Annotated in this window: 102 protein-coding genes and 7 tRNA genes (2 of these 109 only partly in view); 21 read left to right on the top strand and 88 right to left on the bottom strand. The window is 70.7% G+C overall.

Going from position 1 to position 114306, the window contains the following annotated elements; all coding sequences use genetic code 11:
- The 4 genes from K1J60_RS37095 to rpe form a co-directional block, all read right to left on the bottom strand.
- Window positions 1–1088: the 5' portion of a GuaB1 family IMP dehydrogenase-related protein gene (locus tag K1J60_RS37095; protein ID WP_220650028.1), read on the bottom strand. The gene continues 355 nt to the left of window position 1, outside the view; 1088 of the gene's 1443 nt are visible here — the first part of the coding sequence; the start codon lies at window positions 1086–1088; its stop codon lies beyond the left edge, outside the window.
- Window positions 1089–1219: 131 nt separating this feature from the next.
- Window positions 1220–1501, bottom strand: coding sequence for a barstar family protein (locus K1J60_RS37090; protein WP_259408073.1), 282 nt, complete (start codon window positions 1499–1501; stop codon window positions 1220–1222).
- A 19-nt stretch (window positions 1502–1520) separates the two neighbouring features.
- On the bottom strand, window positions 1521–2564 hold the full coding sequence (locus K1J60_RS37085) for a sugar-binding transcriptional regulator (RefSeq protein WP_033532547.1): 1044 nt from the start codon (window positions 2562–2564) through the stop codon (window positions 1521–1523).
- A gap of 137 nt (window positions 2565–2701) precedes the next feature.
- On the bottom strand, window positions 2702–3388 hold the full coding sequence (gene rpe / locus K1J60_RS37080; RefSeq protein WP_033532548.1) for a ribulose-phosphate 3-epimerase: 687 nt from the start codon (window positions 3386–3388) through the stop codon (window positions 2702–2704).
- Between the two features lie 137 nt (window positions 3389–3525).
- Between rpe and K1J60_RS37075 the strand changes: the two genes are divergently transcribed.
- Window positions 3526–5679: an MMPL family transporter gene (locus K1J60_RS37075; protein ID WP_220650027.1), complete on the top strand. Its 2154-nt coding sequence runs from the start codon at window positions 3526–3528 to the stop codon at window positions 5677–5679.
- Between the two features lie 12 nt (window positions 5680–5691).
- On the opposite strand, the gene K1J60_RS37070 is transcribed toward K1J60_RS37075, so the two are convergent.
- The gene (locus tag K1J60_RS37070; protein WP_220650026.1) at window positions 5692–7119 is read right to left on the bottom strand and encodes an RsmB/NOP family class I SAM-dependent RNA methyltransferase; all 1428 of its coding nucleotides are present in this window, start codon (window positions 7117–7119) and stop codon (window positions 5692–5694) included.
- A gap of 121 nt (window positions 7120–7240) precedes the next feature.
- Window positions 7241–8173, bottom strand: coding sequence for a methionyl-tRNA formyltransferase (fmt, locus tag K1J60_RS37065; protein WP_220650025.1), 933 nt, complete (start codon window positions 8171–8173; stop codon window positions 7241–7243).
- A 316-nt stretch (window positions 8174–8489) separates the two neighbouring features.
- Between fmt and K1J60_RS37060 the strand changes: the two genes are divergently transcribed.
- Window positions 8490–9059, top strand: coding sequence for a hypothetical protein (locus tag K1J60_RS37060; protein ID WP_220650024.1), 570 nt, complete (start codon window positions 8490–8492; stop codon window positions 9057–9059).
- Window positions 9060–9144: 85 nt separating this feature from the next.
- Here K1J60_RS37060 and K1J60_RS37055 read toward each other — a convergent pair whose 3' ends face one another.
- The 14 genes from K1J60_RS37055 to pyrR form a co-directional block, all read right to left on the bottom strand.
- Window positions 9145–11337, bottom strand: coding sequence for a primosomal protein N' (locus K1J60_RS37055; protein ID WP_220650023.1), 2193 nt, complete (start codon window positions 11335–11337; stop codon window positions 9145–9147).
- 179 nt (window positions 11338–11516) lie between these two features.
- Window positions 11517–12740 (bottom strand): methionine adenosyltransferase, encoded by a 1224-nt coding sequence (metK, locus tag K1J60_RS37050; protein ID WP_220650022.1) that lies wholly within the window; start codon window positions 12738–12740, stop codon window positions 11517–11519.
- Between the two features lie 240 nt (window positions 12741–12980).
- Window positions 12981–14183, bottom strand: a complete 1203-nt coding sequence (gene coaBC / locus K1J60_RS37045) for a bifunctional phosphopantothenoylcysteine decarboxylase/phosphopantothenate--cysteine ligase CoaBC (RefSeq protein ID WP_220650021.1) — start codon at window positions 14181–14183, stop codon at window positions 12981–12983.
- 145 nt (window positions 14184–14328) lie between these two features.
- A complete protein-coding gene (rpoZ, locus tag K1J60_RS37040; RefSeq protein WP_005485492.1) occupies window positions 14329–14598 on the bottom strand; it encodes a DNA-directed RNA polymerase subunit omega in 270 nt (89 codons plus the stop codon).
- A gap of 64 nt (window positions 14599–14662) precedes the next feature.
- Entirely contained in the window at window positions 14663–15256 is a 594-nt protein-coding gene (gene gmk, locus K1J60_RS37035) for a guanylate kinase (protein WP_220650020.1), read from the bottom strand.
- A gap of 60 nt (window positions 15257–15316) precedes the next feature.
- Window positions 15317–15640: an integration host factor gene (locus K1J60_RS37030; protein ID WP_003977346.1), complete on the bottom strand. Its 324-nt coding sequence runs from the start codon at window positions 15638–15640 to the stop codon at window positions 15317–15319.
- 254 nt (window positions 15641–15894) lie between these two features.
- Complete coding sequence (gene pyrF, locus K1J60_RS37025) at window positions 15895–16746, bottom strand: orotidine-5'-phosphate decarboxylase (RefSeq protein ID WP_220650019.1); 852 nt, start codon at window positions 16744–16746, stop codon at window positions 15895–15897.
- A complete protein-coding gene (locus K1J60_RS37020; protein ID WP_220650018.1) occupies window positions 16743–17849 on the bottom strand; it encodes a quinone-dependent dihydroorotate dehydrogenase in 1107 nt (368 codons plus the stop codon). Before K1J60_RS37020 ends, pyrF begins: the two co-directional genes overlap by 4 nt.
- 55 nt (window positions 17850–17904) lie before the next feature.
- Entirely contained in the window at window positions 17905–21213 is a 3309-nt protein-coding gene (gene carB / locus K1J60_RS37015; protein ID WP_220650017.1) for a carbamoyl-phosphate synthase large subunit, read from the bottom strand.
- On the bottom strand, window positions 21206–22363 hold the full coding sequence (carA, locus tag K1J60_RS37010) for a glutamine-hydrolyzing carbamoyl-phosphate synthase small subunit (protein ID WP_220650016.1): 1158 nt from the start codon (window positions 22361–22363) through the stop codon (window positions 21206–21208). Before carA ends, carB begins: the two co-directional genes overlap by 8 nt.
- Window positions 22360–22926: a PH-like domain-containing protein gene (locus K1J60_RS37005; RefSeq protein ID WP_220650015.1), complete on the bottom strand. Its 567-nt coding sequence runs from the start codon at window positions 22924–22926 to the stop codon at window positions 22360–22362. The genes carA and K1J60_RS37005 overlap by 4 nt, the downstream gene beginning before the upstream one ends.
- Complete coding sequence (locus K1J60_RS37000; RefSeq protein WP_220650014.1) at window positions 22923–24209, bottom strand: dihydroorotase; 1287 nt, start codon at window positions 24207–24209, stop codon at window positions 22923–22925. The genes K1J60_RS37005 and K1J60_RS37000 overlap by 4 nt, the downstream gene beginning before the upstream one ends.
- Before the next feature lie 4 nt (window positions 24210–24213).
- Window positions 24214–25194: an aspartate carbamoyltransferase catalytic subunit gene (locus K1J60_RS36995; RefSeq protein ID WP_220650013.1), complete on the bottom strand. Its 981-nt coding sequence runs from the start codon at window positions 25192–25194 to the stop codon at window positions 24214–24216.
- A gap of 89 nt (window positions 25195–25283) precedes the next feature.
- On the bottom strand, window positions 25284–25877 hold the full coding sequence (gene pyrR, locus K1J60_RS36990) for a bifunctional pyr operon transcriptional regulator/uracil phosphoribosyltransferase PyrR (protein WP_033532564.1): 594 nt from the start codon (window positions 25875–25877) through the stop codon (window positions 25284–25286).
- A 218-nt stretch (window positions 25878–26095) separates the two neighbouring features.
- On the opposite strand from pyrR, the gene bldD reads away from it, so the two are divergent.
- A complete protein-coding gene (gene bldD, locus K1J60_RS36985; RefSeq protein ID WP_027751102.1) occupies window positions 26096–26596 on the top strand; it encodes a transcriptional regulator BldD in 501 nt (166 codons plus the stop codon).
- Between the two features lie 219 nt (window positions 26597–26815).
- On the opposite strand, the gene nusB is transcribed toward bldD, so the two are convergent.
- From nusB to K1J60_RS36885, 20 genes are all read right to left on the bottom strand, one after another.
- The gene (nusB, locus tag K1J60_RS36980) at window positions 26816–27250 is read right to left on the bottom strand and encodes a transcription antitermination factor NusB (protein ID WP_220650012.1); all 435 of its coding nucleotides are present in this window, start codon (window positions 27248–27250) and stop codon (window positions 26816–26818) included.
- Between the two features lie 2 nt (window positions 27251–27252).
- Complete coding sequence (gene efp, locus K1J60_RS36975) at window positions 27253–27819, bottom strand: elongation factor P (protein ID WP_220650011.1); 567 nt, start codon at window positions 27817–27819, stop codon at window positions 27253–27255.
- 59 nt (window positions 27820–27878) lie between these two features.
- A complete protein-coding gene (locus K1J60_RS36970) occupies window positions 27879–28985 on the bottom strand; it encodes an aminopeptidase P family protein (RefSeq protein ID WP_220650010.1) in 1107 nt (368 codons plus the stop codon).
- 194 nt (window positions 28986–29179) lie between these two features.
- Complete coding sequence (locus tag K1J60_RS36965; RefSeq protein ID WP_220650009.1) at window positions 29180–30172, bottom strand: ATP-binding protein; 993 nt, start codon at window positions 30170–30172, stop codon at window positions 29180–29182.
- A 177-nt stretch (window positions 30173–30349) separates the two neighbouring features.
- Window positions 30350–31441, bottom strand: coding sequence for a 3-dehydroquinate synthase (gene aroB, locus K1J60_RS36960; RefSeq protein WP_220650008.1), 1092 nt, complete (start codon window positions 31439–31441; stop codon window positions 30350–30352).
- Window positions 31438–31920, bottom strand: a complete 483-nt coding sequence (locus K1J60_RS36955; RefSeq protein ID WP_220651873.1) for a shikimate kinase — start codon at window positions 31918–31920, stop codon at window positions 31438–31440. The genes aroB and K1J60_RS36955 overlap by 4 nt, the downstream gene beginning before the upstream one ends.
- Window positions 31921–31952: 32 nt before the next feature.
- Window positions 31953–33137: a chorismate synthase gene (gene aroC / locus K1J60_RS36950; RefSeq protein ID WP_033532571.1), complete on the bottom strand. Its 1185-nt coding sequence runs from the start codon at window positions 33135–33137 to the stop codon at window positions 31953–31955.
- Window positions 33138–33327: 190 nt separating this feature from the next.
- A complete protein-coding gene (locus tag K1J60_RS36945; RefSeq protein ID WP_033532572.1) occupies window positions 33328–33786 on the bottom strand; it encodes a (2Fe-2S)-binding protein in 459 nt (152 codons plus the stop codon).
- 28 nt (window positions 33787–33814) lie between these two features.
- Entirely contained in the window at window positions 33815–36022 is a 2208-nt protein-coding gene (locus tag K1J60_RS36940; RefSeq protein ID WP_220650007.1) for a xanthine dehydrogenase family protein molybdopterin-binding subunit, read from the bottom strand.
- Between the two features lie 117 nt (window positions 36023–36139).
- A complete protein-coding gene (locus K1J60_RS36935; RefSeq protein ID WP_220650006.1) occupies window positions 36140–36979 on the bottom strand; it encodes a shikimate dehydrogenase in 840 nt (279 codons plus the stop codon).
- Entirely contained in the window at window positions 36976–38787 is a 1812-nt protein-coding gene (gene mltG / locus K1J60_RS36930; RefSeq protein WP_220650005.1) for an endolytic transglycosylase MltG, read from the bottom strand. Before mltG ends, K1J60_RS36935 begins: the two co-directional genes overlap by 4 nt.
- 124 nt (window positions 38788–38911) lie before the next feature.
- The gene (ruvX, locus tag K1J60_RS36925; RefSeq protein ID WP_033532576.1) at window positions 38912–39376 is read right to left on the bottom strand and encodes a Holliday junction resolvase RuvX; all 465 of its coding nucleotides are present in this window, start codon (window positions 39374–39376) and stop codon (window positions 38912–38914) included.
- Between the two features lie 38 nt (window positions 39377–39414).
- Complete coding sequence (alaS, locus tag K1J60_RS36920; RefSeq protein WP_220650004.1) at window positions 39415–42087, bottom strand: alanine--tRNA ligase; 2673 nt, start codon at window positions 42085–42087, stop codon at window positions 39415–39417.
- The gene (locus tag K1J60_RS36915; protein ID WP_220650003.1) at window positions 42087–42461 is read right to left on the bottom strand and encodes a hypothetical protein; all 375 of its coding nucleotides are present in this window, start codon (window positions 42459–42461) and stop codon (window positions 42087–42089) included. Before K1J60_RS36915 ends, alaS begins: the two co-directional genes overlap by 1 nt.
- A gap of 7 nt (window positions 42462–42468) precedes the next feature.
- Window positions 42469–42915: a DUF948 domain-containing protein gene (locus K1J60_RS36910; protein ID WP_220651872.1), complete on the bottom strand. Its 447-nt coding sequence runs from the start codon at window positions 42913–42915 to the stop codon at window positions 42469–42471.
- Between the two features lie 243 nt (window positions 42916–43158).
- The gene (rpsD, locus tag K1J60_RS36905; RefSeq protein ID WP_033532580.1) at window positions 43159–43773 is read right to left on the bottom strand and encodes a 30S ribosomal protein S4; all 615 of its coding nucleotides are present in this window, start codon (window positions 43771–43773) and stop codon (window positions 43159–43161) included.
- Between the two features lie 304 nt (window positions 43774–44077).
- Entirely contained in the window at window positions 44078–45433 is a 1356-nt protein-coding gene (locus tag K1J60_RS36900; RefSeq protein ID WP_220650002.1) for a replication-associated recombination protein A, read from the bottom strand.
- A gap of 61 nt (window positions 45434–45494) precedes the next feature.
- A complete protein-coding gene (locus K1J60_RS36895) occupies window positions 45495–46133 on the bottom strand; it encodes a vitamin K epoxide reductase family protein (protein ID WP_220650001.1) in 639 nt (212 codons plus the stop codon).
- Window positions 46134–46280: 147 nt separating this feature from the next.
- Window positions 46281–47543, bottom strand: coding sequence for a histidine--tRNA ligase (gene hisS, locus K1J60_RS36890; protein ID WP_220650000.1), 1263 nt, complete (start codon window positions 47541–47543; stop codon window positions 46281–46283).
- Between the two features lie 13 nt (window positions 47544–47556).
- On the bottom strand, window positions 47557–48273 hold the full coding sequence (locus tag K1J60_RS36885) for an MBL fold metallo-hydrolase (protein ID WP_220649999.1): 717 nt from the start codon (window positions 48271–48273) through the stop codon (window positions 47557–47559).
- Between the two features lie 167 nt (window positions 48274–48440).
- Here K1J60_RS36885 and K1J60_RS36880 point away from each other — a divergent pair, with 167 nt between their 5' ends.
- Window positions 48441–49286 (top strand): peptidylprolyl isomerase, encoded by an 846-nt coding sequence (locus tag K1J60_RS36880; protein WP_220649998.1) that lies wholly within the window; start codon window positions 48441–48443, stop codon window positions 49284–49286.
- Between the two features lie 136 nt (window positions 49287–49422).
- Entirely contained in the window at window positions 49423–50652 is a 1230-nt protein-coding gene (locus K1J60_RS36875; RefSeq protein WP_220649997.1) for a DUF349 domain-containing protein, read from the top strand.
- 319 nt (window positions 50653–50971) lie between these two features.
- Here K1J60_RS36875 and K1J60_RS36870 read toward each other — a convergent pair whose 3' ends face one another.
- The 16 genes from K1J60_RS36870 to pgsA all read right to left on the bottom strand — a co-directional run bounded on the left by K1J60_RS36870 (window position 50972) and on the right by pgsA (window position 67369).
- A complete protein-coding gene (locus tag K1J60_RS36870) occupies window positions 50972–51487 on the bottom strand; it encodes a hypothetical protein (RefSeq protein WP_220649996.1) in 516 nt (171 codons plus the stop codon).
- Window positions 51488–51652: 165 nt separating this feature from the next.
- A complete protein-coding gene (locus K1J60_RS36865; RefSeq protein WP_220649995.1) occupies window positions 51653–54253 on the bottom strand; it encodes a RelA/SpoT family protein in 2601 nt (866 codons plus the stop codon).
- A gap of 343 nt (window positions 54254–54596) precedes the next feature.
- Window positions 54597–55136, bottom strand: coding sequence for an adenine phosphoribosyltransferase (locus tag K1J60_RS36860; RefSeq protein ID WP_220649994.1), 540 nt, complete (start codon window positions 55134–55136; stop codon window positions 54597–54599).
- Entirely contained in the window at window positions 55133–56230 is a 1098-nt protein-coding gene (secF, locus tag K1J60_RS36855; RefSeq protein WP_220649993.1) for a protein translocase subunit SecF, read from the bottom strand. The genes K1J60_RS36860 and secF overlap by 4 nt, the downstream gene beginning before the upstream one ends.
- 1 nt (window position 56231) lies before the next feature.
- Window positions 56232–58010: a protein translocase subunit SecD gene (gene secD, locus K1J60_RS36850; RefSeq protein WP_220649992.1), complete on the bottom strand. Its 1779-nt coding sequence runs from the start codon at window positions 58008–58010 to the stop codon at window positions 56232–56234.
- Window positions 58011–58142: 132 nt separating this feature from the next.
- On the bottom strand, window positions 58143–58637 hold the full coding sequence (gene yajC, locus K1J60_RS36845) for a preprotein translocase subunit YajC (protein WP_220649991.1): 495 nt from the start codon (window positions 58635–58637) through the stop codon (window positions 58143–58145).
- Window positions 58638–58811: 174 nt separating this feature from the next.
- Window positions 58812–59882, bottom strand: coding sequence for a Holliday junction branch migration DNA helicase RuvB (ruvB, locus tag K1J60_RS36840; RefSeq protein ID WP_220649990.1), 1071 nt, complete (start codon window positions 59880–59882; stop codon window positions 58812–58814).
- Window positions 59883–59967: 85 nt separating this feature from the next.
- Complete coding sequence (gene ruvA, locus K1J60_RS36835; RefSeq protein WP_220649989.1) at window positions 59968–60573, bottom strand: Holliday junction branch migration protein RuvA; 606 nt, start codon at window positions 60571–60573, stop codon at window positions 59968–59970.
- Window positions 60570–61100, bottom strand: coding sequence for a crossover junction endodeoxyribonuclease RuvC (gene ruvC, locus K1J60_RS36830; RefSeq protein ID WP_220649988.1), 531 nt, complete (start codon window positions 61098–61100; stop codon window positions 60570–60572). Before ruvC ends, ruvA begins: the two co-directional genes overlap by 4 nt.
- A gap of 142 nt (window positions 61101–61242) precedes the next feature.
- Window positions 61243–61995, bottom strand: a complete 753-nt coding sequence (locus K1J60_RS36825) for a YebC/PmpR family DNA-binding transcriptional regulator (protein WP_220649987.1) — start codon at window positions 61993–61995, stop codon at window positions 61243–61245.
- A gap of 48 nt (window positions 61996–62043) precedes the next feature.
- Window positions 62044–62652: a pyridoxal 5'-phosphate synthase glutaminase subunit PdxT gene (pdxT, locus tag K1J60_RS36820; protein WP_220649986.1), complete on the bottom strand. Its 609-nt coding sequence runs from the start codon at window positions 62650–62652 to the stop codon at window positions 62044–62046.
- 6 nt (window positions 62653–62658) lie between these two features.
- Window positions 62659–63576 (bottom strand): pyridoxal 5'-phosphate synthase lyase subunit PdxS, encoded by a 918-nt coding sequence (pdxS, locus tag K1J60_RS36815; protein ID WP_033532596.1) that lies wholly within the window; start codon window positions 63574–63576, stop codon window positions 62659–62661.
- Window positions 63577–63847: 271 nt separating this feature from the next.
- Window positions 63848–64393, bottom strand: a complete 546-nt coding sequence (locus K1J60_RS36810; protein ID WP_220649985.1) for a LemA family protein — start codon at window positions 64391–64393, stop codon at window positions 63848–63850.
- A gap of 101 nt (window positions 64394–64494) precedes the next feature.
- Window positions 64495–65655: a glycosyltransferase family 4 protein gene (locus K1J60_RS36805; RefSeq protein WP_220649984.1), complete on the bottom strand. Its 1161-nt coding sequence runs from the start codon at window positions 65653–65655 to the stop codon at window positions 64495–64497.
- Window positions 65652–66677, bottom strand: a complete 1026-nt coding sequence (locus K1J60_RS36800; RefSeq protein WP_259408072.1) for a phosphatidylinositol mannoside acyltransferase — start codon at window positions 66675–66677, stop codon at window positions 65652–65654. Before K1J60_RS36800 ends, K1J60_RS36805 begins: the two co-directional genes overlap by 4 nt.
- Window positions 66674–67369, bottom strand: a complete 696-nt coding sequence (gene pgsA / locus K1J60_RS36795; protein WP_398683824.1) for a phosphatidylinositol phosphate synthase — start codon at window positions 67367–67369, stop codon at window positions 66674–66676. Before pgsA ends, K1J60_RS36800 begins: the two co-directional genes overlap by 4 nt.
- Before the next feature lie 275 nt (window positions 67370–67644).
- On the opposite strand from pgsA, the gene K1J60_RS36790 reads away from it, so the two are divergent.
- Together K1J60_RS36790 and K1J60_RS36785 are read left to right on the top strand one after the other, a co-directional pair.
- The gene (locus K1J60_RS36790; protein ID WP_220649982.1) at window positions 67645–69843 is read left to right on the top strand and encodes an elongation factor G-like protein EF-G2; all 2199 of its coding nucleotides are present in this window, start codon (window positions 67645–67647) and stop codon (window positions 69841–69843) included.
- A gap of 257 nt (window positions 69844–70100) precedes the next feature.
- Window positions 70101–71771: a hypothetical protein gene (locus K1J60_RS36785; RefSeq protein ID WP_220649981.1), complete on the top strand. Its 1671-nt coding sequence runs from the start codon at window positions 70101–70103 to the stop codon at window positions 71769–71771.
- A gap of 168 nt (window positions 71772–71939) precedes the next feature.
- On the opposite strand, the gene K1J60_RS36780 is transcribed toward K1J60_RS36785, so the two are convergent.
- Window positions 71940–72500, bottom strand: a complete 561-nt coding sequence (locus tag K1J60_RS36780; protein ID WP_220649980.1) for an HIT family protein — start codon at window positions 72498–72500, stop codon at window positions 71940–71942.
- A 67-nt stretch (window positions 72501–72567) separates the two neighbouring features.
- Here K1J60_RS36780 and K1J60_RS36775 point away from each other — a divergent pair, with 67 nt between their 5' ends.
- Window positions 72568–73224 (top strand): potassium channel family protein, encoded by a 657-nt coding sequence (locus K1J60_RS36775; RefSeq protein ID WP_220649979.1) that lies wholly within the window; start codon window positions 72568–72570, stop codon window positions 73222–73224.
- Window positions 73225–73265: 41 nt separating this feature from the next.
- Here the strand turns inward: K1J60_RS36775 and thrS are convergent, their stop codons facing one another.
- The 3 genes from thrS to K1J60_RS36760 form a co-directional block, all read right to left on the bottom strand.
- Window positions 73266–75242, bottom strand: coding sequence for a threonine--tRNA ligase (thrS, locus tag K1J60_RS36770; protein ID WP_220649978.1), 1977 nt, complete (start codon window positions 75240–75242; stop codon window positions 73266–73268).
- A 104-nt stretch (window positions 75243–75346) separates the two neighbouring features.
- Window positions 75347–76618: a hypothetical protein gene (locus tag K1J60_RS36765; protein WP_398683822.1), complete on the bottom strand. Its 1272-nt coding sequence runs from the start codon at window positions 76616–76618 to the stop codon at window positions 75347–75349.
- Window positions 76615–77181: a DUF4365 domain-containing protein gene (locus K1J60_RS36760; RefSeq protein WP_220649977.1), complete on the bottom strand. Its 567-nt coding sequence runs from the start codon at window positions 77179–77181 to the stop codon at window positions 76615–76617. The genes K1J60_RS36765 and K1J60_RS36760 overlap by 4 nt, the downstream gene beginning before the upstream one ends.
- A gap of 168 nt (window positions 77182–77349) precedes the next feature.
- Here K1J60_RS36760 and K1J60_RS36755 point away from each other — a divergent pair, with 168 nt between their 5' ends.
- Window positions 77350–78078 carry a 3'-5' exonuclease gene (locus K1J60_RS36755; protein ID WP_220649976.1) on the top strand — a complete coding sequence of 243 codons (729 nt, stop codon included), beginning with the start codon at window positions 77350–77352 and terminating at the stop codon, window positions 78076–78078.
- Window positions 78079–78117: 39 nt separating this feature from the next.
- Here the strand turns inward: K1J60_RS36755 and K1J60_RS36750 are convergent.
- Together K1J60_RS36750 and K1J60_RS36745 are read right to left on the bottom strand one after the other, a co-directional pair.
- Window positions 78118–78189 (bottom strand) — tRNA-Val (locus K1J60_RS36750).
- 39 nt (window positions 78190–78228) lie between these two features.
- Window positions 78229–78687 carry an SRPBCC family protein gene (locus K1J60_RS36745; RefSeq protein ID WP_220649975.1) on the bottom strand — a complete coding sequence of 153 codons (459 nt, stop codon included), beginning with the start codon at window positions 78685–78687 and terminating at the stop codon, window positions 78229–78231.
- Between the two features lie 102 nt (window positions 78688–78789).
- Between K1J60_RS36745 and K1J60_RS36740 the strand changes: the two genes are divergently transcribed.
- Complete coding sequence (locus K1J60_RS36740) at window positions 78790–81246, top strand: SCO7613 C-terminal domain-containing membrane protein (RefSeq protein WP_259408071.1); 2457 nt, start codon at window positions 78790–78792, stop codon at window positions 81244–81246.
- 95 nt (window positions 81247–81341) lie between these two features.
- Here K1J60_RS36740 and K1J60_RS36735 read toward each other — a convergent pair whose 3' ends face one another.
- The 7 genes from K1J60_RS36735 to K1J60_RS36705 form a co-directional block, all read right to left on the bottom strand.
- On the bottom strand, window positions 81342–84089 hold the full coding sequence (locus K1J60_RS36735) for an exo-rhamnogalacturonan lyase family protein (RefSeq protein WP_220649973.1): 2748 nt from the start codon (window positions 84087–84089) through the stop codon (window positions 81342–81344).
- Window positions 84090–84200: 111 nt separating this feature from the next.
- On the bottom strand, window positions 84201–84827 hold the full coding sequence (locus K1J60_RS36730; RefSeq protein ID WP_220649972.1) for a hypothetical protein: 627 nt from the start codon (window positions 84825–84827) through the stop codon (window positions 84201–84203).
- Between the two features lie 11 nt (window positions 84828–84838).
- Window positions 84839–85738, bottom strand: a complete 900-nt coding sequence (locus K1J60_RS36725; protein ID WP_220649971.1) for a carbohydrate ABC transporter permease — start codon at window positions 85736–85738, stop codon at window positions 84839–84841.
- Complete coding sequence (locus K1J60_RS36720; protein ID WP_220649970.1) at window positions 85738–86742, bottom strand: carbohydrate ABC transporter permease; 1005 nt, start codon at window positions 86740–86742, stop codon at window positions 85738–85740. Before K1J60_RS36720 ends, K1J60_RS36725 begins: the two co-directional genes overlap by 1 nt.
- Complete coding sequence (locus tag K1J60_RS36715) at window positions 86742–88031, bottom strand: ABC transporter substrate-binding protein (protein ID WP_220649969.1); 1290 nt, start codon at window positions 88029–88031, stop codon at window positions 86742–86744. The genes K1J60_RS36720 and K1J60_RS36715 overlap by 1 nt, the downstream gene beginning before the upstream one ends.
- 547 nt (window positions 88032–88578) lie before the next feature.
- Window positions 88579–88650 (bottom strand) — tRNA-Val (locus K1J60_RS36710).
- 79 nt (window positions 88651–88729) lie between these two features.
- Window positions 88730–89209: a TIGR02611 family protein gene (locus K1J60_RS36705; RefSeq protein ID WP_220651869.1), complete on the bottom strand. Its 480-nt coding sequence runs from the start codon at window positions 89207–89209 to the stop codon at window positions 88730–88732.
- Window positions 89210–89400: 191 nt separating this feature from the next.
- Between K1J60_RS36705 and K1J60_RS36700 the strand changes: the two genes are divergently transcribed.
- The gene (locus K1J60_RS36700) at window positions 89401–89814 is read left to right on the top strand and encodes an SsgA family sporulation/cell division regulator (RefSeq protein WP_004002642.1); all 414 of its coding nucleotides are present in this window, start codon (window positions 89401–89403) and stop codon (window positions 89812–89814) included.
- Between the two features lie 310 nt (window positions 89815–90124).
- Window positions 90125–90685, top strand: coding sequence for a CGNR zinc finger domain-containing protein (locus tag K1J60_RS36695; protein WP_220649968.1), 561 nt, complete (start codon window positions 90125–90127; stop codon window positions 90683–90685).
- Between the two features lie 88 nt (window positions 90686–90773).
- Here K1J60_RS36695 and K1J60_RS36690 read toward each other — a convergent pair whose 3' ends face one another.
- Both K1J60_RS36690 and K1J60_RS36685 read right to left on the bottom strand, forming a co-directional pair.
- Window positions 90774–90926, bottom strand: a complete 153-nt coding sequence (locus K1J60_RS36690) for a hypothetical protein (RefSeq protein ID WP_172639080.1) — start codon at window positions 90924–90926, stop codon at window positions 90774–90776.
- 181 nt (window positions 90927–91107) lie between these two features.
- Complete coding sequence (locus tag K1J60_RS36685) at window positions 91108–91563, bottom strand: hypothetical protein (protein ID WP_220649967.1); 456 nt, start codon at window positions 91561–91563, stop codon at window positions 91108–91110.
- Between the two features lie 201 nt (window positions 91564–91764).
- On the opposite strand from K1J60_RS36685, the gene K1J60_RS36680 reads away from it, so the two are divergent.
- Window positions 91765–92283 carry a DsbA family protein gene (locus K1J60_RS36680; RefSeq protein ID WP_220649966.1) on the top strand — a complete coding sequence of 173 codons (519 nt, stop codon included), beginning with the start codon at window positions 91765–91767 and terminating at the stop codon, window positions 92281–92283.
- A gap of 148 nt (window positions 92284–92431) precedes the next feature.
- Here the strand turns inward: K1J60_RS36680 and K1J60_RS36675 are convergent, their stop codons facing one another.
- The 3 genes from K1J60_RS36675 to K1J60_RS36665 all read right to left on the bottom strand — a co-directional run bounded on the left by K1J60_RS36675 (window position 92432) and on the right by K1J60_RS36665 (window position 95197).
- Window positions 92432–93256 (bottom strand): GNAT family N-acetyltransferase, encoded by an 825-nt coding sequence (locus K1J60_RS36675; RefSeq protein ID WP_220649965.1) that lies wholly within the window; start codon window positions 93254–93256, stop codon window positions 92432–92434.
- Between the two features lie 79 nt (window positions 93257–93335).
- Window positions 93336–94157, bottom strand: coding sequence for an aminotransferase class IV (locus K1J60_RS36670; RefSeq protein ID WP_220649964.1), 822 nt, complete (start codon window positions 94155–94157; stop codon window positions 93336–93338).
- Entirely contained in the window at window positions 94154–95197 is a 1044-nt protein-coding gene (locus K1J60_RS36665) for a chorismate-binding protein (RefSeq protein ID WP_220649963.1), read from the bottom strand. The genes K1J60_RS36670 and K1J60_RS36665 overlap by 4 nt, the downstream gene beginning before the upstream one ends.
- A gap of 157 nt (window positions 95198–95354) precedes the next feature.
- Between K1J60_RS36665 and K1J60_RS36660 the strand changes: the two genes are divergently transcribed.
- From K1J60_RS36660 to K1J60_RS36640, 5 genes are all read left to right on the top strand, one after another.
- Window positions 95355–95427, top strand: a tRNA-Gly gene (locus K1J60_RS36660).
- Window positions 95428–95467: 40 nt separating this feature from the next.
- Window positions 95468–95541, top strand: a tRNA-Cys gene (locus K1J60_RS36655).
- Between the two features lies 1 nt (window position 95542).
- Window positions 95543–95614, top strand: a tRNA-Val gene (locus K1J60_RS36650).
- A gap of 40 nt (window positions 95615–95654) precedes the next feature.
- A tRNA-Val gene (locus K1J60_RS36645) sits at window positions 95655–95726 on the top strand.
- Window positions 95727–95760: 34 nt separating this feature from the next.
- Window positions 95761–95832: transfer RNA gene (locus K1J60_RS36640), tRNA-Val, on the top strand.
- Between the two features lie 84 nt (window positions 95833–95916).
- Here K1J60_RS36640 and K1J60_RS36635 read toward each other — a convergent pair.
- From K1J60_RS36635 to K1J60_RS36620, 4 genes are all read right to left on the bottom strand, one after another.
- Window positions 95917–96216 (bottom strand): TFIIB-type zinc ribbon-containing protein, encoded by a 300-nt coding sequence (locus tag K1J60_RS36635; RefSeq protein WP_220651868.1) that lies wholly within the window; start codon window positions 96214–96216, stop codon window positions 95917–95919.
- Window positions 96217–96303: 87 nt separating this feature from the next.
- A complete protein-coding gene (locus K1J60_RS36630) occupies window positions 96304–97251 on the bottom strand; it encodes a phosphotransferase family protein (RefSeq protein ID WP_220649962.1) in 948 nt (315 codons plus the stop codon).
- Window positions 97252–97519: 268 nt separating this feature from the next.
- Entirely contained in the window at window positions 97520–97720 is a 201-nt protein-coding gene (locus K1J60_RS36625; RefSeq protein ID WP_033532620.1) for a hypothetical protein, read from the bottom strand.
- 266 nt (window positions 97721–97986) lie between these two features.
- Entirely contained in the window at window positions 97987–98226 is a 240-nt protein-coding gene (locus K1J60_RS36620; RefSeq protein ID WP_220649961.1) for a hypothetical protein, read from the bottom strand.
- Window positions 98227–98422: 196 nt separating this feature from the next.
- Between K1J60_RS36620 and K1J60_RS36615 the strand changes: the two genes are divergently transcribed.
- Window positions 98423–99736 (top strand): serine/threonine-protein kinase, encoded by a 1314-nt coding sequence (locus K1J60_RS36615; protein WP_220651867.1) that lies wholly within the window; start codon window positions 98423–98425, stop codon window positions 99734–99736.
- Window positions 99737–99871: 135 nt separating this feature from the next.
- Here K1J60_RS36615 and K1J60_RS36610 read toward each other — a convergent pair whose 3' ends face one another.
- From K1J60_RS36610 to K1J60_RS36575, 8 genes are all read right to left on the bottom strand, one after another.
- The gene (locus tag K1J60_RS36610) at window positions 99872–100690 is read right to left on the bottom strand and encodes a TrmH family RNA methyltransferase (RefSeq protein WP_220649960.1); all 819 of its coding nucleotides are present in this window, start codon (window positions 100688–100690) and stop codon (window positions 99872–99874) included.
- 107 nt (window positions 100691–100797) lie between these two features.
- Window positions 100798–102030, bottom strand: coding sequence for a uroporphyrinogen-III C-methyltransferase (cobA, locus tag K1J60_RS36605; RefSeq protein WP_220649959.1), 1233 nt, complete (start codon window positions 102028–102030; stop codon window positions 100798–100800).
- Window positions 102031–102263: 233 nt separating this feature from the next.
- Entirely contained in the window at window positions 102264–106823 is a 4560-nt protein-coding gene (gene cobT / locus K1J60_RS36600; RefSeq protein ID WP_220649958.1) for a nicotinate-nucleotide--dimethylbenzimidazole phosphoribosyltransferase, read from the bottom strand.
- 350 nt (window positions 106824–107173) lie between these two features.
- A complete protein-coding gene (gene cbiE, locus K1J60_RS36595) occupies window positions 107174–108385 on the bottom strand; it encodes a precorrin-6y C5,15-methyltransferase (decarboxylating) subunit CbiE (RefSeq protein ID WP_220649957.1) in 1212 nt (403 codons plus the stop codon).
- 125 nt (window positions 108386–108510) lie between these two features.
- On the bottom strand, window positions 108511–109149 hold the full coding sequence (locus K1J60_RS36590; protein ID WP_220649956.1) for a GNAT family N-acetyltransferase: 639 nt from the start codon (window positions 109147–109149) through the stop codon (window positions 108511–108513).
- Between the two features lie 158 nt (window positions 109150–109307).
- Entirely contained in the window at window positions 109308–110138 is an 831-nt protein-coding gene (locus K1J60_RS36585; protein ID WP_220649955.1) for a MetQ/NlpA family ABC transporter substrate-binding protein, read from the bottom strand.
- A 77-nt stretch (window positions 110139–110215) separates the two neighbouring features.
- Window positions 110216–110953 carry a methionine ABC transporter permease gene (locus tag K1J60_RS36580; RefSeq protein WP_220649954.1) on the bottom strand — a complete coding sequence of 246 codons (738 nt, stop codon included), beginning with the start codon at window positions 110951–110953 and terminating at the stop codon, window positions 110216–110218.
- Complete coding sequence (locus K1J60_RS36575; protein ID WP_220649953.1) at window positions 110950–112026, bottom strand: methionine ABC transporter ATP-binding protein; 1077 nt, start codon at window positions 112024–112026, stop codon at window positions 110950–110952. Before K1J60_RS36575 ends, K1J60_RS36580 begins: the two co-directional genes overlap by 4 nt.
- A gap of 451 nt (window positions 112027–112477) precedes the next feature.
- Between K1J60_RS36575 and K1J60_RS36570 the strand changes: the two genes are divergently transcribed.
- Together K1J60_RS36570 and K1J60_RS36565 are read left to right on the top strand one after the other, a co-directional pair.
- Window positions 112478–112837, top strand: a complete 360-nt coding sequence (locus K1J60_RS36570; RefSeq protein WP_045557182.1) for a hypothetical protein — start codon at window positions 112478–112480, stop codon at window positions 112835–112837.
- Window position 112838: 1 nt separating this feature from the next.
- Window positions 112839–113270, top strand: a complete 432-nt coding sequence (locus K1J60_RS36565) for a hypothetical protein (RefSeq protein ID WP_220649952.1) — start codon at window positions 112839–112841, stop codon at window positions 113268–113270.
- A 108-nt stretch (window positions 113271–113378) separates the two neighbouring features.
- On the opposite strand, the gene K1J60_RS36560 is transcribed toward K1J60_RS36565, so the two are convergent.
- Window positions 113379–113876, bottom strand: coding sequence for a GNAT family N-acetyltransferase (locus tag K1J60_RS36560; protein WP_220649951.1), 498 nt, complete (start codon window positions 113874–113876; stop codon window positions 113379–113381).
- A 45-nt stretch (window positions 113877–113921) separates the two neighbouring features.
- Window positions 113922–114306 carry the 3' portion of an RNA polymerase sigma factor gene (locus K1J60_RS36555; protein ID WP_220649950.1) on the bottom strand. Its footprint extends 122 nt past the window's final position, so 385 of the gene's 507 nt are visible here — the last part of the coding sequence; the start codon falls outside the window, past its right edge — the gene reads right to left on this strand; it ends in the stop codon at window positions 113922–113924.

The raw sequence follows: 114306 nt of genomic DNA, 5'->3' as shown, positions 1-114306 counted from the left end.
GCGAACCACGACCCGACCATGACGTTGGACGCGCCCGCTGCCAGCGCCATGGCGACATCGCGGGGGTGGCGCACACCCCCGTCGGCCCACACGTGCTTCCCGTACTTCTTCGCCTCGGCCGCGCACTCCAGGACGGCGGAGAACTGCGGCCGTCCGACCCCGGTCATCATGCGGGTCGTGCACATCGCGCCGGGCCCGACACCGACCTTGACGATGTCCGCACCGGCCTCGATCAGGTCCCGTACGCCCTCGGCGGCGACGATGTTGCCGGCCACGATCGGTACCCGGGGGTCGAGGTCGCGCACCAGCTTGATCGCGTTGATCATCGACTCCTGGTGGCCGTGCGCGGTGTCGATGACGAGCGTGTCGACGCCCGCGTCGAGCAACTGCTGGGCCTTGCCCACGAAGTCACCGTTGATGCCGACGGCGGCGGCCACGCGCAGCTTGCCGTCGGCGTCGACGGCGGGGCTGTACAGCGTGGCGCGGAGCGCGCCCTTGCGGGTCAGGATGCCCGCGAGACGGCCGTCCTTGTCGACGGCGGGCGCGTACCGGCGGTTGGCCGTGTCGAGCCGGTTGAAGGCCTCACGGGGGTCGATGTCGGCGTCGAGGAGCAACAGGTCCCGGGACATGACGACTTCGAGCTGGGTGAAGCGGTCGACGCCGGTGAGATCCGCGTCGGTGACGACGCCGACGGGCCGGAGCGCCTCGTCGACGACGACGCCGGCGTTGTGCGCGCGCTTCGGCAGCAGGGCCAGCGCGTCGGCGACCGTCTGGTGGGGGTTCAGCACGATCGGGGTGTCGAGGACGAGGTGGCGGCTCTTCACCCAGGAGATGACGTCGGTGACGACCTCGATCGGGATGTCCTGCGGGATGACCACCAGGCCGCCGCGGCGGGCGACCGTCTCGGCCATCCGGCGGCCCGCGATGGCGGTCATGTTGGCGACGACGAGCGGGATGGTGGTGCCCGTGCCGTCCGGGGAGGCCAGGTCCACTCCCTGCCGCGATCCGACGGCGCTACGGCTCGGGACCATGAAGACGTCGTCGTACGTCAGGTCGTACGCGGGCTGGATGTCATTGAGGAAACGCACGTGCCGCACATCCCAGTCGATCAGAGGTGACCCCCTGACAGGACCGCCAGGGGGAAGAGCACGTACTTCATTGTCCCATGTCGGCGGGTACGACCGGCCCCGACGGATCGTCCAGAGGGGCGGTGGGCGGCCTAGGAGGATCCTCCGAGAGCGAGCACGATCCGCAGCTCGGCGCCGGTGCCGTGCCGGTCGTCGGCGTCTGCGAACACCTCCGCGGCGAGGGCGTCCCCGTTCCGGCCGAAGTACTCGGGCAGATCGAAGGCGCGGGCACAGCGACCCACGAAGGCGGGCTTGTCGGTGACACCGCCGAGCTCCGGCCGGATGTGCGCCCGGCCGCCGGCGCCCACGGATGCCGCGACCAGCCATGCCGAACCCGCGGCACTCCCCCGCCCCCGCTCCGCTTGACCACGCACCCCCGTCACCCGCGGAGCGCTACGGTCCGTCAGGGTCCGCCCGGTTGAGTGCCGGACGCGGCGTCTGCCCGGCCGTCAGCAGGTAGTCCGCCGCCGAGGTGTCCGTGACGAGGCTGGTCACCAGCCCGGAGCGCAGGACTGCGTCGATCGCGGCCGCCTTGCGCTGCCCGCCCGCGATCGCGACGACCTCGGGGATCCGGCGGAGCTGGTCGGCCTTGACCGTGATGCACCGCTCGCCGAGGTCGCGCCCGACCCGGCGGCCGTCGGCGTCGAAGAGGTGCGCCGACATCTCGGCGGCGACCCCGAGGGAGGCGTAGTGGCCCCGCTCCTCGTCGCTGAGCATGTCGTGCACCGTGGAGATGCCGGCCTCCCAGGAGCCGATGGAGACACAGGCGACGGTGACCTTGTCGAAGTACTCGAAGGCCCGCGCGATCCCGGTCTGGTGGCGCAGCGCGGCAGCCGTGGCCGCGTCCGGCAGCAGCATCGGCGCGTAGATGGGGTGGGCGTCGCCGCCCGACACCTGCGCGGCCCGCCGTACCGCCTCGACCGAGCCGCGCTCCGCGGTCCCGGCGTCGTACACCCCGGTCAGCTGCACCACCGTGCAGGGCGGCAGCCGGTCGAGAGCGGCCGCCATGTGGATGGTGGAGCGGCCCCAGGCGAGGCCGAGCACATCGCCCTCGTTGACCAGTTCGCCGAGCAGGTCCGCGGCGACCTCGCCGAGATTCTCCGGATCGGGCGACTCCTCGGCGTCGGCCGGGGACTCCACGACCACGGCGTGCCGCAGGCCGTACCGGGCGCGCAACGCGTCGGAGCGCTCCGCGTCCAGTTCCGCGGGGACGCGGATCTCGATACGTACGAGATCCCGCTCGAGGGCGGTCTCCAGGACCCGGGCCACCTTGAAGCGGCTCACGCCGAACTCCTCGGCGATCTGGATCTTGGACTTGCCCTCGAGGTAGAAGCGGCGAGCCATGGCCGCCGCCTGTACCAGCTCAGCGGGTCCCATCCGCATAGCTGATCGGCCCGCCGACATACCCGACACGGCCATCTCCTCACTGCTCTTCACACATGGATACGCCGTTCATCCTTGCAGATCCGGCGTTTTCGATCAGCCCGAAGGAAAGCCGTTCACGTTTCCTTGGCCCTCTGGACGCACGACGTGCCCCGCCCGCCTCGGCGTTCGCACGGCCGTACCGCCGTGATTCAGTGGCCGCAGGCCCAGCCGGCGGTCGCCGTCACGGCCTCCGCCCGCGCCCGCAGCGCCCGCACCGCCTCGGCCGGATCCTCCGCCCCGTACACCGCGGAACCGGCGACGAAGACGTCCGCGCCCGCCTCGGCGCAGCGCTCGATGGTGGACTCGGCGACGCCGCCGTCGACCTGGAGCCACAGGTCGAGGCCGTGCTTGCTGATCAACTCGCGGGTCCGGCGGATCTTCGGGAGCATGATGTCGAGAAAGGCCTGGCCCCCGAAGCCCGGTTCGACCGTCATGATCAGCACCATGTCGAGCTCGGGCAGCAGGTCCTCGAACGGCTCGATCGGCGTCGCGGGCCTGAGCGCCATGGAGGCCCTGGCACCCTTGGCCCGGATCTCACGGGCGAGCCGCACCGGTGCGGCAGCCGCCTCCGCATGGAAGGTGACGGACCCGGCACCCGCTTCCACGTACTGAGGCGCCCACCGATCGGGGGCCTCGATCATCAGATGGCAGTCCAGCGGCGTCTCCGTCGCACGGGCCAGGGACTCTACGACCGGCACACCGAGCGTGAGGTTCGGGACGAAATGGTTGTCCATCACGTCTACATGGAGCCAGTCGGCTCCCTCGACCGCCTTCGCCTCGTCGGCGAGACGGGCGAAGTCGGCGGACAGGATGCTGGGGTTGATCTGCGCGGCCATGGGCCAAGACTGCCATGCCCTCCAGGGGTTGCGGGCATCGGTACCGCGTGGGAACGGTGGTATCTCGGCCGCGGACCCTCGGTGGTCGCTCGCACAGTTCCCCGCGCCCCTCTCGGGATGCGGCTCTGGAGGTGGGCATGACAGGCAAGCGGGGCATCGGGCATCTCGTCTGCGGGCGGCGCGCCAAGTGGGTCGTGCTGGGTCTGTGGCTGGTGGTGCTGTTCGTGGTGGCGCCGTTCGCCACGAAGCTCACCGACGCACAGGACAACGACGCCGCCTCGTGGCTGCCGGGCTCGGCGGAATCCACCCAGGTCCTGGAGATCTCCGAGGGCTTCCGGCCCGAGCAGATCCCGGCCGTGGTCGTCTACGCCCGGGAGAGCGGTCTGACCGCCGAGGACCGGGCGACGATCGAGGCGGACGTACGGGAGCTCAAACAGCTGACCGACCACAAGATCATCGGTGAGCAGACCCGTGGCCCCGTCTACGACCGCGCCGTCGACCCGAGGGCCGCCCAGGTCTACGTGCCGATCACGATGGACGAGAAGGGCTGGGAGCGGATCGCACCCGCAGTGGACTCGATCCGGGATGACGTGGGTGAGGGCGGCGACGGGCTCGCCGTGCACATCACGGGTCCGGGCGGTACGTCAGCCGACTTCTCCGAGGCGTTCGAGGGCATCGACTCCACGCTGCTGCTGTCGGCGATGGCCGTCGTGATCGTGATGCTCCTGCTCACCTACCGCAGTCCGACCCTCATCCTGGTGCCGCTCCTCGCGGTCATCGCCGCCCTGTTCACGGCCCAGGCCCTGATCTATCTGCTCGCCGAACACGGCGGCTTGACCGTGAACGGCCAGAGCGCGGGCATCCTCACCGTCCTCGTGTTCGGCGCGGGCACCGACTACGCCCTGCTGCTCGTGGCCCGCTACCGCGAGGAGCTGCGCCGTCACGAGGACCGCCATGAGGCGATGGCCCTCGCCCTGCACCGGGCGGGCCCGGCCGTGCTGGCGTCCGGCGCGACGGTCGTGCTGAGCATGCTGGTGCTGCTGGCCGCCGAGATGAACTCCACGAGCGGCCTGGGCCCGGTGGCGGCCATCGGTGTCGCGATCGCGCTGGTCGCGATGATGACGCTGTTCCCCGCCCTGCTGGTGATCTTCGGCCGCTGGATCTTCTGGCCGGTGATCCCGCACCTCGGCAGCGCCGACCCGACCGAGCGTGGTGTGTGGGCCCGGATGGGCAACCGTTTCTCCCGCCGCCCCCGCACGGTCTGGGTGGCGACGGCGGCCGCCCTCGCGCTGTGCTCGCTCGGCCTGATCCAACTGCGCGCGGAGGGCATCAGCAACGCCGACGCCTTCACCGGCAAACCGGACTCGATCGTCGGCCAGGAGGTCTCCGCACGCTACTTCCCGGCGGGCAGCGGTGATCCCCTCGTGATCATCAGCAACCAGGAGCAGGCCCGGGAGGTGGGTCGGGTCGTCGCCGACACGGAAGGGGTCGTGCCGGACTCGCTCGGCCTGCCGCCCGGCACGAAACCCGCCCACGAGGGCCGGGTCCTCTTCGAGGCGACCATGTCCGACCCGGCCGACAGCGAGGCGGCGAAGCAGACCGTGGAGCGGGTCCGGGACGCCGTGCACGCGGTGCCGGACGCCGACGCCCAGGTGGGCGGCGGTACGGCGGCCCTGCTGGACATGGACGAGGCGACCACCCATGACAACATCCTGATCATCCCGCTGGTGCTGCTCGTGGTCCTGCTGATCCTCTGTGCCCTGCTCCGCGCCCTGATCGCCCCGCTCCTGCTGATCGGGACGGTGATCCTGTCCTTCGCCGCCGCGCTGGGCATCAGCGCGCTCGCGTTCAGACACCTCTTCGACTACGCGGGCGAGTCGACCGACTTCCCGCTGTTCGTCTTCGTGTTCCTGGTCGCCCTGGGCATCGACTACAACATCTTCCTGACCACCCGCATCCGCGAGGAGGCCACCCACCAGGGCACCCGTAAGGCCGTGGTGACGGGTCTCGCGACGACCGGCGCGGTGATCACCTCAGCCGGCCTGGTCCTCGCCGGCACCTTCGCCGCCCTCGCCACGCTCCCCATGGTCGCCTTCGCCGAGATCGGCTTCGCGGTCGCCCTGGGCGTGCTCCTGGACACCTTCGTCGTCCGCTCCGTGCTGGTCACGGCCCTGTTCCTGGACATCGGCCCGAAGGTGTGGTGGCCCCACCGACTGGCCCGGGAGGACGGCGGCACACCGCCGCCGCCACCGAGGCAACCGGCGGGCCGCGCCGCGGGGCCGGACGGCTGACGGGGTGGAGCGTCAGGCGACCCGGCGGATGAGGGCCAGATACATGGCGTCCGTCCCGTGCAGATGCGGCCACAGCTGGACGTCGGGCCCCTCGCCCAGCGCCGGTACGCCCTCCAGCAGGGGCCGCGCGTCGATCAGCTCGGCCGCGCCGCCGTACTGCTTCAGCACGTCGTCGACGACCGCGCGGGTCTCGGCGAGATGGGGCGAGCAGGTGGCGTAGCCGACGACTCCCCCGACCCGCACGGACTCCAGCGCGGTCCGCAGCAGGGCCCGCTGGAGCGGGCCGAACCCGTCCAGGTCCTCGGGCCGCCGCCGCCAGCGGGCCTCGGGGCGCCGCCGCAGGGCACCCAGCCCCGTACAGGGCACGTCCATCAGCACCCGGTCGAACGTCCCCGGCCGCCAGGGCGGGCGGGTCCCGTCGGCAGTGATGACCTGGTAGGGCCCCGGATTGCCGTCGAGCGCCTTGGCGACGAGCCCGGCCCGGTGCGGCTGCTTCTCGGAGGCGAGCAGCACGGCCCCGCGCTCGGCGGCGAGGGCGGCGAGCAGGGCGGCCTTGCCGCCGGGCCCGGCGCACCCGTCGAGCCACGCCTTGTCGGGACCCTCCAGCAGGGCGTGGGCGAGGGCGAGGGCCACCAGCTGGCTGCCCTCGTCCTGCACCCCCGCGCGTCCTTCCCGTACGGCGTCCACGGCACCCGGCTCCCCGCCCTCGGAGAGCCGCACGGCGTACGGCGACCAGCGCCCCGCCACCGCGGCCTCCTCCCGAAGGAGTTCCTCGGCGGTGGATCGTCCGGGCCGGGCGACCAGGGTGACCTCGGGCCGCTCGTTGTCGGCCTCCAACAGATCCTCGATCCCGGCGCGCCCGCCACCGAGGGAGTCCCACAGTGCGGAGACGACCCAGCGGGGATGCGAGTGCACGACCGCGAGATGGTCCTCCGGGTCGTCCTCGTAGGGCGGCGCGACCCGCTCCAGCCAGCCGTCGAGGTCGTGCCGCGCGACCTTGCGCAGCACGGCGTTCACGAACTTGGCCCGCCCGTCGCCGAGCACGACGCGCGCGAGGTCGACGGAGGCGGACACGGCGGCGTGCGTCGGGATCCGCGTGCCCAGCAACTGGTGCACACCGAGGCTCAGCACATCGAGCACCGGCGGGTCGACCTCGCGCAACGGCCGGTCCACGCACTCCGCGATGACCGCGTCGTACGTCCCCTGCCGCCGCAGCGTCCCGTACACCAGCTCGGTCGCCAGCGCCGCGTCCCGCCCGTCGAACTTGTCGGGCCCCTCCTTCTCCCGCGCCCGGCGCAGCAGCGGCGGCAGAACGAGGTTCGCGTACGCGTCCCGTTCGTCCACGGCCCGGAGCGCCTCGAAGGCGAGCATACGGACGGGGTCCTTCTGGGGACGGCGGTACGGTTTGCCCGGCTTACGCGGACGGGACTGCTCACTCACGAAAAAGGTGCTCCGGATACGGGATGAGATACCACGGCCAGGGTACGCCGCGGGCGCGGACCACCCTGCGTCGGCCGTGTGGACCTACGGGCAGGTGGCGAGGGGATCGGAACGGGATGGTTCAGTCTCCGACCGACTCGCCGGACTCGATCCGCACCCCGCGCGCCCAGTCGGCGGCCCGCATCGGCTTCTTGCCCTGTGCCTGGACCCAGAGCAGTTCCACGGCGTACGACCCGGTCCCGACGTACACGTGGTTCTTGCCGGCTTCGAGCGCGCGCGGCGCCAGTTCGGTCCGCTCGGGCACCGGCACGACCTGGACGAGCTTCAGCCGCTCCCCACGGAACGTCGTCCACGCGCCCGGCGCGGGCGTGCAGCCGCGCACGACCCGGTCGACGCGCAGCGCGGGCGTGGCCCAGTCGATCCGGGCGTCCTCCACGGTGATCTTCGGCGCGAGCGTGATCCCGTCGACGGGCTGGGGCACGGCCTTCAGGGTCCCGTCCTCGATCCCGTCCATCGTGGCGGCGAGCAGCCCGGAGCCGGCGAAGGCGAGCCGGGTCAGCAGATCCCCGCTGGTGTCGGTCGGCCGGATCTCCTCGGTGACCGTCCCGTACACCGGCCCGGAGTCGAGCCCCTCCTCGATGAGGAAGGTGGACGCTCCCGTGATCTCGTCCCCGGCCATGATCGAGTGCTGCACCGGAGCGGCGCCCCGCCAGGCGGGCAGCAGGGAGAAGTGCAGGTTGACCCAGCCGTGGACGGGCACGTCGAGGGCGACCCGGGGCAGCAGGGCCCCGTAGGCGACGACGGGACAGCAGTCGGGCGCGATCTCCCGGAGCCGCTCGAGAAACGCCTCGTCCCGGGGCCGGTGGGGCTTCAGCACCTCGATGCCGGCCTCCTCCGCCCGCTGCGCCACCGGGCTCGCGACCAGGTGCCGCCCCCGCCCCGCCGGCGCGTCCGGCCGCGTCACGACCGCGGCCACCTCATGCCTCCCCGACGCGATCAACGCGTCCAACGCGGGAACAGCGACCTCTGGGGTACCGGCGAAGACAAGCTTCATGGATGTCTGACGGCCTCTCGGACGGAAGTTCGTACGCCCCCACGCGACAACGAGGGACAACGCCCCAGTCTATGGTCCGCACTCCACACGAGCGCCCCGCCCGCCCCACGGCGCCCCACGGCCGCCAACGACGAAACAGCCCCACCGCCCAGCGGTAGCAGGGGCGCACCCCGACCCACGCGCCCCACGCATATGCTCCCGCGCCCCCACCCCGTTACCAGCGGAGCGAATTCGCGTTGGTCAAGAAAGAGTTGACCGATACGCGCCGCAATCGCGGCACCTCCCTTTTTTCAACGCCGGTTCGAGAGGCTTGTTCATGGCCGACCACGCAACCCACGACGCCCAGGCTCGGGCCAGCCTGCACTTGCTGGTGCGGGACATCGAGCGGGTCCGCCGGCAGGTGGACGCACTGCGCACCCTCACCGCCCAGTTGGGCAACGTCTACCGCCCGCGCCGCTCCGGCCCCTCCACGGGCTTCGTCGTCTACGGACGCGCCCCCGCCCCGACCGTCCGCCTCGCCCAGGAGCTGCGGGACAGTGTCGAGACCCTGGTCACGGCGGCCGTGGACTTCGACCGCTCACTCGGTTTCTCATGGGACGCGGTGGGCTCGGCCCTCGGTGTCACCAAGCAGGCCGTACACCGCCGTTACGGCGCCCGCCGCGCCGCCGCCCAGGCCGCTGCGGAAGCGGAACGCACGGGGGATTCCCAGGGCACCCGCACCGTCAATGTCGGCTCCGGCATTCCCACGGTCCCGGCGGCCCGCTCCATGCCCGCCCCCCTGCCCGCCCCGGTGCCCGCGCACATGCCGACCCAGCCGACGTCGGGCAGCCCCACCCTCCGCGACGACGTGAGACCCACGGCCTTCCCCGGCCCGCGCAACGGCTGAACCGCCCGAACACGTCTGCCTCCCGGTCCCCGACCGGGAGGCAGACCTCTGCTGCGAGTGCTGCGAGCTGCCCGGCCCGCATCGCTCACCCGATGTCCGAAGGATCCATCCGGATCCGCACGCGAGCCCCTTCAGGCACCCCGCGTGCCATCCGCGCCGCCTGCGCCCTCTTCAGCGCACCGGCCAGCGCCGCCCCACTGCCCGGCGGCACCCGGATCAGCGCACGCTCCCACTGCTCCGCCGTCACCGGCGCCGCGGGCCGCCGAGTTCTTCCCCCACCCGCCGCAGGACCGGCACCAGAACCGGGGACCGTCGGCCCGGCCACGGGCACGGGCCCCAACACCTCGGCGTCCGGCGGCAGTTCGACCGCGGCCAGGAAATCGACCACGGCCTCGGCCGGCCCCGACACGGCGGCCATCCGCGACACCGGGGGAAAGCCCAACTCGGCCCGTTCGGCGAGTTCCCGCACCGCGTGCCCCACGGGATCCCACCGCACGAGCGCCTGCACGGGCCGTAGGGTCGGCTCGGCGACCACGACGACCGTGCCGCCGGCCCCCTGGCTGCGCACCAGCGCCGCGGCGCCGATCCACCGCCGCAGCGCGTCCTCCCCGGCCCGCAGGTCGGGCCGCCCGAGCATGGCCCAGCCGTCGAGCAACAGGGCCGCCGCGTACCCGCCCTCCGCGACCGGTTCGGCCCCGGGCGTACTCACGACCAGCGCGGGCGTGCCCGGCACGGTGTCGAGCACCTGCTCCCGGCCGGAGGTCCGCACGGGCACGGCGGGAAAGGCCCTCCCCAGTTCCTCGGCGGTCCGCCGCGCCCCCACGACCTGTGCCCGCAGCCGGTGGCCCCCGCACTCGGGGCAGTGCCAGCCGCCCTCCTCACGCCCGCACCATCCGCACCGCAGCGCTCCGGTGCCGTCGCGCGCCTCCAGCGGTCCCGCACAGTGCCGGCACCGCGCGGGTTCACGGCACCGCGCGCAGGCCATCCGCGGCACGTACCCGCGCCGGGGCACCTGCACGAGCACGGGCCCGTCCCGCAACCCGTCTCGCGCGACCTGCCAGGCGAGACTCGGCAGCCGCGCCGCCCGCGCCGCCTCGTCCCGCGCGAGGTCCGCGTCCCCCACCGTCCGCACCAGCGGCGCGGCGGCCCGTACCTGTTCCCGGCCGGCCACGATCGGCGCGGCCCAGCCACTCTCGACGAGCTGGGCGGCCTCGACCGTGCAGGTCCAACCCCCCAGCAGGAAGCCGCACTTGTCCCGGGAGGCCCGTAGCTCCAGCACCTCACGCACATGGGGAAAGGGGGCGTTGTCGTCACTGTGACTCGCGTCGCCGTCGTCCCAGACGACGACCAACCCGAGATCCCGGACCGGCGCGAACATGGCCGCCCGGGTCCCCACCACGGCCCGTACGGCCCCCCGCCGCACGGCCAGCCACTCCCGGTACCGCTTCTCCTGCCCCGCGTCGGCGGTCAGCAGCGCATGCCGCCCCTCCCCCAGCAGCTGCCCGAGCGCCTCGTCGACCCGCGCGGCGGGCCGCCCGGCCGGTACGACGACGATCGCCCCGCGCCCCGACGCCAGCGTCGCCTGCACGGCCCGTGCGATCTCCTCGGCCCACTCCGGCCCCGGCAACGCGGTCCACACGGCCCGAGGCGTGCCCCCGGCGGCCAGCGCCCGCAGAAACTCCTCCCCGCGCCCGTACCGCAGCCACGACCGCGGCTCGGGCGCGACGGGCGGGGGCGCGGGCTCACCCGTCTGGGCCGCCTCCGCCCGGCCGTGCCGGGGCGGAACCGCCAACTGCAGCACATCGGCGAGGCTCCCCGCGTACCGGTCCGCCACGGCCCGCGCCAGCCCCAACAGCTCGGGCCCCAGCACCGGTTCCGGGGAGACGACCTGCGCGAGCGCGGCCAGGGGCCCGGAGTAGTCCGACTCGGCGACCCGCTCGACGAGGAACCCGTCGATCAGCGAGCCGCCCTCGCGCCGTCCCTCACGAACGTTCCGCCCCCCGGCACCGAACCGCACCCGCACCCGCACCCCCGGCTGGGCGACCGCGTCCAACTCCTCGGGCACCGCGTAGTCGAAGTACCGGTCGAGATGCAGCACACCCTTGTCGACGAGCACCCGAGCGACCGGCAGCTCCTTGGCCAGCGCCGCCCCCCGCCAGGTCCGCGGCTTCGCCCGCGGCACCTTGGCCTTCCGCACAGCCTCGCGAACAAGAGCCAGCTGCTCCGGCTCCCCGTCCCCCGCCGCGCCCCCGCCCCTCGTCCCATCCTCGCTGCTCACACCCCCATCCTCCCAAACCCCACTGACAGCCGACGCCGCCCGAGAGCATGGCAGGGGCGGACCGTCCGGGCACACCCGACGGCCCTGCGGTCACGGGTCGAGGAGCGCGACGAGGCCCGGCACCCCCCGAGGGGTGCCGGGCCTCGTCGGAGAGCCGGAGAGATGGTGAGCCAGGAGTCTCAGAGGCCCGCGGCCTTGCGCAGCTCCTCGACGCGGTCCGTGCGCTCCCAGGTGAAATCGGGCAGCTCGCGGCCGAAGTGACCGTACGCGGCGGTCTGGCCGTAGATCGGGCGCAGCAGGTCGAGGTCGCGGATGATGGCGGCCGGGCGGAGGTCGAAGACCTCGTCGATGGCCTTCTCGATCCGGTCGGTGTCGACCTTGGCGGTGCCGAAGGTCTCGACGAACAGACCGACGGGCTCGGCCTTGCCGATCGCGTACGCCACCTGGACCTCGCAGCGGGAGGCGAGGCCCGCCGCGACGACGTTCTTGGCGACCCAGCGCATCGCGTACGCGGCGGAGCGGTCGACCTTGGACGGGTCCTTGCCGGAGAAGGCGCCGCCGCCGTGGCGGGCCATACCGCCGTACGTGTCGATGATGATCTTGCGGCCGGTGAGGCCGGCGTCGCCCATCGGGCCGCCGATCTCGAAGCGGCCGGTCGGGTTGACCAGCAGGCGGTAGCCCTCGGTGTCCAGCTTGATGCCGTCGTCCAGGAGGGCCTTCAGCTCGGGCTCCACCACGAACTCGCGGATGTCCGGGGCGAGGAGGGACTCCAGGTCGATGTCGCTGGCGTGCTGGGAGGAGACGACGACCGTGTCCAGACGGACCGCCTTGTCACCGTCGTACTCGATGGTGACCTGGGTCTTGCCGTCGGGACGGAGGTAGGGGATGGTGCCGTTCTTGCGGACCTCGGAGAGGCGCTTCGACAGGCGGTGCGCCAGGAAGATCGGCAGCGGCATCAGCGTCGGCGTCTCGTCCGAGGCGTAGCCGAACATCAGGCCCTGATCGCCCGCACCCTGCTTGTCCAGCTCGTCGCCTTCTTCACCTGTGGCGGCACCCTCGACCCGCGACTCGTACGCCGTGTCCACACCCTGCGCGATGTCCGGGGACTGCGCTCCGATCGACACCGACACACCGCAGGAAGCGCCGTCGAAGCCCTTCTTCGACGAGTCGTAGCCGATGTCCAGGATGGTGTCGCGCACCAGCTGGGCGATCGGCGCGTACGCCTTGGTCGTGACCTCGCCGGCCACGTGCACCAGGCCGGTCGTGATGAGCGTCTCCACTGCGACACGGGACGTGGGGTCCTCGCGCAGGAGCGCATCGAGAATGGCATCGCTGATCTGGTCAGCGATCTTGTCGGGGTGACCCTCGGTCACTGACTCCGAGGTGAACAGACGACGGGACACAACGCTCCCTGGGGTTGCAGCGGCTGCTGGCTGATCATTGGCGGACGTGCTCGGGGGCTGCGCCCGGCGTCGTCCGAGAACAGTTTATCGGTCGGGCTCGGCCACCGGCCCACCTGTCTCGCCTCTCGGGAGCCCTGTGACCTGCGGCACGTGCATTCTGCCCAATGGCCGTCGCTGTCCGCCAGGGTCGCCACGCCCGAATGTGCGTGGTTCGAGTGAGGCCTGACGCGAATACCACTGTCACCCGAGTCTGCTCACCACCAGGTCCCACACCGTTTCGGCCAGGGCTTCCTTGGGGCCGTAGGGCACCGGTGTCTCGCTTCCGTCGGCTCCCAGCACCACGGCCTCGTTCTCCTCGGAGCCGAACGTCTTGCGCTCCCCCACCTCGTTCACCACCAGCAGATCGCACCCCTTGCGGGCCAGTTTGGCGCGGCCGTTGGCGAGGACGTCGTCGGTCTCGGCCGCGAAGCCGACGATCATCTGGCCGGGGCGCGAACGGTCTGCGGAGATCTCCGCGAGGATGTCCGGATTACGCACCAGGACGATGGGCTCGGGTTCCTGGCCGTCCCTCTTCTTGATCTTGCCGGTGGCGTAGGTCTCGGGGCGGAAGTCCGCCACGGCGGCCGCCATCACCACGACGTCCGCGTCCGGAGCCGCCTTGAGCACCGCCTCGCGCAGCTGGACCGCCGTACCGATCCGCACGACGTCCACGCCGGCGGGGTCCGGGAGTCCGGTGTTGCCCTCGATCAGCGTGACCCGGGCGCCACGCGCCGCGGCCGTACGGGCGAGGGCGTACCCCTGCTTGCCGGAGGAACGGTTGCCGAGGAAGCGGACGGGGTCGAGGGGCTCTCGGGTGCCGCCGGCGGTCACCACGACGTGCCGGCCGACGAGATCCGGCTCCGTGACGCCCCGCGCCAGCACCCGGCGGCACACCTCGAAGATCTCCGCGGGGTCCGGCAGCCGGCCCTTGCCGGTGTCGACGCCGGTGAGCCTGCCCACGGCGGGGTCGATGACGAGGGCGCCCCGGCGGCGGAGCGTCGCCACGTTCTCCTGGGTGGCCGGGTGTTCCCACATCTCGGTGTGCATCGCGGGTGCGAAGACGACCGGACAGCGAGCGGTGAGAAGGGTGTTGGTGAGGAGGTCGTCGGCGAGGCCATGGGCGGCCTTGGCCAGCATGTCGGCGGTCGCCGGGGCGACCACGACCAGATCGGCCTCCTGCCCGATGCGTACGTGCGGCACCTCGTGGACGCTCTCCCAGACCTCGGTGGAGACCGGGTTGCCGGAGAGCGCGGACCAGGTGGCGGCGCCGACGAAGTGCAGCGCCGAGTCGGTCGGCACGACCCGTACGTCATGACCGGACTCGGTCAGTCGGCGCAGCAGCTCGCACGCCTTGTAGGCGGCGATCCCACCGCTGACCCCCAGAACGACCTTCGGCTTGCCCACCGGGCCTCCCCGCACTCGGATGTGTACGCCTCTGCGTGACGCCTCAATGACACACCACAGGCCCGACAGTCGCTCCCCCAGCTAACGCTGGGAGGTGCCCCCTGCCGGGCCTGTGGAAAAACCTACTGCGATCTGCCGATATGACTTACGCGGGGCCCTCGACGGCCTCGGACGTCAGCAGACCCGCGTTGATCTCGCGCAGGGCGATCGAGAGCGGCTTCTCGTGGACGTGGGTGTCGACGAGGGGACCGACGTACTCGAGGAGGCCCTCGCCGAGCTGCGAGTAGTACGCGTTGATCTGGCGGGCACGCTTGGCCGCGTAGATCACGAGGCTGTACTTCGAGTCGGTGGCCTCGAGGAGCTCGTCGATCGGCGGGTTGATGATGCCCTCGGGCGCGGAGATGGAAGAGGACACGCTCTACCTTCCGATGGATGGGAAAAGACCGGTCGTGATCACAGAAAACGGACAGACGCCGTGATCACACAACATCCATCAAGGCTAGCAGCTCGCGGGCCACGTCCTCGACGGAGGTGTTGACCAGGGTGACGTCGAACTCCGGCTCGGCCGCAAGCTCGATCTTGGCCGCCTCCAGACGGCGTTCGATCACCTCGGGCGGCTCGGTGCCCCGCCCGGTGAGCCTGCGCACCAGTTCCTCCCAGGAGGGAGGCGCCAGGAAGACCAGCTGGGCGTCCGGCATGGTCTCGCGGACCTGCCGTGCGCCCTGGAGGTCGATCTCCAGCAGGACGGGCTCGCCCCGCTCCAGGCGTTCGAGCACGGCGGCCCGGGGAGTGCCGTAGCGGTTACCGGCGAACTCGGCCCACTCCAGCAGCTCGCCGTTGGCGATCAGCTTGTCCATCTCGTCGTCGGTGACGAAGAAGTAGTGGACTCCGTGCTGTTCACCGGGGCGTGGCTTGCGGGTCGTCGCCGACACCGAGAGCCAGACCTCGGGGTGCGCCTTGCGCATATGGGCGACGACCGTGCTCTTGCCGACCCCGGAGGGGCCGGAGAGCACGGTCAGCCGCGGACGTACGTCCGGGGGCTCGGGGGTCGTCCCCCGGAATGTTGCAGCCATGCAGCGATTATTCCAGCAATCCCGGAGTGCCCGGGACTGCCTTCCCGTCAGAGGGCGGGATCAGGAACCGGTGCTGCCGAACTCACGCTCCAGGGAAGCGATCTGGTTGGAACCGAGGCCGCGTACACGACGGCTCTCGGAGATGCCGAGTCGCTCCATGATCTGCTTGGCGCGGACCTTGCCCACGCCCGGCAGGGACTCGAGCAGGGCGGAGACCTTCATCTTGCCGATGACGTCGTTCTCCTGGCCCTGCTTGATGACCTCGTGCAGGGAGGCGCCGGAGTGCTTGAGTCGATTCTTGACCTCGGCCCGCTCCCGGCGAGCCGCGGCGGCCTTTTCGAGCGCGGCTGCGCGCTGTTCAGGGGTAAGGGGCGGAAGAGCCACGCCTACGTCACCTCGGATGTCGAACTGTCGGATACGGACCGGTGAGGAACCTAGTCGCCCCACACCTGGGGTGCCACGAGCAACACGCTCGCCCGTTCACCCTGCTCGGAGACTAGCGGCCAACTCCGCCAGAGTCAGCGAGAACAGCGGAAAAGTCCTGGTCAGCCTCCCTGGAGTCGGACATAACCGGCATATCGCCCCGGATTTGAGAATGTATTCAGACTCAAGGCGTCCGGTAACCGACCCTCAGGCACTCATCGGAGGTCTCGGGCGACCGACGTCGCGGTGCGGATCTCGTCCGCGAAACGATCCGCGGCGTCACGCAGCGCGACGACGTCGCGACCGTGACGAAGGACACCCCGACTGACGTTCGGCACCACATCGCGCACGACGGCACCGAAGACCGCCGGAAGATCGGCCGGTGTGGCGCCCTGGGCACCGATCCCGGGCGCGAGGAGAGGTCCGTTGATGTTCAGGTCGTACGACGAGAGGTCACCCAGCGTGGCGCCGACGACGGCGCCGAAGGACCCCAGGGGCTCCTCCCCCGCGTTCTCGGCCGCCAGGTGCGCCAGCATGGTCGCACCGACGTCGCGGCCGTCCGGGCGCACCGCGTGCTGCACCTCGCCGCCCTCCGGATTGGAGGTGAGCGCCAGCACGAACAGTCCGGCCCCGTTCTCGCGCGCCAGGTCCACGGCGGGCTTCAGCGAGCCGTAGCCCAGGTAGGGGGAGACCGTCAGCGCGTCCGAGAAGAGGGGCGCGTCCTTGTGCAGAAAGGTCTCGGCGTACGCGCTCATCGTGGAGCCGATGTCGCCGCGCTTGGCATCCATGACGACCAGCGCGCCGGCCGCCCGCGCCTCCGCGACGGACTTCTCCAGGACGGCGATGCCGCGCGACCCGAAGCGCTCGAAGAACGCGCTCTGCGGCTTGAGGACGGCCACCCGGTCGGCCAGCGCCTCGACGACGGTGCGGCTGAAGTGCTCCAGGCCCGCGACGTCGTCGTTCAGGCCCCAGTCGGCGAGCAGGGAGGCGTGCGGGTCGATGCCGACGCAGAGCGGCCCGCGCTCGTCCATGGCTCGGCGCAGGCGTGCGCCGAAGGGCTCGGTCATACCGTCTTCCTCACGTCGGCGCCGACGGCGTCGGCGAGGGTGGCGTAGGGGCTCGTGCGCAGGCGGGCCGCGAGGCCCTTGTGCAGGGCGCGCGACCAGAGGGGCCCCTCGTAGATGAAGGCGCTGTAGCCCTGGACCAGGGTGGCGCCCGCCAGGATGCGCTGCCAGGCGTCCTCGGCGTTCTCGATGCCGCCGACGCCCACCAGGGTGATCCGGTCGCCCACGCGCGCGTAGAGGCGGCGCAGGACCGCCAGGGAGCGGGCCTTGAGGGGGGCGCCGGAGAGACCGCCCGTCTCCTTCACGAGGGACGGTTCGGAGGTGAGACCGAGTCCCTCGCGCGCGATGGTGGTGTTCGTGGCGATGATCCCGTCCAGGCCCAGCTCCACGGCGAGGTCGGCGACGGCGTCGATGTCCTCGTCGGCGAGGTCCGGCGCGATCTTCACCAGCAGCGGCACGTGCCGGGTGCGGACCGTGCGGTCGGCGGCCTCACGGACGGCCGTCAGCAGGGGCCGCAGCGCCTCGGTGGCCTGGAGGTCGCGCAGACCGGGCGTGTTGGGCGAGGAGACGTTGACGACGAGGTAGTCGGCGTACGGGGCGAGGCGCTCGGCGGACTTCACGTAGTCCCCGACGGCCTCCTCGTCCGGGACGGCCTTCGTCTTGCCGATGTTGACGCCGACGACCGTCCTGAAGACGGGCGTACGGGAGGCCAGGCGGGCGGCGACGGCGAGGGAGCCCTCGTTGTTGAAGCCCATGCGGTTGATGAGCGCGCGGTCGGCGACCAGGCGGAACAGCCGCTTCTTGGGGTTGCCGGGCTGGCCCTCGCCCGTCACCGTGCCGATCTCGACGTGGTCGAAGCCGAGCATCGACATCCCGTCGACGGCGATCGCGTTCTTGTCGAAGCCGGCGGCGAGTCCGAAGGGGCCGTGCATCCGCAGCCCGAAGGCCTCCGTGCGCAGTTCCTCGTAGCGGGGCGCGAGGGCCGCCGCCAGGAAGGTGCGCAGCACGGGGACGCGGACGGCGAGACGGATCCAGCGGAAGGCCAGGTGGTGGGCCTCCTCCGGGTCCATCCGTGTGAAGACCAGGCGGAAGAAGAGCTTGTACATGGTGGTGTCCTCACGAAGAGGGGGACACCGTTTCCGGTGTCCCCCTCTTCGGCTGCTAGTCGCGGGCCGCGGTCAGGTGTCGGGCGTGTTCCTGGAGCGAGCGCACGCCCACGTCGCCGTGGTTGAGCGCGTCGATGCCCTGGACGGCTGCCGCGAGGGCCTGCACGGTCGTCAGACACGGCACGGAGCGGGCCACGGCGGCCGTACGGATGTCGTAGCCGTCGAGGCGGCCACCGGTGCCGTAGGGGGTGTTGACGATGAGGTCGACCTCGCCCTCGTGGATGAGCTGGACGATCGTCTTCTCGCCGTTCGGGCCGGTGCCCTCGGACTGCTTGCGTACGACGGTGGCGTTGATGCCGTTGCGCTTGAGGACCTCGGCCGTGCCGGACGTGGCGAGCAGTTCGAAGCCGTGGGCGACCAGCTCGCGCGCCGGGAAGATCATCGAACGCTTGTCGCGGTTGGCGACCGAGATGAAGGCGCGGCCCTTGGTGGGCAGCGGCCCGTACGCGCCGGCCTGCGACTTGGCGTACGCCGTGCCGAAGACCGAGTCGATGCCCATGACCTCGCCGGTGGAGCGCATCTCCGGGCCGAGGATCGTGTCGACGCCGCGCCCGTGGATGTCGCGGAAGCGCGACCACGGCATGACGGCCTCCTTGACGGAGATCGGCGCGTCGAGCGGCAGTTCACCGCCGTCGCCGTTGGCCGGCAGCAGCCCCTCCGCCCGCAGCTCGGCGATGGTCGCGCCCAGCGAGATCCGGGCGGCGGCCTTGGCCAGCGGCACCGCGGTCGCCTTCGAGGTGAAGGGGACGGTGCGGGAGGCGCGCGGGTTGGCCTCCAGGACGTAGAGGATGTCCCCGGCCATCGCGAACTGGATGTTGATCAGTCCGCGCACGCCGACGCCCGTGGCGATGGCCTCGGTGGAGGCGCGCAGGCGCTTGATGTCGAAGCCGCCGAGGGTGATCGGGGGCAGGGCGCACGCCGAGTCACCGGAGTGGATCCCGGCCTCCTCGATGTGCTCCATGACGCCGCCGAGGTAGAGCTCGTGGCCGTCGTACAGGGCGTCCACGTCGATCTCGATGGCGTCGTCGAGGAAGCGGTCGACGAGCACCGGCCGGGAAGGGCTGATCTCGGTCGACTCGGCGATGTACGACTCCAGCCGGGCCTCGTCGTAGACGATCTCCATGCCGCGTCCGCCGAGCACGTAGGACGGGCGGACGAGGACCGGGTAGCCGATCTCGTCGGCGATGGCCTTGGCGCCCGCGAAGGTGGTCGCGGTGCCGTGCTTGGGCGCGGGGAGGCCGGCCTCGGCGAGGACGCGACCGAAGGCGCCGCGGTCCTCGGCGGCGTGGATGGCCTCCGGGGAGGTGCCCACCACAGGCACGCCGTTGTCCTTGAGCGCCTGTGACAGGCCCAGCGGGGTCTGGCCGCCCAGCTGGACCACGACGCCCGCGATCGGCCCGGCCAGCGACTCGGCGTGGACGATCTCCAGCACGTCCTCCAGCGTCAGCGGCTCGAAGTACAGCCGGTCGGAGGTGTCGTAGTCCGTGGAGACGGTCTCCGGGTTGCAGTTGACCATCACGGTCTCGTAGCCCGCGTCGCTCAGCGCGAAGGAGGCGTGGACGCAGGAGTAGTCGAACTCGATGCCCTGGCCGATGCGGTTCGGGCCCGAGCCGAGGATGATCACGGCCGGCTTCTCGCGCGGGGCGACCTCCGACTCCTCGTCGTAGGAGGAGTAGAAGTACGGCGTCTTCGCGGCGAACTCGGCGGCGCAGGTGTCGACCGTCTTGTAGACCGGGCGTACGCCCAGCGCGTGCCGGACCTCGCGCACGACGTCCTCGCGCAGGTTCCGGATCTCGCCGATCTGCTGGTCGGAGAAGCCGTGCCGCTTGGCCTCGGCGAGCAGCTCGGGATCGAGCTTGTCTGCGGCGGCCAGCTCGTCCGCGATCTCCTTGATGAGGAAGAGCTGGTCGACGAACCACGGGTCGATCTTGGTCGACTCGAAGACCTCCTCGGGCGTGGCGCCCGCGCGGATGGCCTGCATGACGGTGTTGATGCGGCCGTCGGTGGGCCGGACGGCCTCTTCGAGGAGGACGGCCTTGTCGCCGGGCTCGCCGACGAAGGTGAACTGGCTGCCCTTCTTCTCCAGCGACCGCAGCGCCTTCTGCAGCGCCTCGGTGAAGTTGCGGCCGATCGCCATGGCCTCACCGACCGACTTCATGGTGGTGGTCAGGGAGGAGTCGGCGGACGGGAACTTCTCGAAGGCGAACCGCGGCGCCTTGACGACGACGTAGTCGAGCGTCGGCTCGAAGGAGGCCGGGGTCTGCTCGGTGATGTCGTTCGGGATCTCGTCGAGCGTGTAGCCGACGGCCAGCTTGGCGGCGATCTTGGCGATGGGGAAGCCGGTCGCCTTGGAGGCCAGCGCCGAGGAGCGCGACACGCGCGGGTTCATCTCGATGACGATGACCCGGCCGTCCTCGGGGTTCACCGCGAACTGGATGTTGCAGCCGCCGGTGTCGACGCCGACCTCGCGGATGACCGCGATGCCGATGTCCCGCAGGATCTGGTACTCGCGGTCGGTGAGGGTCATCGAGGGCGCGACGGTGATCGAGTCGCCGGTGTGGACGCCCATGGGGTCGAAGTTCTCGATGGAGCAGACGACCACGACGTTGTCGTGCTTGTCGCGCATCAGCTCCAACTCGTACTCCTTCCAGCCGAGGATGGACTCCTCCAGGAGCACCTCGGTGGTCGGGGAGAGCGTCAGGCCCTGACCGGCGATGCGGCGCAGTTCCTCCTCGTCGTGGGCGAAGCCGGAGCCGGCGCCGCCCATGGTGAAGGAGGGACGGACCACTACGGGGTAGCCGCCGAGTGTCTCGACGCCGTTCAGCACGTCGTCCATGGAGTGGCAGATGACCGAGCGGGCGGACTCGCCGTGCCCGATCTTGGCGCGGACGGCCTCGACGACCTCCTTGAAGAGGTCGCGGTCCTCGCCCTTGTTGATGGCCTCGACGTTGGCGCCGATCAGCTCGACGCCGTACTTCTCCAGCGTCCCGGCCTCGTGCAGCGAGATGGCCGTGTTGAGGGCCGTCTGACCGCCGAGGGTGGGCAGGAGGGTGTCGGGGCGCTCCTTGGCGATGATCTTCTCGACGAACTCCGGGGTGATCGGCTCGACGTACGTGGCGTCGGCGATCTCCGGGTCGGTCATGATCGTCGCCGGGTTGGAGTTGACCAGGATGACGCGCAGGCCCTCGGCCTTGAGGACGCGGCACGCCTGGGTGCCGGAGTAGTCGAACTCGGCGGCCTGGCCGATGACGATCGGGCCGGAGCCGATGACCAGGACGGACTGGATATCGGTGCGCTTAGGCACGCTGGCCCTCCATCAGGGATACGAAGCGGTCGAACAGGTAGGCGGCGTCGTGCGGGCCCGCTGCCGCTTCGGGGTGGTACTGGACGCTGAAGGCCGGCCGGTCGAGGAGCTGGAGCCCCTCCACGACGTTGTCGTTGAGACAGACGTGCGAGACCTCGGCGCGGCCGTAGGGGGTGTCGGAGACCTGGTCGAGCGGGGCGTCGACGGCGAAGCCGTGGTTGTGCGCGGTGACCTCGACCTTGCCGGTCGTACGGTCCTGCACCGGCTGGTTGATGCCCCGGTGGCCGTACTTCAGCTTGTAGGTGCCGAAGCCGAGCGCGCGGCCCAGGATCTGGTTGCCGAAACAGATGCCGAAGAGCGGGGTGGAGCGCTCCAGGACCGCCTGCATGACGGACACGGGGTGGTCGGCGGTGGCCGGGTCGCCCGGACCGTTGGAGAAGAACACACCGTCGGGGTTCACGGCGTACACGTCGTCGACCGTCGCCGTGGCGGGCAGGACGTGCACCTCGATGCCGCGCTCGGCCATGCGGTGCGGGGTCATGCCCTTGATGCCGAGGTCGACGGCGGCGACGGTGAACTTCTTGGTGCCGATCGCGGGGACGACGTACGTCTCCTTGGTGGCGACCTCGGCGGAGAGGTTCGCGCCCTTCATCTCGGGGGCCTCGCGGACCTCGGTGAGCATGACGCCCGCGTCGGGCAGCGCGTTGCCGGAGAAGATGCCGACGCGCATGGCGCCGCGCTCACGGAGGTGACGGGTGAGGGCGCGGGTGTCGATGCCGGAGATGCCGACGACGCCCTGGGCGCGCAGCTCGTCGTCCAGGGAGCGCCGGGAGCGCCAGTTGGAGGGCACGCGCGCGGGGTCGCGGACGACGTATCCGGAGACCCAGATCTTCTTCGACTCGGGGTCCTCGTCGTTGACGCCGGTGTTGCCGACGTGCGGGGCGGTCATGACGACGACCTGGCGGTGGTACGACGGGTCGGTGAGGGTCTCCTGGTAGCCGGTCATCCCGGTGGAGAACACGGCCTCGCCGAAGGTCACCCCCACGGCCCCGTAGGCACGGCCGCGGAACATCCGGCCGTCCTCCAGGACGAGTACGGCGGGAAGCGCCCCCTTCCTCTGCGAGGCGTTCCCCTGAGTGGAGGTCGTCATCGTGCGCCTTCCGTTTCCGTCTTGTTGATCATCTGGTTCAGGGTCTCGACCCACTCGTTGTGCTCGGCCGCGCGGTCGGAGCGGAACCCGGAGTCGAGCAGCTTGCCGCCGTGCTCCCAGGTGACGACCAGCAGGCCGCCCTCGGTGAGGACCTTGCCGGCGATGCCCTTGTCGAGCCGGGCCTCGCGGAGGGCGTCGACCGGGACGAAGAAGTCCGTCGCCCCCGGGCGTACGACGTCCAGGCCCGCCTCCGTCAGCGTCAGCTCGACCCGGCTGCGGGTGCCCAGGCCGTGCGCCACGATGCGGTCGAGCCACTGCCCGGCGGTGGTGGAGCCGTGGTAGCGGCCGCTCATGCTCAGTCTGGCCTCGCCCGGCTCGTCCGGCGCGGTGAGCAGCTCCGGAAGATCGCTCTGGAGCGTGCCGCGCCACTTCCAGCCCTCACGCATCAGCCAGTAGACGAGCGCGACGAAGAGGGCGAGTCCGACGACCCAGCCGATGCGCGCGGCCCAGTCGGTGACCTGGGCCGATTCCTTCTCGGCGGCCAGCAGAATTACAGGTGTCACGTGAGCTTCCCGTCGACGAGCGTGGCCTTGCCCCGCAGCCACGTGTGCGTGACACGGCCCGGCAGCTCGCGGCCCTCGTAGGGGGTGTTGCGGCTGCGCGAGGCGAAGCCCGCGGGATCCACCGACCCACGGTATGCCGTGTCGACGAGCGTGAGGTTGGCGGGCTCACCTGCCGAGACGGGGCGTCCATGACCGGCGGCCCGCCCGATCTTCGCGGGCTTGAACGACATACGGTCCGCGACGCCCGCCCAGTCGAGCAGACCGGTGGTGACCATCGTCTCCTGGACCACCGACAGCGCGGTCTCCAGGCCGACCATGCCCATGGCGGCCGCGCCCCACTCGCAGTCCTTGTCCTCGTGGGGGTGCGGGGCGTGGTCGGTGGCGACGATGTCGATCGTGCCGTCGGCGAGCGCCTCGCGCAGGGCCAGCACGTCGCGCTCGGTGCGCAGCGGCGGATTGACCTTGTAGACCGGGTTGTAGGTGCGCACCAGTTCGTCGGTGAGCAGGAGGTGGTGCGGGGTGACCTCGGCGGTCACGTCGATGCCGCGGGACTTGGCCCAGCGGACGATCTCGACGGACCCGGCGGTCGAGAGGTGGCAGATGTGGACGCGGGAGCCGACGTGCTCGGCGAGCAGGACGTCCCGGGCGATGATCGATTCCTCGGCCACCGCGGGCCAGCCGCCGAGGCCCAGCTCCGCGGAGACGACGCCCTCGTTCATCTGGGCGCCCTCGGTCAGCCGCGGCTCCTGCGCGTGCTGGGCGACGACCCCGCCGAAGGCCTTCACGTACTCCAGGGCGCGCCGCATCATCACCGCGTCGTCGACGCACTTGCCGTCGTCCGAGAAGACGGTGACACCGGCGGCCGACTCGTGCATCGCGCCCAGCTCGGCGAGCTTCTTGCCCTCCAGGCCGACGGTGACGGCGCCGATGGGCTGCACGTCGCAGTAGCCGTGCTCCTGGCCGAGCCGGTAGACCTGCTCGACCACACCGGCGGTGTCGGCGACGGGGAAGGTGTTGGCCATGGCGAAGACGGCCGTGTAGCCGCCGGAGGCCGCGGCGCGCGTGCCGGTGAGCACGGTCTCGGAGTCCTCGCGGCCGGGCTCGCGCAGATGGGTGTGCAGGTCGACGAGGCCCGGCAGGAGCACCTTGCCGTCGGCCTCGACGACCAGGGCGTCCTCGTCGGAGAGTCCGGCACCGACCTGCGCGATGATCTCGCCGTCGATCAGGACGTCCTGCGGCTCGCCGCCCAGCACCTTCGCGCCGCGGATCAGGATCTTGCTCATGGTCTTACTTCTCCTCGGGGGTGCGGGCGTGGGCGACGGCGGGCTCGTTGCCGCCGAGCAGCAGATACAGCACGGCCATGCGGATGGAGACGCCGTTGGCGACCTGCTCGACGACGGTGCAGCGGTCGGAGTCGGCGACCTCTGCGGTGATCTCCATGCCGCGGACCATCGGGCCGGGGTGCATCACGATGGCGTGCTCGGGCATCCGCGCCATGCGGTCGCCGTCGAGGCCGTAGCGCCGTGAGTACTCGCGCTCGGTGGGGAAGAACGCGGCGTTCATCCGCTCGCGCTGCACGCGCAGCATCATCACCGCGTCGGACTTGGCGAGCGTGCTGTCGAGGTCGTAGGAGACCTCGCAGGGCCAGGTCTCGACGCCGACCGGGACCAGGGTGGGCGGGGCGACGAGGGTGACCTCGGCGCCGAGGGTGTGCAGCAGGTCGACGTTGGAGCGGGCGACCCGGCTGTGCAGGACGTCGCCGACGATCGTGATGCGCCTGCCGGAGAGGTCCTGGCCGAGCCCGGCGTCCCGGCCGACGAGCCGGCGGCGCATGGTGAAGGCGTCGAGCAGGGCCTGGGTGGGGTGCTGGTGGGTGCCGTCGCCCGCGTTGATCACGGCGGCGTCGATCCAGCCGGAGGTCGCCAGGCGGTACGGGGCCCCCGAGGCGCCGTGCCGGATGACGACGGCGTCCACGCCCATGGCCTCCAGCGTCTGGGCGGTGTCCTTCAGGGACTCGCCCTTGGAGACGCTCGACCCCTTGGCGGTGAAGTTGATGACGTCCGCGGAGAGGCGCTTCTCGGCGGCCTCGAAGGAGATCCGGGTGCGGGTGGAGTCCTCGAAGAAGAGGTTGACGATCGTGCGGCCGCGCAGGGTCGGCAGTTTCTTGATCGGCCGGTCGGCGACCCGGGCCATCTCCTCGGCGGTGTCGAGGATCAGGACGGCGTCGTCACGGGTGAGGTCGGCGGCCGAGATGAGATGACGCTGCATCTTTCAGGCTCCGTAAGGCAGTTCGGGAGATTACGGGCAGTCAGGAGCATCGCGGGGGGACGTACGGCGCGGGGCCGCACGCGCGCGTGCTACTGCTGGGCGGTCCGCTTCGCACCGAGCAGGACGGTGTCCCGACCGTCTTCCTCGGCGAGCTGGACCTTGACCGTCTCCCGCAGCGACGTGGGGAGGTTCTTGCCGACGTAGTCGGCGCGGATGGGCAGTTCGCGGTGGCCCCGGTCGACGAGGACCGCGAGCTGGACGGCGCGCGGGCGGCCGATGTCGTTCAGCGCGTCGAGCGCCGCGCGGATCGTGCGGCCGGAGAAGAGCACGTCGTCGACGAGGACGACCAGACGGCCGTCGATGCCGTCACCGGGGATCTCGGTGCGGGCCAGCGCACGCGGCGGGTGCATGCGCAGGTCGTCGCGGTACATGGTGATGTCGAGCGAGCCGACCGGGATCTTGCGGTCGGTGATCTCCGCGAGCTTGGCGGCGAGCCGCTGGGCGAGGAAGACGCCCCGGGTCGGAATGCCGAGGAGCACCACGTCGTCGGCGCCCTTGGCGCGTTCGACGATCTCGTGGGCGATGCGGGTCAGTACGCGCGCGATGTCGGGGCCTTCGAGAACGGGCCTCGCATCGGACGACTGCGCGTCCTGGGGCAGGTGCTGCGGGTCGTGCGTGTCCATAGGAAACGGACCTCCTTCTCCGCCTCACGGGACGGACCTTAAAGGACGTCGGATTTGCGCCGTCAACGCTATCAGGCCCCGCAACGCCCCTGATCACCCCCCTGGCCCAACGGAACGCGGTTACCACGGAAGAGTCGGTCCGGACCATCCGGCTTGACGGGGCAGAGTCACGCTGCGTAACCTCACAGTGAGTCACCAGCCTTCGTCCGGGGAGCTATATGTCCAGCGAATACGCCAAACAGCTCGGGGCCAAGCTCCGGGCCATCCGCACCCAGCAGGGCCTTTCCCTCCACGGTGTCGAGGAGAAGTCCCAGGGACGCTGGAAGGCGGTCGTGGTCGGTTCGTACGAGCGCGGCGACCGCGCCGTCACCGTGCAGCGCCTCGCGGAGCTGGCGGACTTCTACGGGGTCCCCGTGCAGGAGCTGCTTCCTGGTACGACCCCTGGTGGCGCCGCCGAGCCGCCGCCGAAGCTGGTTCTCGACCTTGAGCGCCTGGCCCATGTGCCGGCCGAGAAGGCGGGCCCGCTGCAGCGTTACGCGGCGACGATCCAGTCCCAGCGCGGTGACTACAACGGCAAGGTGCTCTCGATCCGCCAGGACGACCTGCGCACACTCGCCGTCATCTACGACCAGTCCCCCTCGGTCCTCACCGAGCAGCTGATCAGCTGGGGTGTCCTCGACGCGGATGCGCGCCGAGCGGTCTCCCACGAGGACGCCTGACACCTCGCGCAACACCCAGCAGAAACGTGCCGCCGGGGTGACCCGAACCCATGGGTTCGGGTCACCCCGGCGGTTTTTTCAGCTTGTGGTCCGGCGCATGGTCGCAGAGGAGCGGGACAGCGCCCCGAAAGGAGCGCGGGGAACTGCGCGACCAGCCACGGGCCACCCGCGGCCGGCTGCGCACAGTACCCCCGGTGGCGCTTCCCGCCCGGCCGTCCTCTACTCGGCTTCCCGGCGGAGCGAGGGCTTGAGGTCCTTCAACCGACCGAGCAGCCCGTTCACGAACGACGGCGAGTCGTCCGTGGAGAACTCCTTCGCCAGCTGCACCATCTCGTCCAGCACCACCGCGTCCGGAGTGGCGTCGACCCAGATCAGCTCGTACGCGCCGAGCCGCAGGATGTTGCGGTCCACCACCGGCATCCGGTCGAGCGTCCACCCCACCGAGTACTGCGCGATCAACTCGTCGATCCGCTTGGCGCGCTCGGCGTACCCCTCGACCAGCTGCATGGTGTACTCGCTGACCGGCGGCTGACGGTTGTCGTTGTGGGCGTGCCTGATCCAGTCCGCGAGGACGGTCACGACGTCGACCCCGCGCTGGTCGCCCTCGAAGAGGATCTGGAAGGCGCGCTTGCGGGCCGTGTTACGGGCAGCCACGGTTAGCTGTTCACCCGGCCGAGGTAGTCGCTCGTACGGGTGTCGACCTTGATCTTCTCGCCGGTGGTGATGAAGAGCGGCACCTGGATCTGGTGGCCGGTCTCCAGGATGGCGGGCTTGGTGCCACCGGTGGAGCGGTCGCCCTGGACGCCCGGCTCGGTCTCCTGGATGACGAGCTCGACGGCGGCCGGCAGCTCGACGAAGAGCACCTCGCCCTCGTGCTGCGCGACGGTGGCGGTGAAGCCCTCGATCAGGAAGTTGGCGGCGTCGCCGACGGCCTTGCGGTCGACCATGAGCTGGTCGTAGGTCTCCATGTCCATGAAGACGAAGTACTCGCCGTCCATGTAGGAGAACTGCATGTCGCGCTTGTCGACAGTGGCCGTCTCGACCTTGACGCCGGCGTTGAACGTCTTGTCGACGACCTTGCCGGAGAGCACGTTCTTGAGCTTGGTGCGCACGAAGGCCGGGCCCTTGCCGGGCTTGACGTGCTGGAACTCGACGACGGACCAGAGCTGGCCGCCTTCGAGCTTGAGCACCAGGCCGTTCTTGAGGTCGTTCGTGGAAGCCACGGTTGCGGAATCTCCTGGACTGACGTGGACGACCCCGGGCCACGCGCCCAGCCGATGAGCTAGAGCGCGAGCAGCTCCTTGGTCGTGATGGTGAGTAGCTCGGGTCCGCCGTCCGCCTCGGGGCGTACGACGAGCGTGTCATCGATCCGGACTCCGCCCCGGCCCGGGAGGTGGACCCCCGGTTCGACGGTGACCGGCACGCAAGCGTCCAGTTTACCCATGGCCGCGGGGGCGAACTGCGGGTCCTCGTCGATTTCGAGTCCGACCCCGTGCCCCATCAGCACCGGGAGGCCCTCACCGTGCCCCGCGGAGTCCAGGACCTGGCGGGCCGCGCGGTCCACGGCGCGGTAGGCCGCACCGGGTACCAGTGACTCCCGTCCGGCCCGCTGGGCTGCGAAGACCAGGTCGTACAGCTCGATCTGCCAGTCGGCGGGCGAGGTGCCGATCACGAACGTACGGCCGATCTCGCAGCGGTAGCCGCGATAGGTCGCGCCGAGACAGACGGAGAGGAAGTCGCCCTCCTCGACCCGGCGGTCGGTGGGGACGTGACGGGGACGGCCGGAGTTCGGGCCGGTGGCGACGGAGGTCGCGAACGCGGGGCCGTCCGCGCCGTGGTCGACGAGGCGGCGCTCCAGTTCGAGGGCGAGATGGCGCTCGGTGCGGCCGACGAGGATCGATTCGAGGAGTTCGCCCAGGGCTTGGTCGGCGATCTCCGCGCCGATCCGCAGACAGGAGATCTCCTCCTCGTCCTTGACCACTCTGAGCTGCTCGACCGCGCCGCCGAGGTCGGCCAGCCGCAGCCGGGGCGCGACCGAGCGGATCGCCCGGTGGCGGCCCACGGTGAGGTGGTGTTCCTCCACGGCGAGCGAGTCGACGCCGAGCTCCGTGGCCAGATCGGCGGCGGCGACCGCCGGGTCGCCACCGGGACTCGGCAGTACCTGGACGCGTACGGCCTCGTCGGGCCGACCCTCGCCGATCTCACCTCTCGGGGGCGCCCCGCAGACAAGGATGTCCTCGCCCCGGCCCAGCAGGAGGACGGCTCCCTCGGGTGCCGCGCCCGCCAGATACCGGATGTTGGCCGGGCGCGTGACGAGTGCGGTGGCACTGCCGCCGGCCTGGCAGCGTTCTCTCAGCCGGGCTCGACGGGCCGCGTAGACCTCAGACATGTGCCGAGCGTATGAGTTTCGCCGGGTGGCCGCCGGTCGAGCGGGGCCGACTGGGGGCACCGTGCCGGGTACGGGGGTACGGGAAGGGGACGTCTGCCGTCCGCGAGCCGGTGGGGGCTCGTCACGCAGTCCCCCGCGCCCCTTCGGGGCCGGCTCAGCCCAGCCGGCTCACCAAGACCGTCGCCGCTGCTCGTCTACCACTTCGGGGGGCTCGCGATCGACCGTGCCAGGACCTCGTCCAGGACCCTCGCCGTGGCCGGGACATCGAGCTGGGAGTTGTCGATGATCGGGAGGCCCGAGCCGTACCAGCCCGCCATCCGGCCGTGGATGCGGGCGACCTCTTCGTCGGTGAGACGGCGGTTGCCCGAGCGCTCCGCGTTGCGTTCGAGGACAATCTCCAGGCCCGGCAGGAGGACCACGGGCAGCAGGCCGGGACCTACGTGCCGCTTCCAGCCGCCGAGGCCGACGACCGGGCGGTCGGGGAAGACGGCGTCGTCGAGGATGCAGGAGATGCCGTTGGCCAGGAAGTTCCTGGCGGAGAAGCCACAGGTGCGGCGGGCGAGACGATACTGCGCCTCGGAGTTGTCGTTCCACCCGGACTGCGGGTCCGCGAAGCCCGAACGCACCCACTCGCGTACGTCGTCCAGGCTGATGTGCGCGGTGGGCACCCGGCGGTGGTCCGCCCAGTACTTGGCGACGCTGGTCTTGCCCGCCCCGGCGGGCCCGATGAGCAGGACGGCGAGCGTGGTGGTCGTGACGTCGGGGGCACCGGTGGCGGGCGGCGGCATGGTCACGGGGCCGCCCGGGGGCAGTTGCACGTGTCCGGTGGTGTCCCTCGGCATCCCGGTCTGCTGCGGGGCGGAGGGGTGCGGGTGCCCCGGGCTGCCGGCGAAGCCCGGCGCGGGCGGCGCCGAGCCGGGAGGGGCGGGTGGGGGCGCCGAGACGGGCGGCGCGGCAGGCGTGGGCGGGGCCGCCGGTGCGGGCGGGGGCGGCGGTACGGGGCCCGGGTGCGTGCCCGGGGGCACCGGGTGGCCCGCACCGGGGTGCCCCGGCGGGTGCGCGCCCGGCGCTCCCGGGTGCGGGGGTGCCGGGTGTCCCGGGTGGTTCGCGGTCGGCGACCACGGGGCCGCCGGGTCCTGCCCCGGCTGATGGGGCGGCGGCAGCGGAGCTCCCACTGCGTGCTGCATCCGGTGCCACTCCGTCTCGTACAGTCACATGGACACTGGCGAGCGGGGTCTCGCGACCCCGCCCTTACCGAACGGTACCGTCCCCGGCCGCCGATTGGTGAACGGCCGGGGGTAGCCCGAAGTGCCCAAGTGGCCACGACCACAAGGCGAATGGGGCAAGTGGTGCCCGAGTGGGCGTTACTGGCCCACTTCGCCGTAGGCGGCAAGCAGGATCGCCGGGTCGGGTCCCTCCAGGACGGTGGGCTTGGCCAGACCGTCCAGGACGATGAAGCGCAGCAGGTCGCCCCGGGACTTCTTGTCGACCTTCATCGTCTCCAGCAGCCGGGGCCACTGGTCGTAGCGGTAGTGCAGCGGCAGCCCGACGGATTCGAGGACCGAGCGATGACGGTCCGCGGTGGCGTCGTCCAACCGGCCCGCGAGACGGCCCAGTTCGGCCGCGAAGTGCATCCCGACGGACACGGCGGCGCCGTGCCGCCACTGGTAGCGCTCGTTCTTCTCGATCGCGTGGGCCAGGGTGTGCCCGTAGTTGAGGATCTCGCGGCGCCCGGCCTCCTTCAGGTCGCCGGAGACGACCTCGGCCTTGACCCGGATCGACCGCTCGATCAGCTCGGAGGTGTGCGGCCCGGCCGGGGTGCGGGCGGCCTGCGGGTCGGCCTCGATGAGGTCCAGGATCACCGGGTCGGCGATGAAGCCCGCCTTGATGATCTCGGCGAGTCCGGAGACGTAGTCGTTGACCGGCAGCGAGTCCAGCGCGGCCAGGTCGCACAGCACCCCGGCCGGCGGGTGGAACGAGCCCACCAGGTTCTTGCCCTCGGCCGTGTTGATGCCGGTCTTGCCGCCGACGGCCGCGTCCACCATCGCCAGGACGGTGGTGGGGATGGCGATCCAGCGGACCCCGCGCAACCAGGTCGCCGCGACGAATCCGGCCAGGTCGGTGGTGGCGCCGCCGCCGACCCCGACGATGACATCGGTGCGGGTGAAGCCGGACTGGCCGAGCGCCTTCCAGCAGTACGCGGCGACCTCGGCGGTCTTGGCCTCCTCCGCGTTCGGCACCTGGATCGCGACCGCCTCGAAGCCCTGCTCCGCCAGATCCGCGCGCAGCGCCTCCCCGGTGTCCTCCAGCGCCTCGGGATGGATCACCGCGACGCGCTTGGCCCGGTTGCCGACCAACCCACCCAGTTCGCCGAGGAGTTGACGCCCCACCAGGACCTCGTACGGTTCGGTGCCCGCCGTACCGCCGACCTGGATACGGGTCACTGTCTCGCTCATGCTTCCTTCAACTCCAGTGCGTCCAGGGCCGCTCGGGTGACTTCCTCGGGCGTGCGGCCGTCGGTGGCGACGACGGCCGTGGCGACCTCCTCGTAGAGGCTGCGCCGGGCCTCCATCAACTCCCGCCACTGCTTGCGGGGGTTGACGGCCAGCAGGGGGCGGGCGGCGTTGAGGCCGGTGCGCTTGACGGCCTCCTCGACGTCCATCGACAGGTACACGACCCGCTGCCCTACGAGCAGAGCCCGTGTGTCGGCGTCGAGGATCGCGCCGCCGCCGAGAGCGAGGACGCCGTCGTGACCGGCGAGAGCCGTGTGCACGGCCCTCTTCTCGATGGCACGGAAGGCGGGCTCGCCCTCGTCGACGAAGATCTCCGCGATCTCGCGGCCCTGCTCGGCCACGATGTCGTCGTCGGTGTCGCGGTAGGCGACACCGAGCCGCTCGGCGAGCAGCTGTCCGACGGTGGACTTGCCGACGCCCATGGGGCCGACGAGGACGACCAGAGGCACCGGGCTCACCGGATCGCGAGGTGGTCGAGGTAGGAACGGACGTTGCGGGCCGTCTCGGTGACGCTGTCGCCGCCGAACTTCTCGGCCACCGCGTCCGCCAGCACCAGGGCCACCATCGCCTCGGCGACGATGCCGGCCGCCGGCACGGCGGAGACGTCGGAGCGCTGGTGGTGGGCCTGCGCGGCCTCGCCCGTGGTCACGTCGACGGTCTGCAGGGCGCGCGGGACGGTCGCGATCGGCTTCATCGCCGCGCGGACCCGCAGCAGCTCGCCGGTGGTGAGGCCGCCCTCGGTGCCGCCGGAGCGGCCGGAGACCCGGCGGATGCCCTCGGGGGTGTTCACGATCTCGTCGTGCGCCTTGGACCCGGGCACCCGCGCCAGCTCGAAGCCGTCGCCGATCTCGACGCCCTTGATGGCCTGGATGCCCATCAGCGCTCCGGCGAGGCGGGCGTCCAGCTTGCGGTCCCAGTGGACGTGGGAGCCGAGGCCCACGGGCACGCCGTACGCCAGGATCTCGACGACGCCGCCGAGGGTGTCGCCGTCCTTGTGGGCCTGGTCGATCTCCGCGACCATCGCCTTCGACGCGTCGGCGTCCAGGCAGCGCACCGGGTCCGCGTCCAGCTTCTCCACGTCGGCCGGGGTCGGGTAGACACCCTGCGGGGCCTTCGCGGCGGCCAGCTCGACCACGTGGCTGACGATCTCGATGCCGGCCGTCTCCTTCAGGTACGACCGGGCGACGGCGCCGAGGGCGACGCGGGCGGCGGTCTCCCGGGCGGAGGCCCGTTCCAGGACGGGGCGGGCCTCGTCGAAGCCGTACTTCTGCATGCCGGCCAGGTCGGCGTGACCGGGCCGGGGGCGGGTCAGCGGCGCGTTGCGGGCGAGTCCGGCCAGGATCTCGGGGTCGACCGGGTCGGCCGACATGACCTGCTCCCACTTCGGCCACTCGGTGTTCCCGACCATGATCGCCACCGGCGAGCCCATGGTGAGGCCGTGCCGCACACCGCCGAGGAAGGTGACCTCGTCGCGCTCGAACTTCATCCGGGCACCGCGCCCATAGCCCAGGCGCCGCCGGGCCAGGTGGTCCGCCACCATCTCCGTGGTGATCGGCACGCCGGCGGGAAGGCCCTCCAGCGTCGCGACAAGTGCGGGACCGTGGGACTCCCCCGCGGTCAGCCAGCGCAACCTGCTCAACGGTGCTCCTCAGTGCTCGCGCCCGGTACTGCGTCCTGCCTGCGTGTACGCGCGTCCTCGCGTACGGCGACGGCTACCGGGTGCGCGGCCCCGGCCCGCCGTCTCCGATCCTCCCACGTCCGGGGCGGGAGCCGGTCACAGGTCCAGCAGACGGACGGGCCGGGCGAGCGGGGCGGGGCACCGCGCCGCGTCACCCCATCTTCGCCGCCGCGCTCTTGATCGCCTCGCGGATGCGGAAGTACGTGCCACAGCGGCAGACGTTGGCGATCTCGTCGATGTCGGCGTCGGTGGGGTCGCTGGTCCGTTTGAGCAGGGCGACGGCGGCCATGATCTGTCCCGGCTGGCAGTAGCCGCACTGCGCCACGTCCTGCTCCAGCCAGGCCTCCTGGACGGGGTGCAGCTCGTCTCCGTCGGCCAGGCCCTCGATGGTGGTGACCTCGCGGCCCGCCGCCTCGGCGACCGGCACCACACAGGGCCGGACGGCCTCGCCGTCGAGGTGGCTGGTGCAGGCCTTGCAGACGTCGATGCCGCAGCCGTACTTGGGGCCGCGCACGCCGAGCAGGTCGCGCAGCGCCCACAGCAGGGGCAGGTCGTCGGGGGCCTCGACGGTGACGGTCTCACCGTTGACGGTGAAGGTGTGGGAGGGCATCGATGTGCTCCTGGATTCTGCGGCCGGCTCAGCGGGGAAAGGGCGTGAAGTCCACGTCGAAGTTGACGGGGAAGCTGCGCGGCTTGGTGCCGGTGGCCCGCGCGTAGGCGTTGGCGACGGCGCCGACGGCCGCCGGGACGCCGAGTTCGCCCGCGCCTCCGGGTTCGTCGGCCCCCTCGATCACGAAGATCCTGACGTCCTTCGGGGAGTCCTTCTGGCGGGCGTAGTGGAACTGGGAGTAGCTGCCTTCCAGCGGCAGCCCCTCGTCGATGTGGAGCCCGGCCCGCAGGGTGGTGGAGATGGCGTCCGTGAGCCCGCCGAGCAGTTGGGCCTCCAGACCGCGCGGGTTGATCACCCGGCCCACGTCGGCGGCGATGACCGCCTTCGTCACCCGGGGCTTCCTCGGATCGGTCGCGTCGATCTCGACCAGGCACGCCGTGCAGGCCTTGTACTCGTCGTGGAAGGCGACGCCCTGTGCCCAGCCGTCCGGCAGGCTCCGCCCCCAGTCGCCCTCCGTCGTGACCTTGTCGAGCACGGCCCGCTGCCGCGCCGTCTTGAGGAACTCGCGCCGGAAGGCCACGGGGTCCTTGCCCAGCTTCGCCGCCAGCTCGTCGACGATGATCTCCTCGGCCCCGCGGGTGTTGGCCGAGTACACCGAGCGCCACGACCCGGTGTGCATCCTGATCGGCACCTCGGTGAGCGTCTGGGTGGTGACGCCGAAGTGGTACGGGGACTTGACCGTGGTCAGGAACAGGGTCTGAGCGAAGGTCGCGTTCCCGATGCCGGAGGGCAGGCTCGCCGCGGCGGCGGTGATCGCGTCGCCGAGCCCGTGCCGGAAGTCGGTCTCCACGGCGGCCACCTGGTGCTGGAAGGTGAGCACCTGCCCGGCCGCGTAGGTGGCCCGGATCCGGTGGTGGGTGGCGGGCCGCATCCGCCCGTGCCGCATGTCGTCGATGCGGGACCACATCAGCCGTACGGGCCGTCCGCTCTTCTTCGACACGACGGCGGCCTCCAGCGCCGCGTCGAAGAAGAGGCGCCGTCCGAACGACCCGCCCGACTGCACCACATGCACGTCGACCTTGGACACGGGAAGCCCGACGGCCCTGGCGATGGCGGCCTGGGCGGCGATCGGCGACTTGAGCCCGGACCAGATCTCGGCCCGGTCCTCCCGTACGTCGGCGACGGCCGAGTTGGTCTCCAGCGGAGCGTGGCTGGCGAACGCGAAGTCGAACTCCCCCTCCACCTTCTTCACCAGCAGCCCGAGGACGTCCAGCGAGGGCGTCGCCGCCTTCAGCTTCGCCCTGATGCCGTCGTCGGAGAGCGTGTCGATGCTGCCCGGGCCCCAGGTGACGTCCAGCGCCTCCTTGCCGTCGAGGGCCTGCCCGAACGTTTCCGCGACGACGGCCACGCCCGTGTCGATCGTGACGACGTCCAGCACACCGGGCATGGCCCGTACGGCGGCCTCGTTGTTCACCGCCTTCACCGTGCCGTTGATCGTCGGCGGCCTGCGCACCATGCACGGCTTGGCCCCGGGCACGTCGAGGTCGAGCGTGTAGGCCTGTTTGCCGGTGACCAGGGCGCGGGCGTCGATGCGTGAGGTGGGTGTGCCGACGAGGGCGTGCTCCGACTCCTTCTTGGGCGTGACGGCGAGTGAGCCGAGGTCGAGGGAGGCGGCGGCCGCCGACAGCGAGCCGTAGGAGGCGGTACGCCCGTCCGGCGCGACGACGACGCCTCGACGCACCGTCAACTCGCTCGCTGTGAGCCCCCATTGTTGCGCGGCGGCGCCAACCAGGCGGGCGCGCGCGGCTGCCGCCGTGTGCCGCACCGGATCGTAGAGGGAGCGGATGGAGTTGGAGCTGCCGGTGAGCTGGTTGAACAGCAACTCCGGCCGTGCGTCGTCCAGTTGGATCCTGACCCGGTCGAGCGGAGTGTCCAGCTCCTCCGCCACCAACATCGCCACGGCGGTGGTGAGCCCCTGCCCGACCTCCTCGCGAGGCAGCCGGAAGTGGGCCACACCCTCCTCGTCGACGCTCAGCACCAGCATGTGCGCCGTCGGCGTCCCGGCCAGGATCAGCAGATCGCCGAGGTCCACCAGATCCGCCGGCGCGGGCAGTGTGGGGATCGCCGCCTCCGCGCTACCGGGCTCGTAGACGTCCAGGCCGATCTTGGTCGCGACCGCGAGCGTGGGCGCGGCCACCAGATACGTGAGAAACCTGCGCCGGGAGTGACGTGACATGAGGGCTCCGTTCAACGCCCCGCCTGCGTCGCCGGGCCGCCCGGTGATGATCGCCGCTGGTTACCCCTCGGTACAAGGGGTTCACAGGATCGGCACACGCGGGACGTCCGACCCTGCTCAGCCGCGCTCGGCCAGCGCCCGCTCCCCCGCCGTCCGCATCGCCGCCACCGGCGCCGTCTTGCACCCGGTCATCTGCTCGACCTGCAGCACCGCCTGGTGGACGAGCAGATCGAGCCCACTGACGACGGCTCCGCCGTACGCCGACCAGCGCGCGGCGAGTTCCGTCGGCCACGGGTGGTACAGCACGTCGAACAGCGTCGTCGGCCGCTCCGGCACCGCACCGGAGAGCACGTCCGTCGCCCCGGCCGGTGTCGTGGCGACGACCAGCGGGGCCCTCAGCCCGCGCTCGGCCTCCGCCCAGTCCGCCGTGCGCACCTCGACGTCGAGCCGCTCGCCCCACTGCCGCATCTCGGCGGCCCGCGCCTCGCTCCTGACGTACGCCACGACCTCACCGGTGCAGATCCGGGCGAGCGCGGCGAGCGCGGAGGAGGCGGTGGCGCCCGCGCCGAGGATGGCCGCCGACTCCACCTGCTCGATGCCGCGCTCCCGCAGGGCGGCGACCATCCCGGGGATGTCGGTGTTGTCACCGACCCGCCGTCCGTCCTCGGTGAACACCAGCGTGTTGACGGCCTCGACGGAGGTGGCCGTCTCGGTGATCTCGTCCAGCAGCGGAATGACCGCCCGCTTGAGCGGCATCGTCAGCGAGAGGCCCGCCCACTCCGGCCCGAGCTGCTCGACGAACCCGGGCAGCGCCTCCTCGTCGACCTCGAAACGGTCGTACGACCAGTCGGTGAGCCCGAGTTCGGCGTACGCGGCCCGGTGCAGCACCGGCGAGAGCGAGTGGGCGATCGGCGAACCGAGCACGGCGGCGCGGTTCTTGCTGGCGGTGCGGCTCATTGTGCGTTCTGCGCTTCCTGGTACTTCCTGCGGTTCTTGTTGTGTTCTTCGTTGGTCACGGCGAAGAGCGTCTCGTCCTTGCTGATCGACACGAAGTAGTACCAGTCGCCCTTGGCCGGCTTGAGGGCACCCTCGATCGCCTCGTCGCCGGGATTGTCGATCGGCCCGGGCGGCAATCCATACACCTTGTAGGTGTTGTACGGGTCGTCGATCTGTCGCAGCGAGTCGACCGAGCCGGTCGCCAACTTGGATTCACCGCGCAGGTAATTGACCGTCGAGTCGAAGTCGAGCAGACCGGCCGTCTCCGCGTTGTTGGGCTCAAGCCGGTTGTAGACGACCCGCGCGATCTTCTTGTAGTCCTTCTTGTTGTTCCCCTCGGCCTGCACGAGGCTCGCGACGGTGAGTACCTGAAGCGGGTTTTCCAGCTTCAGCCCCTTGGCCGCGCCCTCCAGGTCGAATGCCTCGTACTTCGCCTTCGCGAGGTCGACCATTTCCTTCAGGACGGCCTCGGGCTTCATGCCCTTGGCGACCGGATAGGTGGACGGGTAGAGGAATCCTTCCAGCGGATCCTTGATGTCGTCGTTGTCGTTGGCCCACTCGGGGAGGCCGAGGGATTCCCATTTCTTCTCGGCGACGTCCTCGGTGGTTCCCTTCTTGAGCCCCAACTCTGTGTCGATCTTTGCGTAGACCGCGTTGTTCCGTTCACCTTCGATGACGGTGAAGTTGTTCTGGCTCTTCGGATCCAGCATCAGGGCGATAGCGCTTTCAGCAGACATCTCCTTCTTGAGAAGGTAAACACCCGCCTGAATCTGATCGGACTCCGGATGCTGCGCCAGCGCGGCCGTGAAGGCGTCCACGCTCTTGACGACTCCGGCCGCCTTCAGCTTCTGCCCGATGGCCGACCCGAATTCGCCCTTGGCGACCGTGATCGTGACAGTGTCGTTCGTGCCGTTACCCGAGTAATCAGGTGCCTCGCCGAAGCGGCTCTGGAAGAACTGGTAACCGAAGTAGCTCACCCCGGCGAAACCGCCGCCGAAGACCATGACGACCACCAGGCAGGCGCACCCGCTGCGGCGCTTCTTGCCGCCCTTGCCCGACTTTCCGGACTTGCCGCCCCGGCCCTTGCGGTCACCGCGGCCGCCGCGGCCCTCCGCCTCGTCGTCATCGTCGTCGTCATCGCCACCACCCGCGAAGAACGCGTGCTCGCCCTGGTCCGGCCCGGGGTCCCAGTCGGTCCGCTCGGGGGCCTGCGGCTTCTCGGCCTCGGGCTCCGGAGCGGGCGCGGGCGGGGTCTCCGCGCGACGGCGGGCGGGCGGCTCCGGCGGCGGATACGCCTCGGGCGTGCCGTAGAAGTCCTGCTGGCCGCCGCCCCCGTAGGCCATCGCCTGCTGCTGTCCCCCGTAGGGGTCGTTCGGGTCGCCGGCGTAAGTGCCCTGCGGGTGCTGATGTGTTCCGTCGTTCCAGCCCCCGCTGACCTGGTCGTACTGCTGTTGACCGGGTCCGGGGTACTGCTGGTGGTGCTGAGGCTGCTGCTGGCCGGGGTACTGCTGTCCCGGGTCGCCGTACTCCTGCTGGTACTGCTGCTGGGCGTAGGCGTCCTGATGTCCGTTGCCCCAGCCGCCGTTGCCGTTGTCGTGGCCGTAAGGCTGCTGGTACTGCTGCTGCTCCGGGTAGTGCTGCTGCGGCTGGCCGCCGTAGGCGGACTGCTGGCCTCCCTGGGCCTGCTGTCCGTCCCATCCGCCGTCCCCGTACAACGGGTCGTCCGGATGCCACGGTTCGGAGCCTGGGCCCCGGCCATACTCAGTCATCGATCCCCTAGAGCCGCGAGGCGGCGGTCACGCGGGGCCTGTGGCTCGGCTGTCGTCCCCGCCTCTTTTTGTGCGGTGGCTGTTCGAAGGCCACCACATCGCGCGGAACGTTACCGTATCGCGATCAGATGACCACTTCGACGCCCTCGCCCGGAGCTTTACCTGACGCGCGTTCGGATTCCAGCGCCTGTTGCAGGATGATCACGGCCGCTGCCTGGTCGATGACCGACCTGCCCTTTTTGGATTTCACACCCGAGGCACGCAGCCCTTGACCGGCCGTCACTGTGGTCATCCTCTCGTCGATGAGTCTGACCGGAACGGGCGCGATCATGCGGGCCAACTCCTGGGCGAAACCCCGTACCTTTACTGCGGCCGGGCCTTCTCCGCCTTTGAGGGAGCGTGGCAGCCCGACGATTACCTCGATGGGTACGTATTCGTCGACCAGTTGTCTCAATCGCCGCTGAGCTGCCGGGACATCACGTCCGGGAACCGTCTCGACCGGGGTGGCGAGGATCCCGTCGGGATCGCAGGAGGCGACCCCGATACGGGCGTCCCCGACGTCGATCGCGAGGCGACGGCCACGGCGCATGGCCGGACCGTCGCCTTCGCTCGTGTGATCCGTCGTGCTCACTTGGCCGTCTCGGCGACCAGGCGCTCGACCGCGTCCACGGCCTCGCCGACAGCGGCCGCGTTCTGGCCGCCACCCTGGGCGACGTCCGGCTTGCCGCCACCGCCGCCGCCGAGCGTCTTGGCGGCCGTACGGACCAGGTCGCCGGCCTTCAGACCGCGCTCGCGGGCGGCCTCGTTGGTGGCGATGACCGTCAGCGGCTTGCCGTTCACGACGGTGAAGAGGGCGACCACGACGGCCCGGCCGCCCTGGATGCGTCCGCGCACGTCGAGGACGAGCTTGCGAAGGTCGTCGGCGGTGGTGCCGTCCGGGACCTGTCCGGTCACGAGAGCGACGCCGGAGACGTCCTTGGCGGACTCGGCGAGACCGGCGGCGGCCTGCAGCACCTTCTCGGCGCGGAACTTCTCGATCTCCTTCTCGGCGTCCTTCAACTTGCCGAGCATGGCGGAGACCTTCTCCGGAAGCTCCTCCGGACGGCCCTTGATCAGCTCCTGGAGCTGGGCGACGACCGTGTGCTCACGGGCGAGGAAGTTGTAGGCGTCGACGCCGACCAGGGCCTCGATACGGCGCACACCGGAGCCGATCGAGGACTCGCCGAGCAGCTTGACCAGGCCGAGCTGCGAGGTGTTGTGGACGTGCGTGCCGCCGCACAGCTCCTTGGAGAAGTCGCCGATGGTGACGACGCGGACGCGCTCGCCGTACTTCTCTCCGAACTCGGCGATGGCACCCTGCTTCTTGGCCTCGTCGAGGCTCAGGATCTCCGCGTGGACGTCCAGGTCACGGGCGAGCACCTCGTTGATCTTCTGCTCGACGTCGGTCATCACGGCCGTCGGTACGGCGGAAGGGGAACCGAAGTCGAAGCGGAAGCGGCCGGGCTGGTTCTCGGAACCGGCCTGGGCGGCCGTCGGGCCGAGGGCCTCACGCAGGGCCTGGTGGGTGAGGTGCGTGGCCGAGTGGGCGCGGGCGATGGCCGTACGGCGGCGTCCGTCGATCGAGGCCTGGGCCTTGGCGCCGACGGTCACCTCGCCGACCTGGACGACGCCCTTGTGGACGTACACGCCCGGGACCGGCTTCTGGCAGTCGCGGATCTCGATGACGGCGCCGGAATCGACCTTGATCCGGCCGGTGTCACCGATCTGGCCGCCGCCCTCGGCGTAGAACGGGGTGCGGTCGAGGACGATCTCGACCTCGTCGCCCTCGGTCGCGGCGGGCGAGGAGAGACCGTCGACGAGGATGCCGACGACCGTGGACTCGCCCTCGGTGTCCGAGTAGCCGATGAACTCGGTCTCGCCGGCGGTGTCGGCGATCTCGCGGTACGCGCCGAGGTCGGCGTGGCCGGTCTTCTTGGCGCGGGCGTCGGCCTTGGCGCGGTCCCGCTGCTCCTTCATCAGGCGGCGGAAGCCGTCCTCGTCCACGGAGAGGCCCTGTTCGGCGGCCATCTCCAGGGTGAGGTCGATGGGGAAGCCCCAGGTGTCGTGGAGCAGGAACGCCTTGTCGCCGGCGAGGACCTGGCCGCCGGAGGCCTTGGTGTCCGTCACGGCGGTGTCGAGGATGTTGGTGCCGGCCTTCAGCGTCTTGAGGAAGGCGTTCTCCTCGGCGAGGGCGACCTTCTCGATGCGCTCGCGGTCGGTGATCAGCTCCGGGTACTGCTGCCCCATCATGCCGATGACGACGTCGATGAGGTCCTTGACGACCGGGCCGGTGGCGCCGAGGAGGCGCATGTTGCGGATGGCGCGGCGCATGATGCGGCGCAGGACGTAGCCACGGCCCTCGTTGCCGGGGGTGACGCCGTCACCGATGAGCATCACGGCGGTGCGGATGTGGTCGGTGACCACGCGCAGGGAGACGTCGGACGCGTGGGCGTCGCCGTAGCGGACGCCGGTCAGCTCGGTGGCCTTGTTGATGACCGCCATGGAGGTGTCGATCTCGTACATGTTCTGCACGCCCTGCAGAATCATGGCGAGGCGCTCCAGGCCGAGGCCGGTGTCGATGTTCTTGCTGGGCAGCTCGCCGAGGATCTCGAAGTCCTCCTTGGAGGTGCCCTCGCCGCGCTCGTACTGCATGAAGACCAGGTTCCAGATCTCCACGTACCGCTCGTCGTTGACGGCCGGGCCACCCTCGACGCCGAACTCCGGGCCGCGGTCGTAGTTGATCTCGGAACACGGACCGCACGGGCCGGGGACGCCCATGGACCAGTAGTTGTCCTTCATGCCGAGGCGCTGGATGCGCTCCTTGGGCACGCCGATCTGCTCGTGCCAGATGCGCTCGGCCTCGTCGTCGTCCTTGTAGACGGTGATCCAGAGCTTCTCCGGCTCCAGGCCGTAACCACCCTTGTCCTGGGGGCTGGTGAGCAGCTCCCAGGCGTGCTTGATGGCGCCTTCCTTGAAGTAGTCGCCGAAGGAGAAGTTGCCGCACATCTGGAAGAACGTGCCGTGCCGGGTGGTCTTGCCGACCTCTTCGATGTCCGGCGTGCGCACACACTTCTGCACGCTGGTGGCGCGGGCGAAGGAGGGCTTGACCTCACCGAGGAAGTACGGCTTGAAGGGGACCATGCCCGCGTTGACCAGGAGCAGAGTCGGGTCGTCCGCGATGAGCGACGCCGAAGGGACAACGGTGTGACCGCGCTCCTCGAAGAAGCTCAACCAGCGGCGACGAATCTCGGCCGACTCCATCAGTGGTCCTCATTCCGGTTGTACGGGTACGACGAGTTGTCGGCGTACCTCGAATTCCTGCTGTACTTCGGGGTGTTGCGGTTCTCGATGGCGACGACGCGCCTCGGGGCCGGAAGCTCCGGGTAGGTGTCGGGGTTGGCCTCGATACCGAGTGCCTCGCCCAACTCCGCCTCCCGCTGGGCCATGTTGTCGCGGACGTCGAGCGCGAAACCGACGGCCCGGTCCTTGATCCTGTGGCCCGCCTCGACCGCCTTGTTGGCCGCCTGGGTGGCGAGGTGCTCGGGCGTGAGCTGCTTCAGTTTGCGGTTGACCTTGGTGGTGGCCCACACTCCGGCGGCGACCCCTGTGGTGAACCAGAACGTACGGCGGAACATCGCTCGGTCAGTCCTTCTTTCCACGGGTGTCACGCCTGCTCCGTCGTGTGCCCGGAACGGTGCGTCCCACGATCACGGTACGACGCTGTTCCTTGGCGGGCTCGCCCTCCCGGCGGCCGCCCATGGCGCGGCGTACGCCGTAGCCGAAGGCGGCGACCTTCACGAGGGGGCCGCCGAAGGTGGACGCGACGGTCGTGGAGAGCGCCGAGGCGTTCGACGTGACCTCCTGGACGTCGGCCGCGATGGCGTCGACACGCTCGATCTGGGTCTGTGCGGAGCGGACGGCGGTGGACGCGTCGGCGAGGAGGGGGACGGCCTGGTCGGTCACGTCCGCGACGAGCTTGGTGGTCGCCTTGAGCGTCTGGGCCAGCCTCGCCAGCGCGACGGCGAGGAAGGAGACCAGGATCGCCCAGAAGACGGCCACCAGGATCCCGGCCACCTCTCCACCGGACACTGTCTGCACCCGCTCCCTGGAACATGCCTGAACGTCGAAAAGTCGTGTCCCGAGCCTATCGCGCCGCGGCGATCGCTCAGTACCGCATTAATACGCAGCGCGGTGACCGCCACCGGCCTGCCGCGATCTCGCCGTGGCAACTCGCCGTAGCAAGGCGAGAGCCCGCCGTCCCGCCCGCCGGCAAGGGCGGGGGGACGACGGGCTGTCGCTCGGTCCGTATGTACTACGTCCGTCGAAAGAGGATCAACGGGCGTAGTACTCGACGACGAGCTGCTCGTCGCAGATGACCGGGATCTCCTTGCGGTTCGGGTCGCGGTCCAGGCGGAAGGCCAGGGCCTTGAGGTTCACCTGGAGGTAGCGCGGGGTCTCACCGTCGGCGGCGAAGCCACCCTCGCGGGCGACCTCGAACAGCGGCTTCTGACGGCTGCGCTCACGGACCATGACGACGTCGTCCGGCTTGACGCGGAAGGACGGCTTGTCGACCTTGTGGCCGTTGACCTCGATGTGGCCGTGGACGACCATCTGGCGGGCCTGGTAGATCGTGCGGGCGATGCCCGAACGCAGGACCAGCGCGTCGAGACGGCGCTCGAGCTCGATGATCAGGGCCTCACCGGTCTTGCCCTGGACCTTGGAGGCACGCTCGTAGGCGCGGACGAGCTGACGCTCGGACACGTCGTACTGCGCGCGCAGACGCTGCTTCTCGAGCAGACGGACCTTGTAGTCCGAGTTCTGCTTGCGGCCGCGGCCGTGCTCACCCGGCGGGTAGGGGCGGGCCTCGAAGTACTTGACGGCCTTCGGGGTCAGCGCGATGCCGAGGGCACGCGACTTCTTGACCTTGGGGCGGGACTGGTTCGCCACTTCTTTTCCTTTTCCTTCAATTCGGCTGCCTCAGGGTTACGGGAGGTCGCATCCGCAGCCGGGGAATCCCGTCAGGTCCGCGAGGGACATGTCGGGTAGCCGCTCCCCTGGTCTGGGCACATACGTGCAGCACACGAACGGCCCACCGACCTGTCCCGGGAATCCGAGTGGTGGTGGGCTGCCCGCGACACCTACGACGGTGCGCGACGCTCCTGGATCGTGAAGATCCGGCTGGATGTCCCGCCTGAGGCGCCGACCGGAGCCGGACACGGGACGCAGCACTGTGAAGGAGTCTACAGGGGGTTCAGGGCTGCTTCCGACCGAGGTTCTTCCTGGTCCACTCCACCGCGTCGGCGTACCGGGCCTCGGCGCCGTGCCGGGTGGGGGTGTAGTACTCCCGCTCCTTGATGGCGTCCGGCGCGTACTGCTGGGCGGCGATGCCCTCGGGCAGGTCGTGCGGATAGACGTATCCCTGGGCGTGCCCGAGCTTGGCCGCGCCCTTGTAGTGCCCGTCCCGCAGGTGCGCCGGCACGGGGCCGGCCAGGCCCTTGCGTACGTCCTCCATGGCGGCGCCGATGGCCGTCGTCGCGGCGTTCGACTTCGGGGCCAGGGCGAGGGCGATGGTGGCGTGGCTGAGGGTGAGCGCGGCCTCGGGGAAGCCGATCATGGCGACGGCCTGGGCGGCGGCGACCGCGATGGGCAGGGCGTTCGGATCGGCCAGGCCGATGTCCTCGCTGGCGGAGATCATCAGGCGGCGGGCGATGAACCGGGGGTCCTCACCGGCCTCGATCATCCGGGCCAGGTAGTGGAGCGCGGCGTCCACGTCCGAACCGCGGATGGACTTGATCAGGGCGCTGGCCACGTCGTAGTGCTGGTCGCCGTCGCGGTCGTACTTCACGGCGGCGCGGTCGACGGTCTCCTCCAGGGTCTGGAGACCGATCTCGCCCTCCCCCTTGTCGAGGGCGGCCCCGGCCGCGGCCTCCAGGGCGGTCAGGGCGCGGCGGGCGTCGCCGCCGGCGATCCGCAGGAGGTGCGCCTCGGTGTCCTCGGGGAGGGTGACCGAGCCCTTGAGGCCGCGCTCGTCGGTCAGCGCGCGTTTCAGCAGGCCGCGGAGGTCGTCGTCGGTGAGCGGTTCGAGGGTGAGGAGGAGGGAGCGGGACAGGAGCGGGGAGATCACCGAGAAGTACGGGTTCTCCGTGGTCGCCGCGATCAGCGTGACCCAGCGGTTCTCGACGGCCGGGAGGAGGGAGTCCTGCTGGGCCTTGCTGAAGCGGTGGATCTCGTCGAGGAAGAGGACGGTCTCCTTGCCGAAGCCGCCGGTGGCGCGGCGGGCGCCGTCGATGACCGCGCGGACCTCCTTGACCCCGGCGGTGATCGCGGAGAGCTCCACGAAGCGCTTGTTGGTGGCCTTGGAGACGACGTACGCCAGGGTCGTCTTGCCGGTGCCGGGCGGGCCCCAGAGGATCACCGAGGAGGGGCCGGCCGGTCCGCCGCCGGACTCACCGACCAGTCTGCGCAGGGGTGAGCCGGGCTTCAGCAGATGCTGCTGGCCCACGACCTCGTCCAGGGTGCGCGGACGCATCCGTACGGCCAGGGGGCTGGCGGCCGGGTCCTTCTCCTGGCGTTCTTCGGCTGCGGCGGTGAACAGATCGGGCTCCACACGAAAACCCTATGTCACGCCACTGACACTCCGGCCGGGCCGATGCCGGGCCCGAGGACGGTCAGCTGGTCCAGAAGTCCCACCAGCGGGTCAGGATCAGCATGCCGATGATGCCGATGTGCATCACGGGCAGGACCCAGGTGAACTCGCCGAAGAAGCCCTTCAGCCAGCCGGGGGCGGGCAGGAAGCCGTTGCGGATGTTGGAGGACGTCACGTACCAGAACATCACGATCGTGGCGACCCAGGCGAGGCAGCACCACAGACAGAGCGAGTTGATGTTGTACAGCGACTGGTACTGCAGCCAGGTCACGAAGCCGACACCGAAGGCGGTGCCCGCGTTGAAGGTCAGCCAGTACCAGCGCGGGTAGGTGGTACGGGCGAGCAGACTCACGCCGACGCAGATGACGATGCCGTAGGCGACGAGGCCGAGCATCGGGTTGGGGAACCCGAAGACGGAGGCCTGGTCGCTCTTCATGATGTTGCCGCAGGAGACCACCGGGTTGAGGCTGCACCCCGGCGTGAAGTTGGGGTCTTCGAGCAGCTTGAACTTGTCGAGCGTGATGACCCAGGAGGCGAGCAGCCCGGCCGCGCCGGTGATCAGCAGCAGGATCGCGAAGGCCCGGCTCCCGCCCACCGTGCGCGGGGCCTCGGTGGGTTCCGGGCCGGTGGTCGAGACGTCCCTGACTGTCGTCTTGCTCATCACGTCGATTCCGTCGTTTCCATAGCGTCGAAGGGGCCGCTGGGGCACGGTCATTGTGCCGTACACCCTCGCGCGCGCACTGTTCGCTGGACGTAAAAGTCGCCCCCGCCACCCGTAAAGGGCGACGAGGGCGACAGGGGTTCGAACTCAGCCCAGCCGGGACTCCAGCTCGGCCACGATCTCGTTCACGCCGACGGCGACCTGTTCTCCGGACTCCATGTCCTTGAGCTGGACGACGCCCTCGGCGAGGTCGCGTTCGCCGGCCACGACCGTGTAGCGCGCGCCGCTGCGGTTGGCGTTCTTCATCGCGCCCTTCAGGCCCTTGCCGCCGTAGGCGAAGTCGGCCGCGATGCCCACCTTGCGCAGTTCGGTGACCTTGGTGAACAGCAGGCGGCGGGCCTCGTCGCCGAGCGGGACGGCGAACACGCTGGTGGCGGCGGGGAGTTCGAGCTCGATGCCCTCCGCCTCCAGGGCGAGGACCGTGCGGTCGACGCCGAGCGCCCAGCCGACCGAGGGCAGCGCGGGGCCGCCGATCATCTCGGAGAGACCGTCATAGCGGCCGCCGCCGCCCACTGCGGACTGCGAGCCCAGACCGTCGTGGACGAACTCGAAGGTCGTGCGGGTGTAGTAGTCCAGGCCGCGCACCAGCTTGAGGTCGTCCTCGAAGACGACGCCCGCCGCCGTGATCAGCTCGCGCACCTCCTCGTGGTACGCCTTGCAGGCGTCGCAGAGGTGGTCGCGCAGCAGCGGGGCGTCCCCGAGCTGCTTCTGGACCGACTCGCGCTTGTCGTCGAGGACCCGCAGCGGGTTGATCTCCGCGCGGCGGCGCGTGTCCTCGTCCAGGTCGAGGCCGCGCAGGAAGTCCTGCAGGGCGGCCCGGTAGACGGGACGGCACTCCTTGTCGCCGAGGCTGTTGAGCAGGATGCGGAAGTTCCTCAGGCCCAGCGAGCGGTACGCCTGGTCGGCCAGGATGATCAACTCGGCGTCCAGGGCCGGGTCCTCGGCACCGATGGCCTCGGCGCCCACCTGGGAGAAGTGGCGGTAACGGCCCTTCTGGGGGCGCTCGTAGCGGTAGTACGAGCCGGAGTACCAGAGCTTGACCGGGAGGTTGCCCACCTTGTGGAGGTTGGCCTCCAGCGCGGCGCGCAGGACGGATGCGGTGCCCTCGGGACGCAGGGCGAGCCTGTCGCCGCCCTTGGTCTCGAAGGCGTACATCTCCTTGGTCACGATGTCGGTGGACTCGCCGACACCGCGCGCGAACAGTTCGACGCTCTCGAAGCCTGGGGTCTCGATGTAGCCGTAGCCGGAGTTGCGCAGCGGCGCGGCGATGGCCTCGCGGACGGCCAGATACCTGGCACTGTCCGGGGGCAGCAGGTCGTACGTGCCCTTGGGGGCCTGAAAGGTGCTCACGGAAGGTCTCTCGTCACATTCCTCGTCGGGGAGGGGTCGTCGGACCCTCTCCCTGGCCGCCGGCGGCCACCTGCCGCAGATACGGGTTGGTGGCGCGCTCCTGGCCGATGGTCGTCTGGGGGCCGTGGCCGGACAGCACCACGGTCGAGTCGTCGAGCGGCAGGCACACGCGGGCCAGCGAGTCGAGCATCTCGGCCATGTCACCGCCGGGCAGGTCGGTGCGTCCGATGGAGCCGGCGAAGAGCAGATCCCCGGAGAAGAACACGGAGGGGATCTCCGTGTTCTCGGGCATCCGGAAGGTCACCGACCCCTTGGTATGGCCGGGCGCGTGCGCGACGGACAGCTCCAGACCGGCCAGCTCCAGCTTCGCGCCGTCGGTCAGCTCCTTGACGTCGTCCGGCTCCCCCACGGTCAGCTCGCCCATGAGCGGCATGCCGATGGACCGGCCGAGCGCCTTCTCCGGGTCGCTCATCATGTACCGGTCCTCGGGGTGGATCCACGCCGGTACGTCGTGCGCGCCGCACACCGGGACGACCGAGGCCACGTGGTCGAGGTGGCCGTGGGTGAGGACGACGGCGACGGGCTTGAGCCGATGCTTCTTCAGCGTCTCCTCGACACCCTGGGTGGCCTGGTGGCCCGGGTCGATGATCACGCACTCCTCACCGGCGGCGGGGGCGACCAGATAACAGTTGGTCCCCCAGGCCCCGGCGGGGAACCCGGCAATGAGCACGATCGTCCTTCTTGTGGCGTACGAGGGTGGGTTGCTGTGGATCAGAGCCTACCGGCGCTGCCGTTTCCTCAGCGAACCCATATACGGTACGGGTCACACGCAATCAGTCCACTCAACGGACGCGCGACGCACCCGTCGACGTACGAGACGCATGAGGAGAGAACCCCGTGGTCAGCCAGGATCAGCGGCGGCGACAGCTCGCCCGGGAGAAGTTCTTGCGGCAGCAGCAGCGGCGTACGTCCGCGCGGCGCAGGGCACGAGTCCGCAACGCGGTGATCGCCTCGGTACTCGGTGTGATCCTGGTCGGCAGTGTGGCGCTCTACACGACCGACGTCCTCAAGGGCGACGACAAGAAGGACAACGTGAGCGCGGACGCGAGCACGAGCCCCTCGCCCAGCAAGGCGCCGGACCCGTGCGAGAAGGCGGCCGAGGGCAAGGTGAAGGAACTCACCTTCAAGAAGGAACCCGCGATCACCATCGACAAGACCGCGAAGTACACGATGGATCTGCAGACGACCTGCGGCGCCATCCCCATAACGATGGACGCGGCGAAGGCCCCGCACACGGTCAACTCGTTCAACTTCCTGGTCAACAAGGGTTACCTGGACCACACGAAGTGCCACCGGCTCACCACCGAAGGCATCTATGTCCTGCAGTGCGGTGACCCCCAGGGCACCGGCATGGGCGGTCCCGGCTACACGATCCCGGACGAGAACCTGAAGGACTCGCGCCTGAAGGGCGATGTGTACCCGGCGGGCACGGTCGCGATGGCGAACCAGTTCAACGCGCAGACGGGCGAGGGCAAGAACAGCGGCGGCAGCCAGTTCTTCCTCGTATTCCAGGACAGCCCGCTGCCGGCCAACTACACACCGTTCGGCACGGTCTCCAAGGACGGCATGAAGGTCCTGAAGAAGATCGCTGACGCGGGTGCCCAGCCCGCGGACCCCCAGACGTACAACACGGCACCCAACGCGACCGTGGTAATCAACAAGGCGACTGTCAAGAAGTCCTGACCGCCAACAGCGAAATTTCGGTCGCGCGGGATGCGGACAGGCAACCCGCCGGTCGCCTATGTTGGCCGTGACGAAACTGTGGACGATGCCCGGGGGAGCTTCAGGCCCCCCGCAGGCATCATGTGGAGGAGGCGCTGTGAGCAGCGACCCGTGGGGCCGCGTCGACGAGACGGGGACCGTGTACGTGCGTACGGCCGACGGCGAGCAGGTCGTCGGTTCCTGGCAGGCCGGCTCCCCTGAGGAGGCGCTGGCCTACTTCGAGCGCAAGTACGAGGGCCTGGTTGTCGAGATCGGCCTCCTCGAGAAGCGCGTCAAGACCACCGACCTGTCCGCGAAGGACGCCCAGGCCGCGATCGACCACATTCGTGAGCAGGTGGACGCGCACCACGCGGTCGGTGACCTGGACGCGCTCAAGGTGCGCCTGGACAAGCTGGTCGAGACCGTCGAGGCACGGCGCGAGGAGCGCAAGCAGCAGCGGGCCAAGCAGTCGGACGAGGCGCGGCACGCCAAGGAGGCCCTGGTCGCCGAGGCGGAGGAGCTGGCCCAGTCCGACCAGTGGCGGTCCGCCGGTGAACGGCTGCGGGCGCTGGTGGACACCTGGAAGGGTCTGCCGCGGCTGGACCGGAAGTCCGACGACGAGCTCTGGCACCGTTTCTCGCACGCCCGCTCGGCGTTCTCCAAGCGTCGCAAGGCCCACTTCGCGCAGCTCGACGCGCAGCGCGAGGACGCCCGCAAGACCAAGGAGAGGCTGGTCGCGGAGGCCGAGGCACTGTCGAACTCGACGGACTGGGGTCCGACGGCCGCGCGCTACCGCGAGCTGATGGCCGACTGGAAGGCCGCCGGCCGCGCCCAGCGCGAGCACGAGGACGATCTGTGGAACCGCTTCCGGGGCGCCCAGGACGTCTTCTTCGCCGCCCGCAGCTCGGTGTTCGCCGAGCGTGACGCGGAGCAGTCGGAGAACCTCAAGCTCAAGGAGGAGCTGGCCGGGGAGGCGGAGAAGATCCTGCCGGTGACAGATCTGAAGGCGGCCCGTGCCGCGTTCCGCTCGGTCAACGAGCGGTGGGAGGCCATCGGCCACGTGCCGCGTGACGCCCGTCCGAAGGTCGAGGGCCGGATGCACGCGGTCGAGCGGGCCATCCAGGAGGCCGAGGAAGCGGAGTGGCGCCGCACCAACCCGGAGGCCCGTGCTCGTGCGGCCGGCCTCACGGGTCAGCTCCAGGCCGCCGTCGACAAGCTGAAGACGCAGATCGAGGCCGCCCGCGCCCAGGGCAACAACGCCAAGGCCGACAAGCTCCAGCGTGAGCTCGACGGCCGCCAGGCTCTGCTGGACCAGGCGCTGAAGGGCCTTCAGGAGTTCGGCGGCTGAGTCACAGACACACACGCGAAAGGGTTAGGCGCCGGGCTCCCGGGCCTAACCCTTTCGCGCATCAATGACACAGATTCACGCTGAGACAATCAGCTCCGCCGCCGCACGACATGGACAACGCTTATCAGGGCAGCACCCGCAAGGAGACCGTAGAGGGCCCAAGAAATACTTGGCATTCCATCGTTGCGTTCCCAGCCGATGGCGGAAAAAATCCATACCACGATGAGAAGCGTAAGGGGCGCCCACTGTCGCGTTCGGATACTCCGCCGCTTGACTTCCTCGCGAGACATTCACCCTCCTAGCTGTCAATCCGTGCGGTTTACTTGTTCTTGTTGAACTTCAGCTTGCAGTGCTTGTTGGTGCACGCGGGCTTGAAGTTCACCTTGCCCCTCGGCACAGGGGTCGGCCCGACGAATTTGCTGCTGTAGTAGGTCGCGGTCACCTTGAAGTCCTCCGCGTAGCTGCAGACCGGGATCTTGCCGGCCAAGCAGGTCTGCGCCCGGCCGGTGGCCGCCCACTTCACGATCTTGCTGGACTTGGACGACTGGTACGGCTTGTTGTAGTCGAGATTCCAGCCGAGGAGCTTGGCGGGTGCGGTGGTGGAGTTCTCCGACCATGCCCGACTGCTCGTGATCTTGCCCTTGCCGTTCTCGCAGATCTGTACCCGAGTGGTGATCTGTCCAATACGCGTGGAGACCTTTGCCTCCGAGAGGTAATACGTCTTGCTGTACGTCTTGCATCCCGCCGCCGCCGCTGGAGTGGCAGTGAACGCGATACCCCCCGCGAGTACCGCCCCGGTCAACGCCCCAGCCGCGACACGACGTCTGATGCTCATATTTCCCCCAACGATTGAGATTTTTGGCCTGCGTTCTTCGACGCAGGAAAAAAATATGACGCCTGACGGGGCCACATCAATCGATTTGAGCATCATTTGAGTTCGGGCAGCGGACGGCGTTGTACGTCGCAACCGCCATCGATCGCCCGGCGTCTTTCTTTTCTTCTATCCGGGCCGTCGCGCCGACGTCACCCGGTACACGTCGTACACGCCCTCCACGCCGCGTACGGCCTTCAGGACGTGGCCCAGGTGCTTCGGGTCGCCCATCTCGAAGGTGAAGCGGGAGGTGGCGACGCGGTCGCGGGAGGTCTGGACGGCCGCCGACAGGATGTTGACGTGCTGGTCGGACAGGACGCGGGTGACGTCGGACAGCAGACGGCTGCGGTCCAGGGCCTCGACCTGTATGGCGACGAGGAAGACCGAGGACTGGGTCGGCGCCCACTCGACGTCGAGGATGCGCTCGGGTTCACGGGAGAGCGACTCGACGTTGACGCAGTCGCTGCGGTGAACCGATACGCCACTGCCTCGGGTGACGAAGCCGATGATGGGGTCGCCGGGGACGGGCGTACAGCAGCGGGCGAGCTTGACCCACACGTCATCGACGCCCTTGACCACGACACCGGGGTCGTTGCTGCCGCGCCGCTTGCGGCTCCGGCCGCGGGTGGGCGGTACGGACTCGTCGATCTCCTCGGTGGCGGCCTCCTCGCCGCCGAGGGCCTGGACGAGCTTCTGGACCACGCTCTGCGCGGAGACATGGCCTTCGCCTATGGCCGCGTAGAGGGCGGAGATGTCCGGGTAGCGCATCTCGTGCGCCAGGGTGACGAGCGAGTCGCCCGTGAGGATGCGCTGGATCGGCAGGTTCTGCTTGCGCATCGCGCGGACGATGGCGTCCTTGCCCTGCTCGATGGCCTCGTCGCGGCGCTCCTTGGAGAACCAGGCGCGGATCTTGTTGCGGGCGCGCGGCGACTTCACGAAGCCGAGCCAGTCGCGGGAGGGGCCCGCGCCGGCCGCCTTGGAGGTGAAGACCTCCACCAGGTCGCCGTTGTCGAGGGTGGATTCGAGCGGGACCAGGCGGCCGTTGACCCGGGCGCCTATGGTGCGGTGGCCGACCTCGGTGTGGACCGCGTACGCGAAGTCGACGGGGGTCGCGCTGGCCGGCAGCGCGATGACGTCGCCCTTCGGGGTGAAGACGAAGACCTCGTTGCGGGAGAGGTCGAAGCGCAGGGACTCCAGGAACTCTCCGGGGTCCTCGGTCTCCTTCTGCCAGTCGAGGAGCTGGCGCAGCCAGGCCATGTCGTTGAGGTGGTCGTCCTTGCCGGTGGTCCTCGGCTGGTCCGAGCGCACCTTGGAGGCACCGGCGACGGCCTCCTGCTTGTACTTCCAGTGCGCGGCGATGCCGTACTCGGCGCGGCGGTGCATGTCGAACGTACGGATCTGGAGTTCGACGGGCTTGCCGTTGGGGCCGATGACCGTCGTGTGCAGCGACTGGTACATGTTGAACTTGGGCATCGCGATGTAGTCCTTGAACCGCCCCGGAACCGGGTTCCAGCGGGCGTGGACGGTGCCCAGGGCCGCGTAGCAGTCGCGGACGGTGTCCACCAGGACGCGGATGCCCACCAGGTCGTAGATCTCCGCGAAGTCGCGACCGCGGACGATCATCTTCTGGTAAACGCTGTAGTAGTGCTTCGGGCGGCCGGTCACGGTGGCCTTGATGCGGGCGGCGCGCAGGTCCTGCTGGACCTCGTCGGTCACTATGGCGAGGTACTCGTCGCGCTTGGGCGCGCGCTCGGCGACGAGGCGGACGATCTCGTCGTACATCTTGGGGTAGAGGATCGCGAAGGCGAGGTCCTCCAGCTCCCACTTGATGGTGTTCATGCCCAGGCGGTGGGCGAGCGGCGCGTAGATCTCCAGGGTCTCGCGCGCCTTCTTCTCCTGCTTCTCGCGCTTGAGGTAGCGCATGGTGCGCATGTTGTGCAGGCGGTCGGCGAGCTTGATGACCAGGACGCGGGGGTCCTTGGCCATGGCGACGACCATCTTGCGCACGGTCTCGGCCTGGGCGGCCTCGCCGAACTTGACCTTGTCGAGCTTGGTGACGCCATCGACGAGGAGGGCGACGGAGTCACCGAAGTCACGGCGGAGCTGGTCGAGGCCGTACTCGGTGTCCTCGACCGTGTCGTGCAGCAGACCGGCCATCAAGGTGGCCGGATCCATACCCAGCTCGGCGAGGATGGTGGTGACGGCGAGCGGGTGCGTGATGTACGGGTCGCCGCTCTTGCGCTTCTGGCCCCGGTGCCAGCGCTCGGCGACCTGGTAGGCCTTCTCGATCTGGCGGAGCGTCGACGTCTCGATCTTCGGGTCGTTGCTGCGCACGATCCGCAGCAACGGCTCCAGGACCGGGTTGTACGGGTTGGAGCGCTGCACGCCGAGGCGGGCGAGACGGGCCCGTACGCGGTTGGAGGAGCCGGAGCGGGCCGGCTGCCCCGTGCTCGCGGGGCGGGCCGGGGGCGCCGGAGCGGGCGCGGGCGCGGGGCGCTCGGGCGATGGGGGTCCCCCCGGTCGAGCCGAGTCGAGAGAGGGGGAGGGCTTGGGGCGCGACGGGCCGTCGGTCTTGTCGGCGGGCGCGGACTGGGCGTGCTCGACGGAGCCCTGTGCGGACGCGGCGGTGTTCTCGGGGTTCGCCTTCGTCGCGTCCTGCGCGGGCTTGGCCGCGGGGCCCGAGGTGGACTCGGGCTTGGCGGCTGTCAGGTGCTGGGCCTCGTCTGCCAAGAGGGCTCCTCGTGCGCGATCCGGGTCCCCCGGTCAGGCTCCGGAGCACCCATGGTAGCGATCCCGCGCCCCAGGATCGCCTTCAGGCCACAGTGAGGGCGGTCTACCCATGCAACACAGGGGGCGCGCGGCGGATTCCTCGGGGCCGCCGCAGGGGTGTGCGGCGAGGGCTGGGAGCGTGGTGGATCGGTACGGCGCGGGTCGTCCGGGCTGCTCACGCGGCTCCCCTTTCGGGGCGGGGCCGGTGGTGCGCGGCCGAGGGGGCGGCTGCAGGGGCGCACAACTACGGCGGGCGCCCCGGGAAGGATCCCGGGGCGCCCGCCGTGTGCTGGTGCGCCGTGTGTCAGACGGTGATCAGGGCCTCCAACGGGGCCCCCGCCAACGCGGTCTCCAGGCGCTGCCGGCCCGGGAGGAACGACAGCTCCATCAGGACCGCGACGCCGGCGACCTGGGCGCCCGCCCGGCGGATCAGCTGGAGGGAGGCCTCGGCGGTGCCGCCGGTGGCGAGGACGTCGTCGATGACCATGACGCGGTCGCCCACGCTCAGGTCCTCGGCGTGCACCTCGATCTCGGCGGAGCCGTACTCCAGGTCGTAGGCCTGGCCGAGCGTGGCTCCGGGGAGCTTGCCCGCCTTGCGCACGGGGATGAAGCCGACGCCCGCGCGGACGGCGGCCGGGGCGCCCAGGATGAAGCCCCGGGCCTCCAGGCCGACGATCTTCGTGGCACCGTGCCGGACCGTCAGCTCGGCCAGCGCGTCGGTCAGCGCGGTGAACGCCGCCGGGTCGGCCAGCAGCGGGGTGATGTCCTTGAACAGCACCCCCGGCTCCGGGTAGTCCGCGACATCACGGATACGGCTGAGCAGCAGCTCCTTGATGTCGGTCATCGCCGCTTCCCGCCCCGGCCCCGGCTGCGGCTCCCGGACTGGGCACGCGGACCGACCACCGCGGGGGTGGCGTCCGCCGGCTCGTCGTCGTCGTACGAACCGTCGGCCGCCGGCTCCGAGTCGTGCTCGGCCTGGGCCCGCTTGGCGAGGACGCGCTTCTTGAGTGCCTTCAGCTGCGGCTCGCGCTCCTTGAGGTCGGCGACGAGCGGCGTGGCGATGAAGATCGAGGAGTAGGCACCGGCCGCGAGGCCGACGAACAGCGACAGCGAGATGTCGTTGAGCATGCCCGCGCCGAGGACACCGCCACCGATGAAGAGGAGGCCGGCGACCGGGAGCAGCGCCACCACCGTGGTGTTGATCGACCGCACCAGGGTGCTGTTGATCGAGCGGTTGGCGATCTCGGCGTACGTCCAGCGGTTCTGCTTGGTGATGTCCTTCGTCTGCTCCTTGAGGCTGTCGAAGACGACGACCGTGTCGTAGAGCGAGTAACCGAGGATGGTCAGCAGACCGATCACCGTGCCCGGCGTCACCTCGAAGCCGACGAGGGCGTAGATGCCGATCGTGATGGTGATGTCGTGGATCAGGGCGACGAAGGCGGCGATGGCCATGCGCCACTCGAAGGCGATCGCCAGATAGATCACCACGAGCACCAGGAAGATGGCCAGGCCCTGCCAGGCCTTGTTGGCGATCTGGTCACCCCAACTGGGGCCGACCAGGTCCGCGTTGATCGAGTCGGCGTCGACCTTCAGGTCCTTGGCGAGTTCCTGCTTGATCTCGTCGGACTTGGCCGTGTCCACACCGGAGATCTGGATGCGCAGTGAGTCGTTGCCGAGTTCCTGGACGATCGCGTCGTGGCCGGAGGCCTCCTCCGCGTAGGTCTCCGCCTGGCTGACCGAGACGCTCGTCTTCCCGGTGGTGAAGACGGCACCGCCCTGGAACTCGATGCCCATGCTCAGACCGCGCACCGCCAGGCCGACGATGGCCGTGATGGTGATCAGGATCGAGACGCCGTACCAGATCTTGCGGTTGCCGACGAAGTCGTAGCCGACCTCGCCGCGGTGGAGTCGGGCTCCGAGGTCACCGAGCTTCGACATCTCAGGCCTCCTTCGGGTCGGCGGGGACGACGGGACGGCGGGTGCGGCGCAGCGGCGGCCGCGCACCCAGTCGCTTCGGGTCGAGACCGGACCAGCTGTGGCCGTTGCCGAAGAACTTGGTGCGGGCCAGCAGGGTCAGGAGCGGCTTCGTGAAGAAGAAGACGACCACGACGTCGAGCACGGTCGTCAGGCCCAGCGTGAACGCGAAGCCCTGGACCTTGCCGACGGTCACGATGAAGAGCACCGCGGCGGAGAGGAACGAGACGAAGTCGGAGACCAGGATGGTGCGCCGGGCACGGGGCCAGGCCCGCTCGACGGCGGGACGCAGCGTGCGGCCCTCGCGGATCTCGTCCCGGACGCGTTCGAAGTACACGATGAACGAGTCCGCGGTGATACCGATCGCGACGATCGCACCGCAGACCGCCGGGAGGTTCAGCGCGAAGTTGATGGTCGGGCCGAGCAGCGCCATGATCACGTAGGTCAGGACCGCCGAGACCAGCAGCGAGGCGATGGCGATGAGCGAAAGGCCGCGGTAGTAGACGACCAGGTAGATCACGACCAGGGCCAGACCGATCGCACCGGCGATCAGACCGGCCTGCAGCTGCTCACCGCCGAGCGCGGGGCTGACGGTGGTGACGCTGGACTCCTTGAAGGTCAGCGGGAGCGCGCCGTAGGACAGCATGTTGGCGAGGTTCTGGGCCTCCTCCTGCGTGAAGCTGCCGGAGATCTCGGCCTTGCCGCCGGTGACCGCCGCCTGCACGTAGGGGTGGGAGACGACCTCGTCGTCGAGGACGATCGCGAACTCGTTCTGCGGGGAGGTCTGCGTCGCCAGCTGGCCGGTGATGTCGGCGAACTTGTCGGCGCCCTTGGAGTCGAAGTCCATGACGACCTGCCAGCCGGTGCCGCTCTGCGTGTCGAGCAGCGCCTGGGCCTTCTCGACCTCGGTGCCGTCGACCCCGACCGGGCCGAGGACGAACTTGCTCCAGCTGCCGTTGTCCTGGCCGCAGGCCACGACGACGTCGGTGGTCTTGCCCTTGCCGGCCTCGGCGCGCTGCTTCGGGTCGTTGCAGTCGAGGGCGGCGAACTTGGCCTGGATCGCCTGGGTCGCGGCGTCGGCGCTCGGGGTCGCGGACGGGGAGGCGTCGTCGGAGGCCTTGGCGGACGCCGAGCCGCTGCCCGACGGCGTGGGGTCGGCCTTCAGCGCGTCGGTGAGCGCACGGCCCTGCGACGTGGCGGAGGACGACGGGCTGGCGGAGTCGCCGGCCCCGGGCTCGGTGGCCTCGTCCTTGCCGTCGGAGCTCGACGGGCTCGGCGAGCCGCTGCCACTGGGGCTGGTGCTCGGCGAGGCGGTGGGGTTCTCCGTCGCACCGGAGCCGACCTGGCTCTGGAGGACGGGACGGAAGTACAGCTTCGCGGTGGTACCGACCTGGTCCCTGGCCTCTTCGGAATCCGTGCCCTTGGGGATGTTGACAATGATGTTCTCATTGCCCTGGGTCTGGACCTCCGCCTCGGACACGCCCAGACCGTTGACACGGCGGTTCATGATCTCGACCGCGGTGTCCATGTTGGTCTTGTTGATCGCGTTGGGCTGGCCGGGCTCGTTGATCGCCGTCAGTGTGATGCTCGTACCACCGGCGAGGTCGATACCGAGACGCGGAGTGGTGTGTCCGGAGGCGAACATTCCCCCGGTGAGCGCCACAAGGGCGATCAGGATGAGGGCCAGCGCGCGCCCAGGCTTGCTCTGGGCGCTCGCGCTCCGGCCCTTCTTCGGTGCTGCCACCTTCTCGTACTCCCTCTCGGGCCGTCGTGCGCGGGGTCAGCGCGGGGACGGCCATGACTTGTGTCGGGAATCCGGCGAAAACGGCACGTGCCCGGGGCGCGGGCGGTTCTCGCTCGCACTCCCGGGACGTGACTACTTCGCGTCGGACTCGCCGTCGGTCTTCTTCGGCTCTGCTTCGTCGGCCTTCGCCTCGGCGGTCTCGTCGGCCGCGTCGTCGGACGCGTCCTTCTTGCCGAGGTCGATGGGCTTGTCGTCGGAAGCGGCGGAAGCGTCGTCGGAGGGCTCGTCGGTCTCGGTGAGGGAGGAGGCGTCGTCCGGGACGACGTCGGACTTCAGGTCGTGCTCGATGCCGTGGACGATGCGGTTGTACTCCTCGTCGCTCAGGACGGCACCGATGGAGTTCTTGGCGAACAGCAGCTCGACGCCCGGCCCGGCGTCGAGGAGGACCGTGTCCTCGCTGACCTCCTTGACGGTCGCGTACATGCCCCCGATCGTGCGGACGCCGGAACCGGGCTGCATCTGGTTCCGCATGTCGACGGCCTGCTGCTGCTTCTTCTTGGCCGATCGGGTCATCAGGATCATGGCCCCGATGAGCACGATGAACGGGAGGAGGGTCACGAGACTCACGGGTCGGAACTTCCTTCACACGACCGCGATGGCGAGCGGCCTGATGGTTGGGGGTATGTGTGCTGCCGACAAGGGCGGCATCGGCGGAGTCTAAGCGAGTCCACCGTGATGGAACAACGCACAGCATGTCACCGGGGTTCCATGCCGGGCGAGTACCGCGCCGTCACGAGACGGTCACGCCCCGAACAGGTCCTGTTGTCCGTTTCCGCCGGTCGTGCCGCGTGGCGGGGTGAGTCCGAGATGGGCCCAGGCGGCGGGGGTCGCGACCCGGCCGCGGGGGGTCCGGGCGAGCAGTCCCTCGCGGACGAGGAAGGGCTCGGCGACCTCCTCGACGGTCTCGCGCTCCTCCCCCACGGCGACGGCGAGGGTCGAGAGGCCGACGGGTCCGCCGCCGAAGAGCTTGAGCAGGGCTTCGAGGACGCCCCGGTCGAGGCGGTCGAGGCCGCGGGCGTCCACCTCGTAGACGGCGAGGGCGGCCCCGGCGATGTCGCGCGTGATGAAGCCGTCCGCCTTGACCTGCGCGTAGTCCCGTACCCGGCGCAGCAGGCGGTTGGCGATACGGGGGGTGCCGCGGGAGCGGCCCGCGATCTCGGCGGCGCCGTCCGTGTCGATCTCGACGTCGAGCAGGTTCGCCGAGCGGTGGATGACCCGTTCCAGTTCGGCGGGCTCGTAGAACTCCATGTGCGCGGTGAAGCCGAAGCGGTCGCGCAGCGGCGGCGGCAGCAGTCCCGCGCGCGTGGTGGCGCCGACCAGGGTGAAGGGCGGCAGTTCGAGGGGGATCGCGGTGGCGCCGGGGCCCTTGCCGACGATCACGTCGACGCGGAAGTCCTCCATCGCCATGTACAGCATCTCCTCGGCGGGCCGGGACATGCGGTGGATCTCGTCGAGGAAGAGGACCTCTCCCTCCTGGAGGGAGGAGAGGATCGCGGCGAGGTCGCCGGCGTGCTGGATGGCGGGGCCGGAGGTGATCCGGATGGGGGCGCCCATCTCGGCCGCGATGATCATCGAGAGCGTGGTCTTGCCGAGGCCCGGGGCACCGGAGAGCAGGACATGGTCGGCGGTGGCCCCGCGCGCGCGTGCCGCCCGCAGGACCAGGTCGAGCTGCTCGCGGACCTTCTCCTGACCGATGAACTCGTCGAGGTCCTTGGGGCGCAGGGCGGCCTCGACGGCCTGGTCCTCACGGTCGGCGACGGAGCCCACCAGGCGCTCGGGGGCGGTGTCGTCGGTCGTGTCGTCCCAGTTCATTGCGTGTGCCTCGCGGTTCGCGGTCGGATGGAGCGGAGGGGTGGCCGGGGGGCGTGCGGGTGGCGCACGAGCCTCGACAGAGCGGTCAGCGGGCTCTGTTGAGGGTCTGGAGGGCAGCCTTCAGCAACTGGCCCACCTGGGGCGTGCCTTCGGTGGCCTCGGCCTGGGGGGTCACGGCCGACACGGCTTCGTCGGCCTCGCGGGTGGCGTACCCGAGGCCGATCAGCGCCGCGTGCAACTGGTCGCGCCAGCCCTGGGTGACCGGGGCGCCGATCGCGGGGGCGCCCACCGGCTCGCCCAGGCGGTCCTTCAGCTCCAACAGCAGCTTCTGGGCACCCTTCTTGCCGATGCCGGGGACGGCGATCAGTGCCTTCTCGTCACCGGTGGCCACCGCTCGACGCAGGGCGTCCGGGGTGTGCACGGCGAGCATCGCCTGCGCCAGGCGCGGGCCCACGCCGCTCGCGGTCTGCAGCAGTTCGAAGACCTGGCGCTCGTCGTCGTCGACGAAGCCGTACAGCGTGAGCGAGTCCTCGCGGACCACCAGGGAGGTGGCGAGCTTGGCCGGCTGCCCCATGCGGAGTCCGGACAACGTGTTGGGCGTGCACTGGACCGCGATGCCGATCCCGCCCACCTCGACCACCGCGGAGTCCGGGGCGAGGGCGGCGACCGGGCCGCTGACGAAGGCGATCATGACGTACGGCCTTTCGATGCGTGCAGGGCCACGGCCTGCTGGAGGCGGTTCTGGGCGGGGGCCCGCCAGATGTGGCAGATGGCGAGGGCGAGGGCGTCGGCGGCATCCGCCGGTTTCGGTGGTGCGTCGAGCCGGAGGAGACGGGTGACCATGGCGCCGACCTGGGCCTTGTCGGCGCGGCCGCTGCCGGTGACGGCGGCCTTGACCTCGCTGGGCGTGTGCAGGGCGACGGGGATGCCGCGGCGTGCGGCGCACAGCATGGCGACGGCGCTGGCCTGGGCGGTGCCCATGACCGTCCGGACGTTGTGCTGGCTGAACACCCGTTCCACGGCGACGCATTCGGGGTGGTGTTCGTCGAGCCACCGCTCGATGCCCTGCTCGATCGCGACGAGGCGGTGCCCCAACTCCGCGTCCGCGGGCGTACGGACGACACCGACGCCGAGCATGGTGAGAGGTCGTCCGGCGACGCCCTCCACGACCCCGACACCGCAGCGGGTCAGTCCCGGGTCCACCCCCAGTACGCGCACGCGCCCCTCCCATCGATCTCCTGATTTCCGCAGGCTATCGGGTGCCACTGACAACGGCCGACAACGCGACGGGCCGACGGGGTGCGTCCCGTCGGCCCGTTGAAGCCCGTCGGCCGGGAAGCCCGCTCGGCTCCCGGCTGCGCTACGCGTCGACCTTGGCCATCACGTCGTCGCTGACGTCGAAGTTGGCGAAGACGTTCTGGACGTCGTCGCTGTCCTCCAGGGCGTCGATCAGCTTGAAGATCTTCTTGGCGCCCTCCTCGTCCAGCTCGACCTGCATGGTCGGGACGAAGTTGGCCTCGGCGGAGTCGTAGTCGATGCCGGCCTCCTGGAGGGAGGTGCGGACCGCGACCAGGTCGGTGGCCTCGCTGAGCACCTCGAAGGACTCGCCCAGGTCGTTGACCTCCTCGGCACCGGCGTCGAGCACGACCTCCAGGACGTCGTCCTCGGACAGCTCGCCCTTGGGGACGATCACGACGCCCTTGCGGTTGAAGAGGTACGAGACGGAGCCCGGGTCGGCCATCGAGCCGCCGTTGCGGGTCATGGCGACACGGACGTCCGAGGCGGCGCGGTTGCGGTTGTCGGTGAGGCACTCGATGAGCACCGCGACACCGTTGGGACCGTAGCCCTCGTACATGATCGTCTCGTAGTCGGCGCCACCGGCCTCCAGGCCGCCGCCACGCTTGATCGCGGAGTCGATGTTCTTGTTGGGAACCGACTGCTTCTTCGCCTTCTGCACGGCGTCGTAGAGCGTGGGGTTGCCTTCGAGGTCGACGCCGCCCATCCGTGCGGCGACCTCGATGTTCTTGATCAGCTTCGCGAAGAGCTTGCCGCGCTTGGCGTCGATCACGGCCTTCTTGTGCTTCGTCGTAGCCCATTTAGAGTGGCCGGACATCTGCCTGTCTCCTTCGCGTTACCCAACTCCGTACGAACCCCAGAGATCCTACAAGGACTCCGCCACCCGGTTCGCGTGCACCATGTCGACAAAGAGGGCGTGCAGCCGGTGGTCGCCGGTCAGTTCCGGGTGGAAGGAGGTGGCGAGGGCGTTGCCCTGGCGTACGGCGACGATGTGACCGTCGTGCTCGGCCAGCACCTCCGTCTCCGCGCCCACGGACTCCACCCAGGGGGCGCGGATGAAGACGCCCTCCACGGGATCGCCCTCGACGCCCTTCACGTCGACCGCCGCTTCGAAGGACTCGTTCTGGCGCCCGAAGGCGTTGCGGCGCACGATCATGTCGATGCCGCCGATGGTCTCCTGGCCCGAGCGCGGGTCGAGGATCTTGTCGGCGAGCATGATCAGGCCGGCGCAGGTGCCGTACACGGGCATGCCGTCGCGCACGCGCGCGCGGAGGGGCTCCATGACGCCGAAGAGGACGGCGAGCTTGGAGATGGTGGTGGACTCGCCGCCGGGGATGATGAGGCCGTCCACCTCGGCGAGTTCCTCGGGGCGCCGCACCGGCCTGGCCACGGCGTCGGCCGCGGCCAGGGCGACGAGGTGCTCCCGTACGTCGCCCTGGAGTGCCAGGACGCCTATGACGGGGGTGTCGCTCATGGGTGCTTACCAGCCCCGGTTCGCGTAGCGCTCGGCCTCGGGGAGGGTGTCGCAGTTGATGCCGACCATGGCCTCGCCCAGGTTGCGGGAGGCGTCCGCGATGATCTTCGGGTCGTCGTAGAAGGTGGTCGCCTTCACGATGGCGGCGGCGCGCTTGGCCGGGTCGCCGGACTTGAAGATGCCGGAGCCCACGAAGACGCCCTCGGCCCCGAGCTGGCGCATCAGCGCGGCGTCGGCCGGGGTGGCCACACCACCGGCGGAGAACAGCACCACCGGGAGCTTGCCCAGCTCGGAGACCTCCTTGACCAGCTCGTACGGGGCGCGCAGCTCCTTGGCGGCGGCGTACAGCTCGTTGTTGTCGAAGCCGCGCAGCTTGGCGATCTCGTTCTTGATCTGGCGCAGGTGCCGGACGGCCTCGACGACGTTGCCGGTTCCGGCCTCGCCCTTGGAGCGGATCATGGCGGCGCCCTCGGCTATGCGGCGCAGGGCCTCGCCGAGGTTGGTGGCACCGCAGACGAAGGGGGTGGTGAAGGCCCACTTGTCGGAGTGGTTGACCTCGTCGGCCGGGGTGAGGACCTCGGACTCGTCGATGTAGTCGACGCCGAGGGACTGCAGGACCTGGGCCTCGACGAAGTGGCCGATGCGGGACTTGGCCATGACGGGGATGGAGACGGCCTCGATGATGCCCTCGATCATGTCGGGGTCGGACATCCGGGCCACGCCGCCGTCCTTGCGGATGTCTGCGGGGACCCGCTCCAGGGCCATGACCGCGACCGCGCCCGCGTCCTCGGCGATCTTGGCCTGCTCCGGGGTGACGACGTCCATGATCACACCGCCCTTGAGCTGCTCGGCCATGCCGCGCTTCACGCGGGCGGTGCCGGTCTCGGGGGTCTGGGCGGCGGAGTTGGAGAGCGTGCTGGACACGGGTTTGACCTCGCTCGGGGAAGGGGGTTTCTGCAATCACCGAGGAAACGCGAGGGGAGCAGGCCACGGCAAGGGCCAATGGGAAGGCGGTGGATCGTTTTGTGGGGGGTGCGTTGTCGGGTGCGGGTGCGTGGGGGCTGGTCGCGTGGTTCCCCGCGCCCCTGAAAAGCAGGGCCTGGGCTTCAGGGGAGCGGGGAACCGCGTGAGAAGCCCCACCGGGCCCGCACCCGCCGACGAAACCGGCACCCCCGAGCCATGAGGCGCCCAGAAGTCAGGCCGTGGCCCGGTCGGCCAGGGCAACCGGCGGCTCGTCGTCCATCTCGAAGGCCATCGGGAACGGCGCGTGCCCGGCGAGCCGGAACCAGCGGACCTTGCGATGCCGACGCAACGCCCGCGCCGCCCGCACCGCGTCGTTGTGGAAGCGTCGCGCCATCGGCACCCGACGAACCGCCTGGGCCAGCTCGTTCGCCGCGTCCTCGCCCCCCGGCGCCTCGCGCACCACCTCCACCTGCTGCGCGTCCGCGAACACGGCCCGCAGTGCCTGGCTCAGCTCGCTCTCGGCGACCTCGCGCTGCTCTTCCTCGGCCTGCCGGGCCGCGTGCGCCGCCTCGTAGAGGACGATCGAGGCGGCCGGGTCCAGCACCCCGGACGTGGCCAGTTCCTGGGCGACCGACGCGCGGCGCAGCAGCTGCGCGTCGAGCGCGGCACGGGCGGCGTCGATGCGCGCGTGCAGCCGGTCGAGGCGTCCCGCGGTCCAGCTCAGGTACAGGCCGATCGCGAACAGGACGACCGCGATCCAGATGAGTGTGGAAGTCACGGGCGGCAAGGCTACTACCGGTGCCCCCCACCGCCACGTCCGAGTTCAGCGCTCCGCGCGGGGCGGGGGAAGCGCGCGTCCGGCCCCCGCACCCGCCGGAGTCATTCCCGGGCCAGCCCCAACCGCGCCCGCAGTCCGACCCGTTCGTCCGCCGCCACCGACGCGGCGCCCTCCGTGACGGTCTCGTAGACACCGAGGATGTCGGCGCCGACGGTGGACCAGTCGAACCGGCGGACGTGGGCGCTGCCCCGTTCGCGGAGTTCGGCACGGCGGTCCGGGTCGCCGAGGAGGCGCACGGCGGCGGTCGCGAGGGCGTCGGCGTCCTCGTTGGCGAAGAGCTCGCCCGCGGTGCCCTGATCGAGGACCTGGGCGAAGGCGTCGAGGTCGGAGGCGAGGACGGGGGCGCCGGCGGACATGGCCTCGACGAGGATGATGCCGAAGCTCTCGCCGCCGGTGTTGGGGGCGACGTAGACGTCGGCGCTGCGCAGGAAGCGGGCCTTGTCCTCGTCGCTGACCATGCCGAGGAACTCGACGCGGGAGCGCAGTTCCTTGGGCAGGGTCTCGACCGCCTCCTCCTCGTCCCCGCGCCCGGCGACCAGCAGCCGGGTCCGGGGGCGCTCGGCGAGGATCTTCGGGAGTGCCCTCATCAGGACCGGCAGTCCCTTGCGGGGTTCGTCGATGCGGCCGACGAAGCCGAGCGTGTCGCCCTGCCAGTCGGGGTTGGGCTTGGCGCGGGCGAAGAAGTCGACGTCGACGCCGTTCGGGATGACGACCGCGTCGCCGCCCAGGTGTTCGACCAGGGTGCGGCGGGCGTACTCGCTCACCGCGATCCGCGCGCTGATCTTCTCCAGCGCGGGCTGGAGGATCGGGTAGGCCGCGATCATCGCCCGGGAGCGCGGGTTGGAGGTGTGGAAGGTGGCCACGATCGGGCCCTGCGCGGCCCAGCAGGCCAGCAGGCCGAGCGACGGGGAGGCCGGCTCGTGGATGTGGATCACGTCGAACGTGCCGTCGTGCAGCCAGCGCCGTACCCTCGCCGCCGACAGGAACCCGAAGTTCAGGCGGGCCACCGAGCCGTTGTAGGGCACCGGGACCGCGCGGCCCGCCGAGACGACGTACGGCGGCAGCGGTGTGTCGTCGTCGGCGGGGGCGAGCACCGACACCTCGTGGCCGAGGCGGATGAGGTGGTCGGCCAGGTCGCGGATGTGGAACTGGACTCCCCCGGGCACGTCCCAGGAGTACGGGCAGACGATCCCGATCTTCACGGGCGTCCCTTCTCGGAGTCCGTCGCGGTGTCCGCCCGCGGAGTACGCGCGGTGTCCGTCGCGGAACCGGTCACGGGACCCGTCGCCGGCCTAGGTGCGGGTGTCGTCGGGCCGTCGGGACTCTTCGCGGAGTCGAGGTCCGCGAGCCACAAGCGCTGGAGCATGTGCCAGTCCTCCGGGTGGTCGGCGATGCCGGCGGCGAAGGCGTCTGCCAGCGCCTGTGTCATGACAGACGTCTTCTCGGCGCGGGTACCTGTCCCGGGTACCTCGACCGGGGCATGCACGCGTCCCCGCATGACGGGCGAGTCGTCGTACCAGAGCGTCGCCGGCAGCAGCAGCGCGCCGGTGTGCTGGGCGAGGAGAGCCGGTCCGCCGGGCATGCGGGTGGGTTCGCCGAAGAAGTCGACCTCGACGCCGGACGCGGACAGGTCGCGGTCGGCGACCAGGCAGACCAGGCCGCCGTCGCGCAGCCGCCGCGCCAGCGTGCCGAAGGCGGATCCGCCGCTGTGCGGCAGGACCTCCATGCCGAGGCCCTCGCGGTAGGCGACGAACCGGTCGTAGAGCGTCTCGGGCTTGAGGCGTTCGGCGACCGTCGTGAACGGGGTCTTCAGCTCGGTGGTGACCCAGGCGCCGGCGAGGTCCCAGTTGGCCAGGTGCGGCAGCGCGAGGACGACGCCCCGGCCGGCGGCGAGGCCGTCGGTGACGTGGTGGATGTCCTGGACCGTGACGCCGCTCCTGATCCGCTCCTCGCTCCAGGCGGGGAGCCGGAAGGACTCCATCCAGTAGCGCAGGTACGAACGCATGCCCGCGCGGGACAGCTCGGCCAGGCGCTCCGGGCCCGCGCCGGGCACCACGCGCGCGTAGTTGGCCTCCAGGCGGCGCACGAGGGGGCCACGACGCTTCCAGGTGGCGTCGGCGATCGTCCGGCCGAGGCGTACGGCGACGGGCTCGGGGAGCTTCTTCACCGTGCTCCAGCCCAGGCCGTACAGCCCGTCGGTCAGCCGGTCCCGCAGAGCGCTCACGGGGTCGCCTCGCTGTTGTGGGCGGTGTCCGGGGTCTCCTGTGCGGTCGCGGCGGCGGCCTCCGCCTCGGCCTCGGCGGACTCGCGGCGGACCGTGACCACGCGCTGGATCAGCGTGACGAGGCTGCCGACGGCGACGATCCACAGGGCGATGGGCAGCAGGACGTCGATGCCGGGCACCCCGAAGGCGTGCAGTCCGGAGAGTCCGGCCGCGACCAGCGAGATCACCAGACGCTCGGCGCGCTCCACCAGCCCGTTGACCGCCACCGGCAGGCCGATCGACTCGCCTCGCGCCTTGGTGTAGGACACCACCTGGCCGCTCGCCAGACAGAAGATCGAGACGGCGCACAGGGCGAGGTCGTCGCCCTTGCCCGCGTACCAGAGAGCGAAGCCGCCGAAGATCGCGCCGTCGGCCACCCGGTCGAGCGTGGAGTCGAGGAAGGCCCCCCAGCGGCTGGAGCGGCCCATCTGACGGGCCATGTTGCCGTCGACGAGGTCCGAGAACACGAACAGCGTGATGACGATCGTGCCCCAGAAGAACTCGCCCCGGGGGTAGAAGACCAGCGCACCCGCGATCACTCCGGCGGTGCCGATGAGGGTGACCGTGTCGGGGCTGACGCCCCTGCGGATCAAAAACGCGGCGAACGGTGTGAGGACACGCGTGAAGAATGCACGCGCGTACTTGTTCAGCATGGCCTTCCCGAGGGTCGGTGTCGCCGCATGGCCCCTGCTGGCCATCCGGCTGGCCCATCGTAGCCACGCGCGCGCGTGTGCGACCGTCGGGCACCAGCCCGCCGTGTCCCACGGGCGTGACCGGGTCCGCGAGGAGCGATCACGTCCTTCGTATGGACGCACCGTGACGCGAGTGCCAAGCTCGAAGACACCGCGGGCGTCATCGGAGCCGCCACCGCACGCGGATCCGCATGTCCGCGCCCACAGTGACCTCACCGTGCACGGGAGGCAGGATCATGGGCGACAAGGCGAACGCACATCCCGGAGCCGCCGGCAGGGCTACGGCGGCCGACCACCCCGCGTCCGTACGGAATGTGGTGCTGGTCGGCCACTCCGGTTCGGGCAAGACGACCCTGGTGGAGGCTCTCGCGCTGACGGCGGGGGCGGTGAACCGGGCGGGCCGCGTGGAGGACGGCGGCACCGTCTCCGACTACGACGAGATCGAACACCGGCAGCAACGCTCGGTGCAACTCTCCCTCGTCCCCGTCGAATGGGGCGGATACAAGATCAATCTGTTGGACACCCCCGGATACGCCGACTTCGTCGGGGAACTCAGGGCCGGTCTGCGAGCGGCGGACGCGGCCCTTTTCGTCGTCTCGGCCTCGGACGGCGTCGACGGCTCGACCCGCATGGTGTGGGAGGAGTGCGCGGCGGTCGGCATGCCGCGGGCGATCGTGATCACGCACCTGGAGGCCGCGCGGTCGGACTTCGAGGAGATGACCCGGATCTGTGCGGACACGTTCGGCGGGGACGACCCCGACGCCGTCCTTCCGCTCTATCTGCCGCTGCACGGCCCCCAGGGCCCCGACGGGCACGCGCCCGTGACCGGGCTGACCGGGCTGCTGTCGCAGAAGCTCTACGACTACTCCTCCGGCGAGCGCAAGGAGTCCGAGCCCGGCCCGGAGCAGCTGCCTGCGATCGACGAGGCCCGCAACCGGCTCATCGAGGGGATCATCGCCGAGAGCGAGGACGAGACCCTCATGGACCGCTATCTCGGCGGCGAGGCCATCGACGTCAAGACACTCGTCGACGACCTGGAGCGGGCCGTCGCGCGCGGGGTCTTCCACCCGGTGCTGGCCGCCGCCCCGGCGGCCGACGGCGCCAAACAGGGCATCGGCACGGTCGAGCTCCTCGAACTGATCACCGGCGGCTTCCCCACCCCCCTGGAGCGCGAGACACCCACGGTCACCACCCCCGAGGGCCGGCCCCGCGAGATCACGTCGGCCTGCGACCCGGACGGACCGTTGGTCGCCGAGGTCGTGAAGACCGCCAGCGACCCCTATGTGGGCCGGATCTCCCTGGTACGGGTCTTCTCCGGGACGCTGCGCCCCGACGTGACGGTGCATGTCTCCGGGCACGGTCTGGCCGACCGCGGGCACGAGGACCACGACGTCGACGAGCGGATCGGCGCCCTGTCCGCCCCGTTCGGCAAACAGCAGCGGACCCTCACCCACTGCATCGCGGGCGACCTGGCGTGCGTGGCGAAACTGAACCGCGCGGAGACCGGGGACACGCTCTCGGCCAAGGACGACCCGCTGCTCATGGAGCCGTGGGAGATGCCGGACCCGTTGCTGCCGCTCGCCATCGAGGCACACAGCAAGGCCGACGAGGACAAGCTCTCCCAGGGCCTCGCCCGGCTGGTCGCCGAGGACCCGACCATGCGGCTCGAACAGAACCAGGACACGCACCAGGTCGTCCTCTGGTGCCTGGGCGAGGCGCACGCCGACGTGGCGCTGGAACGGCTGCGCAGCCGCTACGGCGTCCAGGTCGACGTCATACCGCACCGGGTCTCCCTGCGGGAGACGTTCGCCGACAGGTCGGCGGGCCGGGGCCGGCACGTGAAGCAGTCCGGTGGACACGGGCAGTACGCGATCTGCGAGATCGAGGTGGAGCCACTGCCCGGCGGTTCCGGCATCGAGTTCGTCGACAAGGTCGTCGGCGGCGCGGTGCCCCGGCAGTTCATCCCGTCCGTCGAGAAGGGGGTACGGGCGCAGGCCGCGAAGGGTGTAGCGGCCGGTTATCCGCTCATCGACGTACGGATCACGCTGCGCGACGGCAAGGCGCACTCGGTGGACTCCTCGGACGCCGCGTTCCAGACGGCGGGCGCGCTGGCGCTGCGCGAGGCCGCCGCCGACGCGAAGATCCACCTGCTGGAGCCGGTGGCCGAGGTGTCGGTCCTGGTCGGCGACTCGTACGTGGGCCCGGTGATGAGCGATCTGTCCGGTCGGCGCGGCCGGGTCGTCGGCACCGAGCAGGCGGGCGGCGGACGCACCCTCGTCCGGGCCGAGGTACCGGAGATCGAGATCGACCGGTACGCCGTCGATCTGCGGTCGCTCTCCCACGGCACCGCGCGCTTCGGCCGCCGGTACACGCGGCACGAGCCGATGCCGTCGCATGTCGCCGAGAAGCTCCGGGAACAGACCGGGGAGAACTGACAGGGAGAACTGACCGGAGGGGTTCGGGACCCGGTGGACGAAAGGACAGCGGTGACCTCACGGTGGACGGCCACGGCCGTCCACCGGTGGGTTCCGTGAATGTCCGTTCCCCGCGCCGCGCGATGTCCATGGCTACGGATACGCTGATCACCTGATCGACAAGTATGGCTCGATCAGGCCCAGATCAGGCTATGACCTGATCAACAGGTGTGCGGAGCACGGAAGTCGGGAAGAGCCGCAGGAGCGAGTGTGCGGCGATGGGGGCGGCGGTGGCGGACGAATTCGATTTCTCTCCCGGGGCACAGGTGCCACTGACGGGCGCCGCGGGCCAGACCGCGGCGACGTACGCCCTGGCGTCCGCGGCCTACCGGGACAACGAGATCGCGGAGATCCTCAAGGCCAACAACGACTGGCACAAGTCCACGGTCAAACCCGGCCGCAAGTGGGCGACCATCTTCCGGCCGAACCTCGGGGAGGCCTTCTCCCTGGCGGTGCGGGACCGGATGGTCGGCGCGGGCCGCAAACCGCTCATCCAGTCCTTCGGCATGGAGCCGCAGGTCGTCGTCGAGCACTGCCTCGCGGCGAACAACATCCGCCGGGAGCGCGACAACTGGCTGTCGGCGATCATGGTCCTGTGCGGCCTGCTCTTCCTTCCCGGGCTCCTGCTGTGGCTGCTGGTCTTCCAGATCCGTACGACGGTCGCCAAGCGTGAGGACAAGCGGGCGGGCGCGCTCGGCACCACCCTGCTGGTCGCGGTGGGCGCCCTCGCCGTGATCTTCCTGCTCAAGATGCCCTTCGACGGCTTCTGGGCCTGGTACGCGCGTGCGTGCGTGGTGCTTCCGGTGGTCGGCTGGTTCTGGGCCAAGCAGATCTGTGAGCGCGCCGCCAAGGACCTGCGGGACCGCTGGTCCGGCCTGCTGGCGGGCGGTGGTGTCGGCGCCAAGATCCCCGAGGCGGTGCCCGGCAGCCCCGGCGAGACCAAGGCCGAGCAGTTGCGCAAGGAGCTGGCCCGGCTCAGCGCCGAGCAGCGCTCCAACCTCGTCTTCTACGCCGGCCCCAAGGGCATCCTGGGTATGGGCACCCGCTGGGGCAGCTGGCAGCTCGCCGAGGACCTCGTGCCGGCCGACTCCGGCAAGGAGATCCACCCGTTCCGCAGCTGGGACGTCATACGCGCCATCCACGACCAGCTGCGCATGCTGGAGCGCACCCCCCTCAACACCGGTGGTTTCACGGCCCCTTCCATCAAGCACTGGATCGTGAGCCCCATCGGCGAGGGCGCGGGCGCCGTGGCCCGGCCCGACAGCACCGACGTGGACGCGTACCAGTACAAGACGCACGCCATACAGGAGATCTGCAACAAGCAGCACTTCGGCAGCGGCAACCGCCACTACCTGGGAGTCCAATGGACCCTCTGGGACGGGCAGTTGATCATCACCATGCTGGTCACGGTCACCGTGCTGCACCAGACGCTCCGCATCGAGGTGACCGGGCACGCCCTGGGTCCGGTGCACGGACTGTTCACGACCGGTCCCGCGGCAAAGGAGAAGGAAGTCCAGAAGTCGCTGCGCTTCTGGGAGACGCGCAAGATCAAGCTCCCCCTCGTCGACGCCGACGAGGTCGTACGGCTCGCCGCGCGCGCCCCTCTGACCTGGTACCCGCCGCTGCTCAACTGGCTCGGCGGTTCGATGGGCCTGCCCGAGCCGTTCGGCCTGCGGCACGCCTGGGCCGACCAGCCGTGGCGGCACCGCTTCATGGCCGACGACGCGCTGCGCGCCGCCACGCCGGTGCTCCGCGTGGTGCACAACGCCGCGATCAAGGTGCTCAAGGAGAACGGCGTGGACACCGAGAAGTTCGGTTCCCGGGCCGGGTTCCTCAGCGGGGCGGTGCAGGATCCGACGCCGCGGAAGGCGGACCTCTACGACGCGTGAGCGCTGCGCTCGCTTGGGCGGAAGCGGGTGTGTGGGGGTTGGGGGCCGATGTCGGGGGTCGGGGGCCGATGTCGGGTGCGGGTGGGTGGGGCCTGGTCCGTCAGGGGCGCGGGGAACCGCGCGAGAAGCCCCACGCACCCGCGGATGGACAACCACCTGACCCGGCGGTCACACCGTGGGCCACGCCTCCGCCAGCATCTTCCTCGTGTCGGCCAGGAGTTGCGGCAGGATCCGCGTGTGGCCGACGACCGGCATGAAATTGGTGTCGCCGCCCCAGCGCGGCACGATGTGCTGGTGGAGGTGGGCCGCGATGCCGGCTCCCGCGACCGAACCCTGGTTCATGCCGATGTTGAAGCCGTGGGCGCCGGAGGCGGTGCGCAGGGCGGTCATGGACTGCTTGGTCAGCTCGGCCAGCTCAGCGGTCTCCGACACGGTGAGGTCCGTGTAGTCGGCGACGTGCCGGTAGGGCACGACCATGAGGTGGCCGCCGTTGTACGGGTAGAGGTTGAGCACCGCGTACACGTGCTCCCCGCGCCTGATGACCAGGCCGTCCTCATCCGATGTGGCCGGGATCGAGCAGAACGGACAGCCGTCTTCGGCCCCGGGACCGGTCGGCTTGTTCTCGCCCTGGATGTACGCCATCCGATGGGGCGTCCACAGGCGCTGGAACGCGTCCTGCGTCCCCACTCCGATCTGCTGCTCCGGCTCACTCGTCATGCAGTGCAGCATATGACTTCGCCCGTTCGCGGCGTGTCGCCGGGTACCGGCGCGGAACGGCCGGGGCCAAGCTGAGGCGATGGACCACGACAGCCGCGCGCTCTCCCGGGGGCGCCGCACGGGACACGTGCTCACCGGGGCGTCGGCCCTCTTCCTCGCCTCCTACGCGGTACGGGTACTGGCCAATGACCTCCCCCAGAGGTGGCTCAACCTCTGTCTCGCGGTGACGGTGCTGTGCTGGGCGGTCTTCGTCCTCGACTACGCGATGCGCTGGCGGCTCAGCGGGCTGGGCCTGAAGTTCGTGCGCGTCCACTGGCTGGACACCATCGTGCTCGTACTGCCGCTGCTGCGCCCCTTGTGTGTCGTGCAGATCCACGACGCCATGCAGCGTGGCCACGACCGGCCCCGGCTCTCGCTGCACGCGCGCGTTGCGGTCTACGCGGGCCTGTCCGTGACCCTGCTCGGCTTCACCGGCGCCCTCGCCGTCTACCAGCATGAACACACGGCGCCGAACGCGTCGATCGTCACGTTCGGCGACGCCGTCTGGTGGACCTGCGCCACGCTCGCCACGGTGGGGTACGGCGACGTCGCCCCCGTGACCCCGATGGGCCGGACGATCGCCGTCCTCCTCATGGCGTGCGGTCTGGCCCTGCTCGGCACGGTGACGGGGTCGTTCGGGTCGTGGCTGATCCAGGTGTTCATGCGGGAGGACGAGCAGAGGCCCCCGGAGAGCTGAGCTTCCCGAGGGCCTCACCTCGGCCTCGGCGCGGGTACGCCTCAGATCTGGACGCGGTCCGCCACGACCTGCGCGATCTTCGCGATGGCCTCCTCGACGGGGATGCCGTTCTCCTGCGAGCCGTCGCGGTAGCGGAAGGAGACGGCACCGGCCGCCATGTCCTCGTCGCCCGCGATGACCATGAAGGGCACCTTCGCCTTCTGGGCGTTGCGGATCTTCTTCTGCATGCGGTCGGAGGAGGCGTCGACGTCGACGCGGAGGCCCTTCTTCTTCGCCTCGGCGGCGAACCTCTGCAGGTACTCCACGTGCGCGTCGCCGATCGGGATGCCGACGGCCTGGACGGGGGCCAGCCACGCCGGGAAGGCGCCCGCGTAGTGCTCCAGGAGCACCGCGAAGAAGCGCTCGATCGAGCCGAACAGCGCGCGGTGGATCATGACCGGACGCTGCTTGGAGCCGTCCGGGCCGGTGTACTCCAGGTCGAAGCGCTCGGGCAGGTTGAAGTCGAGCTGGACCGTGGACATCTGCCAGGTACGGCCGATCGCGTCCTTGGCCTGGACGGAGATCTTCGGGCCGTAGAACGCGGCGCCGCCCGGGTCCGGGACCAGCGGGAGGCCCTGCTTCTCGGCGACCTGGCGGAGCGTCTCGGTGGCCTCCTCCCACGCCTCGTCCGAGCCGACGAACTTCTCCGGGTCCTTGGTGGACAGCTCCAGGTAGAAGTCGGTGAGGCCGTAGTCGCGCAGCAGGTTGAGGACGAAGGTGAGCGTCTTGTCGAGTTCGTCCGCCATCTGCTCACGGGTGCAGTAGATGTGCGCGTCGTCCTGGGTGAAGCCGCGGGCCCGGGTCAGGCCGTGCACGACGCCCGACTTCTCGTACCGGTACACGGTCCCGAACTCGAACAGGCGCAGCGGCAGTTCACGGTAGGAGCGGCCGCGCGCGTCGAAGATCAGGTTGTGCATCGGGCAGTTCATGGGCTTGAGGTAGTAGTCCACGCCCTCGTCGAGCTGCATGGGCGGGTACATGCCGTCGGCGTACCAGTCCAGGTGGCCCGAGACCTCGAAGAGCTTCCCCTTCGTGGCGTGCGGGGTGTAGACGAACTCGTAGCCCTCCTCCTCGTGCCGGCGGCGCGAGTAGTCCTCCATGACCCGGCGGATGATGCCGCCCTTGGGGTGGAAGACGGCGAGGCCGGAGCCGATCTCGTCCGGGATGGAGAACAGGTCGAGTTCGTTGCCCAGCTTGCGGTGGTCGCGCTTCTCGGCCTCGGCGAGGAAGTCGAGGTGCGCCTTCAGCTCCTCCTTGGAGGGCCAGGCGGTGCCGTAGATGCGCTGGAGCATCGGGTTCTTCTCGCTGCCGCGCCAGTACGCGGCGGCGTTGCGCATCAGCTTGAACGCCGGGATGTTGCGGGTGGTGGGGAGGTGGGGGCCTCGGCAGAGGTCCTTCCAGCACAGGTCACCGGTCTTGGCGTCCAGGTTGTCGTAGATCGTCAGCTCGCCGGCGCCGACCTCGACGTCCGCGCCGTCGTCGGAGGATGCCGAACCCTTGAGGCCGATCAACTCCAGCTTGTACGGCTCGTTCGCCAGTTCCTCGCGGGCCGCCTCGTCGGAGACGACGCGGCGGGAGAAGCGCTGGCCGCGCTTCTGGATCTCCTGCATCTTCTTCTCGATGGCCTTGAGATCCTCGGGCGTGAACGGCTTCTCCACGTCGAAGTCGTAGTAGAACCCGTCCCGGACCGGCGGGCCGATGCCCAGCTTCGCCTCGGGGAACAGTTCCTGCACCGCCTGGGCCATGACGTGCGCGGTGGAGTGGCGCAGGATGTTGAGACCGTCCTCGGAGGAGATCTCCACGCTCTCGACGGTCTCGCCGTCCTTCACCTCGTACGCGAGGTCCTTCAGCTCTCCGGCCACGCGGGCGGCGACGATGGTCCGCTCGCCGGCGAAGAGGTCGGCGGCCGTAGTGCCCGTCGTCACCACGCGCTCTTCCCGCTCGGAATCGCGTTGGATGATCACACGGACGTCGGACACCGGTCTCTCCTGACTGAAGGGGACCACCCACGGATTTTCGTAGGTGGTCCCCGAATCGTACCGAGCCGGGGGTGCCCTCTGCGAAACGGTTAAGGCGGACGCGGTCAGTCCCCTCCGCACGCCTCCTCGAAGAAGGCCGTGATCTCCGCGGTCTCCTGGAGCGACTTCATCAGCCGGTCCCGTTCGGCTTCGTCGACCTGCACGGGGGCGATCCCGTCGGCGTTCGTCAGCCGCCGGAAGCCGCCCCGGCTCTCCAGCCGGCCGTGCACCCGGACCGGCAGACCGACGAGATGGGCCTGCCCCGCGATCCGGTACGACTCCTCGTCCAGGGTCATGCGGACGTGCGGGACCTCGGCACCGGCGATGACCCGCAGCCGCACCGTGCCCTCGCCGCGCGCCGCCGACCGGCGCATCCGCACCACGGCCCCGGTGATCCGTACGGGCATCGGGGGTTCCGCGCGGAGATAGCGGGCCCCGGCCTCGCGCAGCACGGGCAGGTCGCCCGGGGAGAACTCGACGGGGTCGGCCGGTGTCGCACCGCCCTCGGGGACCCCGGCGGCGGGTGCCCAGTCGACGGCGACGCGGGCGCCCTCGGTGCCGCGGACGAGGGTGACGAGGGCCTCGGTCAGCTCGTGGCTGACCCCTGCTTCGACGGCGCCGTCGAAGGCGTCCATGCCGCCGGTGGCGCGCTGGTAGTCGATGGCCTCGCGGGCGGCGTACAGGGCCTGGTGGAGTCGTAAGGCCAAGGGGCGGCCGGTGGCGACCGGGACGAAGGCGGTCAGCCGGCGGCCTCCGGGGGCGGCGCCGACGAGGACACCGTCGAGCGAGGCGGCGGCGGGCAGGCGGTGCCGGGCGCCGTGGTAACCGGCTCGTGCGCGGGTGGCCAGGGCCGCCGCGAGGAGCATCTGGCGTGCGGCGGAGCGCAGTTGGTCCTCCACCACCCAGGAGGCGGTGCCCAGCGGGCCGGTGGGGACGTCCCGCCACCAGTGGATCTCGTCGCTGGGCACGGTGAGGGCGATCAGCACGTCCCGTGCGGCGGGCGACCCGCTCCGGGACAGTGCCGTGAGTGCCTCGCCGAGCAGGTCGTCGCTGTCGGGGAAGGCCCGGTTCTCCGGCACGAGCAGACTCATGCCACGCCCGGCCGGCTCGGGCGGGGTCCAGCGTCCGTACCGCCCGGTGGCTCCGCCGCGCCGCTGCCACCCGTGCCGTCGCAGCAGGACGCCCAGCACGGCGGGGTCCACCTGCGCGGGCTCTGGCGGCTGGGTCCAGGTGGGTTCGACGGGGTGGGGTCGCGCGGGACCCACGGGCTGGTTGATGGGGCTGCGCGCGCCCGCGGTCCGCGGTCGTGGGCCGTCGTCGATGGGGCCGTGGGTCACGGTCTGCCTCCCGTTCCGACCCGCGTCATGATCTCGCAGAGCGCACGGTCGTCGAAGATGCGCGAGGTCGGGACGCGCACGGTGGTGCGGCGCCGACCGGTGATCGGGTGTCCGGCGAGATTGGTCCAGTAGCAGCAGTGCCGCAGGTCGAGCCGGTCGTGGCCGGCCCGCAGCCACTGCTCCTGCGACCTGGGGACGATCATCACGACCAGGATCTTGTGCACCGAGACGGGGGTGCGGGCGAGCTTCGCCAGATGCTCGTTGTCGAGGGTGAAGGAGAAGAAGCGGCCCGGGGGGTCCGGCGCCAGCTGGTAGGTGGCCTTGAGCTGCACCTTGATGGTCACCTCGTCGTCGACGGTGTGACCGGGCGAGCCGTGACTGACGTGCCAGTCGATGCCGTTGTCCGGAAAGGGCTGGGACAGCGAGCAGCCGGCCGCGGCAGCCACCGCGTGCAGATATCCCACCTGCAGGGTCTCCATGCAGGCGGTGGTGGCGAGGGAGCCGCGGACCGGTGCCGCGTGCTCGGGCAGCAGCCCGCCCCGCTCGGGCTGCGCAATGGCCATGACCAACAGCCTTCCCCTACAGGTGTTTCCCCGTGCCGGGCCGCTGAACTGCGCAGACCCGTACTTCTGTTGTCTCCGTCCGGCGTACGGCGCAAACAGCCCGGGTATCACCAAACTGGCAGAAGACGGGGCGTCAGCTGCCGTGGGTGAACGAGGAGTTGTGGACACATGACGTGTTGGTACGAGGGGCCCTTGGCGGCGTTCGACACGGAGACCACGGGCGTGGACGTCGAGACCGACCGGATCGTGTCGGCCGCCGTCGTCGTCCAGGACGCGCCCGGCACCCGCCCCCGGGTGACCCGGTGGCTGGTGAACCCGGGCGTGCCGGTGCCCGCCGCGGCGACGGCGGTGCACGGGCTGACGGACGAGCGGTTGCAGCGCGACGGCCGTTGGCCGGCGCCGGTGATGGAGGAGATAGCCAGGGCGCTGGCCGAGCAGGCGGTGCGCGGCCGTCCGCTGGTGGTGATGAACGCGCCGTTCGATCTGACCCTGCTGGACCGCGAGTTGCGACGGCATCGCGCCTCGTCGCTGGACCACTGGTTCGAGACGACTCCGTTGCGGGTCCTCGACCCGCGGGTCCTGGACAAGCATCTGGACCGCTATCGCAAGGGTCGGCGCACGCTCACCGATCTGTGCGCGCACTACGAGGTGTCGCTGGACGGCGCGCACGACGCGGCGGCCGACGCGCAGGCGGCGATGGACGTCGTACGCGCGGTGGGTCACCGTTTCGCGACCCGGCTCGCCCGCCTCTCCCCCGCCGAACTGCACACTCTGCAGGCCGTCTGGCACGCGGCCCAGGCCCGCGGTCTGCAGGCCTGGTTCGCCCGCAGCGGCACGGAGGAGTCGGTGGACCCGGCATGGCCGTTGCGCCCGGACCTGCCGGCCGCCGCGGCATGAGAAAGGCCGGTCCGCAGCTGCGGACCGGCCTTTTCCCGGTGGGCGATACTGGGTTCGAACCAGTGACCTCTTCGGTGTGAACGAAGCGCTCTCCCACTGAGCTAATCGCCCGGGAACGGACTGAACAATACAGGTCCCGACGGGTCTGGTTCAAACCGCTTGGCCATCCGCCGTGAGGTACGCGGTGAGTCCTCGCCGTCCCGCCCGCATCATCAGCGCGTGGTTGGCGCGGAACACGGGCCGCCCCGGTACGGCGAGCCGTCGCAGCAGGTTCTTGCAGACCTCGACCTCCTGGTCGTACCGGGCGAGCGTGCCGGTCCCGGCGGCGGTGAGCGTCCAGCGGGCCCAGCCGTCCAGGTCACCGGTCATCTCGATCTCCAGGACGCCGGCCACCCGGTCGCGCCGCACCTCGCGCGCGGTGAAGGCGAGGTCGTACGGAAGGACCGAGCGGATCCGGACGGTGCCGGTGGTGTCGTCGATCCGGGTCACCTCGCGGACCTGCGGCCACCAGTGCGGGTAGTCGTCGGCGCGCTGGAGCACGTCGTACACGGCGGTGGGGCGAGCGGGGAGGTTCCAGTGGCTGCGGAAGCGGTAGTGGCACCAGTCCATGGTCGGATTCTGCCCGCACAGGGCCTGGTCGTGCGGGATCTGAGTACGGCCTGAGTATCAGCACTCATGTGGTACGCCGTGACGCGGACCACACTCCGGTGCATGACGTCCTTTCCGTCCCCTGCCGAGGAGTTGCGGGTCCTCGACGCCGAGCTGCGGCACCTCGACGCCCGCCGCGCCTTCCTGCTGAGCCGCCGCGCGTGGCTGGTCAGCGCCCTGTACGCCGCCGCGCCCGGGCCCACGCCCGCCGCACCGCCGGTACGGCGCCCGGAGGCGACCGCACCCCGCGTCCAGAACGTGCTGCTGATCCTCGGGGGCGTCCTGCTGACCGTCGCGGCGATCGCGTTCACGCTGGTCAGCTGGGGGCACATGGGCATCGCGGGTCGGGCGCTGGTGCTCGGCGCGGTCACGGTGGCCGCGCTCGGCGCTCCCGTGCTCCTCCTCCGACGCGGCCTGCGTTCGACGGCCGAGGCGGTGGCGGGCCTGGGCCTCGCCCTGACCGTCCTGGACGCGTACGCCCTGCACGAGGTCGCCTTCACGGGGGCGGACGGCACGGGGTACGCGGCGGCCGCGGCGGCGGTGCTCGCGACGGTGTGGGCGGCGTACGGGCTGGGGCTCGGCGCGCTGCCGACCGGGGCGGCGGAGTCCGGCTCGACGGTGCCCCGCACCGCCCTGGGCCTGCCGCTTCCCCTCGCGCTGGGCGCCGCGCAACTCCCGCTCCTCCTCTGGTCGTTCGCGGTGAACGCGAGTGTGGAGACGGTCACGGCCGTGCTGCTGGTGACAGCGGCGGCCGACACCGCGATCGCGCTCCGGGTGTCCCTCGTGCCGGTACGGATCGTCGCCGTGGTCGGCGCGGCCGGCTGGGGTGCCTTGGGCGTGTCGGCGGCCGGGTGGCTCTCGTGGGCCGCCACCGGCCCGAGCGCCGCCGCCCGTGCGGCGGCGCTCCTCGCCCTCGCGGCGGTGATCGCCCTCACGACCGCCTGGCTCGCCCCGAAGCCCGCCCTGGCCCTCGGCACCGCCCTCACCGGCGGGCTTCTCGTGGTGACGGGCCTCGGCGGCATCGCCCGCGCGGTCCTGCCCGAGATGTGGACGGTCCCGGCCCATCTCCTCTGCGGGCTCGCCCTGTTGACAGCCGTACGGGTACAGGCCCCCGAGCCCGTACGGCGCGGTCTCGTCCACGCCTCCGCCGTGGTCCAGGGCCTCGCGCTGGCCACCACGGTGCCGGTGGTGACGATCGCGCTGCTGGGCCCGGTCAGCCTGCTGGAGCGGATCTGGTCCGGCCCGCCCGCGGACGCCCGCGCCGCGGTGACGCTCGACGCTCCGTGGCCCCCGAACACGGCGACCGTCCCCCTCGTGCTCGCCGCCGTCGCCGGAGTGCTGGCCCTGACCGGACGCACCGCCCCGTGGCGGACCCCGGCACTGGTCGGCGCCTCGGTCCTCACCTGGGCGACGGTCCTGGTCCTCCCCGCGGTCCTGGAACTGCCGTACGCGGCCGGGCTGATGGCCCAGGGGCTCCTGCTGGTGGTCACCCTGGCCCTCGCCGGGCTCGCACGGTCGGCGGCGCCCGAGCGGCCTCAGCCGTCCACGGCGGCCGACCGCCTTCGGTCGCCTCTGCCGCTCACCGGCACCCTTCTGGCCCTGGTCACCTCCGTGAGCCTGGTCCTGCACTCCCTGGCCACCGAACCCGCGACCCTCATCGCCCTCGCGACCTCGACCGTCCTGTTCGCGGCGGCGGCGTGGCGCACCGACCTCGGCGTCCTCGCAGCGCCCGCCTCGCTCGTCCATGCCACGGCCCTGACCTGCGCGATCGGCGCGTCCGCCGGCTGGGAGCCACAGCACACCGCCCTGCTCGTCCTGACCGTCCCGGCGATCGCGGCCCTGGTCGCGACACGCCTCGACGACTCGCCCATGACGATCCCGGTCGAGGCGACCGGCGCCGCGGCCGGCCTTCTGGCCATCGCCCTCTCGTCCGTACACCCGCCGCTGCTGGCCCTCACCCTCGCGCTGTGCGGAGTGATCGTCACGGGCCGAGCCGTACGACCGGACCGCCGTCACCTCGGCCATCTGGCCGCCGCGCTCTTCGTGACGGCGTCCTGGGTGCGGCTGGCGGTCTGGGAGGTCGGCTCACCGGAGGCGTACACCCTGCCGGTGACCCTCCCCGCCCTGCTCGTCGGCCGACTGCGCCGGCGCCGGGACGTGACGGTCTCGTCCTGGACGGCGTACGGCCCGGGACTCGCCGTCACGCTCGTCCCGAGCCTCTTCGCGGCCTGGGGCGACACCCACTGGCTCCGTCCCCTGCTGCTGGGCGTCGCCGCCCTGACCGTCACCCTGCTGGGCGCCCGCCACCGCCTCCAGGCCCCGCTGCTCCTCGGCGGCGCCACCCTCGCCCTGGTCGCCCTGCACGAACTGGCCCCCTACATCGCCCAGGTCGTGGACGCCCTCCCCCGTTGGGTACCTCCCGCACTCGCCGGTCTTGCCCTGCTCGCGGCGGGTGCCACCTACGAACAGCGCTTGCGCGACGCACGCCGCATGCGGAACCTCCTGGGCAAGCTCAGCTGAAGGGGCACGGGGAACTGCGCGACCGGCCACGACGGACCCGCAGTTCCCCACCCAGCCCAGGCACCCCAAAGCCCCCGGGCACCTCCAGCGGAACGTCAGGGCATCTTGTCGCCCACGAGCGCCAGGTTCTGGATGGCCGCCAACCCGTACAGCGCGGTCGCGTTGGTGGACACCCATGCCGCCTCGCTGCCCGGCACGAGCGCCGTCGGGCCCTCGATCTTCTTCGTGGACCAGTCGGTCGACTCCTTGTAGTCCCAGGTGTCGGCACTGTTGTAGAACTGCCGCCACGCGCGGGCCGCCAGCTTGTCGTCCTTCAACTGCACGGCGGCGTACGCGTCCTGCCGCGAGTGGCCCTGGAAGAGCAGCAGGGTCCCGAAGTGGGAGCCGTAACGGGCGGTCTGCTCGGCCCTCGTGGCGTTGAAGTAGCGGCAGTAGTCGAGCCACGCCTCCTTGAACTTGGGCATCTCGATCTGGTCGAGGAGCTCCGCGCACATCTCGACCAGGCCGAACATCGCCGACAGGTGCGAGACCCCCACCACGGGCTTGTCCGCGACGGCGAACTTGCCCGTGTCCAGGTCGTAGAGGCCGGTGCCCTGGACGAATCCGTTGGGCTGGGCCGCGATCGTCTCCATGGTCGACAGCACGCGGGCCTTGGCCTTCTCCCACTTGGGTCCGCGCCGCTCCCACTCGGTCAGCCACGCCGACACCAGCCCCGACCAGTCGGTGCCGAAGCCGATCGACAGGGCGTTGCGGTCGGGGGTGTAGGGCTCGGTGCGGATCTTGCGGATGGGGTCGAGGACGAGGAACGTCTCGTCGGAGTCGACGTTGGCGTGCATGAGGTCGCCGACGCGTTCGTCGGCGGTGAGGAAGTAGTAGTAGCGGCGGTAGGTGGTGTTGGCGATCCGCTGCTGCTTGGCGCTGTCGGCGTAGTGCTGGACACCGTGGCGGGTGCCGAGGCCCGCCCACTTCCCCAGGTGGTACACGTCGACCTCGCCGGTGTGGCGGGTCATGGCCTCGGCGAAGCGGAAGATGTCGGCGCGCCCGGAGCGCATGTACGCGAACCACAGCCACAGGTCGGGCGAGAGCTCGGAGTTGTCCCAGGCGTAGCCGCCGACGTCGTAGCACCACTGGTGACGGCTGGGGTCGTAGCTGTGCATGATGTCGCCGTAGTCCCAGAAGCCGTACCACCGGCGCATCTCCACCTGGTCCTTGTAGTAGGTGAAGAGGAAGTCGAGGTGGTCCTCGATCTTCGCCTTGGCGGCGGTGGACCGGTCGGGCTCGGAGAACAGCTTGCCGAAGACGCCCGCCTTGATGAGCTGCTTGGGCGGGGCGGCGAGCTGCGCGGGCGTGCGGACGGCCTCGACCTGCTTGGCCATGTCCTCGGCGCCGGGCGTGGACTCGTGGGCCCAGAAGAGCAGTTCGCTGGTGCGGGCGATGCCGTAGGGGGTGCCGAACCCCGGCTCGTAGTCCTCGTAGGTGATGTTGAGGCCTTCGAGCTGCTCGGGATAGGTGTCCTGGCCCATGCCGTCGTGGTAGAAGCGCAGGTCCATGGGCTGCGCCTCGGGCGACCAGAGCCAGAGGGTGATCTCGGCGGTGTCGGTGTGGGCGTCGCGGATGTCGAGCTGCGCGGGGAACTTCTCCCAGAAGTCACGCAGGCCGAAGGCGAACCCGCCGGAGGCGCCGCCGACGTACCCGAAGCCGCTCGCCCTGCGGCCGCCGCCTGCCGGGATCCAGCCATGGCCCTTCTTGGTGCGCTTGCGGACACCGAAGCCGTCGGCGGACAGCTGCGAGAGCGTGTAGTCGCCCCACTCGGGGATGTACTGCAGGCGGGTGGTGACCCGCTGGTCCCACGTCGAGGGGTCGGGCAGCTTCTTGCCCTCGAACTGGGCGGTCCGCACGGCCGCGCCGGGATCGCGGCGCAGTCCGGTGATGCCCTTGACGGCCTCGCGCAGCAGACCGGTGCCCTCGCCGCCGATGCGGATGTGGCGGTCGTAGGCGGCGTCGCGCATCGGGACCTTGAAGCGGACGCCGATGCCTCGGATGAAGTCGCCGCTGGCCTTTCCGGGTTCCTGGGTGCCGTCGAAGGTGATGGTGTGCACCATGCGGAAGGACTCGGCGCCCGCGTAGAAGTAGAGGCGGATCGAGAAGGGCAGCCAACTGCGGCTTCCCTTGCGGTGCTTGCCGTCGATGCGGACGACCGCGCGGACCGGGCCCTCCTGCTCGACCTCGACCTCGTCGATGACGCTCTCGAAGCGCTCGTACTTCTCGGTGCCCTGGTCGCCGTCCTCGATCTCGGGCTGGCGGAGCAGTACCAGCCGACCGGTGTGGGCGATCTCGGTGGAGCCGCGCCGTACGGACTTCACGAGGGTGGAGCCGGACTTGCCGATCGTGGCGGTGATGACGCCGGTCGAGACGTCGATGGTGCCGCCGCTCTTGTCGACGGTGACCTTCTTCTCCGGCGCGACCGGCGTGCCGGCGGCGAGGGTGAGCTTGCCGGAGCCGGCGCCCGCGCCCACCGCGTGCGCGGTCCACTTCACGGAGCCGTCCGGCCAGTAGCCGATCGGCCAGGACTGGACCGGGATGTCCTTGCCGTCCGCGTCCCTCAAAGAGAACGACTGTTCCTTCTCGTAGGCGCCCTTCGGCCACGGCACACCCACGGTCGAACCGGGAGCGGCGCCGAGTCCGCCGTCCTCCAGCCAGTCCAGGGTCACCGGGTCCGCCTCCGCGGCCTCGGCTCCGGGCGCGGCCTGCGCGTTCGAACTCCCTAGCGCCCAGCTGAACTGCGCTGCGGCTCCTGCGACGGCGGCCGCCTTGAGAAGGGACCTGCGGTCGATGGGGGACATGGCCTTTCCTTTCCGAACAGGAAGTCGTGCGTGCGGGTAGTCAGGGGCATGACAGAGGCAGGTGCGGCGCCTCGGGGACACCGACCTGGGTGCGGCGCGCCGCCGCTGCGGTCAGCGGCGGCGCCGGTACCGCTCCTCCACGGCGACGGCCGCCGCCGCGACGGCCCCGAGCACCGGGACCGCCAGCGGCGCGACGAACCAGGCGGAGCAGGCCACCACGGCCAGTCCGCCGACGAGCAGAAAGGAGCCGGCGGGGTCGAGCACGGTCCGCCGTCCGGCCGCACCCAGCAGGGCCCGCCAGGTGGCCCCGGGCCGCCAGAGCGCCGCCGCGCGGAGTCCGGCGACGGCGGCGCCGATCAGGGCGAGGACCCCGATCGCGCCGACCAGCGGCCCGCCCGGGATGCCGGCGCGTACGGCCTGCACATCCACCCAGACCGCCGCCAGCGCCGCCCACCCGGCGAGCCCGACGAGCCAGCCGCCGCGCACCGCTGCCCGGAAGTCGGCCACGAACTCCCGCCAGCCGCCGCCCTCATGGGCCGTGCGGCGTCGCAGATGCCGGGAGCCCGCGGCGAAGGCGGCCGGGTACGTCACCAGCGGCAGCGAGGCCAGCGCGATCCACACCCCGGTGAGCAGACACTCGGCGAACAGCGCGAACCGCTCGGCGAGCAGGGACTCCTCACGGGGTGCGGCCGACTTGGCACGGTCGCGGATACGGGTACGGGTGCGGGCGAGTGCCATGGTCGTTCACCTCAGCCCTTCAGACCGGAGGTGGCCATACCGTCGATGAGATAGCGCTGGAAGGCGAGGAAGAAGGCGAGCACCGGCAGCAGGGCCACCAGCGACATCGCGATCATGCCGCCGTAGTTGGCCACGGCGTCCTGGTCCACGAACATCTTCAGACCGAGCGAGACGGTGTACTTGTCGGGCTCGTTCAGATAGATCAACGGCCCCATGAAGTCGTTCCAGGAGTTGATGAAAGTGAAGATCGCGCTGGTGATGAGCGCGGGGCGGCACAACGGCAGCACGATCGACCAGTAGATCCGGAAGTGCCCGCAGCCGTCGAGGCGGGCCGCCTCGTCGAGTTCCTTGGGCAGGTTCCGCATGAACTGCACCATCAGGAAGACGAAGAACGCCTCCGTGGCCAGGTACTTCGGCAGGAGCAGCGGAGTGTAGGTGTTGATCATTTCCATGTTGCGGAACAGCACGTACTGCGGGATCAGCAGAACGTGGTACGGCAACAGGAGCGTGCCGATCATCAGCGTGAAGAGCAGATTGCGGCCCGCGAACTTGATCTTCGAGAAGGCGTACGCGGTCAGCGAGCAGGACACCAGGATCCCGACCACCGAACCGAGCGCGAGCGTGAGCGAGTTGACGAAGAAGGTGGAGATCGGGATGTCGGCGATGCCGTCGGAGAGCCGGGTGTAGTTGGCGATGATCGGGTCGCTCGGCAGCAGGTCCAGACTGCCGACGATGTCCTCGCTCTTCTTGAACGAGCCGCCGATGACCCAGATCACCGGATAGAGGATCACCGCGAGGATCGCCAGCGACCCAATGTGCCAGGCGAGGGAACCGGGCAGTCCGCGCCGCAGGGCGCCCGCCCGCCCGGACGGGGCCGGGGCCGGGGTGATCTCGGTGGCCTGTGCGCTCATCAGGCACCCTCCTCGTAGTGCACCCAGCGCTTCTGGGACCAGAACAGCACCGCCGTCACCAGCGCGACCGCGACCAGCAGCAGCCAGGCCATGGCGGAGGCCAGACCCATCCGGCTGTTCTCGAAGCCCTGGACGTAGAGATAGCAGGTATAGACCATCGAACCGTCCGCGGGACCACAGGCGTTGCCTCCGGCGCCGCCGCCGACGATGTACGCCGAGCTGAAGATCTGGAACGAGTGGATCGTCTCCAGCAGGACGTTGAAGAAGAGGACCGGGGAGATCATCGGCAGGGTGATGTTCCAGAACCGCCGCCACTTGCCGGCCCCGTCGACCTCGGCGGCCTCGTACAGCTCACGCGGCACCTGCTTGAGACCGGCGAGGAAGATCACCATGGGAGCGCCGAACTGCCAGACGGTGAGCGCCACCAGGCTGTAGATGATCATTTCCGGGTCGCCGGTCCAGCCGCCGACGTCGATGCCGAAGATCTTCTGCGTACGGTCGACGATCGCGTCGTCGGAGAAGATCGCCTTCCAGACGATCGCGATGGAGACGCTGGCCCCGATGAGCGACGGCGCGTAGAAGGCGGCCCGGTAGAAGGCCTGTCCACGCCGCTTCTGGGCCAGGAGCAGCGCCACGCCGAGGGCCAGCAGCAGCTTGAGTGGCGTACCGACGACGACGTACCACAGCGTCACCCGCACCGAGTGACGCCAGCGCGGGTCGGCGAACATCTCGGAGAAGTTGTCCAGGCCGATCCACTTGGGCGCGTCGAACAGGTTGTAGTCGGTGAAGGCGAAGTAGAGCGAGGCGATCATCGGACCCGCTGTGAGCAGCAGGAATCCGGCGATCCACGGCGACATGAAGAGGTAGCCGGCCAGGTTCTCCCGGCGGCCCCGCCGCTTGAGTGCGGCGGGGCTCGGGGCTTCGGCCGGACCATGCCGCGGCTCGGAGCGCTCGTCCTTGGACAAGCCCTCCGTCGCAGGGGCGTGTGTCACGGTGGTTCCCATCAGGTGCCGAGAGCCGTCTTCGACTCGGTGAAGAACTGCTTGACGGCGTCGTCGACCGTGCGGGTGCCGAGGCCGAGTTCCTCACCGATGCGCAGGAAGGCGGCCTCACAGATGTCCGCGCCGTTCGGGTGCGGGGTGATGGGCTCCAGGACGCCCGCCGCGACGAGGGACTCCTCGTATTCGGCGATGGCCTTGTTGACCGGGTCGGTCGGCTGGAACGCGTCGTACTGGGCCTGCGTCGCGGGCACCCCACGGTCGTAGCCCATGATCTTGGCGACCTCGGGCTCGTGCACCATGAAGTTGATGAACTGCGCGACTTCCTTGGGGTGCTGCGTGCGCTTGGACGCGCTGAGCATGAGGGAGCCGAGGTACTGGCCGGTCTTCTTGCCGTCGGTGGTCGGGATGGGCGCCAGGCCGTACTCGCTCTTGCCCTCGGAGGTGTAGCGGACGGTGAAGTTGTCCCAGGTGAACTCACCGGCGGCGAGCTCAGCGGCGACCGCCGACTTGGGCTTGATCTGGGCGACCTTCTTGGGATCGGCGTAGAGGCCCTCCTCGATGCCCTTCTCGGCCTTCGACCACCACGCCTTCAGGTCCGCCTCGGTGAAGCCGAGCCCGTCCTCGGTGAAGAACGCCTTGCCGTTCTGGCGCAGGTAAAGGTCGTAGAGGTACATGACGCCGTACATGCCGCTGTCGCCGGCCCGTCCCGCCTTGTCGCGGATCTTCTTCATCGCCGCGTCGAAGTCGTCCCAGGTCCACCCCTGTTCCGGCTTCACACCGGACTTGGTGTAGACGGGCTTGTCGATCACCAGGGCCATCGAGTTGGAACCGACCGGGATCCCGAGCAGCTTTCCGTCGACCTCGCCGAACTTCTCCAGGCCGGCTCTGAAGCCGTCCAGGGAGAGGTTGCCCGCCTCGACCTGTGGGCCGAGATCGAGCAGCACATTCTTGGCATCGTATTTCCGCAGGAAACCGATGGCATTCTGGAACACATCCGGCGGATTTCCACCGGACGCCTGGGTGTTGAACTTCTTCCAGAAGTCGAGGTACGGCTGAAAGTCGGTCTTCACCTTGATCTTCGGGTACTTCTTCTCGAAAAGCGCGATGCTCTTCTTGATGCGCTCCGCGCGGTCCTCCGCGCCCCACCAGGCGTAACGGATCGTCACCGTCCCGTCCCCCGCGCCACTGTCACCGCCACAGGCGGTGACCGTCGCCCCCAGTCCCGCGACGGCCAATGAGGCTCCGGCCGCCTTGAGGACCGTCCGCCTCTCAACGTTCCTGTTTTGCTGCATGGTTGAGCCTCCCCGCGACGCTGCGTCCCGCGCCATGAATCGTTTCAAGTAAGCGCTTGCTGGCACAAGGTACGGAGACCCTCAGGAGACGTCAATGATTCGGACAGGAATTGATGGAAAGCGGAGCCGGCACCGCTCCGGGCGAGACGGCCTGGCAGGTGACGGCTGGTCAACTAAAAGCGCAGGTAGGCGAGTTGCAGTCGACGGGTCGAACGTCACGAGGGCCGTCGAGCGGCTCACGGGCGAGACTGAAAGGAGTCAGTGGGGCGCAGCCCGTCCGCCGCTCCCGAACCGCCTCCGCAGCACGGCGGGCCGACCGCGCACGAGTGCCGCACGAGGAGGCGAGAAGCGCTGGATCCGGCCAGATGATGAGGAACCCTGGGGCGTCGCAGCAGCACGCCACCGCAGACCGCAGACCCGCAGCCCCCTCCCGGTCCCCAGAAGGGCGAAGGACGCACGCGGTCACCGAACACCCCCGACACCCGCGCGCCACCACCACGAAAAAGACCCGGCCCACGTTTCCGTGGACCGGGTCGTCATCATCCGGTGGGCGATACTGGGTTCGAACCAGTGACCTCTTCGGTGTGAACGAAGCGCTCTCCCACTGAGCTAATCGCCCGGACGCAGGAAGAACATTACCCCATGTCAGGGGGTGCCTCAGACCACACGCGCAATCCCCTGCGCCGTCCCGTCGGGGCTCACTGGTTCTTGATGTTCCAGGGCATCTCGAAGCCGAACTTCCAGACGTAGAGACTGACGAGGCCGGCCACGATCACCAGGCCGATCGACGTCAGAATGATGTTGCGGCGCCGCACCTTGGGGTCGAGGGCGCGCTGGGTGGCCTCGGTGACCTTCCGCTTGGTCCAGCGGAGCACCAGCTGGGCCCAGACGAATTCCGTCGCCCAGATCGCCATACCGCCGAAGATCACGATCCAGCCGGGGCCTGGCAGCGGCAGCATGATCACACCCGCGACCACGACGGCCAGACCGACGACGAAGATGGCCACCTGCCAGCTCAGGTGCAGCATCCGCCGCGCCCTGACGAATTCCGGCGCACGAGAGCCGAGCGGCGCTTCGTCCTTGGCCACATCGGCCTCACTGTTCGCTACGTCGGTGTCACTCTTCGTTCCGTCGGCCGCCACGGCGACCTCCCCCGTTCCGTAACTCCCCGTATCCATACAGCCAAACCCTACCGGAGCGAAACCGGTCACCGGAATGGCCGTACCGACAGAAGACGGTCTCGGCCGGATGAGCTACCAAAAGCGACGCAAAACTCCCAGAGGGGTTTACAACGGCACCGTAGGTGGCATGTCGATTTCGCCGACGTGCGAATCCCCGAGCGCACACTGAGCGAAAGGCCTTGGCGCTTATGAACACCACGGTCAGCTGCGAGCTGCACCTGCGCCTCGTTGTGTCGAGCGAGTCCTCACTGCCCGTTCCCGCGGGACTGCGGTATGACACGGCCGATCCCTACGCCGTGCACGCCACCTTCCACACCGGAGCAGAGGAAACGGTCGAATGGGTGTTCGCCCGCGACCTCCTCGCCGAGGGCCTGCACCGGCCCACCGGTACCGGTGACGTCCGTGTCTGGCCGTCGCGCAGTCACGGTCAGGGCGTCGTGTGCATCGCCCTGAGCTCCCCGGAGGGCGAAGCCCTCCTCGAAGCTCCGGCGCGGGCCCTGGAGTCCTTCCTGAAGCGCACAGACGCCGCCGTGCCTCCCGGCACGGAACACCGGCACTTCGACCTCGATCAGGAGCTCTCGCACATCCTGGCGGAAAGCTAGGAGGCGAGGGCCACAGAGCCGCCCGGCGCCGTCCACTCGGGGAGACGGCTCGGGCCTAGACAACCGAATACGGCTTCAGGCCGACCCATCGACGCCGTCGTCGCGGACCTCCGCGCGGCGGCGTCGCCGTGCCGTGGCCACACGAACCTGGCGCGGGCACCAATCGGGCCCCTGGCCCGTTCCGCTCGTACCAGGGGTGCCGCAGGGGTGCCCCAGGACGGTCCACGCCGGTCCGCCGCCTCGCCGAGCCATTACCATCGGCCAGCATCGGCGGGCGCCCGCCCGACCCTCGCAGGCCAGGGAGCGAAACGTGCTGATCACCCACGACACCCGGTGTTCCCTAGACGCCGTGGTCGATCTGGTGAACACCGCGCCGGAGAACGACACGGCGACCGACGGGCTCGCGACTGTCGCGGCGCTCGCCGACTTCGTACGAAACCACGAGGTCAGCGAGGTCGGAGTGTTGTCGGAGCTCGACCTCGCGGCCGTACGCAAGGTCCGCGGCCGGTTCGCGGAGGTCTTCGCGGCCCCCGACCCCGCCGCGGCCGCCGCCGTGATCAACGACCTGATCGCCGCAGCGGGCACCACGCCCCGGCTCACCGATCACGACGGTTACGACTGGCATGTGCACTACTTCGCGCCGGGCGCGTCACTGGCCGACCACCTCTCGGCCGACTGCGGCATGGCGCTCGCCTTCTTCGTGGTCGCCGGGGAACAGGAGCGGCTGCGCCGCTGCGAGGCGCCCGACTGCCGACGGGCTTTCGTGGACCTCTCCCGAAACCGATCGCGCCGCTACTGCGACAGCCGCACCTGCGGAAACCGCCTGCACGTGGCCGCCTACCGGGCACGCCGCAAGGAGGCGGCGGGCTGAAACGGGCCGCCGACCGGCGCGGTCCGGGTGCGCCGTACGGGGGCTGACGGAGCCCTCGACGGGTGACGTCAGGGGCTCCGTTTACAGCTCACAGCATCAGCAGGTCGTGCAGTGACGCCATGAGCAGCAGGCAGCCGATCACCGCTAGGAAGATCATCAGCGGTGGCTGGGAGAGCGCGAAGAGACAACCTCGCCGCTCCTCTGGCGGGGCGGTGGTGTCGCTCTGTGTTGTGTCCAGCATCTCGCGGCGATGATGACGCAGCGCAGGCCCTCCGCGCGATCAACCCACCCGGAATGACGGAGAGTTCGCCAATATCCACAATGTACGGAGCGAACGTGATCACTTCGGCGCCGCTGCCCGACCTTCTGTGTCGTTTCAGTCCGCGCGCCTTCGGCCCGTCCGAAGGCTGTGGTCGCCGCGGTCAGATGCCGTGCTTCTTGAGGATCGCCTCGATGTCGCTGAAGTCGTCCGCGCCGGACGCACCGGAACCCGCCTTCCGAGGTGTCGCCGCCGGGCGGGACGCCGGGCGGGCGCCCTGGCCCAGCGAAGGGGCCGAGGCCGCCGGGGCTATCGCCTCGGTCCGGGAGGCCTTGGCCTCCTTGTGCTCCTTGCCGGTGACCCCTCGGCGCCGCTCCACGGCGCGGGTGGTCATGAACAGGAACCAGGCGGCGCCGAGCACACCGAAACCGGCCCACGCGGTCGGGCTGAACGCGGTGTCGGCCACCCACTCGACGACTCCGGTCATCACCAGACCGAGCGGCACGAGCGAGTAGGCGGCGATACGGGTCGCCCGGAGGAAACGCTTCCGATACGCCGTGAGCGCGGCGATGCCCAGGCCTGCCGCTGAGACGGCGGCACACACTGTCTCGGCAATCATCCGGTCCTCCAGGCGGTGCTCGGTCGGGCGTTCCTGTTGCGTCCCTTCCATCCTGCACCGTCACGCGTCCGATATGCCATGGTCCGGGGAGACCTCAGGGACATCTCCGGGTCGTCTCGGGGTCGGTGCCCTCCCCGGGGCAGGTGCGGCCCACGCCCGGCACGGGCCCGGCACGGGACCGGAAGCTGGGAGACTGATCCCATGAGCGACTCCTCACCCGTGCCGTCCGCCGTCGTCCTGGACGTCTGGTGCGAACTCCAGTGTCCCGACTGCCGCAGCGCCCTCGACGACATCCGAGCGCTGCGGGCCCGCTACGGCGACCGTCTCGACGTACGGCTGCGGCACTTCCCGTTGGAGAAGCACGAGCACGCCTTCGCCGCCGCGCAGGCCGCCGAGGAGGCCGCGGAGCAGGGACAGGCGTGGGCGTACGTCGAGGCCGTGCTCGGCCGGGTCGAGGAACTGAGCCGGGCCGGGGAGCCGTTCCTGGTGGAGGCGGCACGTGAACTCGGTCTCGACGCCGAGGAGTTCGACACGGCGCTGATCGACGGCCGGCACATCCTGATCGTCGACGCCGACCAGGCCGAGGGCAAGGCGATCGGCGTGACCGGCACGCCCACCTACGTCATCGGCGGCGAGCGTCTCGACGGCGGCAAGAGTCAGGAGGGGCTGCGCGAGCGGATCGAGGAGATCGCCGACCGGCTGCTGGCCGAGAACACCTGACCACCGGGACCGTCGACAGCGGCCGCCGACAGCGGCCGCCGACCTCTGCGGGCGGTCTCCGCCGACGGGCACGCGGAGCCGCACACCCCACAGCCACCGGTGATCCACGCGCTCCGGAGCCGTCGGAGACGCACGCGCTCCCGTGCCGTCAGAGCAGCGGCTTGGAGAGGTGGTAGGCGGTCGTCTCGTAGCCGAGGGACTCGTAGAGGCATTCGGCCCGGAAGTTTCCCGCGAAGACGTTGAGCGCGATGACGGGCTTCCCGGCCGCCATCGCCTGGGCCTCGGCCAGGAGCATCAGCGTACGGCCGTGTCCCCTGCCCCGGTGGGCGGTGTCCGCCTCCACGTCGTACACGAAGGCCCTGTCGTCGGTCAGCCAGAGCCAGAGGGTGCCGACTCTCGTGCCCTCGTGCTCCAGCACGCTGCACAGGTTGTTCGCGGAGGCCACTCCCTGCGGCAGACAGCGCTCGTAGTCCAGGGCGGCCTTCGCGTACGCCTCCGCCTCCGGCATGCCACGGGTGATCCAGTCCTGGGCGTAGCCCTCCAGACCGGCCTCCTTCCACGGCCCGTACTCGGCCTCGGTCATGGGCCGGCCCCTGCTGCCCTCGGGCAGTTCGGGTGGGGTGTCGCCGAGGGCCTTGCTCATACCACGGTTGCGCAGGACGTAGCCGAGCGCCTGGGTCAGCCGCAGGGCGGGCTCGGCGCCGGCCGGGACGGACACCTCGATCCGCCGACAGCCCCAGCCGCGGGCCACCTCCTCGGCGGCGAGCGCCGCAACCGTGGCCCGGCCGCGCCGCCGGTCCGGTTCGTCGATCCGCAGATCCAGGATCCGCGCGGCCGTCGACCCGGGGTCGGGGCGCGTGCCGAGGTGTATCCCGCCGACGGGACGGCTGTTGACACACACCTGGTAGCGACGCGAGCGCGTCCCGTCGGCGGCGTGCTGAAGCGGCTCGATGGGCCGCAGGGTGGTGGTCATCAGGGGTGTTCTACCCGCTCCGGACCGCCGGGGCAGCCGATTATCCCGGGCTTTCGTCCAGGACCTCCCTCGGAGGTGCTCACGGATCCAGGTCGTCGCCCGACCGCTCGTCGAAGACCCGCATCGCCTTGGCCGTCACCGGGCCCGGGGTGGCCGACAGCTCGCGGGCGTCCACACGGTGCACCGACTGCACGTCGCGCAGGCTCGACGTCAGGAAGACCTCGTCGGCGCGGTCCAGGACGTCCAGCGGCAGGTCGGTCTCGCGGGCGCCGGTCCACTCGACGACGAGGGCGCGGGTGATGCCCGCGAGACAGCCGGAGGCGACCGGCGGGGTGTGGATCTCGCCGTCGAGGACGACGAAGACGTTGGAGCCCGTGCCCTCGCAGAGCTGCCCCACCGTGTTGGCGAACAGCGCCTCGGTGGCGCCCTGTTCGTGGGCGCGGGCGAGGGCGACGACGTTCTCGGCGTACGAGGTGGTCTTCAGGCCGGTGAGGGCGCCACGCTCGTTGCGGGTCCAGGGGACGGTGATCGCGGCGGTGGAGTCGGCGCGTCGGGCGGTCTCGCCGAGGGCGACGACGAGGGTGGGGCCGTGGTCGCCGCGGTCGGAGCCGAGCGGTGAGAGGCCGCCGGTGTAGGTGATGCGCAGTCGGCCGAGCGCGACCGGTTCGGCCTCCAGGACGGCGGAACAGGCGCGGCGCACCTCGTCGAGGTCGGGCTCGGGCAGACCGAGTCCGCGGGCCGACAGGGTGAGCCGGTCGAGGTGGCGGGTCAGCGCGAACGGCCGGCCCCCGACCGCCTTCACGGTCTCGAAGACGCCGTCGCCCACGGTCAGCCCGTGGTCGAGGACGGAGACACGGGCGGAGTCGATGTCCTGCAGTCCGCCGTCGAGCCAGATCTTCACGTAAGGGTCCTCCCACTCGCCTCGTACGTTCCCGACGCTACCGCGAGCAGCCGGGCGGCCTTCAGCTCGGTCTCGCGCCATTCCGCCTCGGGGTCCGACCCCCAGGTGATGCCCGCACCGGTGCCGAAGCGCAGCTCGCCCGCCGACCGGTCGATCCAGAAGGTGCGGATGCCGACGGCCAGCTCCGCGGTGCCCCGGTCGGCGTCGACCCAGCCGACCCCGCCGCAGTACGGGCCGCGCGGGGCGGTCTCCAGGGCGTCGATGATCCGCAGGGCGCTCGACTTGGGCGCCCCGGTGACGGAGCCGGGCGGGAAGGCGGCGGCGAGCAGTTCGGGCCAGCCGGTGTGGTCGCGCAGTTCGCCGCGGACCAACGACACCAGATGCACCAGCCCGGGGTGCTTCTCGACGGCGCAGAGGTCGGGGACGGTCACGGTGCCGGCGGCGCAGACCTGCCCGATGTCGTTGCGGACGAGGTCGACGATCATCACGTTCTCGGCGTAGTCCTTCTCCAGGAGGTCCGCCTCGGTGGCTCCGGTGCCCTTGATCGGGCCGGACTCGACGACCCGGCCGTCGCGGCGCAGGAAGAGCTCGGGGGAGGCGGTGGCGATCTCGACGCCGTACCCCGGGAGGCGAATCGTTCCTGCAAAAGGGGCCGGGTTGCCGCGGGCCAGTAGCGCGGTCAGGGCGTCCACGTCGGCGTCCGGCGCGACGGGCGCCGACAGCACCCGGCAGAGGTTCGCCTGGTACACCTCGCCGGCGGCGATGTGCTCACGGATTCGGCGCACACCCGCCGTGTAGGCGGCGCGGTCGAGCGAGGAGGTCCAGTCGTCGAGACGCGGCCCGTGCCACTCCCCCGGGACGGGGGCGGGCGCGTTTTCGCGACGTACGTCACGGAAGCGCGCGCACACCAGACCGCCCTCGTAGTCCGCGCACACGGCCCAGAAGCCGGAGGAGTCCAGGGCGGCGGCGTCGCTGGTCACATCGGTGAGACCGGTGGCCAGGAGGTTGCCGAAGCGAGCGAGCGGAGGGAGGTCGGGCACGCAGTCGAGTCTAGGACGGGCGCCCCGCGGTCGGGCCCGGCCGGGTCCCGCACTGGACGCACCGCAGCACGCTGCACAAACGCGTTTTTGTACTGGCACCGGAATCCGCTAGAGTTCAACTCGTCGCCGGGACGCGTAAGCGGAGCGGAAACGACAAGCGGACGTAGCTCAGTTGGTAGAGCGCAACCTTGCCAAGGTTGAGGTCGCCAGTTCGAACCTGGTCGTCCGCTCGCAGGAACGTGGGGGATCCACCCGACCCCCCGCACTCCTGGTGGAGTGGCCGAGAGGCGAGGCAACGGCCTGCAAAGCCGTCTACACGGGTTCAAATCCCGTCTCCACCTCCAAGGACGATTAGCTCAGCGGGAGAGCGCTTCCCTGACACGGAAGAGGTCACTGGTTCAATCCCAGTATCGTCCACTGAGGCCTGAGGGCTTCTGGAGCCGCAGGGCTTCATCCCGCGCGATTAGCTCAGCGGGAGAGCGCTTCCCTGACACGGAAGAGGTCACTGGTTCAATCCCAGTATCGCGCACGCAAGATCCACGGCCCCCGGGCTGTGATCCCGAGGACGATTAGCTCAGCGGGAGAGCGCTTCCCTGACACGGAAGAGGTCACTGGTTCAATCCCAGTATCGTCCACACGCACCGAGCCCCCGGCCGTCTCGTACGGCCGGGGGCTTCGTCGTGTGAGTGTGAGCGGAGGGCGCGGATGCGCCCCGCGCCTCAGCTGGAGAAGAGCATGTGGCCGAAGCCTCGGTTGTGGTGGCCGCCGTGGTGCCCACCATGGTGTCCGCCGTGCGGGGCACCCCAGGCCGGGGCGTTGTGACCGCCGCCCGCCGGGTACTGCGGGGCGGCCGGCGGCGGAGGCACGGCCGGGCCGCCGGCCCACTGGCCCTCCAGGCGGGTCAGGGCCTCCAGCTCGCCGTAGTCGAGGAAGATCCCGCGGCAGCCGCTGCACTGCTCGATCTGCACGCCACTGCGGTTGTAGGTGTGCATCGGCGCATGACACTTCGGACACTGCATGTGCATGGTTCGGCTCAACTCCTCGCCGTTCGGTCCTGCTTCGCGTTACGCCAGGACAGACACTGTCCGGCTGCGGTCGGTTGCACCCTACTTCGGGAAAGGCTGCACCAACTCCGGCGGGATGCTTCCCATTCGGTCACATGCGTCCACAACGGACCGCTGCGCGTCGTCGAGGGGGCGCCCGGCACTGGTGGACTTCGCGATCGCCAGCGCCGCCGTCTGCACGGTGAGTGCGCGGGCCGGCACGTCCAGTGAGAGCCAGGGATCGCCGTGGGCGGGGACCCCGGGGCCCGAGGCCGTCCGGTACGCGGTGAGGAAGCGGGTCCACTCGTCGGGGTGCAGGAGGCCGCAGGCGTACCAGGCGGCCGGGCGCGCGAGGTCCCAGGCGGGGACACCCACGCCCAGGTCGTCGACGTCGATGAGGCGCCAGGGGCCGGTGGTCGCGGGGTGGCGGACCAGTTGGCCGAGGTGGAGATCGCCGTGGCAGAGGGTGGTGGTGTCCGGCATGGGCGCCTCGGACCTGGCCCAGGCCGGGAGGGTGCGCCAGGCGCGGAGCACCGGTGCCGTGGCCGGGTGGCGGGGTGCCGCGGCTTCGAGGCGGGCGATGGCCCGGGCGGCCTTGGCGGGGCCTCGCATGGGCGGCAGGCCGGGGGGTGCGGCTTGCCGGTGGAGACGGGCGAGGAGGGTGGCCGCCTCCTCCCACGGGGCGGCCTCCGGGGTGTCGGGGTCCACCGGAGTCCCGTACGGCCAGAACGTGACCAGGCGGCCGTGGAGGGGGGTGGGGGTGGTGTCGACGGGCGCCAGGAGGGTGCCGGGGTGGGCGGCGGCGACGGTCAGACGGAGGGCCAGGTGGGTGGGGTCCGTGTCGGGGGCGTGGGCCTTGGCGACGGTGTTCGCGTGGCGGACTACCGTGCCGTCGGCGCGTTCCGCGAGGACCGTGTCTGGGTGGGCGCAGGGGGTGGAGTGGGGGTGGGCCGCGCCGCGCACCCTGGCCCGCAGCGCGGGGAGTATGTCGGCGTCGGCTGTCGCGGTCATGGGTCCCCCTGCGGATGTCGTACGGCGCTGCCGGTGAGCCTACGGTTCGGGGAGGCCATGGTGGGGCGGGGCCCGGCAGGAAGTCTCGCGGGTCGGAGGGCACGGGGCGCCGCCCGCACCCTCACGCCGGCTGCGCGGGCAAGACAACGCCCGCGCAGCTCCCCAGCTGCGCGGGCGTCTATTTGCCGTCCGCCGCACCCCCGTCCCCACGGGGTTTCATGGATGGATGTCCCCGCCCGGACCGCTCTTCCGGGCCTGGAGTCGCCGCTCAGCGCCCCAGCATCACACCCACGGACGACGCTTGTGTGACCACTGCTTCCCAGCCGCCGAAGGCGTACACGAGCAGGGCCGCCAGGGGGAGGACCATCGCGGTCGCGACCAAGGGGTGGCGACGGCCCGGACGGCGGTCGGCGGTGAACATTTTGCGCTCCCGTGCGCGGATCGCGGTCCGCGGTGCCGTGTGGGCCATGGTCCCTCCTCTGACTTCTCGTAGGTCTTGCTCTGTCGTTGGCAGCGGCGGGTGTCTGACCTCGGGGGACGAGTGCTGCACCCGCCGCTTGACCTCAAATCTAGGTGCGCGGCCCGTCCGGGGCGTCATGCCCTCGTACCGATTGCCGGGCCTCCCCGAGGATGAGCGGTGACCTGCGATGTACTCCCCAGGGTGGAGACGGGGTCCTAGGTCTCGGGGTCTTCCCGGAAGGGACGTCCGGTCTGCCCCCTGTTGTCACCCGGACGTCACGCCGATCGCTCCGAGCCGTCCTCCCGGGGCACCGGCTGTTCGACGAGGGCCAGGACCCTGTTGGCCATGAACCTCGCTGTTCGTACGACCGAGCCGTTTCGGGTGACTTCGCTCACTTCCACTACACCTCGGCGTACCGCCGTCTCCACCCGGCGGCCCGCCCTGCTCGCGATCACCTCGTACGTGCGCGTCGTGTCCCCGGCGTCGACGACTATCTCCACACGGTCACCCTTCACGGGTTCAATCCCCCTTCTTTGGTGGGTGGTTGGGATCACAGGCAGCCCAACACCGGCCCGAACTCCTGTTCCCTGACCACCCTTCAAGTTTCCCACCCGGCACTGACAATCGATCGGGTCGCGAGGGCGCGGCCTCTGCGCACGCCCGGCCGTGGAAACGTAAGCTGTGGCTCGTCAGACGGAACGGGCAGCGGGGATGAACATGGCGATGATGCGCCTGAGGCGCGAGGACCCGCGCGTCGTCGGCTCGTTCAGGATCCACAGACGGCTCGGCGCGGGTGGAATGGGCGTCGTCTACCTGGGCTCCGACCGGCGTGGGCAGCGCGTCGCGCTCAAGGTGATCCGGCCTGATCTGGCGGAGGATCAGGAGTTCCGGTCGCGGTTCGCGCGCGAGGTGTCCGCGGCGCGGCGGATCAGGGGCGGGTGCACCGCCCGGCTGGTCGCCGCCGATCTGGAGGCGGACCGTCCGTGGTTCGCCACGCAGTACGTACCGGGGCCCTCGCTGCACGACAAGGTCGCCGAGGAGGGACCCATGTCGGCCGCCGACGTGGCCGCCGTCGGCGCCGCCCTCTCCGAGGGGCTCGTGGCCGTGCACGAGGCCGGGGTCGTGCACCGGGACCTGAAGCCGTCCAACATCCTGCTGTCCCCGAAGGGGCCGCGGATCATCGACTTCGGCATCGCCTGGGCGACCGGGGCGTCCACCCTGACCCATGTCGGTACGGCCGTGGGGTCGCCCGGGTTCCTCGCGCCCGAGCAGGTGCGCGGGGCCGCGGTCACACCGGCCACGGACGTCTTCTCCCTCGGGGCCACACTGGCCTACGCGGCGACCTCCGACTCGCCCTTCGGACAAGGCAGTTCGGAGGTCATGCTCTACCGGGTGGTGCACGAGGAGCCGCAGCTGCGCGGGGTGCCCGACGCGCTCGCCCCGCTCGTCCGCGCCTGTCTGGCGAAGGACCCGGACGAGCGGCCCAGCACCCTGCAACTGTCCCTGCGGCTCAAGGAGATCGCCGCACGCGAGGCGCAGGGACTGGCCGATGTCCGGCCGCCCGCGCCGCGCGGCGATCCGGACCGGCCCTCGGGGCGGCTCGCGGAGCAGTACGTCGAGCAGCGGACGTTGCGCCAGCCGGAGCCCCGCGGCACTCAGCAGGGAAGGCCGGGTGCGCCCGGTACGCCACCACCCCGGAACGGTGCGCGTACGGGTGGTGGGGCGAGGACCGGTGGCGGATCGCGGTCGGGGGCACGGCCCGTGCCGTCCCGCAACACCTCCGGGTCGGGGAAGCGGCCCGCGCCGCGCAGTGGGGCGGGGCGACCGGGGCCGCGGACCAACGGGACCGGGCGGCGGCCCGCCAATCCCCGGCTGTTGCGGCAGCGGCTCGTCGTCTTCGTCGTGGTGACGTTGCTGGCCGCGCTCGGGATCGCCACGGCACAGGGGTGCCAGGGGCCGTCGCGGGGGCTCGGCGGGGACGGCCTCCGGCAGGAGCGGTTGTTCGTGGAGTCGGACGGCGACTGACCGTCGAGCGGCTCCATGGCCCCGAAGACAGGGCTCGGGGCTGCGGTTCGGTCGTTCGTTGCGGTTCCAGAGGGCCGCTCGCGCGCCCCGCGTCCCTGACGGGGCGGGGCAGTTCGCCGCGCGCCCCTCTCCGACTCAGTTCTGCGGGCGACCCGTCGCCACCGCGTAGAAGGCGACGGCCGCCGCCGCGCCCACGTTGAGGGAGTCGACCCCGTGGGCCATGGGGATGCGGACCCATTCGTCGGCGGACATGAGGGCCTTGGTGGAGAGGCCGTCGCCCTCTGCGCCGAGCATGAGGGCCACGCGGTCCATGCGGTGTGGGGCGGCCTCGTCCAGGGACTTCGCCTTCTCGTCCGGGGTGAGGGCGAGGAGAGTGAAGCCGGCGTCGCGTACGGCGTCGAGGCCCTTGGGCCAGGTGTCGAGACGGGCGTACGGGACGGAGAAGACCGCGCCCATGGAGACCTTGACGCTGCGGCGGTAGAGCGGGTCGGCGCAGTCGGGGGAGAGCAGGACCGCGTCCATGCCGAGGGCGGCGGCCGAGCGGAAGATCGCGCCGATGTTGGTGTGGTCGTTGACCGACTCCATGATCACGACGCGGCGGGCGGCGCCCAGGAGCTGGTCGGCCGTCGGGAGGGGCTTGCGCTGCATGGAGGCGAGGGCGCCCCGGTGCACGTGGTAGCCGGTGACCTGTTCGGCGAGTTCGGGGCTGACCGCGTAGACGGGGGCCGGGAGTTCGTCGATGACGTCGCGCATGACGTCGACCCACTTGGCGGAGAGCAGCATCGAGCGCATCTCGTAGCCGGCTTCCTTGGCCCGTCTGATGACCTTCTCGCCCTCGGCGATGAACAGGCCCTCGGCGGGTTCGCGCCTGCGGCGCAGCTCCACGTCGGTCAGGCCGGTGTAGTCGCGCAGGCGCGGATCGTTCGGGTCGTCGACGGTGATGAGATCGGCCACAGGGTGATACTGCCTTGTCCTGGGTGTGGTGCCAACGGCTTGGGACGGGTGGGTTACCGGTGGTTACGGTTCCGCTCCCCCTGGTCCGGGGGGCGTCTGCCCGGGGGTTACGCGTGCGTCCCGGGGCCCACCTTCACCACCTCGCCGATGACGATGACCGCCGGCGGCTTGACCTCCCTCGTCAGCACGGTCTCGGCCACGGTGGCGAGGGTCGCGTCGACCCGGCGCTGGGCGGCCGTGGTGCCCTCCTGGATCAGGGCGACCGGGGTGTCCGGGGACTTGCCGTTCGCCACCAGGGTCTCGGCGATCCGCCCGATCTTGTCGACGCCCATGAGGATCACGAGGGTGCCGGTGAGTCGGGCGAGGGCGGCCCAGTCCACCAGGGACCGCTCGTCGTCGGGGGCCACATGGCCGCTGACGACCGTGAACTCGTGGGCGACACCCCGGTGGGTGACCGGAATGCCGGCCGCGCTCGGGACGGAGATCGAGCTGGAGATGCCGGGGACGACCGTGCAGGGGATGCCCGCCTCGGCGAGGGCCTGGAGCTCCTCCATGCCGCGACCGAAGACATACGGGTCACCGCCCTTGAGGCGGACGACCGACTTGCCCTGCTTCGCGTGTTCGATCAGCGCGTTGTTGATGGCCTCCTGCGCCATGAAGCGGCCGTACGGGATCTTCGCCGCGTCGATCACCTCGACGTGCGGCGGGAGTTCGGCCAGGAGGTCGCGGGGGCCGAGGCGGTCGGCGATGACGACATCGGCCTCGGCGAGGAGGCGGCGGCCGCGCACGGTGATGAGGTCCGGGTCACCGGGGCCGCCGCCGACGAGGGAGACGCCGGGGGTGCGGGTGCGGTGGTGAGGGGCGACGAGCGTGCCGTCGCGCAGGCCCTCGACGACCGCGTCGCGGATGGCGGCGGTGTGGCGGGGGTCGCGCCCCTCGGCGCGGGCCGTGAGGACGGCGACCGTGACGCCCTCGCTGTGGCCGGTCGCCGGGGTCCAGGCCGTGGCCTCCTCGGCGCTGTCGGAGCGCACGCACCAGATGCGGTGGCGCTCCGCCTCGGCGGACGCGCGGGCGTTCGCCTCCGGGTCACCGGTGGCGATCAGGACGTACCAGGCCTCGGCGAGGTCGCCCTCCGCGTAGCGGCGCTTCTCCCAGGTCAGCTCGCCCGCGTCCACCATCGCCTCCACGGAGGGCGTGGCGCTCGGCGAGACGAGGACGATGTCGGCACCGGCCGCGATGAGGGCGGGCAGACGACGTTGGGCGACCTGGCCGCCGCCGATGACGACCACTCGGCGGCCGGCGAGGCGGAGGCCTACGGGGTAGGCGGGGTGTTCGGCCATGAGGGTGCGGCTCCTCTTGCGGCGGCGGTGCGGCGGGCGCGCTGCGGCATTGGAGCGGACCCTGACGTGCGGATTCTAAGGGGCGAGTGGGGCGTACGGCTCAGCAGGTGTGCTGGCTGAGCACCGTTGCCGAGTGCCGGCCGGTGGGCGGTTGTGCCCACCCGTTCCACCCCTGCGGAACGACTGCCCACAACCACGGCCCGGCTCAAAGGAACCCGGCGCCCACTCGCCCTCTACTTCTCTGTCACCCCCGCCGAGTCGAACGTCGCCACCTCGTGCATCGCTCTGGCCGCGCTCTGCACGACCGGGAGGGCGAGCAGGGCGCCGGTGCCCTCGCCGAGGCGGAGGTCGAGGTCGACCAAGGGGCGCAGGCCCAGCTTCTGGAGGGCGGCGACGTGGCCCGGTTCGGCACTGCGGTGGCCCGCGATGCACGCGGCGAGGACCTCGGGGGCGATGGCGCGGGCCACCAGAGCGGCGGCGCCGGCGCTGACGCCGTCGAGGATCACCGGCGTACGCAGGGAGGCGCCGCCGAGGAGGAGGCCGACGATGGCGGCGTGTTCGAAGCCGCCGATGGCCGCCAGGACGCCGATGGGGTCGGCGGGGTCCGGCTGGTGGAGTTCGATGGCCCGGCGTACGACCTCGGTCTTGCGGGCGAGGGTCTCGTCGTTGATGCCGGTGCCCCGGCCGGTGACCTCGGCGGGGTCGGCGCCGGTGAAGACGGCGATCAGGGCGGCGGAGGCCGTGGTGTTGGCGATACCCATCTCGCCCGTGAGCAGGGCCTTGTTGCCGGCCGCGACCAGGTCGCGGGCGGTCTCGATGCCCACCTCGATGGCCTGCTTGGCCTCCTCGCGGGTCATCGCGGGCCCGGTGGTCATGTCGGACGTACCGGCGCGGACCTTGCGGGGCAGCAGCCCGGGGGTGGCCGGGAGGTCGCTCGCCACGCCCACGTCGACGACGCAGACCTCGGCGCCCACCTGGGCGGCGAAGGCGTTGCAGACGGCTCCCCCGCCCAGGAAGTTGGCGACCATCTGGGCCGTCACCTCCTGCGGCCAGGGGGTGACGCCCTGGGCGTGGACACCGTGGTCACCGGCGAAGATCGCGACGGCCGCGGGCTCCGGGATCGGCGGCGGGCACTGACGGGACAGGCCGGACAGCTGGGCGGAGATGATCTCCAGCATGCCGAGGGCGCCCGCCGGCTTGGTCATGCGCTTCTGGCGCTCCCACGCCTCGCCGAGCGCCTTGGCGTCGAGCGGGCGGATACCGGCGACGGTCTCGGCCAGCAGGTCGTGCGGCTCGGCGCCGGGCAGGGCGCGGCGGCCGTACGTCTCCTCGTGGACGACCCAGGACAGGGGGCGGCGCTTGGCCCAGCCCGCCTGCATCAGCTCGGGCTCCTCCGGGAACTCGTCGACGTATCCCACGCACAGGTACGCCACGACCTCCAGGTGCTCGGGCAGGCCGAGGGCGCGGACCATCTCGCGCTCGTCGAAGAAGCTGACCCAGCCGACGCCGAGGCCCTCGGCGCGGGCCGCGAGCCACAGGTTCTCGACCGCGAGGGCGGAGGAGTACGGGGCCATCTGCGGCTGGGTGTGACGGCCCAGGGTGTGACGGCCGCCGCGGGTGGGGTCGGCGGTGACGACGATGTTGACCGGGGTGTCGAGGATCGCCTCGATCTTCAGTTCCTTGAACTGCTTCGCCCGGCCCTTCGGCAGCGACTTCGCGTACGCCTCGCGCTGGCGCTGGGCGAGCTCGTGCATCGTGCGGCGGGTCTCGGCCGAGCGGATGACCACGAAGTCCCAGGGCTGCGAGTGGCCGACGGAGGGTGCCGTGTGGGCGGCCTCCAGGACACGGAGCAGCACGTCGTGCGGGATCGGGTCGTCGCGGAAGCCGTTGCGGATGTCTCGGCGCTCCCGCATGACCTTCAGGACGGCCTCGCGCTCGGCGTCGTCGTAGGGGGGTGCGGCCGGGCCTGTGGGCTGCCGCACTTCGTCCCTCACGTCTTCGGGTGTCTCGTCCACCGGGGCCGTGCTCTCTTCGGCTGCTGCTGATTCCACTGCTTCTGATTCCGGCACCGCCGGCTCGCCGTCCTCCTGGTCGGCGGCCCTGGTGTCGAGGTCCTCGGCGTTCTGGACGACGTCCGGGTGGGCGTCGGCCACCGCGAGCGGCTGCGGTACGACGAGCGTCTCGGCCTCGGAGCCCCGGGGGGCGGGGACCATGGCGACGGGCTCGCCCTCCGCCTCCGTCCGGCCTTCGGTCGCGTCGGTCTGTCCCTCGGCCGCCGGGAACTCGGCGGGGGCGGGCGTCGGTGCGGCGTCCTCGGCGAGCGGCGGGACCACCATCCCCTGGGGCGGGGTCGGCTGCACGGCGGTCGGCACGGAGCCCTCGGCGGGGACGAATCTGCCCTCGGGCTGGTCGGCGTCGGCCTCGGGCGGGGGCTCCGGGGAGGTCACCGCGAGGGGCGGGGCGTCGGCCTCGGGCATGGCCGGGGTCTGGATGACGGCGCCCTGAGGGGCGTCGACGACCTGGGAGGCCGGGGCCGGCGGCGCGTCCGCGGCGAGGGGCTCGGCGGCCGTGGGATCCGCGGTCGCCGGGTCCACGGACGCGGGATCCGCGGTCGCCGGGTCGGCCGTGGGATCCGCGGTCGCCGGGTCGGCCGTGGGATCCGCGGTCGCCGGGTCGGCCGTGGGCTCGGCCTGTTCCGCGGCGGGCGGGGCCCCGTCGGTCGGCTCGTCCGCGGGGGCGGACTCCGGGGCGTTCACGGCGTCGGTCGGCTGGGCCGCCGCGTCCACGTCCGTGGTGCCCGGCTCCGGCTCGACGACGGCGTCGGGGGTGAGGGGCTGCGAGGGCTCCGGCTGCGGGGTGGTCACGGTGGCCTGCGCCGCCACGACCTGGTCCAGCGCGGAGACCTGGGGAAGGTTCTGGCCCTGGCCCCGCACCTGATTCACCGGGTCCGCTGCGGATGCGTCCGGCTCGGTGGCCTGCGGGTCCTCGACCGTGGGGTGCGGTCCCGGCTGTCCCGGCTGTCCCGGCTGTCCCGGCTGGTCGGTCTCCGTCGGTTGGACGCTCTCGGCGACGGCCTCGGGCCGGGGCTGAGCGGTCTCCGCCGCGACGGCTTCCGGGCTCTCGGCCTCGGCCGCCTGCGCTGCCGCTTCGGCTGCCACTTCCGTCGGCTGGGGCTCCTCGGCGGCCGGGGCTTCCGACTGCTGGAGGGCTGGCGCGGGCTCGGTGTCCGGAGCGGTGACCGGTGGGACCTCAGCGGTCTGCTCGGCCGGGGACGCGGCGACGGGCTCCTCGTTCGGCGCGGCGGACGCGGTCTGCGGGTCCGGTACGTCGGTGGAGGCCTGCTCCTCGGCCACGGTGGACGGCGCCTGCTGCTCGGGAGCGGCGGGGGCCTGTTCGGGGCCCTCTGCCGCAGCCGACGGCACCGCCGGGTCGGCCTGCGCGGGTGCGGCGGTCGCGGCGTCGGGCTGCGTCGGCGGGGCCGCCTCGGCGGGCTGGGCCGGTGCGGCGTCGTCGACAGGGGCGACGGTCTCCGCCTCCTGCGCGACCTGGGGGACGTCCTGCGCCGCGGCGAGGGTCTGCGCCTCGATCGGCTCGGCATCCTGGGCGGCCGGGGGGAAGGGCGTCGCGTCCGGTGCCTGCGCGGCCTCGGCGGGAGACGCGGCCTGCTCAGGGGCCGGGGCCTCGGGGGTCGGGACTTCGGAGGTCGGGGCTTCGGGGGCCTGGGCATCAGGGGCCTGGGCCGAGGGAATCGTCGCGGCCGGCTCGGGTTGCGGTGTTGCGGGCTGCGGTGCCTGCGCGGCCTCCTCCTCGACGGCCACGGCCACAGTCTCGCCCGTCTCCGGCGCCGTGGGCTCCGCGGCGGTCTCGGCCGGGGCCGGGATCTGATCGGCTACGGGCGCCTCGGCGGCCTCCGGGACCGGCGCGTGCTCGACGGCCACCGGTGCCTCGACCGGCTGCGGGGCCTCGGCCTCGACGACGGCCGACGCCTGTGCGGCCTCTGGGAGTTGCTCCTCGACGACACCGGGCGCTTCCACGGCCTCCGGGGCCTGGACATGCGCCGCGACCGGCGTCCCGACCGCCTCCGGGGTGCGGAACTGCGCGACCGCGGCCTCCTGGGCCAGGGCGTAGGCGGCGTCCTGCGCCTGATGGAGGGCCTCGGCGTCCTGGATCTCCTCCGGGACCTCGGCTGCCAGGGGCGCCTCGGCCACGGCCACGGAGACGTGCGCTTCCTGCGGAGCGACCGTTTCTGCAGCCGCTCCCCCTGCGGCGACTCCCGGCGCGGGAGCTGCCTGGGCGGGGGCGCCGACCCACTGGGACACGGGCTGCGGGGGCACGTCGAGGTACTCCGGACCGGCGGTGGCCGGGCCGGGGTGGCGTACCGCCCCGGGCGGTACGGGGGCGCCCGCCGGGCCCCGGTCGGCGAGGGAGCGGACCGGGCTGGCGGAGGCGTCGGGGGTCGGCGGGCCGAGGTGCAGCGGGCGTCGGGCCACCGGCGGCTGCGGGACGGGGGTCGCGACGGGAGTGCGGACGGCGCTGAGGTCGTGCGCGCCGCTGTCGCGGCCGGACATCTCGTGCGGGCCCGGTTCGTGGACGACCTGGACGACGGGCTCGGGGGCGGGCGGGGGCATCTCGTTGCCCCACGCGCCCTGGGCGCCCGGCAGCAGAAGGTCCTCGTCCTCGGCGGCGGTCTCGGAGAGGTAGGTGTACGCACCCGGCGTGGGGACGCCCGGCTGCTCCACCATGCCTGCGCTCTCCGGCTGTCCCTCGGCCGGGACCTGGCCGGTGTCGGTCATGCGTACCCCTCGCCCATCGGTTAGTGCCTCCATGCCAGCTGGCCCGGGAACGGCGCACCTACCGCCCCACTGTTGTGGAGAACGAGCGTGCGTGCCCAGCGGCACGTGACGACCCGCCTGCATGTCGACAAAGCCATTGAATGGCCATTGTCGCGGTCGTTCCCCCGTCGCGACAGCTTGATCCGCGACGGTCCGCTGTGGACTGCGCCACGTTGCGCGTCCTCCCCGTTCCGCCGTACCACACACGCTCCCAAAACGGGCGCGCTTTTAGGACATTGACCGACGAAGTGTCGGGTGTCGAAGTGCGGTACGACGATCGGCCAGCCTACCGCGCCGGTACGACAACCGGATCACTGGGAACGTTCGGACAGGGTCCCGCTGAGCAGGAACGCGACGCTCCGTTCCCTCTCCGTCCAGGCCCTTGTATCGAGTTCGACGGACTGGACGAACTCGCAGCGGACCTCGTAGCCGTGCTCGGTCAGGTCGCGTCCGATGCGTTCCGCGGCGGGGCGGGTGAGCGCGTGGGTGACGATGCGCTGGGGACGGCGGTCGGCGACGGCGGAGACCACCGTCGCGCCCCCGCCGCCGACGCGGACGACATCGGGTTCGGGAAGGTTCTCCAGGACGTGCGGGGCGGCGCCGTGGACCACTTGGAGCTGTACGCCGAAGCGGCGGGCGGCGAGCGTCGTACGGCCGCAGGCCTCGGGGTCGCGGTCGACGGCGATGACGGCGGCGCCGCAGCGGGCGGCCTCGGTGGCGAAGGCGCCGCTGCCGGAGCCGATGTCCCAGACGAGGTCGCCCACGCGCGGGCCCAGGCGGGCCAGTTGGGCGGAGCGCAGCAGTTCGCCCTCGCCCTCACCCATGGCGGCGCCGTAGACACCGGAGGGCAGCGCCCAGCCGCGTGGCCCGGTGGAGGGGTCGCGGCCGGCGAGCCAGCCGCCCCCCTCGGCCGCGGTGGCGGGGCCGCCGATGACGATGACGAGGTTGGGGTCGCGCCAGGTGTGGTCGACGGCCTTGTCGGAGGTGACGACGGTGACGCGTTCGCGGGCGGTGCCGAGTTCCTCGCAGATCACGAAGGTGCGGTGAACTCCCTCGAGGAGGAGGCCGAGTTCGGCGGGGCCGGCGCCGGGTGAGGTGAGGACGGCGACCTTGCCGTGGGCGCGGCACACGTTGACCGCGCGGCGCAGCGTACGGCGGTGGGCGACGACCACCTGGGCGTCGTCCCAGGGCATGCCCGCGCGGGCGAAGGCGGCGGCCACGGAGGAGACACCGGGGACGACCTCGACCTCCAGGCCGAACTCGGGGGACCTGAGGGTGCGGACGACGCCGAAGAAGCCAGGGTCGCCGTCGGCGAGGACGACGGCGGTGCCCCGGTGGCCGGCGATGCGGCGGGCGGCGAGGGCCACACTGCCGAGGCGGATGCGTTCGGCGGCCGGGGGCACCTCGGGCAGGGCGAGGTGGTGGGCCGCGCCGGCCACCAGGGTGGCGGCGGCGAGGGCGGAGCGCGCCGCGGCGGTCAGGGGGGAGCCGTCCCAGCCGATCACCGTGACCCGGTCGGCCATCGTCGTCAGTCTCCAGAGGGTCTTCGCAGGTCGTCGGTTTGCCCGCTCGGGGTCCCGTGAGAGTACCTGGTGACGGGGTGGGCCCCGGCGGCCGGGCGGCGGCCTCGCGCGTACCCGTGGGTTGTTCAGTTCCAGTCCGAGTAGGAGCCGAAACCACCGCTGTCGGCCAGTTCCTCGCTGACGCCCTCGATGTCCTCGGGGAGCAGGCTCCAGACGATGAAGTCCGTGCGGATCTCGGTCCAGCCGTCCTCGGCGGTGCGGGCCCGTGCTATGCAGGCGTTGCGCAGCACTCCCTCACTGATACAGCCGATCTTCTGCGCGACCTGCTGGGAGGCGGTGTTGTCGGCGGCGGTGCGCAGCTCGATGCGTTCGAACTTCTGCTCGCGGAACAGCCATTGGGCGGTCGCGAGGGCGGCTTCGGAGGCGTAGCCCTCGCCGCGCGCCCAGGGGGCGACGACGTACGACAGCTCCGTCGCCCGCACGTGCCAGTCCGTCCTGGTCAGTTGGATGACGCCGACGAGCCGCTGGGTGAGGAACTCGGTGACCGCGAGGTCGAGGCCGCGTCCTGAGGTGCGTTCGGTGGGCGCGTACTCGGTGATCCAGGTACGCGCCTCACGTTCGGTGAAGGGCTGCGGGACGTCGGTCCAGGCCATCACCTGCTCGTCGTTCATCATCTCGGTGAACGCCTGGGTGTCGTCCTCGTCGAACGGGCGCAGAACCAACCGATCCGTGCTGATGGAGATGTCGGGAAAGGTGCTCGTCATGCGCCGCTCCGTAACCTTCGAAAACTTTGAGAGCCTGCTGAACTGCCCAGCATGCAGCATGAAAGCACTGAATCGCACCACAGGGTCCACCCGCGGTGAGCAAGTGGACCCCGTGCGTGGCGATACGCCGTATACGTGCCGTCTGTTCGGACGAGCGGTCAGAAGGACGGGATGACGGAGCCGTTGCTCCACTCGTCCTCGATGAACTTCCTGACCTCGTCCGAGGTGAGGAGCTCGGCGAGCTTCTCGACGCGCGGGTCGTCCTCGTTGCCTTCCTTCACGGCGAGGAAGTTGCCGTTCGGGTTGCCCTTGGCCGGTTCGACGGCGAGGGCGTCGTCGGCGGGCGAGAGGTCGGCCTCCAGGGCGTAGTTCCCGTTGATCACCGCGGCGTCGACGTCGTCCAGGGAACGCGGGGTCTGGGCCGCCTCCAGCTCCTTGAACTTGAGCTTCTTCGGGTTCTCGGTGATGTCGGCGGGGGTCGCGTCGGTGCCGACGCCGTCCTTGAGCGTGATGATCCCGGCGGAGTCGAGGAGCTTGAGGGCACGCGCCTCGTTGACCGTGTCGTTCGGGACGGCGACGGTCGCGCCGCTCTTGAGGTCGTCCTTGCTCTTGACCTTGTTCGAGTAGAGGCCGAGCGGCTCCAGGTGCACGGTGACGACGGGCACGATGTGGGTGCCCCGCTCCTTGTTGAAGGAGTCGAGGTAGGGCTGGTTCTGGAAGTAGTTGGCGTCCACGGAGCCGTCCTCGGTCGCCGTGTTCGGCAGGACATAGTCGGTGAACTCCTTGACCTCCAGGTCGAGGCCTGCGTCCTTCGCCAGGTTGTCCTTGACGAAGCCGAGGATCTCGGCGTGCGGGGTGGGGCTCGCTGCGACGACCAGCGGACCGCTGGTGTCGGAGGCGGAGTCGCCGCCCGCGCCGCACGCGGTGAGCCCGAGGGTGAGGGCTCCGGCGGCGAGCACGGCGGTGGTGAGCTTGGCGGTGTTACGCACGAAAAGTGCCTTTCCTTTTGGGTGGAGTGATCCCGTCATGGGTGGGACGGGAGATCTGTCGGTGCCCGGGAAGGGGGTCAGGCCTTGGTTGCGTCCGCCGCGGTGGGTTCGGCCTTGGCCCTCAGCAGCCGGAGTGCCGGTGCGGGGCCGGACCGGCCGCCGCGTCGGTGCAGGGCACGGGCCGCGTAATCGCCGGCGAACTGGATGGCGGAGATGGCGACGGCCAGGACCGCCACGGTGATCCACATCAGTTCGGTCTCGAAGCGCTGGTAGCCGTAGCGGATGGCGATGTCGCCGAGGCCGCCCGCGCCGACGGTGCCGGCCATGGCCGAGTAGCCGATGAGGGCGACGACGGTGGTCGTGGCGGACGAGATGAGCGACGGCAGGGACTCGGGGACGAGGACGCTGCGGACGACGGTCCAGGTGTTGCCGCCCATGGCCTGTACGGCCTCGACGAGCCCGTGGTCCACTTCGCGGACCGCCGTCTCGACGAGGCGCGCGAAGAACGGGATCGCGCCGATCGCGAGCGGCACGATGGCGGCCTCACGGCCGATGGTCGAGCCGGTGACCCAGCGGGTGAAGCCCATCAACGCGACCATCAGGATGATGAAGGGCATCGAGCGGGCGATGTTCACGATCTGCCCGACGACCCTGTTGGCGAGGAGGTTCTGCAGCAGGCCGCCCCGGTCGGTGAGGACGAGCAGGATGCCGAGCGGGAGGCCGCCGACGACGGCGATGAGGGTGGACCAGCCGACCATGTAGAGGGTGTCCCAACAGGCCTGCTCCAGCAGCGGCCGCGTCTCGGACCAGATCACTTGGCACCTTCCTTCACCGGCGTGGACGTCGGCGTGGCCGTCGGTGCGGTCGTCCCGGTGTCCCGGCCGACCACCTCGATCTGGAGGCCCTGTTCGCGCAGGAAGCCGACGGGGACCACGTTGTCCTCGTAGCGGCCGGGCAGTTCGATGCGCATCCGGCCGATCTGGAGGCCGCCGACGGTGTCGATGGCGGCGCCGAGGATCGAGATGTCGATGTTGTACGTGCGGGACAGCCGCGAGACGACCGGCTGGGTCGCGGCCTCGCCCTGGAAGGTGACGTCGAGGACCGTGCGGTCGTCGCCGGTGGCCTCGCCGCCCACCGGGAAGAGCGCGGCGGCCAGTTCGGAACCGGGGGTGGCGAGCAGTTCGCTGACCGTGCCGGACTCGACGATGCGCCCCTTCTCCATGAGGGCGGCGGAGTCGCAGATGCTCTTCACGACGTCCATCTCGTGCGTGATGAGCAGGACGGTCAGGCCCAGCTGCCGGTTCAGGTCGCGCAGCAGCGCCAGGATCGAGCGGGTGGTCTCCGGGTCGAGGGCGCTGGTCGCCTCGTCGGAGAGGAGCACCTTCGGGTCCCCGGCCAGCGCGCGGGCGATGCCGACGCGCTGCTTCTGGCCGCCGGAGAGCTGGGCCGGGTAGGCCTTGGCCTTGTCGGCGAGGCCCACGAGGTCGAGCAGTTCCAGGGCCTTGCGGGAGCGCTCCTGGCCGGACCTGCCGAGGATTTCGAGCGGCAGCTCGACGTTGTCCTGGACCGTGCGGGAGGAGAGAAGGTTGAAGTGCTGGAAGACCATGCCGATCCCGCTGCGCGCCTGCCGCAGTCGCCGGCCGGCGCGGGGGCCGCGGCCGGCCAGGGCGGTGAGGTCCTGGCCCGCGACGGTCACGGTTCCGGAGGTGGGGCGCTCGAGGAGGTTGACGCAGCGGATGAGCGAGGACTTGCCGGCGCCGGACTGGCCGATCACGCCGTACACCTCGCCCTCGCGTACGTGGAGATCGACGCCGTCGAGGGCGGTGACCTCGCGGCCGCGACCTCGGTCGGCCCGATAGATCTTCGTCAGGCCCGATGTGGTGATCACTGGATTTCCGTCACTGTCGAGTGCGCGGGCGTGGGTGTGCCCGGACACGGGTGCAAGCGGTCAGGGACGCGACACGGTTCTCGCGGTGGCGATGGAACCGGAGGAGAACTTGTGCGCGGGGAGGCTTCGTCCGTCACGCGCGGCGACGCGCGGGGCCTTCTAGAAGGCGCACATTCGACACATACAACGAGCACCGGGCGTCATCGTCGCCTCGGTCGCAAGGGTGCGGCAGCTCGTCGTGGTCATGAGATCAGTAAAGCAGATGTATGCAGCAGGTGAGCGTGGGCCGTCCGTATAACGGACGAGTTTGAGACACATATCCGCAGGTGCAGTGCAAGGTGTCCACCATGTGGACACTCGGTGCTGTGGCCAAGGCCACGCTGCGCGTCCCGGGGGTGGCCCGGCCCGGGGCCGGGCGCGGCGGATTTTTGGGCCGTAATAGGGTCGCGGCATGCTTGTTGCCCTGACGGTGACGACCGCCGTCGCCGCGCTTCTGCTCGCCGCGTGGTGCGGTTGGGCCGCGTATCGCGATCAGCCGACCAAGGACTGGCACTTCATCGGCATGGCCGTGGTGTCGGTGCTGGCGCTCGTCCAGTTGGTCGTCGGGATCGTGCAGCTGGCGCGAGGGGAGAAGCCGGAGCAGGGGACCACGATCTTCGTCTCCTACCTCCTCGGGGCGTTCGCCTGCGTCCCCGTCACCGGGTTCATGTCGCTGGCGGAGCGCACCCGCTGGGGCAGCGTGACCGTCGCGGCCGGAGGTGTGGTGCTCGCCGTGCTGCAGGTGCGGCTCTACGACATCTGGGGAGGCTGACGTGACCGCCACGGACGACGTGCCGCAGCGGGAGAAGCGGGCGCGGCTCATCAGTGGGCCGGGGATGCTGCTGGTGTGGCTGTACGGCGTGATGGTGGTCGGGGCCGTTTCGCGGTCCGTCGTGCAGATCTCGACGGAGTTCGAGCACGCGCCGCTCGCCTACTCGCTGTCCGCGCTGGCCGGTGTCGTGTACGGGTTCATCACGTACTCGCTGGTGCGGGGCGGGGAGTTCGCCCGGAAGGCGGCGCGGATCTGCTGTGCGGTGGAACTGGCCGGCGTGCTGATCGTGGGCACGTGGACGCTCGTGGAGCCGTCGGCGTTCCCGGACAAGACGGTGTGGTCGGACTACGGGATCGGGTACCTGTTCATTCCCGTGATCCTGCCGGTCACGGCGATGTACTGGCTGCGGAAGGGTGCGCGGGCGCCCCGTTAGGGGCGCGGGAGCGTATCGGCCTGCGGCTCCGCCGCGCGGGCGCGAGAAGCCGCAGCGGACCGGTGGCCGCCGGACGGACTCACGCGGCAACCCCTCCCGCGCGCTCCCTCACGCCGTCGCCGCGTACGTCTCCGCCGGCTTCTCCAGCACCACCATCGGCACCCCGTCCTGCCCCTGGCTGGTGCCGACCGTCTCGTACCCCACCCGGCGGTACAGCCGGAGGTTGCCCTCACTGCGGTGGCCCGCGCTGAGGCGGAACCGGGTGGCGCCGCGCTCCTCGGCGAGGGCCGACTCGGCGGCGCGCAGGAGCCTCGCGCCGATGCCGTGCCCCTGGAGGCGCGGGTGGACGCAGAGTTTGCCGATCGCGGCGGTGCCGTCGGCGTCGAGGGCACCGCGCACGGAACCGACCACCTCGTCCCCCAGCCTGGCCACGAACACGCAGTCCGCGGCGACCTCCGCGCGGACGGAGTCGAGGCTCTGGACGAGCGGATCGATGCGGTAGTTGCCGTACAGTGCCGCCTCGCTCTGGAAGCACAGGTACTGCAGTTTGAAGATCTGCTCGGCGTCCTGCTCGGTCGCCACCGAGATGGTCACGCTCATGCCCATGTGTGCACGCCTCCCGCTCACCTGCTCACCCGATGTCCCTCACTCCTATCCCCGTGGTTCGCGTGCCGCAACCTCCGCCGCCAGCAATCGCCGAAGACATCCCAGACATCGGGAACGTTCCGGGCCGAGGCTGCCCTGTGAGATACCCAACTCGCCCGCGATCTCACGGTAGGTGAGGTCCTTCGGGGAGAGCAGGGCGGCGAGCAGCCGGGGGCAGCGGCCGGGGAGCCGGCGCACGGCCGCGTAGAGCGCGCGACGGCGGGCCGCCGTGAGCGCCTGCTGCTCGGGACCGGGCGCGTGCTCGTCGGCGGGCTCGGACGCGTAGGGCCGTTCGAAGCGGGCCGCGCGACGGCTGAGGCGGGCCTCGAAGCGGACGGCGCTGCGCAGCCAGCTCTCCGGGTCCTCTGGTGGGCCGTCGGCGACGAGCCGT

The sequence above is a fragment of the Streptomyces akebiae genome (genome assembly GCF_019599145.1).
GTDB lineage: Bacteria > Actinomycetota > Actinomycetes > Streptomycetales > Streptomycetaceae > Streptomyces > Streptomyces akebiae.
This window is presented reverse-complemented; position numbering and strand designations above follow the sequence as displayed.

Coding starts and splice junctions, on each gene's coding strand:
- rpe (WP_033532548.1), bottom strand. CDS start 3,388: ATGGCCGCGCAGATCAACCCCAGCATCCTGTCCGCCGACTTCGCCCGT.
- K1J60_RS37075 (WP_220650027.1), top strand. CDS start 3,526: ATGACAGGCAAGCGGGGCATCGGGCATCTCGTCTGCGGGCGGCGCGCC.
- fmt (WP_220650025.1), bottom strand. CDS start 8,173: ATGAAGCTTGTCTTCGCCGGTACCCCAGAGGTCGCTGTTCCCGCGTTG.
- K1J60_RS37060 (WP_220650024.1), top strand. CDS start 8,490: ATGGCCGACCACGCAACCCACGACGCCCAGGCTCGGGCCAGCCTGCAC.
- gmk (WP_220650020.1), bottom strand. CDS start 15,256: ATGGCTGCAACATTCCGGGGGACGACCCCCGAGCCCCCGGACGTACGT.
- pyrF (WP_220650019.1), bottom strand. CDS start 16,746: ATGACCGAGCCCTTCGGCGCACGCCTGCGCCGAGCCATGGACGAGCGC.
- K1J60_RS37020 (WP_220650018.1), bottom strand. CDS start 17,849: ATGTACAAGCTCTTCTTCCGCCTGGTCTTCACACGGATGGACCCGGAG.
- carA (WP_220650016.1), bottom strand. CDS start 22,363: ATGACGACCTCCACTCAGGGGAACGCCTCGCAGAGGAAGGGGGCGCTT.
- K1J60_RS37000 (WP_220650014.1), bottom strand. CDS start 24,209: ATGAGCAAGATCCTGATCCGCGGCGCGAAGGTGCTGGGCGGCGAGCCG.
- K1J60_RS36995 (WP_220650013.1), bottom strand. CDS start 25,194: ATGCAGCGTCATCTCATCTCGGCCGCCGACCTCACCCGTGACGACGCC.
- pyrR (WP_033532564.1), bottom strand. CDS start 25,877: ATGGACACGCACGACCCGCAGCACCTGCCCCAGGACGCGCAGTCGTCC.
- bldD (WP_027751102.1), top strand. CDS start 26,096: ATGTCCAGCGAATACGCCAAACAGCTCGGGGCCAAGCTCCGGGCCATC.
- K1J60_RS36970 (WP_220650010.1), bottom strand. CDS start 28,985: ATGTCTGAGGTCTACGCGGCCCGTCGAGCCCGGCTGAGAGAACGCTGC.
- K1J60_RS36965 (WP_220650009.1), bottom strand. CDS start 30,172: ATGCAGCACGCAGTGGGAGCTCCGCTGCCGCCGCCCCATCAGCCGGGG.
- aroB (WP_220650008.1), bottom strand. CDS start 31,441: ATGAGCGAGACAGTGACCCGTATCCAGGTCGGCGGTACGGCGGGCACC.
- K1J60_RS36955 (WP_220651873.1), bottom strand. CDS start 31,920: ATGGGCGTCGGCAAGTCCACCGTCGGACAGCTGCTCGCCGAGCGGCTC.
- K1J60_RS36945 (WP_033532572.1), bottom strand. CDS start 33,786: ATGCCCTCCCACACCTTCACCGTCAACGGTGAGACCGTCACCGTCGAG.
- K1J60_RS36940 (WP_220650007.1), bottom strand. CDS start 36,022: ATGTCACGTCACTCCCGGCGCAGGTTTCTCACGTATCTGGTGGCCGCG.
- K1J60_RS36935 (WP_220650006.1), bottom strand. CDS start 36,979: ATGAGCCGCACCGCCAGCAAGAACCGCGCCGCCGTGCTCGGTTCGCCG.
- mltG (WP_220650005.1), bottom strand. CDS start 38,787: ATGACTGAGTATGGCCGGGGCCCAGGCTCCGAACCGTGGCATCCGGAC.
- ruvX (WP_033532576.1), bottom strand. CDS start 39,376: ATGCGCCGTGGCCGTCGCCTCGCGATCGACGTCGGGGACGCCCGTATC.
- alaS (WP_220650004.1), bottom strand. CDS start 42,087: ATGGAGTCGGCCGAGATTCGTCGCCGCTGGTTGAGCTTCTTCGAGGAG.
- K1J60_RS36915 (WP_220650003.1), bottom strand. CDS start 42,461: ATGTTCCGCCGTACGTTCTGGTTCACCACAGGGGTCGCCGCCGGAGTG.
- K1J60_RS36895 (WP_220650001.1), bottom strand. CDS start 46,133: ATGAGCAAGACGACAGTCAGGGACGTCTCGACCACCGGCCCGGAACCC.
- K1J60_RS36870 (WP_220649996.1), bottom strand. CDS start 51,487: ATGAGCATCAGACGTCGTGTCGCGGCTGGGGCGTTGACCGGGGCGGTA.
- K1J60_RS36860 (WP_220649994.1), bottom strand. CDS start 55,136: ATGACCGACATCAAGGAGCTGCTGCTCAGCCGTATCCGTGATGTCGCG.
- secF (WP_220649993.1), bottom strand. CDS start 56,230: ATGTCGAAGCTCGGTGACCTCGGAGCCCGACTCCACCGCGGCGAGGTC.
- ruvB (WP_220649990.1), bottom strand. CDS start 59,882: ATGAACTGGGACGACACGACCGACGACACCGCCCCCGAGCGCCTGGTG.
- ruvA (WP_220649989.1), bottom strand. CDS start 60,573: ATGATCGCCTTCGTCAGCGGCCCGGTCGCCGCCCTCGCCCCGGACTCC.
- K1J60_RS36825 (WP_220649987.1), bottom strand. CDS start 61,995: ATGTCCGGCCACTCTAAATGGGCTACGACGAAGCACAAGAAGGCCGTG.
- pdxT (WP_220649986.1), bottom strand. CDS start 62,652: ATGAGCGACACCCCCGTCATAGGCGTCCTGGCACTCCAGGGCGACGTA.
- pgsA (WP_398683824.1), bottom strand. CDS start 67,369: ATGCTGAACAAGTACGCGCGTGCATTCTTCACGCGTGTCCTCACACCG.
- K1J60_RS36790 (WP_220649982.1), top strand. CDS start 67,645: ATGGGCGACAAGGCGAACGCACATCCCGGAGCCGCCGGCAGGGCTACG.
- K1J60_RS36785 (WP_220649981.1), top strand. CDS start 70,101: ATGGGGGCGGCGGTGGCGGACGAATTCGATTTCTCTCCCGGGGCACAG.
- K1J60_RS36780 (WP_220649980.1), bottom strand. CDS start 72,500: ATGCTGCACTGCATGACGAGTGAGCCGGAGCAGCAGATCGGAGTGGGG.
- K1J60_RS36775 (WP_220649979.1), top strand. CDS start 72,568: ATGGACCACGACAGCCGCGCGCTCTCCCGGGGGCGCCGCACGGGACAC.
- K1J60_RS36760 (WP_220649977.1), bottom strand. CDS start 77,181: ATGGCCATTGCGCAGCCCGAGCGGGGCGGGCTGCTGCCCGAGCACGCG.
- K1J60_RS36755 (WP_220649976.1), top strand. CDS start 77,350: ATGACGTGTTGGTACGAGGGGCCCTTGGCGGCGTTCGACACGGAGACC.
- K1J60_RS36745 (WP_220649975.1), bottom strand. CDS start 78,687: ATGGACTGGTGCCACTACCGCTTCCGCAGCCACTGGAACCTCCCCGCT.
- K1J60_RS36740 (WP_259408071.1), top strand. CDS start 78,790: ATGACGTCCTTTCCGTCCCCTGCCGAGGAGTTGCGGGTCCTCGACGCC.
- K1J60_RS36735 (WP_220649973.1), bottom strand. CDS start 84,089: ATGTCCCCCATCGACCGCAGGTCCCTTCTCAAGGCGGCCGCCGTCGCA.
- K1J60_RS36730 (WP_220649972.1), bottom strand. CDS start 84,827: ATGGCACTCGCCCGCACCCGTACCCGTATCCGCGACCGTGCCAAGTCG.
- K1J60_RS36725 (WP_220649971.1), bottom strand. CDS start 85,738: ATGAGCGCACAGGCCACCGAGATCACCCCGGCCCCGGCCCCGTCCGGG.
- K1J60_RS36720 (WP_220649970.1), bottom strand. CDS start 86,742: ATGGGAACCACCGTGACACACGCCCCTGCGACGGAGGGCTTGTCCAAG.
- K1J60_RS36715 (WP_220649969.1), bottom strand. CDS start 88,031: ATGCAGCAAAACAGGAACGTTGAGAGGCGGACGGTCCTCAAGGCGGCC.
- K1J60_RS36705 (WP_220651869.1), bottom strand. CDS start 89,209: ATGGATACGGGGAGTTACGGAACGGGGGAGGTCGCCGTGGCGGCCGAC.
- K1J60_RS36700 (WP_004002642.1), top strand. CDS start 89,401: ATGAACACCACGGTCAGCTGCGAGCTGCACCTGCGCCTCGTTGTGTCG.
- K1J60_RS36690 (WP_172639080.1), bottom strand. CDS start 90,926: ATGCTGGACACAACACAGAGCGACACCACCGCCCCGCCAGAGGAGCGG.
- K1J60_RS36685 (WP_220649967.1), bottom strand. CDS start 91,563: ATGATTGCCGAGACAGTGTGTGCCGCCGTCTCAGCGGCAGGCCTGGGC.
- K1J60_RS36680 (WP_220649966.1), top strand. CDS start 91,765: ATGAGCGACTCCTCACCCGTGCCGTCCGCCGTCGTCCTGGACGTCTGG.
- K1J60_RS36675 (WP_220649965.1), bottom strand. CDS start 93,256: ATGACCACCACCCTGCGGCCCATCGAGCCGCTTCAGCACGCCGCCGAC.
- K1J60_RS36635 (WP_220651868.1), bottom strand. CDS start 96,216: ATGCAGTGTCCGAAGTGTCATGCGCCGATGCACACCTACAACCGCAGT.
- K1J60_RS36630 (WP_220649962.1), bottom strand. CDS start 97,251: ATGACCGCGACAGCCGACGCCGACATACTCCCCGCGCTGCGGGCCAGG.
- K1J60_RS36625 (WP_033532620.1), bottom strand. CDS start 97,720: ATGGCCCACACGGCACCGCGGACCGCGATCCGCGCACGGGAGCGCAAA.
- K1J60_RS36615 (WP_220651867.1), top strand. CDS start 98,423: ATGAACATGGCGATGATGCGCCTGAGGCGCGAGGACCCGCGCGTCGTC.
- cobA (WP_220649959.1), bottom strand. CDS start 102,030: ATGGCCGAACACCCCGCCTACCCCGTAGGCCTCCGCCTCGCCGGCCGC.
- cobT (WP_220649958.1), bottom strand. CDS start 106,823: ATGACCGACACCGGCCAGGTCCCGGCCGAGGGACAGCCGGAGAGCGCA.
- cbiE (WP_220649957.1), bottom strand. CDS start 108,385: ATGGCCGACCGGGTCACGGTGATCGGCTGGGACGGCTCCCCCCTGACC.
- K1J60_RS36590 (WP_220649956.1), bottom strand. CDS start 109,149: ATGACGAGCACCTTTCCCGACATCTCCATCAGCACGGATCGGTTGGTT.
- K1J60_RS36570 (WP_045557182.1), top strand. CDS start 112,478: ATGCTTGTTGCCCTGACGGTGACGACCGCCGTCGCCGCGCTTCTGCTC.
- K1J60_RS36560 (WP_220649951.1), bottom strand. CDS start 113,876: ATGGGCATGAGCGTGACCATCTCGGTGGCGACCGAGCAGGACGCCGAG.